Raw genomic sequence first — 96,671 nt, forward strand, 5'->3', positions numbered from 1 at the left:
GTCGTCGACCGCGATGTGGCCGCAGACGATGAAGTCGTCGACCGCGATGTGGCCGCAGACGACGAGATCGTCGATGAGCTGCCCGAGGACCTGAATCTGTCCGAGTTCGTGGGTCCGTACACGTTCCCCAACAACAACCGGCGCCGGATTCCCGCGGCGATGTACATCGTGATCGGCCTCGGAGCGGTCTTGGCCTTCCTGGCGCTCGAAGGGGAGTCTGCGCTGGTGAATGCGGGCCTCCTGGCCGCGGGGCTGTTGCTCTTGGCATTCGGTGTGTATGGGATGGTCGCAGGCTGGACGCTGCGCGTCGATGAGACCGATGCGCTGGTGACGGCGTCGAAGCAGGTCGGCTTCGCGGTGGGCCATTCCTCGGCCCAGCAGGTGTGGCACGGGTGGCTGTCGAGGCCGACGTGGCGGATCCTGCTCTACTCGGCCGAGAACCCGCCGCGGCGCCGCGGGATCGTGCTGATCGACGGTGTCAGCGGAGACGTGATCGAGTGGTTCAGCGAGGACAACCCTGAGGACTGGGCCGATCTGGACCCCTCGCGCACATCGCTGTCAGGCGACTGAAGCCGTGCCCGGGCGACTCGGCGTGGCCGGGGCGCGTGACGGGTGCCACACTGGGTGCGACGTCCGCGGTGCTTCCATTCGGGGGCCTACCCGCGTAAAGTGCTAACTACTGCAAGCACTCTGGCCCGCGGCGGGCTCGAGTCGGGCCCCGAGGAGGGCCAGCACATGTTCGACGGACAGTTCCGCACACAGGTAGACGCAGCCATGAAGCCGGTCGGCCGCGGCCTGGCAAAGGCCGGCATCACGGCTGACGTGATAACGGCTGTTGGCCTTGCCATGTCCCTGGCCGCAGGGATCGCGATCGGAGCGGGGGCGTTGAGCCTCGGCCTGCTGCTACTGATCCTCACCGGCATCCCGGACCTGCTCGACGGGGCCGTGGCCAAGGCCACGGGCAAGTCCAGCGTGCGCGGTGCGTTCTTCGACTCGATGGCAGACCGGATCACCGACGCCGTCCTGTTCGGAGCCCTTGCCTTCTACTTCGTGACAGAGGGCTCGAGTCCCTGGCTCGTGGTGCTGCCCGTCGCCGGGTACGCCACGGCGTCATGGGTCTCCTACGTGCGGGCCAAGGCCGATGCACTCGGCTTCGATGCCCACGTCGGGTTCGTCGAGCGGGCGGAGCGCATCATCATCCTGGCCGTCGGGCTGTTGTTCGGCGGCACAGTGCTGGTGGTTGCACTCTGCTTGATAGTGGTCGCGAACCTCGTCACGTTCGGTCAGCGGTTCGTGGCCGTCTGGCGCCAGGCCACCGAGGCCACCCCCGCGCTCTCAGACGCGCTGTCCGACCGCAGGCGGCGCAGGGCCGCCCGATCCTCGAGCAGCGCGGCCGAACGCCGCGCAGCTCGTGCCGAACGCCGGCGCCGCCAGTCGGAGGCCCGGCGCAAGCGCTGAGCCCAACCGGCACAACGACGCCCACGCTGGGGTAGAACACGCCGATGGACATCCCCGTATCGGCGCTGCGTGCCGCATCCGCCGCCATGGCGGTCACACCGGCGCCGTTGGCCAACGTGGCAGCACGCGGGATCGCAGCCGGGATCGCCGGGCTGTCCCCCGACGACCGCAAGATCGTCTCACGCAACCTGCAGCGCGCAGGGGTGCGCTTCAGCGGCCCGTTGGGCGAGGCCCGGGCCGTGCAGTCCGCGTTCGATTCCTACGCCCGGTACTGGGTTGACGTGCTGCGGCTCCCACACCTCTCGAAGCGTGCCGTCGACCACGGAATCACCCTCGATGGCTACGGCATTGTCGAGGACGCGTTGGCCAGCGGCACGGCCCCCATCCTCGCTCTGCCCCACCTCGGGGGCTGGGAGTGGGCAGGCCACTGGTTGAGCACGGTCATGGGGCACAAGGTCGCGGCGGTTGTCGAGGAACTAGAGCCGAGGGAGCTCTACGACTGGTTCGTGGACCTGCGTGAAGGCCTGGGTCTCAACATCATCCCGCTGTCGGAGGGCTCCTCGGCGGTGGCGGCTGCCATCGCCGACGGCCAGATCATGTGCCTGCTGTGTGACCGGGACATCTCCGGCGGTGGCATCGAGGTCGAGTTCTTCGGAGAACGCACGACCCTGCCCGGAGGTCCGGCGCTGATGGCGTTGCGCAGCGGAGCGCCGCTACTGCCAGCCGCGGTGTACTTCCGGGGCAATGGCTGCCACGGCGTGGTGCAGGAGCCTCTCGACACAGAGCGCCGCGGCAAGTTGCGCGAAGACCTCACACGGGTCACCCAGGACCTGGCGCAGGCAATGGAGGGTCTCATCCGGGCAGCGCCGAACCAGTGGCACCTGCTCCAGCCCAACTGGCCGAGCGACTACGAGGCCCTCGGCCGCCCCGTTCCCGGCGCGGACCGGGGCCGGTAACCTGCGCGCCGTGCGAATCGGCCTCGTCTGCCCATACAGCCTCACCATGCCCGGCGGCGTGCAGAACCAGGTGATGGCGCTCGCCCGCGCACTGCGCAGTCGCGGCCACGAGGCCAGGGTGCTCGCTCCGTGCGACGGCCCGCCGCCGGCCGCCTTCGTGGTGCCGCTGGGGGCCAGCGTGCGTCAGCCCAGCAACGGCTCCGTAGCTCCCATCGCACCCGATCCGGCTGCGCAGTTCCGCACCATCCAGGCGCTCTGGGCCGAGGACTTCGACGTGCTGCACCTGCACGAGCCGGGAGTGCCGGGCCCGGCTCTCACCTCGATGTTCGTGAAGCCGGCACCGATCGTCGGCACGTTCCACGCCGCCGGCTCCCAGCCGGCATACGACGTCCTGGGGCCGGTTGCGCGGCGCGTGGGCGCGCGGATCGACTGCAAGGTGGCGGTGTCCCGGGACGCTCTGGAGCTGGCCGCCCCATCGGTCGGCGGCGATTGGGTGACCTTGTTCAATGGCATCGAGCTCGGTGGTCTGCAGAGCGCAACGCCCTGGCCGACCGCCGGTCCAACAGTCTTCTTCCTCGGGCGCCACGAGCCGCGCAAGGGGCTTCCGGTGCTGCTCGACGCGCTCGGCGCCATGCGCGATGACGTCACCATCTGGGTGGCGGGCGAAGGAGACGAGACCGCCGAGTTGCGCCGCCGCCACACCGACAGCCGGATCGAATGGCTGGGTCGCATCGACGATGCCGAGCGGGATTCCCGCATGGTCAGCGCAGACGTCTTCTGTGCACCGTCGCTCGGGGGTGAGTCGTTCGGGATCATCCTGCTCGAGGCGATGGCCGCCGGCACCGCAGTGGTGGCCAGCGCTATTCCGGGATACACGAAGGTGGCCACCGCCGAGGCTCCCGATGGCTCGCTGCCCGCGACGCCTGCGGCCGTGCTCGTGCCCCCGGGAGATGCCCAGGGGTTGGGCAAGGCGATCCAGGGTGTGCTCGACGACCCCGTGGGCACCAAGTCGCTGGTCGACAGTGGTCTGCGACGCGCCGCTGCTTTCGACATGGAACTGCTTGCAGACCGCTACGAGGCCCTATACACGGGGCTCCTCTCCGGCTGATACGGCTCGACGGATTCCGGAGCCGGTCCGCCACTGCAGTAAATTGGCGCAGATGGAGGCGCCTTCGCGATTCGACCAGGCCCTGGCGGCATCCCTGCGAAGGGCGACGGTGGTGGGTGCTGTGGCCGCGGTGGTTCTGGGCGCGCTGTTGGCAGTGTTCGTGCACATCGTCGTGGGTGTACTCGTGATGGTGGTCGCCGGTGCCGCGTGGGTGCTGTGGGTGCAGTCGGCCTTCGCCTCGGCAGCCAGCCGGGTCGTTTCCGACCTCGGTCGACCCGTCGGGCAACAGGACCTGCCTGGCTTCCACAACGCGCTGGAGGGGGTTGCGTTGCTCACGGGCGTCGCCGAGCCCGCAGTGCGCCTGATCGAGTCCCCCGCAGCCAACGCGATGGTGGTTGCCGACCGCGACTCGAGCACCGTGGTGGTCACCTCGGGACTGCTGGAGACCGACAGTGCCGTGCAGGTCGAAGTGCTGGCCGCCGAGCTGCTGTGCCGGGTGCGCGACGGCTCGGCCCGCTACGCCACGCTCGTCGCGGGCCTGCCTGCACCGCTCAAGGCCGCTGCCGGCCTCGGATCTGCGAGCCTGGCGGCCACTCTCGGCGAGCAGCGCGCGCTGGATGGCGACTTCGACGCGGTGGCGGTCACCCGGTACCCGCCGGGGCTGATCGCTGCGCTGGAGGAGATGACCGAACGAGGGACTGCGGTGCACGGTGCACAACCGCAGACAGCCCCGCTGTGGATTGCACCGGCCGTGGGTATCGACGACGGCGTCGATCCAGCCGTCGACCGCACGGCCAACCAGCCGATCGAGCACCGGATCGCAGTGTTGCGGGAACTCTGAGAGAAGACAATGGGCGAAGAGACAAACGACGAGGCGGACGCGGACGCGCGCGAGGCTGCCGATAACGCGGACTCGCACGAGGCTGCCGATAACGCGGACTCGCGCGAGGCTGCCGACGACGCGGACTCCCAGGAGTCCGGAAGCGACGGGGCCGAGGAGCCCGAGGCGATTCCCGTGGTGAGGCGCAACCGCCAGGAGTCGACCAACCAGCGGGGCCGGGTGTTCGGCCTCGTCGGCCTGGTGGCGTTACTCGTCGTCGGCCTGGTCGGATGGTGGAGCCCGTGGTCTTCCCAGGCGGCGGACCCGAGGCCCGTGTCGGCTACATCCACCACGAGTGCCGCTCCGATCCCGGAGGAGGTCGCGAGCGGGCCCGTTGCGCCCCTGACCGGGATCCCGGTCGCGGGTGAGGACGCTGCTCGGCTGATGAGGCCTGCGCTGGTTTCCAAGATCGATGGCGACCGCAAGGCGATGCCCCAGGAGGGGCTTGATTCCGCAGACCTGGTGATCGAGGTGCGGGTGGAAGGCATCAGTCGCTACCTGTCCGTATGGCACAGCAGCGCGGTCGACACGGTCGGCCCCGTTCGCTCGGCGCGCACGACCGACCTCGACCTGTTGTCGATGTTCGCGAAGCCACTGTTCTCCTATTCCGGTGGCAACGCGGGCGTGCTCAGCTCACTGCGTCGGGCTGACTGGTTCGTGGATGTGTCCCACGACGCCGTGCCGCCGGCCTACAGCCGGGAGCAGGGCCGCGTTGCCCCGCACAACCTCATGGCCGACACGGGGATGCTCTGGGATCGAGCGCCTGACGTTCTCGCCGTGCCGCCGGCGCAGTTCGAGTACCTGGCGCCCGGTGAGGTCGCGCCCGGCGAGGCGGTGCCCGCCTTCGCCGTCTCGGTCGGGTCAGAGGCGCGCTTCGCGTGGGACCCGGAGTTGGGCGGCTGGCGCCGCTGGGCCTACGGCATCCGCCACGACAGCACATCGGGTGCGCCGCTGGCACCCAACAACGTTGTCGTCATTGCAGTCGACTACCGATCCTCAGCTGCGGACCGGGCATCTCCCGAAGCCGTGAGCGTGGGCAACGGCGCCGCATGGGTGTTCACCCAGGGCTCGATGCAGGAAGGCGTGTGGTACCGCGACGACATGTTCTCCACCTGGGAGCTGACCGATGTGTCCGGTGAACCCATGAAGCTAACGCCCGGCACCACCTGGGTTGCGCTGGCGGACGCCGAGCCGCTCGGGCTCGGTGAGGCCGAGGCCGCTTCGCTGTTGGCACCGCCGCAGGGCTGACCACCCGGCGAACCCGCTTCAGGCCCGATGAGGGCGACCGTTACACTGCCCGTCATGTCCGACAATCCCTCCTCGCCATCGTCTGCAAGCCCCAGCCCCGCCGGGGGTTCGGGCTCGGCGGATCCCGTCGCAGGTCGCGAGACCGGCACCCGACTCGTCAAACGGGGCCTGGCGGAGATGCTCAAGGGCGGAGTCATCATGGACGTCGTGACGCCCGAGCAGGCCAAGGTGGCCGAAGACGCGGGTGCTGTGGCCGTGATGGCCCTCGAGCGGGTACCGGCGGACATCCGCGTCGAAGGCGGCGTGTCGCGCATGAGCGACCCCGCAATGATCGAGGGCATCCAGTCGGCGGTGACCATTCCCGTGATGGCCAAGGCCCGCATCGGTCACTTCGTGGAGGCCCAGATCCTGCAATCCCTCGGCGTCGACTACGTGGACGAGTCAGAGGTTCTTTCCCCGGCCGACGAGGCCCACCACATCGACAAGTGGGCTTTCACGGTGCCGTTCGTGTGCGGCGCCACCAACCTCGGCGAGGCCCTCCGGCGGATCTCCGAAGGTGCGTGCATGATCCGCTCCAAGGGTGAGGCCGGTACCGGCAACGTGGTGGAGGCGGTACGCCACCTGCGCTCGATCCTCGGTGACATCCGACGGGTTGGACAGGCCGATTCCGCCGAGCTCTTCGACTGGGCCAAGCAGCTGCGCGCGCCGCTCCCGCTGGTGCAGGAGGTTGCAGAGACCGGTCGTCTGCCCGTGCCCATCTTCTGCGCAGGCGGCCTGGCGACACCCGCCGATGCCGCCATGGCGATGCAGCTCGGCGCCGAGGCCGTCTTCGTGGGATCAGGCATCTTCAAGTCCGCCGACCCGGCCCCGCGGGCCAAGGCGATCGTGGAGGCCACCACCCACTTCCAGGATGCCGACATCCTCGCCAAGGTGAGCCGCGGACTCGGGGCACCGATGACCGGCATCGGCATGGACGAGCTCGACGTTCACCTGGCGGATCGCGGTTGGTGAGCGCGGTTCCGGCTGTGCGCAGACACCCTCGGAACCGACCGTGAAGGTCGGCGTGCTGGCGCTGCAGGGCGCGTTCGCCGCCCACGTGTCGGCGCTCGAGGCAGTGGGCGTCGCGGCGTTCGAGGTGCGCAAGCCCTCAGAGCTCGACATGGCCGACCGTCTGGTCATCCCCGGCGGGGAGTCCACGACCATCTCGATGATGCTCGAGCGTTCCGGGCTCGAAAGGCCTGTGGCGCAGTGGGTTGCCGCCGGCCGGCCGGTGCTCGGCACCTGTGCCGGGGCGATCCTGCTCGCCCGTTCGGTGAGCGATGGGCGCGGCGACCAGCTGAACTTCGGCGCGCTCGACATGTCGGTTCGTCGCAACGCCTTCGGTCGCCAGCGCGAGTCGTTCGAGGCCGACCTCGAAGTGGCCGGAGTGCCGGGCGGGGCATTCCATGCCGTGTTCATCAGGGCGCCGCGCATCGAGTCGGTCGGAGAGTCGGTGGAGGTGCTGGCCACCATAAGCGGCTCGCCCGCACTGGTACGGTCCGGGCCCGTCATGGCCTCCACGTTCCATCCCGAGTTGGCTGCTGACCCCAGGATCCACGAGTTGTTCTGCACTGCCCGCTATGAGGGCTCCACTCCCGACCGGGGCTCCGCGCCCGACCAGAACTGAGACACAGGTAGGAACATGTCCGGACATTCCAAGTGGGCAACCATCAAGCACAAGAAGGGTGCCGCTGACGCCAAGCGCGGAAAGCTCTTCGCCAAGCTGATCCGCCAGGTCGAGGTCGCGGCGCGCAACGGCGGCGGCGACCCGGACATGAACCCCACGTTGCGCACGATGTTCCAAAAGGCGCGCGATGCCTCGGTGCCGCTCGACACCATCGAGCGGGCGATCAAGCGCGGCACCGGTGAGCTCGAGGGCATCTCCTACGAGGAGGTGACCTACGAGGGCTACGCACCAGGCGGCGTGGCAGTGATGGCCGAGGCGCTCACCGACAACCGCAACCGCACGGGTTCCGACGTGCGTTCCACCTTCACCAAGCTGGGCGGCTCGATGGCCGAACCAGGGGCGGTCTCATGGCAGTTCGAGCGCAAGGGCATCGTGCTCGTGCCCGCCGGAGTCGACGAGGACGACGTGATGATGGCGGCACTCGAAGCGGGCGCGGAGGACGTCTCCGACGCGGGCGAGTTCTGGAGCGTCACCTGCGAGGCGACCGATACCAACTCGGTTCGCGAGGCACTCGAGGGGGCCGGGATCGAGGTCGAGTCATCGGACCTGTCGATGGTGCCGACCTCGCAGGTCGAGGTCGCCACGGCCGAGGAGGCCAAGCCCGTCCTGCGGCTGCTCGAGGCGCTCGACGACCTCGATGACGTGCAGGCGGTTCATGCCAATGCGGACATGTCCGACGAGGCCGCTGCGGCCCTGGAGGACTGACTTGGGAATCTCGGTCGGCGACGTCGCTCCTCTGTTCACGTTGCCGGCCGTGGATGGTCGCAGCGGAGTCGTGTCCGAGGTCTCGCTTGCGGACCACCTCGGCTCCCCGGTCGTGCTCGTGTTCTACCCGGCCGACGACTCACCGGTGTGCACGGCACAGCTCGCCGCCTACACCTCCGAAGTCGCCCGGTTCGAGGCCCTCGACGCCACGGTGCTCGCCATCAGCCCGCAGTCGGTCGAGTCCCACAGCGCATTCGCCGAGGCCAACGGAGGATTCGGCTTCGAGTTGCTCAGCGACGAGGACCGCTCGGTGGCGGCCTCCTACGGCGGAATCGGCCTGCTCGGGCTCTACCGACGCTGTGTCTACGTGATCGACCGCGAGGGCAAGGTCGGCTGGATCCACCGCTCCATCGGCCCAGGCCTGCGCTTCCGCTCCGCCGATGACCTCGTGTCCGCGGTCGAGTCAGCTCTCTGACCCGGCCGGCGGCCCACCTACTGGGCCACGCCCAGTAGCCGGTTGCGGGTCACCGATCGGACGCCCCGGTGCAGGCTGAATATCGCCACCACCCAGGCCACACCTCCGAGAATCCACCCGGCGGCGCCACCGGTGCCCATTAGCGAGCCGGTCGACTGGCTGTAGGCGAGCCCGATGAGCGGCAGCGTGATCAGCCCCGAGGCCTGCTGGGCGGCCGCAGTCGACTTCACCCGTGCCGAGAGCCGGAGCACGAGCGAGAGCGTCAGCAAGAGGAACGGTGGAATGATCCAGAGCATCATCACCCACCACTCCTGGGTGGGGAAGAACCAACCCCCGACCTCAGGGCCGACGGTCATGTTGACGATCAGCGAGTAGGTGCCGAACCCGACGATCGTCGTGACGTAGCCGGGCACGACACTGGCGATGAGCTTGCCCATGTAGATCTCGCGGGTGGATGCGGGGGAGTGGGCGAGGAACTCGCCGGTGCCACGCTCGCGCTCACCCACGATCGTGGCCGCGCCCACGGCCGTGGAGATCGTGAGGGGCACGACGACTGCAACCGGGGCGAACAGGAACACCGCGAGCGCGTAGGCGGTCCGCCCACCCGGAGTACTGCCCTGTATCTGCTCCTGGGCGGCCGGAGGCAGGATCGACAGCGAGTCGCTGATCCGCACGGCCACGTTGGTGTTCTCCACGTTGGTCAGCGTGATCAACAGTACGAACGGCACCGCCACGAAGAACAGGAAGCCGAGCGCGAGCATCGGAAGCAGGTAGTCCTTGGACCGCAGGAGCTGGCGGAGGTCGGTACGGGCAACCACCCACATGCGATGCCACTCGAACGCCGCGGTCTCGACCCTTCCGCCGCGGGGTGAGCTGTCGGGGGTGACAGCCGGTTCGGGAGAGGTCGCCGCGGTCATGATTCTTCCTCCGACGGCAGGGCCGTCTGGTCGGGTAGGGGCTGCTCGGACGCAGGCCGGCCGTATTCATCGATCGCGTTGGGCACCGTGATGGTCGGCATCCGGTCGGCGGTGGTCGATCCTGGGCCCATGCCGGCGCTGGGTGCCAGCACCCCGTTGGCGACCGGGTCGAGCACAGCTTCGACCTCGCGGCCCGAGGAGCGAGCGCCGGGCGACAGCTGGCGTCGGATGAGGAAGTAGAGGTCCTCGAGCGTCGGGCTGAACGGCTCGACCCTGCTGAGGCGGACTCCATCGGCCACGAGGGCCGACACGAGGTCTGGGATGCGACCCAGGTCGTCGAGTTCGATCCGCGCACCGGTGGCGTCGCGCCGCATGCCGAGTACTCCTGGCCAGGTGCGCATCCGTTCCAGCAGCCTCGGGTCGTCGGTGTCGATCGCCACCGCCGGATGTGGCCAGAAGCTGCGGGTGAGGTCGGCGGGCGAGCCCGAGATCAGGTCGGTGCCGCCCTCCATGATCACTATGTGGTCGGCCAGTCCTTCGGCCTCCACCAGCAGGTGGGTGCACATCACCACGGTGCGTCCGCCCGAAGTCATCTCGCGGATCAGCTCCAGCACAGCCGTCGACGACTCGGGGTCCAGCCCGGATGTGGGCTCGTCGAACAACAGCAGCTCGGGGTCGTGCAGCACCGAGCGGGCAAGCGCCAGGCGGGTCTTCATGCCGGTCGAGTAGCCACCGACCAGCGAGTCCAGTGCCGCTCCGATTCCGAACCGCTCGGCGGCCTCGTCAATGCGCCTGTCCTTGCCCGACCGCACGCCGTAGAGCTCGGCCGCGTAGTCGAGGTTGTCGCGTCCTGACAGCCGGTCATACAGCGCCGGCTTGGCTGACACGACACCGCATCGCGGCCGCACTCGGTGGCCGTCCGCATCCGGGTCGAGGCCGAAGGTGCGCACGATCCCGCTGTCGGGTCGCAGCGCCCCGGTGATCGCCCGCACCGCAGTGGTCTTGCCGGCCCCGTTGGGGCCGAGCACGACGGTGATCTCGCCCTCGGGCACCGTCAGGTCGAGGTTCCGCAGCGCTTCATTGGCAGCGAAGCTGTGGCCCACGCCCGCCAGCTCCACGATCGGACGGTTGGGCGGCCCCGCCGGCGGTGAAGCGGTGGCTTCGGCTGGCGCCGCGGCAGGCTGGGGTGGCGTCTCATGGTTCGTCATCGCAATGTGCCCATCGGTCGATGCCCGCCGTTTCTCAAGCATTCACCGAAGGGACCCATGGCACACGCCGGGGGATCCACCGCCGTTTGGGTGTCGCTGTATACGATCGAACCTGTGTTCGTCCTGGGTGTGGATCCCGGCCTCTCGCGGTGTGGCTACTGCGTGCTCGACGCGTCGACACGGCGCAATCGAGCCGTGGCGCTCGGGGTTCTGCGAACCGACCCGGCCGCGCCCACCCCGCAACGCCTCGCCGAGCTCGCCGACGACATGCGGGCCCTGCTCGGTGAATTCGGCCCGGAGGCACTCGCGATCGAGCGGGTGCTCTTCCAGGTCAACGCGAGCACGGCAATGGGCGTCGGCCAGGCTGCCGGCGTGATCATGGCCGAGTCGGCGGCGCGTGGCATGCAGGTCGCCGAGTACTCACCCAACGAGGTCAAGGGGGCCGTCGCCGGGTTCGGTGGCGCCGACAAGGAACAGGTCTCGAAGATGGTCCAGATCCTGCTCGAGTTGCCACAGCCCCCGAGACCGTTCGACGCGGCCGACGCGGCCGCAGTGGCGCTGGCGCACGTCGCGATGACGAGCGGCCGTGCCTGCACGGGGTCGGTGCTGTGATCGGCTCGCTGCGCGGCACGGTCATCGACCGCAGCGGCACCGAGCTGCTGGTGGAGGTGGCCGGCCTGGGATACAGGGTGCAGGTCACGCCTACCGCCGCCGCTGCGCTGCCCGTCAACGACGACGTGTTCCTGCATGTTCACCACCACAGCCGCGAAGACGCCGAGGTGCTCTACGGCTTCACCACCCTCGAGGAGCGCAAGGTGTTCGAGACCCTGATCGGCACCCACGGTGTGGGCCCCGCTCTCGGCCAGGCGATCCTCTCGGTGCACGATCCGGTTGCCCTGTCCGACGCTGTGGCCAACGACGACAGCGCTGCGCTGTGCCTGGTGCCCGGAGTGGGTCGCAAGACCGCGGCCCGGCTGCTGGTCGAGCTCAAGTCGCGGTTGGTCGTGGCTGACATCGACGTCTCCGACGGCGGCTCGCTCGACGCTGCGGGTGCCAACCAGTCGGTCCGCGGCGACGTGCGCGAGGCGCTCGTGGGGCTCGGCTATGGCGGCGAGGAGATCGCTGGTGTCCTCTCGGACCTGCCGGAGGGAGCCGACTCGGGCGAGGCGTTGCGAGAGGCGCTCAAGCGGCTGGCGGTCGCCTGATGGCCCGCGACGAGCTGCTCGACCCGACGGAACTGGCCGAGGACTCCGGCGCAGCGCCGCGGGCCGCTGACGAGGTCGACCTGCGCCACGGCGGCGTCGAAGCCGAAGCCGTGGCGTCGCTGCGCCCCCACCTGCTCGACGAATTCGTCGGGCAGACCGAGCTGAAGGCCCGCTTGCGGGTGATCCTGGAGGCTGCCCGTCGCCGCGAGCAGGCTTCTGACCACCTCCTGTTCGCCGGTCCACCCGGGCTCGGCAAGACGTCCCTCGCGGGCATCGTCGCCGCCGAGATGGGCGTGGAGCTCCAGGTCACATCCGGGCCTGCTCTGGAGCGTCCGGGCGACCTCGCCGCGATCCTCACCAAGCTCGAAGAGGGCGACGTGCTCTTCATCGACGAAATCCACCGGCTGTCACGCTCGGTCGAAGAGGTCCTCTATCCGGCGATGGAGGACTTCCAGCTAGACATCGTGCTGGGCAAGGGCCCGGCGGCGCGCTCGATCCGCCTCGAGATCCCGCGATTCTGCCTTGTGGGGGCGACGACACGCACCGGACTCGTGACCGGTCCGCTTCGCGACCGGTTCGGACTGGTCGCCCGCCTCGACTACTACGACCCCGAGGACCTGGAAGCGATCGTCGTGCGAGCCGCGTCGATACTCGGCGCCACGATCGACGACGAGGGCGCCTGCGAGATCGCCGGGCGCAGCCGCGGCACGCCACGCATCGCCAACCGGCTGCTGCGCAGGGTCCGTGACGTGGCCGAGGTCGAAGGCGATGGTTCCATCGACGGCGACATGGCCCGCGCCGGGCTCGAACTGTTCGGCATCGACGACAGGGGGCTCGACAAGGTCGACCGTGCCGTGTTGTCGAGCCTCTGTGAGCACTTCGGCGGTGGACCGGTCGGGTTGTCCACGCTCGCCATCGCAGTCTCAGAGCCGGCGGAGACCGTCGACGAGGTCTACGAGCCCTACCTCATCCAGCAGGGTCTGCTGCTTCGCACGCCGAGGGGACGGGTCGCCACGCCGGCGGCCTGGCGGCACCTCGGCCTGGTGCCGCCTGCATCGTCGTTCCCCACCGAGGATCCGTCACTGTTCGACAGCCAGTAGGCGGCCGGCGCCGGGCCCGGTTTCACCGCTTCGTTACCCGTCGGTAACATAGCGGCCATGGAGCGCGACATATACACCGAGGAACACGAGCTGTTCCGCGAGGCCTACCGGACCTTCGTGGAGCGCGAACTGGTGCCCAACCGCGACAAGTGGCACGCGGCGGGCATCACCGACCGCGAGATCTTCGTCAAGGCGGGCGAGAGCGGCTTCCTCGCCATGGACGTGCCCGAGGAGTTCGGCGGGGCCGGGGTGAAGGACCTCCGCTACAACAACATCATCGCCCAGGAGATCTGCATGGCCGATGTGTACCCGCACGGCATGGGCATGACCCTGCACTCCGACGTGTGCCTGCCCTACTTCACCGAGTGGACCACCGACGAGCAGAAGAAGCGCTGGTTGCCGGGCATCGCGAGCGGCGAGCAGATCACTGCGGTCGCCATGACGGAGCCCGGCATCGGGTCGGACCTCGCGTCCATGGGCACAACCGCCATCCGTGACGGCGACGAGTACGTGCTCAACGGGTCGAAGACCTTCATCACCAACGGCATCAACGCGGACCTCGTGATCGTGGCGGCCAAGACCGACCCGAGCGAGCGCCACAAGGGGATGTCGCTGCTGATCGTCGAGGCAGCGAGTGAGGGCTTCGAGCGTGGTCGCAACCTGGAGAAGATCGGGTTCCATGCCCAGGACACCGCCGAGCTGTTCTTCAACGACGTGCGGGTCCCGGCGGAGAACCTGCTGGGCAACGAGGGCGAGGGCTTCCTGCTGCTGGTCAAGAACCTGCCCCAGGAACGGCTCTCGATCGCCATGGCGGCGGTCGCGCACGCCAGGGCAATGCTCACGTGGACCATCGAGTACGCGAAGGAGCGCCAAGCCTTCGGCCAGCCCATCGGCAACTTCCAGAACAGCCGCTTCAAGCTCGCCGAGATGCAGACCGAGATCACCATCGCCGAGGCCTTCATCGACAAGTGCATCATGGCGCTCAACGTGGGCGAACTCACCGCCGAGGAGGCGTCCATGGCCAAGTGGTGGACGACCGAACTGCAGAAGCGCACCGCGGACACCTGCGTGCAGCTCCATGGTGGGTACGGCTACATGGAGGAGTACGCGATCGCGCGTGCCTACACCGACGCCCGGGTGCCGACCATCTACGGCGGCACTACCGAGATCATGAAGGAGATCATCGGCCGCTCCATGGGCTTCTAGTTCGGCAGCCGGGGTGCGCACCGACGACCTCGACTACGAACTGCCCGGGGAGCGGATCGCGCAGGTCCCGGTAGAGCCGCGCGACTCGGCGCGCCTCCTGGTCGATGTCGGCCCCGGCACCGAGCCCGCCGACGCCACCGTCGCGGACCTTCCTCGCCGGCTCGACCGCGGTGACCTCGTGGTGCTCAACGACACCCGCGTGCTGCCGGCCCGCGTCGCCGTGCGTCGCAGCACAGGTGGTGCAGGCGAGGTGCTGTTGCTGGAGGAGCGGGCTGACGGGCGGTGGGAGGCACTCTGCCGTCCCTCGCGCAAGATGGCCCCTGGTGATGTGGTCACCTCCGGTGGAGGTCGGATCGACTTCGAGGTGGGAGACGACCTGGGCGGCGGCCGCCGTCTCGTGCGCCCGGTGGTGAAGGGGGGTCCGTTCGTTGGCAACGACCAGGCGCCGCTGCTCGGTGCGCTCGAGGCCGAGGGCGAGCTGCCACTGCCGCCTTACATCACCGAGGCTCTCGGAGATCCAGAGCGCTACCAGACGACCTTCGCAAGACGGCCCGCCTCTGCCGCCGCGCCGACGGCAGGCCTGCACGTCACCCAGGGCTTGCTCGCCGCCCTCGCCGAACGGGGGGTGAAGGTGGCCACGGTGGAGTTGGTGGTGGGGCTCGACACGTTCCGGCCGGTCACCAGCGAGCATGTTGAGGACCATCCGATCCACACCGAGCACTACCGCGTGCCCGAGCGCACCTGGCACGAGGTCAAGGCCACCGAGTTGGAGGGCGGAAGCGTCGTGGCGGTGGGCACCACAACGGTGAGGGCCCTGGAGTCAGTCGCCCACACGGGCAACCTGGCCGGCCGCACCGACCTGTTCATCACGCCGGGCTTCGACTTCCGGGTGGTGGACCGCATGGTCACCAACTTCCACCTGCCCCGCTCGTCGCTGCTGGCGATGGTGCAGGCGTTCGTGGGGTCGCGCTGGCGGGAGCTTTACGCCGAAGCGATCCGGCGGGGGTACCGGTTCCTCAGCTTCGGCGATGCCATGCTGCTGACCTGCACTGCGAGTTCACCGTCCGGCGCGACGCCGCAGGGGTGAGTGAGGTGTGATGAGGCAATGATGGGTGCAGCATGAGGCTCGAGGTCGACGTCCAGGCGAGTGATGGTGCTGCGCGCAGGGGCACGGTGGTGACAGCCCGCGGCAGCTTCGAGGTGCCGGCGTTCATGCCGGTCGGCACCCGCGGCACGATCCGTGCGCTGAGCACCCACGAGCTGGCCTCCTTGCGCAGCTCTGAGGACGAGGCTGTTGATGTGATGCTGGCCAACACCTACCACCTCATGCTGCGTCCCGGCGCCGAGGTGGTCGCACGGCTGGGTGGCCTGCACGCGTTCAGCGGATGGGGCGGGCACATGCTCACCGACTCCGGTGGCTACCAGGTGTTCTCGCTCGATCCACGCGTGACCGAGGAGGGGGCGGAGTTCCGGTCCGCCTACGACGGGTCCACGCACATGCTCACGCCGGAGGGTGCCGTTCACACCCAGGAGCTGCTCGGCGCCGACATCCAGATGGTGCTCGATGTTTGCGCGCCCCTTCCCTCGGACCGGCGAACGCTCGGCGCGGCCGTGGATCGCACGCTGCGGTGGGCCGAGCGTGCCCGGGGGTCCCACCGGCGCACCGGGGACCAGGCGCTCTTCGGCATCGTGCAGGGCGGGGCCGATCCCGAGCTGCGGGCGGACGCAGCCACCCGCACGGTGGCACTCGACTTCGACGGGTATGCAGTCGGTGGCCTGTCGGTGGGGGAGACCCGCGAGGACATGCTGCCGGCACTCGAAGCGGCCGTGGCCCACCTGCCGGCCGACCAGCCCCGCTACCTGATGGGAGTGGGAGATCCGGTGTCGATCGTGGAGGCCGTGGCCCGCGGGGTCGACATGTTCGACTGCGTGCTGCCCACCAGGCTGGCCAGGCACGGCACCTTGCTCACCGACGGCGGCCGGCTCAACATCAAACGTGCCGAGTTCGCGGACAGCGACCTCCCCGTCAGCGGCGAATGCCGGTGCCCCACCTGCACCGGCTACCCCAGGGGTTACCTGCGACACCTGATGGCCGTGGGGGAACCGGCCGCAAAGACGTTGTGCACCATCCACAACCTGACCTGGATGCTGGACCTCGTGTCGTCGATACGCAGTGCCATCACCGCCGGCACCCTCGCAGAGCTGCGCTCCCGCCTCGCCGCAGCGCATGGCGACATGGCCCCGGGCACAGCAGAGGATTCGGGGCGGGGCGGGCGAAGGTCCTAGCATCCAATCCCTGTGACACTCGAACTTCTCGCAAGTGGTGGTGACACGGGAGGCAGCCCCCTGGGCCTGCTCATCCTGTTGTTGCCGATTGCCGCAATCATCTTCCTGACAGTCGTGCCCCAGCGGCGTCAGCGCGCCAAGCAGGCCGCGCTGATGTCGAACCTCGAGGTGGGCGACGAAGTCGTCACCATCGGTGGCATTCACGGCGTCATCAACCACATCGAGGATGACGTCGTACACCTCGAGGTCGACGACGACGTGGTCATGAAGATCGGGCTCGGAGCAGTCAGCCGCAAGGCCGCGGAGCCGGATCCGAACTCGCCCGCATCCCGACAGCGCGGGGGCATCATGGGCGCCCTGATGGGTGGAGGTGCAGCCGATTCCGCTGCGTCCTCCGACCCGGACGGTGACTCCGAGGGCCAGTCCGAGGGTGATGCCGCCGGAGACGGCGACCAGGACGACTGAACCTGATGCGACAACACCCGCTGCGCAACATGCTGATCGTGATGGGGCTGGCCGTGGGTCTGCTGATACTCACGATCGTGCTCGGGCGGTCTCCCACACTCGGCCTCGACCTGCAGGGCGGTGTCTCGGTCAACCTGCAACCGGTCGACGAGAGCGGTGCGGTGGTGGACGACATCCCCGACGAGCAGCTCGACGAGGCGATCGGCATCATCCGCAACCGTGTGGACGCGGTCGGCGTGACCGAGCCCGAGGTGAGCCGGCAGGGCAACACGATCACCGTGCAGCTGCCCGGTGCCTCCAACCAGCAGGACGTGATCGACCTCGTCGGCACCACCGCCCGGCTGCGATTCCGGCCGGTGCTCCAGGTGCTCGGCCCCGAGCTCGACGAGGAGCAGCGCTCCGAGGTCGAGGCCGAGGTGGAGCGCCTGCGCGGCGAGGCCGGCATGCCCGAGGGGGTAACGACCCGCCAAGTGGTCGAAGAGGAAGTGGCCGCGGCTACTGCGGCAGCCGAAGCGGATCCCGAGGCTGCTCCGCCCGAGGGTCCCCAGAACCAGTGGGGCGTTGACGTCAACAGCGAGAGCTTCCAGGGGCTCGTGCAGGCCGAGACGCTCCTCGAGTCGCAGGTGACGCCGCGCGAGGAGATCGAGCGGGACCAGGAGGTGACGCTGGCCGATGGCGAGGGCAACCTCTACCGCCTGGGTCCAACCTACAGCTCCGGTGACAACTGGCTGGAGGGCGAGGCCGTGGAGGACGCGACCAGCGGACTCGACCCGCAGGGCCAATGGACTGTCACGCCCACCTTCCGGGAAGGCCCGGAAGGCATTGACCTGTTCAACCAGATCGCTGCGCTCTGCAACGCCGGCGACCCCAGCACCTGCCCGGCCCAGCCGGGTGGCCTCGGACAGCTGGCGATCGTGCTTGATGGCGAGGTCCTCACTGCGCCGTCGATCCAGCAGCCATCGTTCTCGCGGGACCAGATCCAGATTTCCGGTGCATTCACCCAGGACAGTGCCCGTGATGTGGCCGTGGCGCTGCGCTACGGCTCCCTGCCACTCGAACTCGTGCCCCAGCAGGCGGAGACGGTTTCGGCCACCCTCGGCGAGGGTGCACTCCGTGCCGGGATCATCTCGGGCCTGATCGGGCTCCTGGCGGTCTTCGTCTACCTCTTCGCCTACTACCGCATGCTGGCGCTCATCACCCTGGCGAGCCTCTCCACCTCGGCGATGCTTCTGTGGTCCGCGATGTCGTGGCTCGGTGCCACCGTCACCCTCGCGGGCGTGGTCGGACTCGTGGTGTCAATCGGTGTGGCAATCGACTCGAGCGTCGTGAGCTTCGAGGGCATCAAGGAAGACGTGCGCAAGGGCGCCACCGTGAGGTCCGTGGCGGAACGCTCCATGACCCGGTCGTACTCCACCATCGTGAAGGCCGACACCTCCTCGCTGATCGGCGCCGCCGTGCTGTACTGGCTGTCGATAGGCCCGGTGAGGGGCTTCGCCTTCTACCTCGGCGCCGCGACCCTGCTCGATCTCTTCTCGGCCTTCTTCGTCCTGCGACCCGGAGTGATGTCCCTGTCCCGCTCGGGTGCGGGCAAGGCCCCCGGTCGTCTGGGAGTCCCGATCGATGACCTGCCCGAAGAGACGCGCACCAAGGTTACCGGCGGTGCCGCAGCAGCGGAGGTGGGTGCGTGATGGGTGTCCTGAAGCGCATGTACCGCGGCAACAACGACTTCGACTTCCCGAAGTGGTTCCCCCGCGCGGGGCTCCTGTCAGCCCTGCTGTGCGTCGGGTCGATCATCACGATTGCGGTCCAGTGGGTCCCGCTGTCCATCGACTTCGAAGGCGGGTCGGTCTGGGAGGTGTCCTCGGACAGTTTCACCGCGGAGCAGGCGGAAGCGGTGATCACGGAAGCCGGCGGGGTCGAGGGCCGTACCGTCACCGTGGACAAGGTCCAGGCGGCCGAGACGGTCGACGGGGAGCGGACGCTGCGGATCTCGGGACGGGTCGAGATCGACCAGCCCGAGGAATCCGACGCAGAGGAGGTCGCCTCGGAACGTCGTGAGACCACCGTGGAGGTGGGTGCCGAGATCGCGGACTCGCTCGCTGAGGCGGCCGGTGTCGACGCCGAGGATGTGAGCGTCAACACGGTCGGCAAGACCTGGGGTGACGACATCACCCGTCAGGCGCTCGTGTCGCTGATCGTGTTCATGGTGTTGGTGACGCTCTACATCAGTTGGCGCCTCGAGTTCCGCATGGCCATCGCCGCTCTGGCCGCCGTGGTGCACGACATCCTGATCACCGTCGGTGTCTATTCACTGTTCCAGATCACCGTTACGCCGGCGACGGTGATCTCCTTCCTGACGATCCTGGGCTTCTCGCTGTACGACACGATCGTGGTGTACGACCGGGTGCAGGACAATGCCGACCGGCTCGGGCGCACGGGGCGCTACACCTACACGGCGGTGATGCGGCGCTCGCTCAACCAGGTGCTGATGCGATCGATCAACACTTCGATCACGACCTTGTTGCCGATCATCTCCATGCTCGTCGTGGGCAACTTCATGCTCGGCCAGAGCACGATCGGTGACTTCTCGCTGGCGTTGCTGATCGGTCTCATGCTCGGCACCTACTCGTCGCTGTTCGTGGCGTCGCCGATCACGGTGCTTCTCAAGGAGCGCGAGGGCCGCTGGCGGGAGATACGCACCCGGATCGAGAACCGGGGCCAGGACCCCTCCGACACCGCCTGGTACGGCCTCGGCACCGAGCAGCGCGCGGCCTCCACGGCTGCGGTCACCGGTGCACCGAGCTCACCGCCGGCCGAGTCAGCGAAGCCGGCCACCGGCACCGGACTCACTCCGGGCGGCCATCCGCCCCGGCCGCGCAAGAAGAAGCGCCGCCGCTGAGCGCGCCGCTCGCGACCCGGTCGCTGCGGGGTGCTTGACGACCGCCGGTAGATTGGTGGGATGACGACCGGAGTTGCGACACAGCGGGGGCCACGTTGCCCACGATGACGCGCGTGTTGCCGTGGCGGCGCCACACGGTTCCCCAGGCCATGGAGGTCAAGGGAATCGTCGAGGAGTACCGCAACCTGCACCCCAAGAAGCCCACCGAAGCGATCACTGCGGCCCACGAGCTCGCCGCCCGCTGGCACGAGGGGCAGTTGCGCCGCAGCGGCGAGCCGTATATCACCCACCCTCTCGCGGTGGCAGCGATCGTCGCCCGCTACGGGATGGACGACACCACCATTGCGGCGGCCCTGCTGCACGACGCCGTCGAGGACACCGGTCTCACCCTGCTGGAGGTCGAGGCACAGTTCGGTGTCGAGGTCGCCGAGATCGTCGACGGTGTCACGAAGCTCGAGCGGTTCGAGTTCGACTCCAAGGAAGCCCAGCAGGCGGCCACGATGCGCAAGATGCTCGTGGCGATGGCCAAGGACATCCGCGTCCTGGTGATCAAGCTCGCGGACCGGCTGCACAACATGCGCACGATCGCAGCGATGCCGACCGCCAAACAGACCCGCACGGCGCGCGAGACACTTGATGTGTACGCGCCCCTGGCGCATCGGCTCGGCATGGCCGAGATGAAGCAGCAACTCGAAGACCTCTGCTTCGCTGCACTCAACCCACCGATGTTCGCCGAGATCGACCAGATGGTCGCCGAGCGCACACCGCAGCGCGAGGCGTTCATCGAGGAGGTGCTCGACGAGGTCCGCGACCGCCTCAAGCAGATGGGCATCAAGGCCGAGGTGACCGGTCGCCCGAAGCACCTCTGGTCCATCTACGAGAAGATGGTGCTCAAGGGGCGGGAGTTCGACGAGATCTTCGACCTCGTCGGCGTGCGCGTGGTCGTGGAGTCCACCAAGGACTGCTACGCGGCCCTGGGCACGATCCATTCGCTGTGGGCGCCCGTGGCCGGACGGTTCAAGGACTACATAGCGATGCCCAAGTTCAACCTCTACCAGTCGCTGCACACGACGGTGGTGGGGGTGAGTGGGCAGGTACTCGAGGTGCAGATCCGCACCCAGGAGATGCACAACCGCGCCGAGTGGGGGGTGGCGGCGCACTTCTCCTACAAGGAAGGCCCTTCCGAGGACGTCGCCTGGCTCAACCGGATAGTCGACTGGCAACAGGAGATGACCGATCCGGGCGAGTTCATGGCCAACCTGAAGATCGACCTCGAACAGGACGAGGTGTTCGTCTTCACCCCCAAGGGAGACGTGGTCACGCTCCCGGCGGGTGGCACGCCCGTCGACTTCGCCTACGCAATCCACACCGAGGTCGGCCACCGTTGCATCGGTGCCCGCGTGGGCGGTCGCCTGGTGCCCCTCGACGAGAAGCTCCAGGTCGGCGACACCGTGGAGATCTTCACATCGAAGGTGGCCGGTGCAGGTCCGAGCCAGGACTGGCTGACCTTCGTTGCCAGCCGGTCGGCCGCGGCGAAGATCCGCCAGTGGTTCAGTCGGGAGCGTCGCGAGGATGCTCTGGAGTCGGGCCGCGAGGAGTTGCTAAAGGAGCTGCGCAAGGCTGCGTTGCCGAGCCAGAAGATCATGTCGGGCGAACTGCTCGACGAAGTATCAGGCCAGCTCAAGTACACCGACGCCGACGCGATGCTCACAGCGATCGGCGAGGGTCATGTCTCGGCCGCCTCTGTTGCCCAGCGAGTGGCAAACCTGCTGCGCACCGCCGAGGACGACCGAGAGGACGTGGTGGCCAACCCGGTCATGTCACCGGGGCGGCGTCGCGGTCGCAAGGTCGGCGTGCACGTGGAGGGCTTCGACGACATGCTCGTGCGCATCGCCCGCTGCTGCACCCCCGTACCCGGCGACGAGATCGTCGGCTTCATCACCCGTGGCAGGGGAGTGTCGGTGCACCGCACCGACTGCGCGAACGCCGTCTCGCTGAAGGAGGGCCAGGGCGAGCGGATGCTCAACGTCGACTGGGACTCCGACAGCACCGGCGACTTCCTGGCCCTGGTCGAGGTGCGTGCCCTCGACCGGCCGCGCCTGTTGCAGGAAGTCATCAGCGTGCTATCCGAACACCGGGTCAACATCGTGTCGAGCACCAGCCACGCCGGCGGCGACCGGGTCGCCACCATGCGCTTCGAGTTCGAGCTCGGCGACTCGTCACACCTGGACACCCTGCTCAACACGCTTCGCACGATCGACAGCGTCTACGACGCCTACCGGGTGTTGCCCGGAGCCGCCAGCAGCTGAGCCTCAGGTTCGGGTGGCGACCTGACCGGTGTAGGTGAACCTGCTCTTGAGTCGTAGCCAGCGCGACTCCCACAGCCGCCAACTGATGGCGGCCAGCACGTAGGACAGTCCCAGCGTCACCGTGATGGCAAACGTTGCGTCGACGATTGGGATCCCAGTCGGCGTCATGTCCTTGACGGGCTGGGCGATCGGCATCGAGAACACGTAGATCGCATAGCAGTAGGCACCCAGTTTCAGCATGAACCTGCTGCCCAGCCACCGGGTGGGTCGCGCGGGTAGTGCGCCGGTGTAAGCGGCCACGACCCATGCGACGTAGCCAAGCTCGAGGGCCACGAGCGACCCGTACATGCCGTACGGGTACAGCGGCACGATCAGCAGCAACGGCACGGCCCACCAAAGCTTGGCTCCCCAGCGCATCAGACCGGCGGCCTTCTCGCGCAACTCAGGGTTGAGCAGCACGATTGCCGCCGCGGCGCCCAGCGCGAGGCCGTCCAGGCGGTTGAATGTGAAGTAGTACGCCATGTTCTTGCCCCACACCGTGTAGGAGAACCCGCGCAACACGATGGAGAAGGCAGCGACGCCGAGCGCCACCGCCAGCATCCGCTCCGGACGCACACGGCGCACGATCACGGGCCAGCCCAGGTAGAACTGCTCCTCGATGGACAGCGACCACAGGTGCGTGAGACCGGCGAAGGCGATGGTGCCCTCGAATGCCAGAAGGTTGTTGACCTGGTACAGCCAGCCCCACAGCTGGTTGTCCAGCAGGTTCTGCGCCTCGGGATACCCGACGGCCTCGTGGACGTCGAAGTGGATCGCCAACCAGGCGAAGAGCAGCGAGATCGCGAGGAACGCGTAGTAGAGCGGGAAGATCCGCAATGACCGGCGGGCGTAGAACAGCCGGAAGTAGTCGGATCGCTTGCGCGTGCGCATCAGGATCGTCGTGATCAGGAAGCCCGAGAGCACGAAGAACAGGTCCACGCCGGTCTGGAGCATCAGGCCACCCGTGAACGCGGGAGCAGCGTGGTGCATCAGCACCATCAACACGGCCACCCCGCGCAGCCCGTCGAGCAACTCGACCCGCGAGATGACGCCCCCATCGCCCCCAGACGCCATACACAGAGTCTGCGCCAGCCGCGGTGGGTGGTCAAACCCCGGCCGTTCCTGCGCCGGTGCGGCTAGGTTCGGACAATGGTTCTCGAGCCTGGCCCTCTCAGGGTGATCCGCAACGCCTTCAGCACGAAGGGCGAAGTCCTCGACGACATCCGCCGGCTGGACCTGTGGCCGACCACCTATGTGTCGGACCGCATGGAGGAGTTGCCCCTTCACTGGCACGGCTTCGACAACTGTGGCTACGTGCTCGAAGGGAGCAGCTACATCCTCGACGAGTCCGGTGAGCGTGTCCCGCTCGGTCCCGGCGACAAGCTGGAGATTCCCGCCGGTGCGGTGCACGCCGAGGGGGAGGTGACCGAGCGAATGGTCTACCTGGTGGGTCTCCCGATGGCGGCCAACCTGTTCGACGTGCTCATAGAGCTCAATCCGCCGGAGACGAGCCCACTCGCCGGAACCTGACGCCGGGGCCGTTCACCGGCCGCGGAACACAGGCTTGCGCTTCTGCATGAATGCCTGCATGCCTTCGATCAGGTCCTCGGTGCCGTTGCAGGCATTTACGGCCTCGCGCTCGATGTCGAGGGCCTCCTCCAGTGGAGCGTCACCCGCTCCGACGACGCAGCGCAGCACCCCGGCGACAGCGACCGGTGGGAGCGCCGCCAGTTCCTCGGCCAGGGCCCTGGCAGCGGACTTCAGTTCGTCCATTGGATGCACCTCGTGCACGAGGCCGATGTCGAGTGCCTGCATCCCGTCGATCTTGCGCACCCGCAGCATCATGTCGAGGGCGTTGGCGCGGCCCACGGTGCGCGTGAGGCGCGCGGTGCCGCCCCATGCGGGCACGGTGCCGAGGTCGAGCTCCGGCAGGCCGATGCGCGCTCCGTGATCAGCTGCGAGGCGGAAGTGGCAGGCAAGCGGCAGCTCGAGCCCGCCGCCCAGGCAGTAGCCGAAGAGCGTGGCGATGGAGGGCTTCTCCATCGACTCGATCATGCCGAGGACCCTTCGGCGTTGGTCGAGGATCTCGTCGAACGCGCCGTGCTCGTTGCCGGCGCTCACGAGCTGCTTGAGGTCCATGCCCACCGAGAAGTGCTCGTCGCCGGCAGCGGTGAACACGATCGCGCGCACCGATGGGTCGGTGGCGGCGCGGTTGACGGCCTCTTCGAGCGCGTTCATATAGGCGAACGTCATCCGGTTGCGCGGAGGATCGACGTTGGTGAGGGTCAGGACCCCACCGTCCTGTTCGACCAGGAGAGCGTCATCATCTGAACTCATCCGCCGAAGCTACAACGCGGTCGCGCGTATTCGCGGTGCGCTCGAGTCGCCGTGCGCTGGAGCAGCCGCAGCGTGCTCAGCCAGCCGCGAGTCTCGTCAGTACGAAGGCAACCTCGTCCTCATAGCCATCGCGCGGGTGCACCACGGCGCTGGTGGAGTTGCCGAACTCGCTGTACCGAAGTGTCATCTCCTGACCCGAAACCTCTGCCGGGTCCGTGCGGTGCCATGGCAGGCTCAACGTGTCTAGCTCCGACCTCGTCGAACCCCAGCCCACGAGGATGATCCTGTGTGTGGTTGCCACGACATAGCGGGGCCACCGGTTCCTCCCGCCCTCGACGACGCAGTCGACCTCTTCGCCCTCACAGAGCAGCGGCTGGATGCGGCGCCGTAGCCGCAACGGCAGCGCCGAGAACCCGCGCAAGGATCCTGGTGGCGCAATCATCGGCCCGGAGACCGCGGCCTCGACTTCGGAGGGGTCGACGGGCTCGCGGGGAGTTGCGTCGTGGTGGACGTCTTCGCCGAGGTCAGCAGTCGCTCCGAGCTCCGGCAACTCGCGTTCGTGCGGGCCGGTGTCGATGAGGCGCGTGGACGCGAGTGCGGCCGGGCTGGCCTGTTCGTCGGCCGGCGGGCGCTCGTTGAGAGCGCTCGCAAGGAACTCGAGCGCCCCTTCACCATCGCTGGTGAGATCGATGATCTCGTCCTCCATCGGGTCGATTGTCCGCTGCGTCACGGCCAACAGCCATGGGTAAATCACCCGACCCAAGGCCGCGATTCGAAGCGGATCCCTTGCGTGGGGCATTTTCGTCAACTACAAAGGTGCGATTGGCACCCCTAGGCGAGGGGTGTCCAACGAGGGGGATTAAGCGATGCGTAGCAAGTTCCTTGTACTCACGTGCCTGTTGTCGGCCGTCGTGCTGGTCTCTGCGGCCTGCACGACTCCATCCAACAACGTCAACACGCCGCCCACGGCCGTGCTGACTGCGTCACCCGATTCGGGAGGGCCCCCTCTCGAGGTGTTCTTCTCGGGGCTGCTCAGCAGCGACCCCGGCGGCACCATCACCGACTACCACTGGGACTTCGGTGACGGCAACGTCTCCACCGACCCTGAGCCCTCCAACACCTACACAGCCGACGGCGTCTACACGGTCACCCTCACGGTGACCGATGACAAGGGTGCAACCGGCGTCGACACCACAGACATCACGGTGGTCACGCCCAACGCCCCGCCGACCACGACCGCCGGCGCCGACGTCACCTCGGGCGTCGAGCCGCTCACGGTCAACTTCACCTCGTCTCCGGCTGACTCCGACGGCACTGTCCTCTCGGTCGAGTGGGACTTCGGTGACGGCAACACCTCGACCGACACCGACCCGAGCCACACCTACGCGACCGCCGGGTTGTACAGCGCCGTGGTGACGGTGACCGACGACGATGGAGCCATCGCATCGGACTCCATCGACATCACGGTCAACGCCAACCAGGCCCCCACCGCTGTTGCCACCTCGGACGTGACCTCGGGCAAGACCCCGCTCGCAGTCACCTTCGACGGCTCCGGCTCGAGTGACCCCGATAACGCGATCGTCAGCTACGCATGGGACTTCGGTGACGGCAACTCCGACACCGGCGCAACCCCGGCAGCGCACACCTACACCGCAGCCGGCAACTACACGGCGAGCCTCACGGTCACCGACACGCTCGGGGGGTTCAACACCGACACCGTCAACGTCACGGTCTCGGACAACGTGGCTCCACTGGCCGACGCCCAGGCGACGCCTACCTCGGGTGAGTTCCCGCTGGCCGTCACTTTCGACGGCTCCGGCTCGTCTGACTCCGACGGCTCCATCCTGAGCTACAGCTGGGACTTCGGCGACGGCAACTCCGCCACCGGCGCAACTCCGGCCGCTCACACGTACACCGCTGCGGGCAGCTACGACGCTGTTCTCACCGTGACCGACGACAACAGCGCCATCGGCACCGACACAGTCACGATCTCGGTGGACGCGCCCAACGTGGCCCCGACGGCCGCCATCAGCTCGGACACCACCTCTGGTCCGGAGGACCTCGAGGTGAACTTCGACGGCACGGGCTCGACCGATTCCGACGGAACCATCGTCAGCTACGCGTGGGACTTCGGTGACGGAGGCTCCTCCAACGCCGCTGCCCCGACCTACACGTACTTGACGCCGGGCACCTACACGGCGTCTCTCACCGTCACCGACGATGACAGCGCAACCGACTCCAAATCGGTGTCGATCACCGTCCTTGCCAACCAGGCCCCGAACGCGGCGGCGAGCGCCAACCCGCTCACCGGCAAGGAGGACCTGGAGGTCGACTTCGACGGCACGGGCTCGACCGATCCCGACGGAACCATCGTCAGCTACGCATGGGACTTCGGTGACGGCAACAACGGCACCGGTGCCACGCCGACGCACACCTACGTCGACGACGGCACCTACACGGCCACTCTGACGGTCACCGACGAGGACGCAGCGACCGACGATGCCTCGGTGACGATCACGGTCAACCCCAACACGCCGCCCACTGCGGCAATCTCGGCGAACCCCACGAGCGGCGCACGCCCGCTGGTGGTCAACTTCGACTCGTCTGCCTCATCGGATCCCGACGGCACGATCGTGTCGACCGAATGGGACTTCGGTGATGGCAACACGTCGACCGCCGCAGCTCCCAGCCACACGTACTCGGAGGGCAACTACACAGCGACGCTGACCGTCCACGACGACAGCGGGGACAGCGCCTCCAAGACAGTGGGCATCTCCGTGGTCATCGACGACGACGGCGACGGCGTGTCGCCTCCCACGGACTGTGACGACAACGCCTCGGGCACCTACCCGGGTGCTGCCGACCCGCTGGATGCCGGCGGTGTCGACAGCAACTGTGACGGTGCCGACGGTGACGCCTCGGACACGCTGTTCGTGAGCACCACTGGCACCGACTCGGGTTCCTGTGGTGCCATCGGCTCTCCCTGCGCAACGATCGGCCAGGGCGTCACCAACGCAAGCGGCATCGGCAAGGGCGTTGTGCAGGTGTCCAACGGTGCGTTCGGCGGCTTCACCCTCACGGGTGACCTGGTCGTCCGCGGCGGCTACGAGACCGACTTCGACGGCCGGACCGGCACGACCACGGTGACTGGCAGCGGGACGGGCGTGCTCGCCAGTGGCACCAGCACCGGTGCCACCCTCCAGGACCTCGCGGTCGACTCGGGAACCCCAACCGGTGCGGGAGCGAGCGCCTACGGCGTGCTTGCGACCGGATCCACCCTGTTGATCGTGGACTCCACGGTTACCGCGGCGGCCGGCAACGCCGGCAACTCGGGCGGCTCGAAGCCGTCTACGCCGGGCAACGCCTGCAACGGTGGCAACGGCGCCAACGCCAGCGGCCCGGGCTCGCCCGGCAACGGAGGCTCCGGCTGCTCCGGAACCTCGCCGAGCAACTCCGGTGGCGGCGGCCGCGGTGGTGACTACAGCGGCTCCGGCAACGGCGGTGGCTCCGGTGGCGGTGGCGCCGGTGGCGGCAACGGCGGCTGCGGCAGCCTCTTCGGTTGCGGTACCAACGCCGGTGGCGGTGGCGGCGGCGCCGGTGGTGGCGCAGGATCGGCCGGTTCCGCAGGCTCGAACAGCGTCTCCGGCTCCGGTGCGACCTACGTCGGCCAGAACGGCACCGGCGGTGGTGGCGGCGCCCGCGGCGCCGGCGCCGGCGGCGGTGGTGGCGGCAAGTCCGCCTCGGCCTCCGGTGGTGGCGGTGGTGGCGGTGGTGCCGGTGGCACCGGCGGTACCGCTGGCTCCGGCGGTGGCAGCTACGGCGGTGGCTCCTTCGGTGTCTACTCCCACGACTCCAACGTGACCCTCACCAACAGCACGGTTACCGCCGGCAATGGTGGCAACGGTGGCGCCGGCCAGGCCGGTGGCAACGGCGGCCGCGGCGGCAACGGCGGCAACGGCGGTACCAGGTCCTGCTGCCTCGCAGGCGGCGGTGGCGGTGGCGGTGCCGGCGGTGGTGGTGGCGCCGGTAGTGGCGCCGGTGGTGGCGCCGGTGGCCCGTCGATCGCCGTGTTCAACATCGGCACGGGCACCCTTGCCGAGTCTGGCAACACCCTCGCACCAGGCACGAGCTCCGGTTCCGGAGGCTCGGGCGGATCCGGAGGCTCCGGTGGCTCGGCGGGCTCGACCGGGTCCGGCACCCAGGGTGCCGGCGGTGGAGGCACTGGCAACGGTGGCTCCACCGGCAACGGCGCAGCTTCAGGTGCCAACGGACTGAAGCTGTCGATCTGGGACAACGGCACCACCACTGCCTGATCAGAACCAGAGAACCGCAGGAAGGCCCCCGGCTCAGCCGGGGGCCTTCCTCGTTCTCCGGGGGGTCGTCGGCGCTGTGGAGTCCTTCAGTGCCGAACCGCCGCCTTCGGTAACCTGAGTGCAGCAGCGACAGTCAGAGACCACGTGCCTTCACGATCCGCGAACGACGACAACGACGACAAGCGACCGGAGCTCCATGTCGTGGGTGACCCCGAGTCGGCTGCGCAGACGGGGGCCGACAGCCCAGCGGAGCGCGAGGCGCCCAAGGAGCAAGCGGCTTCCGATGTGACGCCGCGGGAACAAACGCAGGACCCGGTCGAGAAGGCCGAGGCGCTCCTCGCCGAAGCTGACCCCGAGGCGGTCTACAAGTCGATGCTGGGCCTCACCCGAACCGGCCACTCGGACCTGCTGCAGACCCTTCCGTACACAAAGGCGCTCGAGTTCCACGACCCCACGTGTGTGAAGGTCGATCCCGACCCGCAGGGCCTGGACGCCGTGGACCTCTACGCCCACGCAGCGTTTCCCGAGTTCGACCGGGTTCTGCTGGAGCCGTTCCAGGATCCTCGTAACGACCATCTGTTCAACCACCTGCGCAGCCTCATGTTCCTCGAGAACCAGAACGTGGCGCTGGTCACCAACCACGGCCAGATCATCGACATTGCCCTGGTGCTGGGAGCATTCCTCACCGCCATGTGCAACTCCGAACGCACATTCGGCGTGCTCGGCAAGCGGGTGGAGCTCGACGACCTGGCGGCGCGGACCAACGTGCTGGTCTCGCGGATGGTCGCCACCCAGGCGGCACTCGGCGTGCCGGCCATGCAGGTACTGCAGATCGGAGCTCGCACCTTCCTGTCGATTCCGCAAACGGCCAGTCGTCGCAGGGCGAAGCTCGACTCCGAGCTGGTGCGCGCCAACAACGTCGTGATGCGTCATGAGCTCGAACAGCAGATGGCCCAGGGTGGCCAATTGCTGGCCATGGCCGCCAGCGGCTCACAGGACCTGTCTGTGACCGCCGGGCTGATCAAGAAGGCTCGTGACGGCTGGCTCAAGCGGCGCGGTGAGGAGCCGCCCGAGCGTGCCACCCTGCACCTCCAGCCGCTCTACGACGGCACCATCAAGCTGATGGAGGCGTGTGACTACGTGCTTCCGGTCGCGATCTCGCTCGACCCGGAGACTCCCTGTTGCGTGTTGGGGGAGATGACTCGGCTCACGGAGCGCGACGACTGCCACCGCGTCATGGACTGGATCGCCCACGCCCACCAGGAAGCCACCGGCGTGCCCACGGTGTACCACTGGGACGAGGACGACCTGCTGACCCAGGTGCGTTCCCTGGGCGACTCGCTGCGGCGCTGAGGCGGCCCATTCGCCGATTCGGCGGAATCGGCATCGGGAGCCATGTGCAACCGGTTCCGGGCCGGGGCGCATGCTCCGGTAGCTTGGGCCGTCGTGAGTGCCGATCGCCCCGAGAAGTTCCAGTCCCTCACGGGCATGCGCGACATGCTCTGGCCCGACTCCGCGCGTCGGCGCGAACTCGTGGACCTCTTCGTGGCGGCGGCCCAACGCGCCGGTTACCGCGAGTTGGTACCGCCGCTGCTCGAGGATCTCGGAGTATTCCTGCGCGTCGGCGAGGAGACCGACGTCGTCACCAAGGAGATGTACGACTTCACCGACCGCGACGGCCGGCGCATAGCACTGCGACCGGAGATGACCGCCGGGGCAGTACGGGCATTCGTGCAGCACAAGCCGTTGTTGCCATGGAAGGTGTTCTACGCGGGCTCCAACTTCCGCCACGAGCGCCCACAGAAAGGCCGCTATCGCTCGTTCGACCAGGTGGGGGTCGAAGCGCTGGGCAGCGATGATGCCGACCTCGATGTCGAGGTGATCGCCCTCGCTTGGCGTTTCTTCGAGGACCTGGGGCTCCGGCAGGTCACGCTGTTGCTCAACACCCTCGGCGAGCACGACGACCGCGCCCGCTACACAGAGGCAGTGCGCGGTCATCTCGAGTCCCACGCCGCAGACCTGTCGAGCGAGGCGCTTGAGACGCTCGGTCGCAATCCGCTGCGGGTACTCGATTCGAAGCGCTCCGAAGACCGCGGTGTCGTGGCCAACGCGCCGACCATCGCCGAGTTCCTCTCTGCCGGGTCCGCCGAGCACTTCTCGCGGGTCAAGGACGGCCTGGAGGCACTCGGCATACCGTTCCGGGTGGAGGAGCGCCTGGTGCGCGGCCTCGACTACTACCGGCGCACCACGTTCGAGTTCGCCGCCGATGCCCTGGATGCGGCGCAGAACGCAATCGGCGGAGGCGGCCGCTACGACGGGCTCGCAGAGGACCTCGGCGGCCCGGCAACCGACGGGATCGGCTTCGCCCTCGGCGTCGACCGGATCCTGCTGGCAGCCGACGCCGAAGGGGTGTTCCCGTCGCCGGAACCGCTCCTGGACGCCTTCGTGGTCGACATGACCGGCGGGGCCGTCGCCCGCGACCTGACCCATGAGCTGCGAGCCGCCGGTCTCAGCGCCGACCGGCGCTTCGGTGGTGGCAGCATGAAGGCCCAGATGAAAGCCGCGGACCGCAGCGGTGCGGCGGTGGCACTGATCGTGGGTGAGGACGAATTGGCGGCCGGAGAGGTGACCCTGCGCACACTTCGACACCACAGTGACACCGCAGGCGACTCCGTGCAGCAACGAGTGCCGTTGGGAGATGCGGTCACCCGGGTGCGCGCCGCGGTCGCAGGTGCATCCGACAAGGGAAGCGACAGAGGAAAGCCATGACCGAGCCAAGCCAGAGCGCGCCGGGAGGCGCCACGTCGATGCGTACCCACATGTGTGGCGAGCCCCGGCGTGAGGACATCGGCTCCACCATCACCGTGTGCGGCTGGGTTGGCCGCCGGCGCGAGCATGGCGAGCACCTCGCCTTCGTCGACCTGCGTGACCACACGGGCGTGCTGCAATGCGTGGTCGACGGCTCGGTGGATGTGCGCAGCGAGTACGTGTTGCGCGTCACCGGCACCCTGCGGGAGCGTCCCGACGGCACCATCAACGAAAAGCTGCCCACGGGCGAGTTCGAGCTTGCCGACTGCGAGGTGGAGGTCCTCTCGGCGGCCGAGCCGCCGCCGTTCCCCCTCGACGACCGCGCTTCGGAGGTCGACGAGACGATCAGGTTGCGGCACCGCTACCTGGACCTGCGCCGCGAGCGCATGCAGGACAACCTGCGCAAGCGTGCGGTGATCAACTCGGCGATCCGGGCGGCGATGGACGCACAGGGTTTCGTGGAGGTGGAGACGCCCATGCTGATCGCGTCCACCCCCGAAGGCGCGCGCGACTTCGTCGTGCCGTCGCGGCTTCACCCCGGCAACTTCTACGCGCTGCCGCAGAGCCCCCAGCTGTTCAAGCAACTCTGCATGGTGGGAGGGGTCGATCGGTATTACCAGATCGCCCGTTGCATGCGTGACGAGGACCTGCGCGCCGACCGCCAGTTCGAGTTCAGCCAGCTCGACGCGGAGATGAGCTTTGCCGGCCAGGAGGACGTGCTGGCTGCCATCACAGCTGCCGTGTCCGCAGCGGCGGAGTCCGTCACGGGTGAGCCCATCGGCGAAGTCCCGCGCATGACGTGGCACGACGCCATGGACCGCTTCGGCTCAGACAAGCCCGACGTGCGTTTCGGTATGGAACTGACGGAGCTCACCGACGTGTTCGCGGACACGGAATTCAACGCCTTCAGGGCGACTTCGATCAAGGGCCTGTGCCACAAGGGTGCCAGCGACGACACCAGCCGCAACCGGCTCGATGACCTGACGGAGTCGGCAAAGCGGTGGGGAGCCAAGGGCCTCGTGTGGATGAGGGTCGAAGAAGTTGACGGTGCCCCCACGCTCACCTCGCCGATAGCCAAGTTCCTCTCCCACCAGGAGCTGGCAGGCATCGTGGAGCGCCTCGGAGCCGAGCCGGGTGACGTCTGCTACCTGGTGGCCGACGAGTGGCTGCGGACTTGCCATGTGCTGGGGCTCCTGCGGCTCGAACTCGGCCGCCCGCCGGTACACGAGGGCGGTCTGCAGTTCCTGTGGGTGGTCGACTTCCCGCTGTTCGAGTCGGTCGACGAGGCAACGGGGAAGCCGGTGCCGGCTCACCACCCGTTCACGATGCCGCATGCCGACGACCTCGACCTCCTCGACGGCGAGGTGGAGGACCTGCTCAAGGTCCGTTCCCAGGCATACGACCTGGTGCTCAACGGGTGGGAGCTGGGCTCTGGAAGCGTCCGAATCCACCGAGGGGACGTCCAGCAGAGGATCTTCGATCTGCTCGGGATCTCTCCCGAAGAAGCGGCCGCGAAGTTCGGCTTCCTGCTCGAGGCGTTCCGCTACGGCGCGCCGCCCCACGCCGGCTTCGCGTTCGGTCTCGACCGGCTCGTGGCGTTGCTGCTGGGCGAGGACAACATCCGAGAGGTGATCGCGTACCCGAAGACACAGTCGGGCGGTGATCCGCTCACCAAGGCGCCCACCGCGGTTGACGACGCCCACCTCGAGGAACTCGGGCTGCGACTGCTGCCACCGAGCACCTGAGTCGGCTGCGCCGCAACGGCGTGGCGCAGTGGCGGCGGCCGGACGGGCGGTAGCGTGCGGCCATGGACGACCTGTTCACTGCGGCTGCGGCCGAACGACTGGCAGCACGTGGCCCGCTGGCGGACCGCCTTCGACCGCAGACGCTCGACCAAGTGGTCGGCCAGGATCACCTACTCGGGGCAGGTGCGCCGCTTCGTGCCCTGGTCGACACCGACCGGCTCTCATCGGTCATCCTCTGGGGGCCACCGGGCACCGGCAAGACGACTCTGGCGCGGCTGCTCGCCGAGGCGTCAGCCAAGGCGTTCGTGCCCATGTCGGCCGTCACTGCTTCGGTCAAGGACATCCGGGCGGTCTCAGCGGAGGCAGAGACCCGGCTGGGCGCGCACTCACGGGGCACGATCCTGTTCCTCGACGAGATCCACAGGTTCAACAAGGCACAGCAGGACGCCCTCCTCCCGTCGGTGGAGACCGGCCTGATCGTGCTGATCGGGGCCACCACCGAAAACCCCACGTTCGAGGTCAATCCGCCTCTCATGAGCCGGTCGACGCTCTTCCGCCTCGAGCCACTCGACGAGGCCGCTCTGCGAGAACTGGCCGCGCGTGGCCTCGAGGCCGAAGCGGCCGACGCCGAACCCGCGGCAGTGGACCACCTCGTCGACTCTGCAGGGGGCGATGGGCGGCACCTGCTCACGAGCCTCGAGGTCTCGATCGCGCTGGCGAGTTCGCGGCTGGAACGCGAGGGCGGAACCGGAGCGGTCGAGGTGGTCCTCGATGACGCACAGGCCGCGCTCGGCGTGGCCTCGGTGCGCTACGGCCGCGACGACCACTACGACGTGATCTCGGCGTTCATCAAGTCCATCCGGGGTTCGGACCCGGACGCGGCACTGCACTGGCTGGCCCGGATGCTCGAGGCGGGCGAGGACGCGAGGTTCATCGCCCGGCGGTTGGTCATCGCAGCGTCGGAGGACGTCGGGCTCGCCGACCCGACCGCGCTGATGGTGGCGGAAGCGGCTGCCAGGGCCGTGGAGTACGTCGGCCTTCCAGAGGCGCGGATCAACCTGGCCCATGCCACCGTGCACCTGGCACTGGCCCCCAAGTCGAACACCGCCTACGCGGCGCTGGGGCGTGCCGTGGCCGACATACGTTCCGCTCCGGTGGGGGAGGTGCCGATGCACCTGCGCGACGCGTCCTACCGGTCGGCCCGGGGCCTGGGACACGGTGTGGGCTACGAGTACCCCCACGACGACGAAGGCGGCTGGGTCGACCAGGAATACCTGCCCGCCGAACTCGCCGACGCGCACTACTACCGTCCGTCTCGCCACGGGCGCGAGGCTGCGGCGGTCGAGGGTTGGTTGGCCCGTCGCGGCAGTGGTGGTTCCACGGGCAGCGGTGCCGGCTGACCCCCTGGGTGTTCCCGACGTGGCCATGTCGTGCAGCGCGTCGGTGTGCTCCCCGGCGGAGACAGGACGTGCCCATTGCCCCGGCGAGACCGAAGCGGTCTGCGAAGATGGCCCCATGAGTGCAGTCGACCTGCTGGCAGTCACAGCCGCCGTCCTCGGTGCCCTCGCACTGGTGGCGGTGTGCATCGCATTCTTCGCCGCCGCTCGCCGCCTGGGCGCCGCCGCGGATGCCCTTGCGGTCGCCACGGAGGAGTTCAGCGATGCGGCCCGACCACTGGTCGCCGACCTTGCAGGATCAGCAGATCGCGCCGCGTCCGAAGTGGACCGTGTGGAGCACCTCCTCGACCTCTCGACCGGCATCGCGGAGCGCGTCGACGGCACTACCGGCGCCACGTACCGCGCCATCACCTCGCCGGTCATAAAGGGAGCGGCCCTGGCCGAAGGTACCCGCCGGGCGGCCCGGCGCCTGGGCGGCAGACGCAGCGCCTGAGCTGCCCGGCGTTCAGCTGTCAGCTCCTGTGGCCTCGAGGTGCGCGTTCAGCACGCTCCACGCCTCGACGCCCGCTTCGTGGCGCCACAAGAGGCGAAGGGCGCGTCGGAACGCCGGCCCGTGGGCCGCTTCGTGCCCGGCTGCAAGGTGTGCCAATTCGTGCAGCACCGTTTCGAGGCCCCAGCCATGCCCGTCGACTATCGCCATGATCCCGACCTCGTCGGCCGTCGTGCAAGCCGCAGACCAGGTGGCGTTGCGAGAGCGCCTCTGCAGCTCCAGCTCGACCGGTGCAGCGGGAAACGTCTCATCCCACCAATCGCCGACAACCACCGACTCGACGTATGCCTCCAGCTCGCTGAAGCGGCCGAAGCGTCGCAGCGGTAGGTCGCGGATCGCTGCGGCCTCGGCCGCGTAGACCGCCCGCGCATCGCCATCAGCGCCCAAGCCGGACAGCCTCAGGCCGTGAGGGCCCTGGCGCCGCGCAGGGCCGCCTCGCCGAGCCCCGCCCTGCTACCCGCGTCGCGGCCAGCGCTGTGCCCGCTGCGTGAGGACCCCGCATCCATGCGACGGCTGCGCAGGTAGGGGTAGCGGCGACTCACCTCGGCGTCCACGGCCTCCTCGCGTGCCACCAGCACCAGTGCCAACGACTGATCCGGCGCCTCCGCCGGCCCGGAGCGGCGCTGGTCGGCGACATGTGCCGCCTCAGTACGCCGTGCGTCGGCCAGGCGCTCGGCCACTCGGGCTGTGAACCCCGAGATGAAGCTCCGTCGCCATGCGGCCGTGGCGCCCGGCGAGCCGCGTCGGGCCCCCCGGCGCGGGCCGCCCGCCAGCATCGAGCGTGTGAGCTGCACGAGCAGCGACGTGACCAGCACCTCCATGCGGTCGAGGTCACCGGGAAACCCCACTGCGGCGACCCTGCGGACCCCGTCGGGTTCGGAACCGACGTCGATCACTGTGCAGCCAGCGTGCTCGCCGACCGCCCCGAACAGCGAGACCTTTCGGGCCGCGTAAGGAGACGGAACCACGAGCAGGCGCTCGGTGGGTTGTTCGGTGCCGGCCTCCTGTTCGCCGGCGGCAGCCCACACGAGGGCCTCCTCGATCGAGTGCCGAGCCATCAACTCGGCGACCTTGGCCAGGCACGACTCGCGTTCCGACTCGAAGTCGGTGGCCTCCGCACGGCTGAGCAGCTTCTGTATGACCCTGAGTGTGGCGTCGCTCATGTTCGACAACCTACGGCTCCGGTGTGACACGCAGTGTCGTTGCTGCTGCCGTGACACGCAGTGTCGCCATCATGTGTCGGCTTCGCCGCCGTCGTTTCGCACCCAGACGGTGCGTTGCGGGAACGGGATCTCTATGCCCGCCTCGTCGAGGGCGAGCTTGAAGCGCCGGTTGAGCTCACGCTGCACGTCGAACTGGCGAGCCGGGCGGGTGCGCACCGAGATGCGGATCGTGACTGCATCAGCCGCCAAGTCCTCGACGCCGCGCACCTCCGGCTCATCGAGGAAGGAGTCCTCCCACTCGGGGTCATGGGCCAATTCGTGCGCAGTGTCCAGCAGCACGCCGGATGCCAGGTCGGTGTCGGTGCCGTATGCCACTCCGACGTCGAGCAATGCCTTCGACCAGTTCTGGCTCTTGTTGCCGACCCTTTCGATCGCACCGTTGGGGACGTGCCAGAGGGTGCCGTAGATGTCGCGCACGACGGTGGTGCGCAGAGTGATGCGCTCGACGGTGCCGCTGTCCTCGCCCAGGTCGATCACGTCGCCAACGCCGAACTGGTCCTCGCTGATCATGAAGATGCCCGACAGGAAGTCGCCGACCACCTTCTGGGCACCGAAACCGAGCGCCACTCCGAGGATTCCGGCTCCGGCCACCAATGGCGCCAGGTTGATGCCGATCTCGCCGAGCACGAGGATCACCGCGATCGTCCAGACCCCGAACCGGGTCATCGCGTAGATGACGTGAGCGAGCGTCTCGGTGCGCTGGTGGACGCGAAGGTTCTCCTGTTCGAGCTCGGTCCTGATGCGCTCGGGTACGTCGTCATCCTCGGCCTGCTGGTTCTTGATCTTCACCGCGCTCTGCGCGACACGGTCCATTCCCCGGTAGATGGCCCGTTTGAGAACGAAGAGCATCACGAACGCGACGGCCAATATCACGAGGATCTGCACGACGTTGTTCGAGAAGAACTCGGTCGCGTCAGCCAGGCCCTCGCTCTTGGTGCGGTCATACACCCAGCGGCAGATGCCCTCGCCTTCGAGGTCGCAGCCACCGACGCCCTCGAAGGCCTCGGCGACAGTGTCGGTCTGGTCGTCGGAATCGGCGTTGTCGCCCTGCAATCGTCCGAGCAAGAGGCCGATCCGACCAAACAGTGCTGCCGTCATCTGGCCACCTCCTGCGGCTCTGACACGAGCGCGTGGCTGCACGCGACCCCGGACGCTACTGCCAGCCCGTCCGGGCGCGAGGCATTGTTCTGCCGGGCGGGCCCGATTGCGCCATGATGGAGCCATGAAGCGACTGTTCTGGATGGGCGTCGGAGCCGCAGCGGGTGCGTCCGGGACCGTCTGGGCGCAGCGGAAGGTGCGCTCCAGTATCGACGAGCTGGGCGCGGAGCAGGTCGTCGCAGCCGCCGGCCGCGGGGCCCGTGCCATGGGCCGCAGTGTGCGGGCAGCCGTGAGCGAGGGCCGTGCAGGCATGGTCGAGCGCGAGATCGAGCTCAAAGGGAGGCTGTTCGGCACCGAGGCCTCCCTCGACCTGCGCCGCGACCCGGGCGCCGGTGACCCACCACTGCGGGTGCTGCGCGGATCAAACGCTTCTGGTGTGCGCCGGTCCGCTCGGTAACCTCGCGTCACCGATGTCAGCCAGCACGCCTACCCCGATGACCGCGGACGCGCTCCGCGCCGCCTGGAACGACTTCTTCGCGGAGCGCGCCCACACACTGGTTCCCTCGGCCAGCCTCATTCCCACGCATCCCTCGGCGCCGATGTTCACCAACTCGGGGATGATGCCGTTCGTCTCGTACTTCCTGGGCGAGGAACCGGTGCCCTATGACCCGCCCAGGGCGGCCTCGGTCCAGAAGTGCGTGCGTGCGGGTGGCAAGCACAACGACCTCGATGCCATAGGTCGTTCGCCCAGGCACCTCTCCTTTTTCGAGATGATGGGCAACTTCAGCTTCGGCGACTACTTCAAGGCCGAGGCGATCCCCTGGGCCTGGGAGTTCCTCACCGAGGTGCTCGGACTCGACGGGGACCGAATGTGGGTCACCGTGCACACCTCGGACGACGAGGCCGAGGAGATCTGGGCCGACGCCGTGGGCTTTCCCCGCGAGCGCATCCAGCGGCTCGACAAAGACAACTTCTGGGAGATGGGCGAGACCGGGCCCTGTGGTCCGTCCTCCGAGGTGTTCTGGGACTTCGGCGCCGAGGTCGGGCCGGCTGGTGGCCCCGCCAACCCCGCAGCCGAGCACCGATACGTCGAGATCTGGAACCTCGTCTTCCCGCAGTACTTCCGTGGGGGAAGCGGTGAGTTGTCGGACCTGCCGTCAAAGAACATTGATACCGGCGCCGGGCTGGAGCGCCTGCTGGCCGTCATGGCCGGGAGCCCGTCGCTGTACGCGGCAGACGTGCTGGTGGCCTTGCTCGAGGAGGCGCAGTCGGTCACTGGCGCCAAGCTGGGCTCGGGAGAACTGAGCGACATCGGTCTGCGCCTGCTGGCGGACCACACACGCACCGCCACCTTCTTGGTGTCAGACGGCGTGATCCCATCCAACGAAGACCGCGGCTATGTGCTTCGCCGGATCATCCGACGCGCCGTGAGGTTCGCGTACATGCTCGACGTGCATGAGCTGGTCCTGCCCCGCATGGTCAAGGCATGCGTGGACCTGATGGGCAACGCATATCCCGACCTCCGCGCCCAGGAGGATCACGTGGTCGAGCTGATCTGGCGGGAGGAAGAAGGGTTCCGCCAGACGCTGGAGCGCGGCTCGACGCTGCTCGATGCGGAGCTCGATGCAGTCGGTGAGGGCGGAGAGCTCTCCGGTGACGTCGCCTTCGTGCTTCACGACACCTACGGATTCCCCCTCGAGGTCACAACCGAGATGGCGGATCTACGCGGCTCCGCGGTCGACATGGCCGGCTTCGAGGACGCCATGCGCGAGCAGCGGGAGCGCTCCAGGGCAGCAGGCCGCAAGACGGGTGTGGAGGCCGGCGAAGACGCAGAGCTGGCCCGCTCGGTGCTGGCGCAGTCGGGGCCCACCCGCTTCACCGGCCGCGAAGAGTCGTCCACCGAGGCGACCGTGCTGGCGATCGGCAACGGTTCGCTCTACCTCGATGCCACGCCGTTCTACGCCGAGGCGGGCGGACAGGTCGGCGACACCGGCACCATCACCACCGAGACCGGCTCGGTACAGGTGCTCGACACCCTCAACTCGCTACCCGGGCTCCACCAGCACCGCATCGGGGACGTCGAGGGCACCGTGGAGCCGGGCCAGTCGGCAGTTGCGTCCATCGACGCGCCGCGCCGTTCGGCGATCGCCCGGAACCACACGGCCACCCATGTGTTGCACTGGGCCCTGCGCGAGGTGCTGGGCGACCACGTCAAGCAGCAAGGCTCGTTGGTGGCCGATGACCGCCTGCGGTTCGACTTCTCGCACCACAGCGCCGTCACCCCCGACGAGATTGCCCGCATCGAAGACCTCGCCAACGCCGAGATCCTCTCCAATGCAGCAGTGCGGCACTTCGAGACCTCGATGGACGAAGCCCGCGAGATGGGGGCGATCGCCTTCTTCGGCGACAAGTACGGAGAGGTCGTGCGCGTGCTCGAGGCAGGCCCGCACAGCACCGAGCTGTGCGGCGGCACCCACGTCGGTGCGCTCGGCGACATCGGCATCATCAGGATCGTGTCCGAGGGTTCGATCGGCTCCAACGTGCGCCGTGTCGAGGCCGTCACAGGCGCCGCCGTGGTCGACCTGTTGCGCGAGCGCGAGGCCACGATCGACTCGGTCGCAGACACACTCGGCGTGCCGGTGGAGGATCTGGGTGAAGGCCTGGCCAAGCGGCTGGCGGAACTCAAGGAGCTGCGCGGTGACGTGGCCGAGTTGCGCCGGCAACTGGCCGGTAGTCAGTCGGATGACCTGGCCGGGTCGGCAGTGAACGGTGTTGTGGTGGCGCGCGTCGACTCCGATCGCCGCGAGGACGTACGGGACCTGGCGGTGGCGCTACGTGACAAGCCGGACGTGAAGGCCGTGGTGCTCGGCTCATCGCCCGGCGGCAAGGGCGTGGCCCTGGTAGCGGCTGTCACGGCCGACAGTGGCCTCAACGCCTCGGAATTGATCGCTGAAGCAGCCAGGCTGGTCGGAGGAGGCGGCGGCAAGGCCGCGGACCTGGCCATGGCCGGCGGCAAGCTGCCCGAGAAGCTGGACGAAGCGCTCGACAGCGTGCGGGCACTGCTCAGCGCCTGACCCCGATGCGAGCCATGGGCATCGACCTTGGATCGAAGAGGATCGGCCTCGCCATCTCGGACTCGGCCGGCCGCACGGCGGTACCCATGGAGGTGATCCACCGGGGTCGCGACTGGGCTGAGGACCACCGCCGGATAGCCGAACTGGTGCAGGAGGCGGAGGCCGAAGTGGTCGTTGTGGGGCTGCCGCTGAGCCTGGATGGCGGCGACGGTCCCGCGGCGCGGCGTGCCCGCAAGGAGATGAAGGCTCTCAGTAGGTCTGTGCCGGTACCCGTGGAGCCCTACGATGAGCGACTGAGCACCACGGAGGCAGAGCAGTCGCTGAGGGCCGCCGAACTCGACTCGAGGCGAATGCGCTCCGTGATCGATGCCGCTGCGGCCTCGGTGATCCTGCAGGGATGGCTGGACGCACGCCGTGGCGGCACTACGCCCCCAGAGACGCAATCCGAACCCCGGGAACCGAGTTGACCAGGACCAGCGAGCACGACACCGACCAGGGCGATGGGGCACCCGACCCCCTCACCGACGATGACTGGGTTCCGCTGCCCAACGACGCCGACGGTGGCCGTCGCGTGCTGGCCCTCGTGGTCGGAGCCGTCCTGGTGCTCGCCATCACGATCGGCGGGCTGGTGTTCTGGGTGTCGCGCAAGATCGACCCGCCCGGCGAACCCGGTGCTGTGGTCGCCAGCATCGAGATCCCCACGGGCTCATCCAACGACTCGATCGGGGAGATCCTGGCTGACGCCGGCGTCGTCAGCGACGGCGGACTGTTCGCCCGCTACACGGGCCTGAAGGGCGAGGGCCCCTGGGAGGCCGGCGAGTACGTCGAGTTCCGGGAGAACTCCAGCTTCGACGAGGCGGTCTCGGTACTCGACGCCGGCCCCTTGCCGGTCGGCGCGTCCAAGGTGCGCGTCACCGAGGGCAAGCGCCTCACGGATGCGCTCGACCAGATAGCCGAACAGCACCCCAACGTCACGGTGGAGGACCTTCTCCTCGCGCTCGGGTCAGGCGAGGTCACCTCCAAATACCTGCCAGAGGGGTCCACCAGCTGGGAGGGCCTGCTCTTCCCCGACACCTATGAGTTCTCCGACGACGCCACGGCGACGCAGATCCTGCAGACCCTGGCCGACCAGATGGTGTCGGTGATGGATGAGCTGGGCTACGAGCGTGCCGAGGCGCTCCGGGGCCTGGGCGCCTACGAGCTGGTGACCGTCGCGTCCATGGCGGAGCGGGAGACGGGGAGTCCCGAGGAGGAGCGCGGCCAGATTGCGCGGGTGATCTACAACCGCCTCGACGACGGCGAACCACTCGGCATCGACGCCACGATCCTCTACGGACTGGGCCGCAACTCCGGTGAGCTCACCAAGTCCGAACTCGAGGCGGACTCGCCGTACAACTCGCGGCTCAACGCGGGCCTGCCGCCGACCCCGATCGGACTGCCCGGCAGGGCCTCGCTGCAGGCCGCCATCGACCCACCCACGGGCGACTGGAGGTTCTACGTGTTGGTCTCCAACGACCCGCCCTCGCACCTGTTCACGGAGTCGTACTCGGAGTTCCAGCAGGCCAAGGCCGAGGCGCAGGCCGACGGGGTGTTCTGAGACGTGTTGCCCTCCGGTGCCCCCGGTGGCTCCACCACGGTCGCGGCCGTCATCGGGGATCCGGTGCGCCACAGCCGCTCGCCGGCCATCCTCAACGCCGCGTTCGCTGCAGCCGGACTGGACTGGACCTTCGCGGCCTTCGAGGTGCCGCGCGGCCGCGGGGCCGAGGCTGCGGCCGCAGTGCGCTCGCTGGGCCTCGGCGGCTTGTCGGTGACCATGCCCCACAAGCAGGAGGTGATCGCTTCGCTCGACCGGCTCACCGGCGATGCCGAGGCGTTGGGAGCAGTCAACTGCATCGAGCGTGACGGCGAGACCCTGGTGGGCCACAACACCGATGGTGCCGGATTCCTCGCCGGACTCGCCGCAGAGGAATTCGATCCGTCCGGTGCACGATGTGTCGTTCTGGGCGCCGGCGGAGCTTCGCGTGCGGTCGTGCTGGCGCTGGCCGGTGCGGGCGCCGCCGAAGTCGTCGTGGTCAACCGCACTCCGGACAAGGCGCTGGTTGCGGCAGCCCTGGCCGGCCGGGCTGGTCGGACCGCCGGACCCGAGTCGTTGGGCGACGCGCTCGCATCCGCGGACCTGCTCGTGAACGCGACCCCTGTCGGCATGGCCGACGGGGACCAGTCGCCCGTGGACCCGTCGCTCATTCGCCCGGCGCTGGTGGTGAGCGATCTGGTCTACCACCCTGCGGACACGCCCCTGATGGAGTCTGCACGGCAGGCCGGTGCGAAGGCCCACAACGGCCTGGGGATGCTCGTCGGCCAGGCAGCGGTGGCGTTCGGTATCTGGACAGGCGGGCAGGCCCCCGTCGCCGAGATGGCCCGGGCAGCGGTCGAACCACCTGAAAACTGAACCAGCCGGCCAAACGTGCCGATGAGGTGTCGTTCCCGCGCAAGGAGAAACGGAAGTGGCCCTCCAAGGCACCATCGACTCGTTCCCACTCGTAGACGTCCTGCAGTTGCTCACGACGTCCAACAAGACCGGCCGGCTGGACCTCGTCGGCGACCGCGGGCGCGGCGCCCTGTGGGTGGACGAAGGCCGCCTCATCGCCGGCAACCTGCAGGGACGCGATCTCGACGAGGCAGCTGATGCCGTCTGGGAGCTCCTGAGGTTCAACGACGGCTCCTTCGAGTTCAGCACCGGCGAGGAGCCTCTCGAGGCTCGCTTCTCCACCGACGTGGGAGAGGCGATGGCGGCGGCCTCCGAGATGCTCGAGCAATGGGAGCGCATCCTGGAGCGGGTGCCGGACCTGGCCCACCACGTACAGCTGAGCACCGAGCTTCCGGGCGCCGACATCCGCCTCAGCGCCGATGACTGGTCCGCTGTCGTGGCGATCGGTCCCGGCCCGAGGGTGCAGGACGTGCTGGTGTCGCTCGGCGCCAGCGAGTTCGCCGGATGCGCCCGCCTTGCCGAACTGGTGGACCGCGGCCTGATCGAGGTGACCGAGCCGGCAGCCGGGGTGGCTGCGCACCCCGCCGTGGCCCCGGTGGAGGTTGAGCCGGCAGCCCCGCTGCCCGATCCCGCCGAGCCGGTCGCGGTCGAGCCTGTGGCCGAGGAACCAGTCCCCGTTCAGTCCGAGTTCCGCGAGCCAGCGGCTGCAGAGCCCGTGGCCGACGCGCCGGACGCCCCCGCACCGCTCGCGACCGAGCCCGTTGCAGCCGAACCGGCCGATGCGGCGGTGCCACAGGCTGCACCCCAGTGGGACGCCCCGGAGGACGTCCCGCTCTCGGAGCAATTCCCCGAACAGTCCGTTGCCCAGGCGGAGGTGCCGGCCGCCGCGTCAGTGGCGCCGCCACAGCCCGCTCCCGAGCCCATGGCCCCGGGTGTCGCAGAGCCGTTGTTGGAGGCCCGGGTGGTGTCAGAGCAGGAACCGGCGCCCGGTGAACACCTCGCGCAGGCCGAGGCGGTGGTCGCCCAGGGCTTGCCGACCCAACCCCAATACGAGGCCGAGCCGGTCGCCGGGGCTGCGGGCGAGTTCCCCGAGCACTTCCCGATCGACGACCTCGTGGGTGGCGAGCAGAACCCCGCCTGGGATCCTGCCCAACAGGCAGCCGACCAGCCCGCCGCGACCGGTGGCCACAACGGAGCCGATCCCCAGGCTGACGCTGCATCGGGCGATGTGCTGTCGCAGATCAGCCGTCTCAGCCCCAAGGCCGCAGAGGCGATCGCGGCCGCGCTCGGCGACGGCGAAGCTCAGTAGCGCCAGCCGATGGGAGCTCGAAGCGGTGGGGGTGCGGGGGCCCAGAGCGCAGGTCCAGTAGCATGTTCCGACGTGTCGGTGTTCAGTTCACGTTCAGCAGACAATGGCCGGCGAGCGGCGCCGGATGCGGTGGGTCGCGGCGTGCTTGGTCACGACCCTGACGGCACCCCGACGCTGTTCGTGCTGGCCGGCAACTCGCTCGGCACCACGCCGGTCGGGGTGGAGGGCGCACCGCAGTGGTTCGACCTGCGGCGCCTCGTGAACCTCGATGCAGTTGGTGACCCGGTGGGGGCCAGGCTGCCCGTCGAGGCCTCCTTCGACGGCGGGTCCACGCTCATCGCGATGTGGCCCGAGCCGTTCGTGGACCAGGTGGTAGGCCGGCTGCAGGAACTGCTCTCGGCCGGCGACATGGTCCCACAGGGTGCCGAAGCCGCGGGTCCGGGGGGCGACGCAGCCCCTCCGGTGGCCGAGCAGCGATTCGACGCCGGCCCCATCGAGGCCACTGCAGCAGAGGCCCAGCCGGCTCTGGAGCCCCCAGCGGCCTTTGCCCCGCCTGTGGCAGAGCCCATGGCGCCGCCGCCGGAGGCCCCACCTGCAGCGGTGCCGCCTGTCGCGCCTGTGGCCGAGCCCATGGCGCAACCACCCGAAGCACAGCCGTTGGCGGATCCGCCGATGCCCGGAGGCCAGCCGCTTCCCCCATCCGATGCGCCTGCGGGCCCAGCCGGAGCGGCTCCGCTGCCCGGTGCCGTGCCGGTCAACAACCCCCAGGGGGCCGAGGCGCCCATGTGGGCAGCCGGTGACGACCGCCCACTGCCGGGCGATGGTCCACCTCTCGCGCAGCAAGGCGGTTCGGCCGGCGGACAGCTGACCCTGGAAGACGTCGTCTACCACGGTGGCTACCCGGGCCAGACCAAGAAGCGCAAGAAGTGCGTGGCAGTGCTCGACGGCACCGGTGTCACCGTGAACGGACCCAGTGGTCCCGACTTCCGGCTCGGCTGGGAGGTCATTCGATCTGTGGAGGCCCAGAACGCAGATGAGGCCAAGTTCCGTCTCGGGGTGAAGGCCAAGCGCAACTCCACGGTCATCGTCCTCGACTGCGACCAGGGCGTCACCATCGTGATCGAGGCGCTGGACGTGCCGACCATGCCCCTGAAGGGCGCGCTGCAGGAGCTGCTCGGCGGTGGTCCGGTCACCGTGACGTGAGGGGTGCCGCCCACGTGTCGCTGGTGGGCCTTTCCGGCACCGGCAAGTCAAGTGTCGCTCCGCTGGTGGCGCGGCGCACCGGCCGGGTCGCGGTTGACCTGGACGACTTGGTGCAGCAACAGGTCGGGTCCACCATCGCGGAGCTGTTCGAGGTCGAAGGTGAACAGGCATTCCGCCGTCGTGAGCTCGAGGCGCTCGAGTCGACCCTCGAAGGCCCTGCTGCGGTGGTGGCCACCGGGGGTGGAGTGGTGACGACACCGCAGGCAGCCGGGTTGCTCTCGTCGCGTACCACGGTTGTGTGGCTGGACGCATCGCCCGCTCAGTTGGCGCCGCGGCTCTCGGCCGACGAAGAGGCCAGGCCCCTGCTGGCCGGCAATGCGCTGGAACGGCTCGAGCAGATGCATGCCGAACGCGGCCCGCTCTACGAGTCGCTGGCCGATGTGGTCATCGACGTGTCTGCCGGCACTCCCGAGGCCATCGCCGATGCAGTCACCGCCAGCATCGGGTTGCAGCCATGACGGAAGCGATTGCAGCAGCACTGACGGGAGTGTGGTTGTGAGCGACACACTGCAGGTCGATCTCGTGCTGGCCGATGGGCGGCGCTGCCCGGTGCTGGTCGGCGAGGGCGTCCGCGGCGAGCTGGCGGCAGCGGTGCCCGAGAGCGCCTCGAAGGTGGCGGTCGTGACCCAGGCGGCGGTCGGTGTCGATGTCGACCCCGGGGTGGATCACCGGGTGTTCACGATCGGCGAGGGTGAGTGGCACAAGAGGCTCGGCACCATCGAACAGCTGTGTTCGGAGTGGGCCGAGTGGGGCCTGAGCCGCGCCGACTGCGTGGTGGGTGTCGGTGGCGGGCTGGTCACCGACGTGGCGGGATTCGCCGCGTCGGTGTACCACCGTGGCCTGCCCGTCATCCACGTTGCCACCACGTTGCTGGCCCAGATCGACGCCGCCATCGGCGGCAAGACAGGCGTGAACCTGCCGGAGGGCAAGAACCTCGTCGGCAGCTTCTGGCAGCCGACGGCCGTGTTCTGCGACACCGAGACCCTGCAGACACTGCCACCTGCGGAATGGCGGTGCGGCCTCGGCGAAATGGCGAAGTACAACTGGCTGGGCGGAGACCGCCTCGACACGCTGCCGCTGGTCGAACGGGTAGCCCGGTGCGTGCAGATCAAGGCCGACGTGGTGGCCTCGGACGAGCGCGAAGGTGGCAGGCGGGCCCTGCTCAACTACGGCCACACCCTGGCCCACGCGCTCGAGACCGGCGGCGGCCACGAACTGCGCCACGGGGAGGCGGTTGCGATCGGCCTCGTCTATGCCGCAGAACTCGCCCGGATGCTCGGGCGCATCGGCGATGATGCCGTGGCCGAGCACCGTAGGGTCGTGGCCGGCTACGACCTGCCCACGGAATTACCCGCTGGCACGGATCCCGCGAGGCTGGTGCACTTGATGGGGCGCGACAAGAAGTCCCTCGGCACCGGCCTCACGTTCGTGCTGCTCGGCGAAGGGGGAGTCGAGGTGGTCAAGGGCGTTGACCCCGAGACCGCGGAGGCAGCGTTGCAGGAGATGACATGAGCCAGCCAGCAGTCCTGTTGTTGTCGGGACCCAACCTCGACCTTCTCGGCGAGCGCGAGCCCGATGTGTACGGCACCGCCACCCTTGCCGACCACGTCGATGCCGCCGCTTGCGAGGCCGAGCAGTGCGGGCTCGCGGTCACCCACCTGCAGTCCGAAAGCGAGGCCGACCTGGTGAGGGCGGTGCACACTGCCCGCGCCGAGTCAGCGGGCATCATCATCAACGGAGGGGCCTTCACCCACTACAGCTGGGCGTTGCACGACGCACTGGCGGCATTCGAGGGGCCCGTGGTCGAGCTACACCTGTCCAACCCGGGTGCGCGCGAGGACTTCCGTCACCAGTCCGTGCTCACACCGGTCAGCACCGCTGTCATCGCCGGGCTCGGTGGCGAGGGCTATCCGCTGGCCGTCAGGGCGATGGCCGGGCTGCTGGGTACCCTCTCGGCATGACCGTCACCGAAGGCGTCACACCGACACACAGCCCCGAGGACCTACCGCCGATGGATGTGGCCGCTCGGATCGAGCGCCTCCGCGGTGCACTCGACGACGCCGGGGTCGACGCGGTGGTGGTTAGCGAGCTCACCAATGTGCGGTACCTCACCGGCTTCACAGGGTCTTCCGCGATGGTGCTGGTGGCTCCCGACCGGGTGCTGTTCGTGACCGACGGCCGCTACACGACCCAGAGCGAACAGCAGCTCTCCGATTCAGGTGTGGTTGCCGAGATCGAGATCTCCACCGCTGCCCCCGAGCTCACGATTGCCGGCGCCGCTTCGGGCATCGACCGGCTGGGCCTCGAGGCCGACTCGATCTCGTGGTCCGCGCAGCGACGCTGGGCAGACGAGCTCTTCGACGGCGACCTCGTGCCCACGGTCGGGCTGGTCGAGGATCTGCGTCTCGTGAAGGACCCCGGCGAGGCCGCCAGGATCCGGGCCGCCTGCGCGATAGCCGATGAGGCACTGGGCTCGGTGCGTGACCGCCTGGCCGACCGCCCCACCGAGCGCGACTTCGCGCTCGAGTTGGAGGCCGCCATGATGCGCCTCGGTGCCGATGACCTGAGCTTCGAGACGATCGTGGCGGCCGGTCCCAACGGTGCGAGACCGCATCATTCCCCGTCGGGACGGCAGGTGGCCGAGGGTGACCTGGTGGTCATCGATTTCGGGGCCCTCCTCGACGGCTACCACTCCGACATGACCCGCGCCGTGGCAGTGGGTGACGTGGGCGACGAGCGGCGCCGGATGCTTGACGTGGTGGCCGAGAGCCAACGTGCAGGCGTGGAGGCCGTTGCGGCAGGCGTGGAGGCCGTGGAGGTCGACCGGGTCTGCCGCGATGTGATCGAGGATGCGGGCTGGGGCGACGCATTCCTGCACGGCACCGGTCACGGAGTCGGTCTCGACATCCACGAGGAGCCACGTGTTTCCTCCCGCTCCACTGCCACCCTGGAGGTCGGCCATGTGGTCACGGTGGAGCCCGGCGTGTACCTTCCCGATCTCGGTGGGGTCCGCATCGAGGACACCGTTCTGGTGACCGAAGGCGGCTGTGAACGCCTGACGCTGGCCCCCAAGGACCCACAGCTGGGCTGACGGCCAGCGCCGTGGCCCAACCGATCCGGCGCTCTCGCGACCGGTGCACGACAACAACGAGGCCCAGACATGCCCCAGATCTCAACCGCAGACTTCAAGACCGGAATGACCGTCGACCTTGACGACGGCCTCTACACGTTGTCGGACTTCCAGCACGTGAAGCCCGGCAAGGGCGGGGCGTTCGTGCGCACCACCCTCAAGAACGTGCGCACGGGGGCGGTCGTGGACCGCACATTCCGCGCCGGCGAGAAGATGGAGCGCGCGATCGTCGACAAGCGCGAGATGCAGCTGCTGTACCGCGACGGCACGGACTTCGTTTTCATGGACAACTCGACCTACGACCAGATGAACGTGCCGCAGGCCACCATCGGTGAAGCCGCCAGCTTCCTGATCGACACCGCCAACGCACAGATCATCTTCTACGGCGAGGAGATCATCGGCGTGGAGCTCCCGGCCTCGGTGGAGCTGGGCGTCGCCGAGACGGAGCCAGGGGTGCAGGGTGACCGTGTCTCCGGCGCGAAGAAGCCCGCCACCCTCGAGACCGGCCACGTCGTGCAGGTGCCGCTGTTCATCGAGCCCGGGGAGCGCCTCAAGGTCGACACGCGCACCGGGGAGTTCATCTCCCGCGCATGACCGGTCCCGACGAGTCCGGCTCCGAGCAGGGTGGCGCCCAGCAGTCAGGCGACGGCGAACCCGGGCAGGCCGCGCCACGGATCCGACCCGTCGAGGGTGGCCGCAGCGCGGCCCGGGAGCGCGCGGTTCACCTGCTCTACGAGGCTGCGATGACCGGCCGAACCGGCCGCAGCGTGCTCGCCGCCCAGGTCGTTGCCCCGGACCGGTACGCAGAAACCCTCGTGGCGGGGGTCGACGACGACCTCGGCGAGTTGGATGGGCTGCTCACCGAACTCGCGCCAGACGGTTGGACCACCGAGCGGATGGCGACACTCGACCGAAGCATGCTGCGAGTGGCCATCTGGGAACTCGGCCACTGCGCCGACGTGCCCACGGGCGTGGTGTTGTCAGAAGCCGTCGCGCTGGCCGAGACCTACGGCACCGACGACTCGCCCCGGTTCGTCAACGGGCTGCTGGCAGCGGCGGCCCGCCGGCTGCGGCCAGATGAACCGAGTGCGACGCCAGGCGAGCCCAGTGAAATGTCGCACGAGTCCGGCGCCACGCCCGACGACACCTGAGCGGGGCTGCCTGCCCGGGCGTCCGCCAGGGGGCGCCTCGCACGATCGCCCGGTCGCGGCTATGGTCGCGTTCTGACCGTGAAGGGAGTCCAGCGAGGCTCCTACGGCCAGGAGGACTGCTGATGGCAGAACGCGAGCGACGGATGACGCGCCCCTACGGGGGCGTTTTCGTTGCCCGGGCAGAGGTGATGTCGGCCGACGAGATCGGTCGGGCCCTGCGCCGGATGGCCCACGAGATCATCGAACGAAACAAGGGCCTCGACAACGTCGTGCTGGTCGGCCTGCAGACCGGCGGCGTCACGGTGGCCCGTGCCCTTGCCTCAGTGTTGGCCGACATCGAGGGGGTCGAGCCCTGGGACGGCAGCGACCCGGCGGTGGCCGGCGAGACCGACGGCGAGGATCCGGCACCCGGCGCCGAGAGCGACGAGGTGGTGCACGGTCCGGTGGTGGGCACGCTGGATGTCGCCCTGTACCGCGACGACATAGGGATCAGGCCCGTGCTGCCCGAGGAGGTCACCGACATCCCGGTCGACCTCGACGGCCGCGACGTGGTGCTCGTCGATGACGTGCTGTTCACCGGCCGCACGATCCGTGCTGCGTTGGACGCGTTGGTCGACTTCGGCCGGGCGCGCACGATCCAGCTGGCGGTGATGGTCGACCGGGGCCACCGCGAGCTGCCGATCCGCCCCGACTACACGGGCAAGAACCTGCCGACACGACGTGACGAGCTGGTCGACGTGTCGCTCACGGCTGTTCGCATCGGCGAGATGGCCAAGCCGTGAGCGAGGACCTGCTCACGATCTCCGAGCTCGGGCGCGACGAGATTCACGAGATCCTCGACGTCGCGGACAGCATGGCCGAGGTTCTCGCACGCCGGATCCCGCGGGTACCCGCGCTGCGCGGGCGCACGGTCGTGTCATTGTTCTACGAGGACTCCACACGTACGCGACTGAGCTTCGAGACCGCCGCCAAGCGCCTGTCGGCCGATGTGATGGGGTTCTCGGTTTCGACGTCCTCGGCAAGCAAGGGCGAGTCGGTGCGCGACACGATCGAGACGATCGAGGCGATGGGAGTCGACGGCATCGTCATCCGTCACGGATCTTCGGGTGTGCCCGCCCAGGCCGCCCGTTGGGCCGCCTCGTCGGTGATCAACGCCGGCGACGGATGGCATGCCCATCCCACCCAGGCGCTCCTCGACGCCTACACGATCCGGTCGCGTCGGGGGTCCCTGGAAGGGCTGAGGGTGGCGATCGTGGGTGACGTCCAGCACTCGAGAGTGGCCCGCTCGTGCATGGAGGCGTTCACGAATCTCGGCGCCGAAGTCACCCTCGTGGCTCCGCCCACCCTGCTGCCCTCGACCACGAGCTCGTGGCCGGTCAAGGTCTGCCACTCCTTCGATGACGTGCTCGGCGAGATCGACGTCTGTTACCTGCTGCGCATGCAGCGCGAGCGGATGACAGAGGCACTGGTGCCGACCCTGCGCGAATACACGGCGCTGTACGGACTCACCACCCGTCGGGCCGATGCGCTCGGCTCGGACACGCTGGTGATGCACCCGGGCCCGATGAACCGCGGAGTGGAGATCGCCGGGGAGGTTGCCGACAGGCCCAACGCCGTCGTCACCGACCAGGTCGCAAATGGAGTCGCCGTGCGCATGGCCGTGCTGTATCTGTTGCTCGGCTCCGGGCGCGAGGCTCTCGGAAGCCTCGCGGACCAGGTCGCCGCGGCCGGTGAGGAGAACTGATGACCGACAACGCTCGACAGGCCCCGCAAGGGACATACCCGCCCACGGTGATCAAGGGCGGGCGAATCATCGATGCAAGCGGCGAGCGCACGGGCGACGTGCTGGTCGTCGACGGCATGATCGCGGGGGTCGGCCCCGACCTGTCCGCCGACGTGGTGCTGGATGCCGGCTCCGCGATCGTGGCGCCGGGCCTGGTCGACCTGCACACACACCTGCGCCAACCGGGCCGCGAGGAAGCGGAGACGATCGCCACCGGCGGTCGTGCTGCGGCGCTTGGCGGCTACACGGCTGTGCTGGCGATGCCCAACACGACCCCCGCCATCGACGACGCTTCGGTGGTGCGCGAGGTTCTCGAGCTCGGCCGGGCCTCGGTCGTCGACGTGCACAGCTCCGGGGCGATCACCGTCGGTCGTGCCGGAGAGCAGCTAGCACCTATGGCCGAGATGGCTGCTCTGGGCGTGCGGGTGTTCACCGACGACGGCGACGGCGTGCAGGACGATCGGCTCATGCGTCGTGCCCTCGAATACGCAGCCGGGCTCGGGGTGACGCTGGCCCAGCACTGCGAGGTGTCGGCTCTGTCGGAGGGCACGTGCATGAACGAAGGTGAGGTCTCCGCAAGGCTCGGCCTACCCGGCCAGCCCGCCGAGGCCGAGGAACTGATGGTGATGCGCGACATCGCCCTGGCCCGGCTAACCGGTGCCCGGATGCACTTCCTGCACCTTTCGACCGCCGGGTCGGTAGCCATGGTGTCCGCGGCACGCGCCGGAGGTCTGCCGATCACCGCTGAGGCCGCGCCGCACCACTTCACACTCACCGACGAGTGTTGCGTCGACTACGACGCAACCTTCAAGGTCCACCCCCCGCTGCGCACCGCCGACGACGTGGCAGCGGTGAAGGAAGGGCTGGCGAGTGGTTCGGTCGACGCCATCGCAACCGATCACGCCCCGCACACACCCGAGAGCAAGGAGCTGCCCTTCGACAAGGCACCTCCGGGAATGCTCGGGCTCGAGTACGCACTGGCCCTGGCGTTCACCGAACTGGTCGACGGCGGCTCGATGACCGAGGCCGACGTGCTGGCGAGCCTCTCCTGGCGTCCGGCCGCCATCGCAGGAATGGCCGCACACGGCCGACCCGTCGCCGAAGGCGAACCCGCCAACCTGTGCGTCATAGATCCGGAGCATCGTTGGACGATCGACGACACGGGCGGTGCGTCGCGGTCCCGCAACGTGCCATATGTCGGAAGGGAAGTGCGCGGAAAGGTCCGTCACACGGTCTGTGCCGGCGAGGTCGTGGTCCGTGACGGCGAGGTGCTGCGGTGAGCGCCCCGGTCGAGGCCGCCATAGTCCTGGCCGACGGCACCCTGTTCGAAGGTGAAGCCATGGGCGCCAGCAACCCGGGTGAGGTCAACCGCGGGGAGTTCGTATTCAACACCGTGCTCTCCGGCTACCAGGAGGTCATCTCGGATCCGTCCTATGCGGGGCAGGTGATCACGTTCACCTACCCCCACATCGGCAACTACGGGGTCAACTCGGCCGACAACGAGTCCACCTACCCGCGATGCAGCGGCGTCGTGGTCCGTGAGCTGGCGCGTCGCGATTCCAACCACCGCTCCGAGGGCAGCCTCGACGCGTGGCTGCGCTCCCACGGCGTGGCCGGCATAGCGGGCGTCGACACGCGCCGTCTCACCCGCCACCTGCGCGACCACGGGGCGCTGCCCGGGGTGTTCGGCGCCGCGGCCGAGTCAGACCTGCGCAGCGCCGCCGGCACGGCAGCCGGCACCGACGGGCTCGACCTGGTGAGCGAGGTCACAGAGCCCGCTGGTCGCAGCGTGGCGTCCAGCACCGGCGCTACTCGGCGCATCGTGGCACTGGACCTCGGCATCAAATCCACCATCGTCGACAACCTCGCCCGCATCGGTTCGGTCGAGGTGGTGCCGGCCGCCACGTCGGCCGACGAGATCCTCGGGCGCGGACCCGATGGGGTGTTCCTGTCCAACGGCCCGGGCGACCCCTCCGCGGTGCGGGGCGTACCCGACACGGTCAAGGCGTTGCTCGGCGAGGTGCCGGTGTTCGGCATCTGCATGGGCCACCAGATGCTGGCCACGGCGCTCGGCGCCAGAACCTACAAGCTGCCCTTCGGACACCACGGTGGCAATCATCCCGTCAAGGACCTGGCGACCGGCCACATCGAGATCACGAGCCAGAACCACAACTACTGCGTGGACGCCGACACCCTCGAGTCGGCCGAGGTCACCCACGTGAACCTGAACGACGGCACACTGGAAGGCTTCCGGTGCACCGATGTGGCTGCGTTCGGGATCCAGTACCACCCCGAGGCAGGCCCCGGCCCGCACGACAGCCGGTACCTGTTCGACCGATTCGCGGACCTGATCGACGGGAGCGCCACGAAGTGACGCCGTGCCGGTCAGGCCTCCAGCGTGCCCGCCACGACGTCGGCTTCCTCGGTGAGGTGGTCGCCCACTCCGTCGACCACGGCGTGCTCCACCCGGCTGCCGAGCAGCGGGATGCGCACGTGCAGCTCGCCGGTCACCCTGCGGATCGCCTCGTCGCCCTCGGCGCGCACCGCCACCTCGGCCGACGCCTTCATGAGCGATGCCCCCTGGGCCGGAACGAAGGCAACCGTTGCCGTGGCCCGTTCGACGTCCCACGTGGTCTCCTCGACCCATGCCACATTGTCGGGGTCGATGAACCGCGAAGCCTGGCTCGGCAGGTCGACGTTGAGCTTCCAGCGCAACCTGGTGAGTGCCGTGGCCCCGTTGCGGGTGACTTCGAGCACCTCGGGCGGGTTGGTCTTCGTGAAGCCGCTGACAGACGACCAGAACGACTCATCGGTGTAGAGGTCCACGACGTCCCCAACCGTCGCGGTCCAACGCTGCTCGAATCCGAACTTCATACGCCAAGCGTGGCACACCGCACCGGTGCATTCCGCGGTGCCGCCGCCATGGCCCGACAGGAAGCGCCAAATGCCACGTCGTGACGACATCGAGTCGATCCTGATCCTGGGCTCCGGCCCGATCGTGATCGGCCAGGCCTGCGAGTTCGACTACTCCGGCACCCAGGCGTGCCGGGTGCTGCGCGAAGAGGGCTACCGGGTCATCCTCGCCAACTCGAACCCCGCCACCATCATGACCGACCCCGACTTCGCGGATGCGACCTACGTGGAGCCGCTGGTGCCGGAAGTCATAGAGCGCATCCTCGACGCCGAGCGTCCCGACGCCGTGCTGCCGACCCTCGGCGGGCAGACGGCGCTCAACCTGGCGATGGACCTTCACGAGTCCGGGGCGCTCGAACGCCGTGGCATCGAGTTGATCGGGGCAAAGGCCGGCCCGATCGCCACTGCGGAGGACCGGGCGCTGTTCTCGAAGGCGATGGCGGAGATCGGACTCGACACACCCCGCAGCGGCGTCGCCCACTCGATGGACGAGGCGCAGGAGGTGGTGGCCGACATCGGCCTGCCGGTGGTGATCCGACCCGCCTACATCCTGGGCGGCCGCGGCACCGGAATCGCATCCACATCCGAGGAGTTCGAGGCGGTCGTGTCCAACGGCCTCGAGGCCAGTCCCATCACCGAAGTGCTCATCGAGGAGTCCATCGCGGGGTGGAAGGAGTTCGAGCTCGAAGTCATGCGTGACCACGCCGACAACTGCGTGATCATCTGCTCGATCGAGAACGTCGATCCGATGGGCGTGCACACCGGCGACTCCATCACGGTGGCACCCGCCCAGACGCTCACCGATGTGGAGTACCAGCAGATGCGCGACGCGGCGTTCGCGGTGCTGCGTCGGGTCGGTGTGGAGACCGGCGGATCCAACGTGCAGTTCGCGGTCGACCCCGACACCGGCCGCCAGGTGGTCATCGAGATGAACCCGCGGGTCAGCCGCTCGTCTGCGCTGGCTTCCAAGGCGACCGGCTTCCCGATCGCGAAGATCGCAGCGAAGCTGGCGGTGGGGTACACACTCGACGAGATCCCCAACGACATCACCGCAAAGACGCCTGCGAGCTTCGAGCCGGTCATCGACTACGTGGTCACCAAGGTCCCGCGGTGGGCTTTCGAGAAGCTGCCGGGCGCCGCCAACCGCCTCGGCACCCAAATGCAGTCGGTCGGCGAAGCGATGGCCATCGGGCGCACCTTCCCGGAGTCGCTGCAAAAGGCGCTTCGGTCCCTCGAGCACGGCCGCGCCGGGCTCAACTGCGATCCGGGCGAGTCGGCTTTTGACTCGATCCCGACCGAGGACCTTCTCGGACGCGTCGCAGTCGGCACGCCCGAGCGCATCTACGAGGTCGAGTCGCTGCTGCGCCGGGGTGAGCCGCTGGAACGGGTGCATGACGCCTCGCGCATCGACCCGTGGTTCCTCGACCAGATGCTCGCGGTGGTCGAGGAGCGAGAGGCGCTTGCAGGCCTGGGCACGGGCGATGCAGCCGTGCAGGCGATGACCCGGCGCATGTGGCGGCGGGCCAAGTCGCTCGGCTTCGGTGACGCGCAGCTCGGCTACCTGTGGGGGCTCGGGGAGGCGCAGGTCCGCGCTGGCCGAATCGAGGCGGGTGTCGAGGTGACCTACAAGACCGTCGACACCTGCGCGGCCGAGTTCGAAGCCGAGACCCCGTATCACTACGGCACCTACGAGGACACCAGCGAAGTCCAGCCGTCTGGCCGCGACAAGGTGTTGATCCTCGGTTCCGGTCCCAACCGGATCGGCCAGGGCATCGAGTTCGACTACTGCTGCGTGCACGCCTGCTTCGCTCTCGGGGACGCCGGGTACGAGACGGTCATGGTCAACTGCAACCCGGAGACCGTCTCAACCGACTACGACACGTCGGACCGCCTCTACTTCGAGCCGCTAACGGCCGAGGAGGTGCTCAACGTCATCGACTCGGAGCGTCGTTCCGCCGAGCAGGGTGGCGGTTCGCTCAAGGGCGTGATCGTCTCCCTCGGCGGCCAGACGCCCCTCAAGCTGGCCGACTCGCTGCCGCCTGAACTCGTGCTCGGGACGCCTGCCTCCAGCATCGATGCCGCCGAGGACCGCGACCAGTGGGCTTCGATGTGTGCGCGGCTGGAGATCCCCCAGCCCGCAGGCGGCACTGCAACCACGATCGACGAGGCGCTCACCATCGTGGATCGCATCGGCTACCCGGCTCTGGTGCGGCCCTCCTACGTGCTCGGCGGTCGCGCCATGGAGATCGTCTACGGGCCCGACGACCTGCGCTCGGCGTGGACGGCAATCGCGGGCGAGGGTTCACTCGGACGCGAAGGAGGCCTTTCGGCCGAGCGGCCGGTGTTGGTCGACCGGTTCCTCGAGGACGCAACCGAGGTCGATGTGGACGCGATCCGCGATGACACCGGCGAGGTGATCATCGGCGGGATCATGGAGCACGTGGAGGAAGCCGGGGTGCACTCCGGGGACTCAGCATGCGTGATTCCACCGGTGGGTCTCGAGAAGGGAACGATCGCGGTGATCGAGGAGTACACCCGCCGAATAGCCACGGAGTTGGGTGTCTGCGGGCTGATCAACGTGCAGTACGCGGTGAAGAAGGTCGCCGGTGGCGGTGGAGGTGCGGCGGCCGGCGCCCAGGTGTTCGTGATCGAGGCCAATCCCCGGGCGAGCCGAACCGTGCCGTTCGTGGCCAAGGCCACAGGCGTTCCGCTGGTCAAGGTGGCCTCCCGGGTGATGTGTGGCGACAGCCTCGAGGAGCTGCGCAGCGAGGGTGTGCTCGTGCCCAGGTCATCGGGCAGCCACGTCGCGGTCAAGGAAGCCGTGCTGCCATGGAGCCGGTTCCCAGCCGTCGACGCGCTCCTCGGCCCCGAGATGCGCTCCACCGGCGAGGTGATGGGCATCGACGACAGCTTCGCGATGGCCTTTGCCAAGGGTCAGCTCGCGGCCGGGGAGTTGTTGCCCACCTCGGGCTCGGTCTTCATGTCGCTGGCCGACCGCGACAAGGCCACCGGCCTGGCCGCAGCACGGCGGTTCCAGGAGTTGGGCTTCGGGCTGGTGGCCACCGCCGGCACCGCCGCGTACCTGCGATCCCACGGTGTGGACGTGGCCTCGGAGGTCGCGAAGGTGAGCGTGCCCGCGCATGCACAAGGGGCCACAGAGGATGCCCCCGGGGCGGCGGACGGGGTCGACCTGATCTCCAGTGGGGCCATTCAGCTGGTCGTGAACAGTCCGCGCGGCCGCGGGCCCCGCGCCGATGGTGCACACCTGCGACGAGCGGCCGCCGAGAACAAGGTGCCGCTGGTGACCACCGCAGCAGCGGCGCTGGCGGCTGCCAATGGGATCGCCGAGTGGACCACCCGCGAGCTGGCCGTGCGCTCGCTTCAGGACCACCACGCCCGCGCCGATGCTGCACCCGGCGAGGGCTCACCCCGGTGAGGCGATGAGGCGCAAGCGGCTGCCAGCGCCGGTCGACCCGTCGGTGACCGTGGGTTCCACGCGCCTGCGGGCCGGCGTGATGACGGCCTCGGGCACCGCCGGCCACGGCGACGAACTCGGCGCCCACATGGACCTGTCGGACCTCGGTGCCGTGGTCGTGAAGTCGATGATGGCCGGGCCATGGGAGGGGAATCCGGGGCCGCGTGTGCACCCGACGCCGTCGGGGATGATCAACAGCGTCGGGCTCCAGGGTGCCGGCATCGAGCACTGGCGCCGCGAGGAACTGCCCGCCCTGGAGGACACCGGGGCGACGGTCGTCGTGAGCATCTGGGGTCGTCACCTGGCGGACTACGAGCGCGCCGCAGAGGCGCTCGCCGACCTCGGCGACACGGTGGCCGCGGTCGAGGTCAACCTGTCCTGTCCGAACCTGGACGGCGGCTCGCACCTGTTCGCACACGATCCAGACGTTGCTGCAGGGGTGATCGAGGCCACCGCAGCGGCCGCCCGGCCGCGATGGGCGAAGTTGTCCGCGAACACCGACCGCGTGGTCGAGGTGGCGGCTGCCGTCGCGGAGGCCGGCGCCGATGCGGTGACGCTCATCAACACGCTGAAGGCAATGGTCATCGACATCGACGAGGCTCGGCCCGTGCTCGGCGCCCGGGCGGCCGGCGGCGGACTGTCCGGCGCCGCAATCGGGCCGGTGGCGCTGCGCACGGTGTTCGACGTGCATGCGGCGCTGCCGGAACTGGCCATCGTCGGCGTGGGTGGGGTGACCGATGGGCGAGACGCCGTCGCGATGATGATGGCGGGCGCCTCTGCGGTGCAGGTGGGCACCGCGACGTTCGCCGACCCGCGGAGTGCTGACACGGTGCGCCGGGGTCTGGAACACTGGTGCGCGACCCACGGCATCGACGCCGTGGCAGACCTGAAGGGAATGGCACATGGGCGAGACTGAGGCATCGGCGGTGGGGGAGGCTGCTCCCGACGCAGTGCGAAACAGGCTTGCCCTGGCGCTCGACCTCGACGACCTGGTGGAGGCCCACAGGATCGCCAGCGAACTGCGCCCCTGGTTCGGAGTCACGAAGATCGGCCTCGAGCTGTTCAGCGCCGCGGGCCCTGATGCCATCGGGGCGATGAGGGACCTCGGCTACGGCGTGTTCCTCGACCTCAAGCTGTTCGACATCCCCACCACGGTGCACAAGTCGGCGCGCGTGCTCGGCGCGCTGGGTGTCGACTACCTGACCCTGCACGCCCGCGGCGGCGTGGACATGCTCGAGGCCGGCGTCGAGGGCCTGCTCGAGGGTGCCAGCGGAGCCGGCCTCCCGCAGCCCACGGCCCTCGCCGTGACCGTGCTGACCAGCGACGACGACGCCCCCGCCCACATCGTGCCCAACCGCGTACGAGACGCCGTGGAGGGTGGATGTGCGGGCCTGGTGCTCGCGGCCGAGGACCTCCAGACCGCACGCGAGCTCGCCCCGCGGCTCAAGCGGGTGGTGCCGGGGATCCGCTTGCCGGGCGACCAGCGTCACGACCAGTCCCGGGCAGCCTCACCGCAGGATGCCGCAGCCAACGGAGCCGACCTGCTCGTTGTGGGCCGAACGGTCACCTCGGCACAGGACCCACCGGCAGCGGCGGCAGCGGTCGCGTCGGCCATCTGAACGCCGGGCGTTGGCGTGGATCCGGCGAGGGAAGCTGCACTGCGCTGGGCGGCGCACGTGCGCGAGGTGCGCAACAGCGTGTGCGGTGCACTGGGTTCGGGCGAGCTGGGCCTGGCGGAGTGCCTGGCGATGGCCGATGACCCCGCCGCGGCCGAGATCCAGCTCGGCGTACTGCTCGACTCCCTGCCAAGGGTTCGCAAGGTGGACGCCCGCCGTGCGCTCGCTGCCCGGGGGATCGAGGGGCGCAGGGCCATCGGCAGACTCGACGATGACACGGTCACACAGGTGCTCGAGCTGGCAGCCGAGCTGTCGGGGCAGGTCTCATGACCGAGCCGCTCGTGGTCGTGATCTCCGGGCCCGGTGGTGTCGGCAAGGGCACCCTCGTCGCCCGGCTGCTGGCGCACGACCCGGCCCTCTACGTGAACCGCTCGTGGACCACGAGGGCCCGAAGGCCCGGCGAGTCCGCTGACGCCTACCACTTCGCCACCCCGGAGGAGTTCGAGCAGCGGATCGCCGCCGGCGGATTCCTCGAGTGGGTCGACTTCCTGGACTACAAGCAGGGCAGCCCGCGTCCGGAGCCGCCGGAGGGATGCGATGTGGTCTTCGAGATCGACGTGGCGGGTGGGCGGCGCATCCATGAGCTGTATCCGCATGCCCTGCTGGTGTTCGTGGACGCACCCAGCCGCGACGAACAGCGTGCCCGCATGGTCGGGCGCGGCGATGACCCCGAGAGGATCGCCCAGCGGCTGGCCAAGGCCGACGAGGAGGTCACCCTGGCGGCTGATCTGCCCTACACCATGGTCCTCAACGACGACCTGGACCGTGCCGTGGCCGAGGTGGAGGCGCTGGTCGCCCGAGCTCGCGCATCGCGATGAGGCGCCGCAGGCGGACCGCCCGGTATGATGGAGGACCGACTGCGACCGGACCATCGCAGTGAAACCCCCCATTCCTGCAAGGATCACGCGCACCATGGCTGACACCACCGACACGATGATGAACCCAGGCGTCGAGGAGCTCCTCGACCGCACCGGATCCAAGTTCGCCCTCGTGGCCGTGGCGGCGCGACGCGCTCGGGGCATCAACACCTACTACGCCCAGCTCGGAGCGGCGATGGCCCACGGAGTCGTGCCGCCTCAGGTCACCTCGACCGCCCACAAGCCGCTCTCGATAGCATTCGAGGAGATCGCCGACGACAAGATCGAGGGCGTCGGCGGTGCGACCGGCAAGCCGATCCCCGAGGCGCTGCTTCCCAAGGAAGACCCCGAAGACGGCGAATCGGCAGTCGGCGAGGCTGAGTCCTCCGACGACGCCGGGTCCTGACCGGCTGGCATACCAGGGGGCCACGCTTGTCGCCGCTCGCAGGTAGTCGAGTAGTCCTGGGTGTGTGCGGCGGGATCGCGGCCTACAAGGCGGTCGACGTGTGCCGACGCATGGTCGATGCGGGCGCGCACGTGTCAGTGGTGATGACCGAGGGCGCCACCAGGTTCGTGGGGGAGACCACGTTCAGCGCGCTCGGGTCCGAACCGGCGCGAACCTCGCTGTTCTCCGACTCGGCCACCCCGATTCCGCACACGAGCCTGGGCCAGCAAGCCGACCTGGTGGTCGTTGCCCCCGCCACAGCCCGCCTGCTCTCGGCCTATGCGAGCGGCTACTCGCACGACCTGCTCACCAACGTCCTGATCGCAACGCGGGCGCCGGTACTGGTGTGCCCGGCGATGCACACCGAGATGTGGGAGCACCCGGCCGTTCAGGACAACATGGCCACACTCCGCGCCCGCGGCGTCGGCGTGCAGGGTCCGGGAGTCGGCCGCCTGGCCGGTGGCGACGTCGGAGCAGGCCGTCTGTCCGAGCCGAGCGACATCGTGACGGCCGCCGAACGCCTGTTGGAGACCGGCTCTGCCGCACCGGTGCGGGACCTCGAGGGTACTTCGGTGCTCGTGACCGCCGGTGGCACCCGCGAGGCGATCGACCCGGTGCGCTTCATCGGCAACCGGTCCTCGGGCAAGCAGGGACACGCGGTGGCAGAGGTGGCACGGGACCGTGGGGCCAAGGTGGTCCTGGTGACCTCGGCGGGCCTGGGGGCCACGGAGGGCATCGAAGTGGTCGAGGTGGAGTCCGCCGCAGACATGCATGAGGCGGTGATGGCCCGATCCGCCGCCATGGACGTGGTTGTCATGGCCGCTGCGGTGGCGGACTTCACACCTGTCGACGTGGCCGGCGACAAGATCAAGAAGCGCGATGGGGTGCCCGTGGTCGAGCTCCGCCCCACCGTCGACATACTGGCGGCCCTCGGGGCGGACAGGGCCCCGGGACAGGTGCTGGTTGGCTTCGCTGCGGAAACCACCGAGGTCGCGGCCCATGCCCGCGCAAAGCTCGAGTCCAAGGGGGCGGACCTCCTGGTCGCCAACGACGTCGCCGCCGAGGGTGTCGGGTTTGAACACGACACCAATGAGGTGCTGATCTTGTCTGCCGGTGGGGATCGACATGTGCCACTCACCGACAAGCGGTCGGTGGCCGAGGCGATCCTCGATTCGGTGGTCGAGATGCGCCGCAACGGTGGAACTGGCCGCCGGTAACGAACGGAGCGAGTGCAGATGAGCAAGTGGACCTTTACATCGGAGTCCGTGACGGAGGGCCATCCCGACAAGATGGCTGACCGGATCTCCGACTCGATCCTCGATGCGCTGCTGACAGGCGATCCACGGTCGCGGGTGGCCTGCGAGACACTGGTCACCACCGGAATGGCTGTGATCGCAGGTGAGATCACCACGTCCGGTTACGTCGAGATCCCCAAGATCGCACGCGAGGCCATCTGTGAGATCGGCTATGACCGTGAGGCCTTCGGCTATGACGGCAACACCTGCGGCGTGCTGGTGTCGCTCGACGAACAGTCGGCCGACATCGCGCAGGGTGTCGACGACTCAGAAGAGGTCCGCTCCGGCTCTGCCGGCGAGGACGACGAGATCGACAAACAGGGAGCCGGCGACCAGGGAATGATGTTCGGCTACGCCTGCGAGGAGACCGACGTCCTCATGCCTGCGCCGATCAACCTCGCGCACCGCATGGCCGAGCGACTGGCCGAGGTCCGCAAGGCCGGCACGGTTCCCTACCTGCGGCCCGACGGCAAGACACAGGTCACCTTCGAGTACCAGGACGGCAAGCCCGTCGCGCTCAAGGCCGTGCTCATCTCGACCCAGCACAACGACGGCGTCGACCGTGACACCGAGATCCGCCCCGACCTGATCGAGAACGTGATCCGGCCGGTCGTGCCCGAGCAGTTCGCGGACGACGACTACGAGGTGTTCATCAATCCCACCGGCCGCTTCGTGATCGGTGGCCCGGTGGGCGACGCCGGCCTCACCGGCCGCAAGATCATCGTCGACACGTACGGGGGCGCCGCCCGCCACGGTGGCGGAGCGTTCTCCGGCAAGGACCCGTCGAAGGTCGACCGCTCGGCCGCCTACGCAACCCGCTGGGTGGCCAAGAACGTCGTGGCGTCAGGCGCTGCAGAGCGTTGCGAGGTCCAGGTCGCCTACGCGATCGGCATGGCACACCCCGTGTCGATCCTCGTGGAGACGTTCGGCACAGAGCGGGTCGATCCCGCGAAGCTCGACGCCGCCGTGCGCGACATCTTCGACCTGCGCCCCGGAGCGATCGTGCGCGACCTCGAGCTGCTCCAGCCGATGTACAAGCAGACCTCGGCCTACGGACACTTCGGGCGTGACTCCTCCGACGGTGGATTCACCTGGGAGCGCACGGACCGCGTGGACGCCCTCAAGGGCGCCCTCGGTCTCTGATCCGACGACCTCGAAGCCTTCTGGCCGGCTGATTGGGCCGCGGCCGGGTGCCCGGCGCGCGATCCTGCACCGGTGACCCTGTTCGACGACGACGTCGGGCGCCTCGGCGAGCCGCCCGAACCTGCGCCCGGCCCGGACGCGCCCGAGCCGCTCGCGTCCGGATCGAGGATCGTGCGTGTCGTGCCGGATGTTCCGGCGATGGGTCGCGAACTCGACTACGTCGTGCCACCACGACTCGCAGGCGAGGTAACGGTGGGTGCGGTCGTGCGGATCCCGCTGCAGGGCCGCCGCGTGCGGGGCTGGGTGGTGGCGGCCGACGTGGAGCCGCAGACATCGGCGAGGCTCGAGTCGGTGGCGCACGTGACCGGGCTGGGGCCGGATGCCGCGGTGATCGACCTGTGTCGCTGGGCCGCGTGGCGCTGGGCCGGCCGGCTGGTCAACCTGCTGCGGGTGGGCACACCGGAGCGGGCCGTGCACGCCGTGTCCAGCCGTGCGCCCACGCACGCCGTCGGCACACGACCGGATCCGGCCTCACCCGCCGGGGAGGCAGCGGAGCTGCTGGCCAGGGGCGCCGGCGTGCACGTGCTCACCGTGTCCCCGGTCACCGACCTCGCAGCGGTGGCGGTCGAGGTTGCCAAGCTGGGACAGGCGCTGGTCGTCGCGCCCCAGCAACGCATGGTGTCGGAGGTGACCCGGGGGATCTCGCGTGCCGGCGGCAGCGTTGCCGCCTGGCCCGGAGGACTGGGGCGCGCTGCGGCCGGACACACCGTGGTGGGGGGCCGCAGCGCCGTCTGGGCGCCGATGCCGCAGCTCCGCGCCGTCGTGGTGTTCGACGAGCACGACGAGGGCCTGCAGCACGAATCCTCGCCGACCTGGCACGCACGCGAGGTCGCCATCGAAAGGGCTCGCCGCGCCGGAGTGCCGTGTGTGCTGGTGTCGCCCTGTCCCTCGCTCGAGGCCCTAGGCTCCGCCACCTCGGAACCCCGATCGATAGCCTCGGGTCCGCGGCGGCGCGGTTGGGCGCACCTGGACGTGGTCGACCGCCGCGGCGACGACCCGCGCACGGGGCTCTACTCCAGCCGCTTCGTCGAGGCGGCCCGCAGTTGTCGCGCCGACGGCGCAACTGTGGTCTGCGTGCTCAACCGCAAGGGCCGGGCGAGGCTGTTGGCCTGCCGCAGCTGCGACTCGGTGGCCGAGTGCGCCGAGTGCTCGGCCGCCGTGCGGTCCGACGACTCCGAGCAGCTCGCATGCGCCCGGTGTGGCGCAACGCGGCCGATGGTGTGCCTCGATTGCGGAGCCACCGCCATGAAGCTGCTGCGGGTCGGAGTCACGCGGTCGGCCGAGGAGCTCGAGGCCTTGCTCGGTGAGCCCATAGGCGCTGTGAGCGCTTCTGACGCGCCATCCGGGCGGTATGGGGCACTGATAGGCACCGAGGCCGTGCTGCACCGAGCGGGCGCCCTAGCGGCCTCAGACGTAGGGCTGGTGGCCTTCCTCGACGTGGACCAGGAACTGCTGGCACCGCGCTACCGGGCTGGAGAGGAAGCGCTGGCATTGCTCGTCGCCGCTTCGCGCCTGCTCGGCGGTCGATCCGACGGCCGGAGCCTGCTGGTGCAGACCCGCAAGCCCCACCACGCCGTATTGGAGGCCGCCAAGCGATCCGACCCGGCACGGTTGTCCGCCGCTGAGGAGGTCCGCCGCGACCTCGTGGCCCTGCCGCCGGCTGCGTCGGTGGCGGCAGTGGGCGGAGAGGCGGCCGAGGAATGGATCGACCGGCTCGGCAGGCCCGAGGGCATCGAGGTCAACGGGCCCCGCGAGGGCTGGTGGCTCGTACGAGCCGATGACCCCGCTGCGCTGGCGGACGCGTGCGCCCGGGTGCGGCGGCCACCCGGCAGGCTACGTCTGAGGGTGGACCCCGTCAGGCTGCCCTGAGCGGCCTCGGGTGGTCACACGCAGGAGTCGGTAGCCGCGCCGCGAGCACACGCGTTCCACGCCATGGCCCGAATCCTTCATCCACGCTGCCAGCGAGTCGGCCCCGAGGTGCTTCTGCACCACGAGCCAGGCCTCCGCCCCGGGCACCAGGCGCCCCAGCCACGTGTCCAGCAGGTCGTGCAGGGCTGGCTTGCCGATGCGGATCGGCGGGTTGGAGAACAGCGCTGCCACGCCGACGTCGTCGGGAACCGCCCCGGGTGCGACCACTCGCACCCGGTCACCCACGCCGGCGGCGTCGGCGTTGAGCGCACACAACTCGCGGGCGCGTTCGTTGACATCCACCGCCCACACCGTTCGGTCGGGATGGCGCATGGAGAGCGCCACGGCGATCGGGCCGTAGCCACACCCGAGGTCGACGAGGTCGCCGTCGGGCCAGTCGGCGCCGGCAGCCTCCGGGCGCACCCCGGTCTCCACCAACAGGAGCTTCGTGCCTGCATCGAGCCGGTCGGCTGCGAACACGCCGCGGTCGGTGCGCAGAGTGGCGGTCAGGTCCGGCAGTGAGAGGTCCACCGCGCCGGGTCGCGACGGTGCTGATGGGAGGTCGGTGAAGTAGTGCCCGCCGCCATCGCGTGATCCTGTGCCCACAGCGGCCACGGTACTCTTGGCCGGATGGCGAGTCCCCACACCATCCGCATCGCCGGCGACCCTGTTCTACGTCGCCGTGCTGAGGAGGTCGACGACATCACCGCCGACCTGGTGGACCTCGCCCGTCGCATGTTCGACACCATGTACGCCGCGCCCGGCATCGGACTGGCCGCTCCGCAGGTTGGTGTGGAGCAACGGTTCTTCGTCTACGACCTGGGCGATGACGACGGTGCGCGGGTGCTGCTGAACCCCGAGATCACCGGTGGCGACGGTGAGTGGGAGTTCGCCGAGGGCTGCCTGTCGATCCCCGGCCAGCACTTCGAGGTGGTCCGTCCCAAGCAGATCGGTGTGAGGGGAGTGGACCTCGACGGCAACCCGGTCGAGTTCGAAGCCGATGAGCTGCTCGCCCGGCTGATCCAGCACGAGCTCGACCATCTCGACGGGGTCCTCGTGCTCGACCATCTCGACGACGATCAGCGCCGGGATGCGAAGCGTTTGCTGCGCGAGTACCAGATGGGACTGCGCGGCCCTGAGCCGGAACCCGAGCCCAACAAGCCCCTGTTCCGGTTCGGCAAGTAGTCGCGGATGAGGATCGTCTACCTCGGCAGTCCGCAGATGGCGGTCCCACCCCTTCGCGCACTCGTCGAGGCCGGCCACGAGGTCGTGCTGGCGGTCACCAACCCGCCGAGCCGCCGCGGCCGGCGGTCAGGTCCTCAGCCCACAGCGGTGGGTGCCGCTGCCGCCGAGCTCGGCATCCCCGTGAGCCACGACCCCGACGACATCCTGGCCACCGACGCGGATCTCGGAGTGGTGGTCGCGTTCGGGCGCATCATCAAGCCCCACGTTCTGGCGCATCTGTCCATGGTCAACCTCCACTTCTCGTTGCTGCCGCGATGGCGGGGGGCCGCCCCGGTCGAGCGGGCGATCCTGGCCGGCGACGACCGCACCGGCGTGTGTGTGATGGACGTCGAGGAGGGTCTCGACACAGGGGGTGTGTACGCGAGCGCCGAGGTCGACCTGTCGCCCGGCACTTCGGCACACCAGCTGCGCGAACAGCTGGTCGAGCTCGGCACGACGCTGCTGGTGCAGGCACTCTCTGCGCCGCTCGGTTCTCCCGAGCCACAGGCCGCCGAAGGTGTCACCTACGCCGAGAAACTCACCGCGGAGGACCTGCACCTCGACTGGGAGCGTGACGCAGCAGCTCTCGCCCGGGTGGTTGCCGTGGGCGGGGCCTGGACGACCGTGGACGGAAAGCGCCTGAAAGTGCTGCAGGCACGGGCGGCAAATGCCGAAGAAGGCACGTACGAGTCGGTTGACGCGGTGGAACCACCTCTGCCGGGTGAGTTGGTGGACGAGGTGGTGTCGTGCGGCCAGGGGGTCCTGGAGTTGCAGCGGGTACAGCCGGAGGGCAAGGCGCCGATGGGCGCGGCCGCGTGGCTGAACGGGGCTCGACTGGCTCCGGGCACCAGACTCGGCACATGACGCGACCCTCCAGGGCGCCCGAAGGCGAGGGCGTCGCCAGTCGCAGCGCTGCACTCGAGGTCCTGGCACGTGTCGAGGACGACGGCGCCTACGCCAACCTGGCCCTCGGCCCGGTGCTCGAACGCCACGATCTCGAGGACCGCGACAGGGCGCTGGTCACCGACCTGGTGTACGGCACCATCCGGAGGCGTCGCAGCCTCGAGTTCCTCGTCGAACGCTTCCTGTCCGACCGGCCCAGTCCGGCGGCCTACAGGGCGCTCCTGCTGGGCGCCTATCAGGTGACGTACCGCGACGACATCCCGCCGTACGCAGCTGTGTCGGCGACTGTGAGCGCTGCTCCGCGGAGGTTTCGTGGCCTCGTGAACGCGGTGCTTCGTCGCCTGTCGGATGCGCCACCGGAGTTCCCCGATGTGGCCACCCGACTCTCGTACCCCGACTGGATCGTGGAGAGGCTCACCACAGACCTGGGTCAGGACGATGCGCTGGGTGCGCTGGACTCGATGAATGAGCCTGCGCGCACCCATGTACGCGAGGACGGCTACGTGCAGGACCCGGCGTCGCAGATGGTGACCGCAGCACTGCTGGAACACGTGTCGGCACCGGCCCGGGTGCTCGACCTCTGCGCGGCTCCTGGCGGCAAGGCCACGGGCCTCGCAGCGCGCGAGGGCATTCATGTGGTGGCAGCGGATGTGTCCGAAGGCCGCGTGCAGCTCCTGGCATCCAACGTCGCCCGGCTCGCATGCAGCGCTGTGTCGACCGTCGTGGCGGATGCACTGGCCCCGCCGGTGCGTCCGGCCAGCTTCGACGCGGTTCTGCTCGACGCACCGTGTTCGGGTCTCGGGGTGTTGCGACGTCGCGCAGATGCCCGATGGAGGATCGAGTCCGGCGCCCCGGAGCGCCTTTCGGCGCTCCAGAGGTCGATGGTGGACGCGGCAGTCGGGTCACTGGCCCCGGGCGGTGTGCTGGCGTACAGCGTGTGCACGCTCACCGCTTCCGAGACGACCGCCATCGATGACCACATCGCCTCGGCGCACCCGGGTCTCGTTGCGCTCGAGCCACCCGGTGAGCCGTGGCAGTCCTGGGGGCGGGGTGCCCTGCTGTTGCCCCAGGTGAGAGACACCGACGGCATGGCGTTGTTCCTCTACCGCAGGAGCTGACCGCCGCGGGGCCCCATGCGGATACCTGACACGCATGTCAGTGGCTTGGGTACGCTGCGCGCATGGAGGAAATCGCCGGAACGATCCTCGGGCGCTGGTACGTCACGCTCTTCGGCATCACGTTCCTGGTCACCTCAGTTCGCCACATGGGGTGGAGGCGAACGCTCGGCTACGGGGTCGTGGCCACGTTGGTCGGCATCATCGCGGAGAACGGATCGGTGCACTGGGGGATCCCCTACACGCGCTACTCGTTCAGTGAGGCGTTGCGTGGTGAGGAGGTCTGGGCGTTCGACGTACCGCTGATGGTGTCGCTGTCGTATGCGTTCATGGGCTACTTCGCGTTCTGCACCGCCCGGCTGGTGGCGTCGGGGCCATGGAGGACCCGGGGTGACGCACCGGTGCTCGAGTACGCAGTTGCGGTCATGCTTTCGACCTGGTCGCTGTGGGTGGTGGACCCGGTCTCGCGTCTCGGCCAGCACTTCTTCCTCGGCGACCTGTTCGCATATGACGGGCCGGGCTTCTGGTTCGGCCTCCCCGTTGCCAGCCAGGTCGGTTTCACGCTCACCTCCATGGTGCTGGTGGGGATCCTCACCCTGGTCATGCGCGATGAGCGCTCCGAAATGGTGGCGACCATCCCCACCCACCCCCGGTGGCCGGCGGTGGGTGGCTACCTCGGCCAGGTGGTGTTCATGGCGGTGACTGCTTTGGTGGTGGCACGCCGCACCGGCGATCCGGAGGTGCGCGAGATGGCCGACGCACTGGCCGGCTCTGCGCTGATCATCTACCTGCCGATCCTGCTCGTGGTGGCGCTGCACTGGCGGCAGATGGCCGTGGACCGCGCCGGGCGTGGCGGTGCCGACGCCGAGGTGTCGGAGGTGCAACGGGCTGCAGGCGTCGACACCGGCGGGCGGTAGCATTTCTGACGGCTGGAACACGCGGTGACCTGCCAGAGTCCGAGGAGCCCCATGAGTGCCGAAGCCAACCGTCCCAAGCTCGCAGCGAAGGTGCTGACGGTCTCCGACGGCGTCGCTGCCGGCACACGCAAGGACAAGGGCGGCCATGCCGTGGCCGAGTACTTGCAGGCGGCCGGCTTCGAGGTGGTGGAGCACCGGGTGTCCTCGGACGGAATCGACGAGGTCGCGAACACGCTCACGTACCTTGCCTACGGATTCAACGGCGTGATCGTCACGACCGGCGGCACAGGCTTCGGGCCGCGCGACCTCACCCCTGAGGCCACCAAGCGGATCCTTGACCGATCGGCCCCCGGAATCGCCGAGGCTATGCGGGCCGTCAACCCGCTCGGCCGCCTGTCGAGGAACATCGCGGGTACGCGGGGCAGGGCGCTCATCCTCAACACTCCGGGCTCGCCGAAGGGAGCGGTGGAGATGCTCGACTCCATCGTGGACATACTCGCCCATGTGGTGGAACTGATGGCCGGCGAGCCGAGCGAGCACCCCACCAGCTGAGCCGTCACGGCGCCGGTCGAATTCACGACGGGCGATAGGAATTCGACCGCAGGGCTGCGGCCGGAGTACCCTCGGGGTCGATGCAAGCAGCCGCAGCCACCACGGGTACCGATCGCGAGTGCATGGCCCGCGCCCTGGCCGCCGCCGCCGAGGTGCGCTGCATCACATCGCCCAATCCGTGGGTCGGCGCTGTCGTGCGCACGACAGCGGGGGTGCTTCACACCGGCGCGACCGCCGAACCCGGGGGCCCGCATGCGGAGGTCACGGCCTTGGCGGCAGCGGGCGACTCGGCCGCAGGCTCGACGCTCTACGTGACACTCGAGCCCTGCAGCCACCATGGGCGCACACCGCCATGCGTGGACGCCATCGTCGAAGCTGGAGTCGAGCGCGTCGTCGTCGCCATTGAGGACCCGGACCCCTCGGTCAGCGGAGCAGGGCTGGCGGCGCTGCGCGAGGCCGGGATCGAGGTCGCCGTCGGAGTGCAGAGCGAACAGGCGGCCAACCAGCTGGCGGCCTACGTGACCCACCGCCGTACCGGGCGCCCGCACGTGGTGCTGAAGCTGGCGGCCAGCCTCGACGGCGGTACTGCAGCACCCAACGGCACCAGCCAGTGGATCACGTCGCCCGAAGCACGCGCCGATGGCCACCGCCTGCGCGCGGAGTCCGACGCGATCCTCGTAGGGGCCGGCACGATTCGCCGCGACGACCCTTCGCTGACAGTTCGTGACTACCACCCTCCCTGCACGCCTCGGGCGGGATCCGTAGACCCGCGTCGCGTGGTGCTGGGCACGGTGCCCGACGGCGCACGGGTGCATCCGTGCACCGAGTTCGAGGGCGACGTGGGCGAAGTGCTGGACACCCTCGGCTCAGAAGGAGTGCTGCAGCTGCTGGTGGAGGGCGGCGCCAACGTCGCAGGCGAGTTCCACCGGGCCGGCCTGGTTGACCGCTACGTGCTGTACCAGGCGCCGGCGCTGTTCGGTGGCGACGACGCCCAGGGGCTCTTCGCCGGCCACGGTGCGTTCGACATCGGCGAGGTCTGGCGCGGCCGGATCGTCTCCACCCAGAGGATCGGACCCGACCTGCGAATCGACTTCGAGACAGCCGCCACTCGCGGCAAGGGGGAAACGGGCTGATGTTCACAGGGATCGTCGAAGAGCTCGGCCATGTCGTCTCCCTCGATGGACCCCGGCTGCGCATCGGGGCAGACCGGGTGCTCGCAGACGTGGAGATGGGTGCTTCGATCGCAGTCAACGGATGCTGTCTCACCGTGGTCGGCTGGGACTCCGGGGCCGAAGCGGCTGACGCCGCCGGCCACGGCGGCTGGTGGGACGCCGACTTGAGCGACGAGACCTTCTCGCGCACCTCGCTGGGTGACCTCGGCGCCGGCGATCCGGTCAACCTCGAGCGGCCGGTGCGGCTGGCGGACCGGCTCGGCGGACACCTGGTGCAGGGGCATGTCGATGCCGTCGGAGAGGTGGTCGACCCCGTGCCCGAGCTGCGGGTGCGGATGCCCCGCGTGCTGACCCGCTACGTGGTCGAGAAGGGATCGATCACGGTTGACGGCGTGAGCCTCACCGTTGTCGATGCACTCGATGACGGCTTCACGGTCGCCATCATTCCGCACACCTCGGACGTCACCACGCTGGGAGCCCGCAGCAGGGGAGACCGCGTCAACCTCGAGTGCGACGTGATGGCCAAGTACGCAGAGAAGTTGCTCGAGGGACAGATCCGGGCACAATTGAACGAGAACCCAGGAGGCTGAGATGTCACGCGAACCCCTGTCCGACCAGGGCGGGACGGGCTCGATATTCGCCCCGATCGAAGACGCCGTAGAAGCGATCGGCCGCGGCGAGATCGTGGTCGTCGTCGACGACGAGGACCGTGAGAACGAGGGTGACCTGATCATGGCTGCCGAGTCGGCCACACCGGAGAAGATCGCGTTCTTCGTGCGTCACACATCCGGCGTGATCTGTGCCCCGCTGACCGGTGACCGGCTCGACGAGCTCGAGATACCACTCATGGTGCGCGAGAACACCGAGAGCCACCGCACGGCATTCACCTACACGGTCGACTACGTGCACGACACCACCACGGGCATCTCCGCATCCGACCGCGCGGCCACGCTGACGGCGCTGACCGATCCAGCGACGAAGCCGCTCGACCTCGCGCGGCCCGGCCACATCTTCCCCTTGCGGTACTCCGATGGCGGCGTGCTGAAGCGCGCCGGCCACACCGAGGCCGCGGTCGACCTGGCCCGCCTGGCGGGGCTCTACCCGGCCGGTGTGTTGTGCGAGATCGTCAACGACGACGGAACCATGGCCCGTGTGCCCGACCTGGTCGAGTTCTGCAAGGAACACGACCTGCTGTTGATCAGCATCGCCCAGCTCATCAAGTACAGGCGCCAGAACGAGAAGCTCATCCGGCGCATCGCCGAGGCCCGCATGCCCACCCCATGGGGTGACTTCACCTGCTTCGTGTACGAGTCGGTGCTCGACGGCGAACAGCACGTGGCGTTCGTGAAAGGCGCGGTGCAGGGAGAGGACGACGTGCTGGTGCGCGTGCACTCCGAGTGCCTCACCGGCGACATCTTCCACTCGCTTCGCTGCGACTGCGGGATCCAGTTGCATGCCGCGATGGAGAAGATCGCCGACCGTGGCCTCGGGGCGCTGGTCTACCTGCGCGGCCACGAGGGGCGCGGCATCGGCATCGGCCACAAGATCCGCGCCTACAGCCTCCAGGAGGAGGGCCATGACACCGTGGACGCCAATGTGGAGCTGGGCCTCCCGGTCGACTCGCGTGAGTACGGCATCGGGGCGCAGATCCTCAATGACCTCGGCATCACCACGATGAAGCTGATGACCAACAACCCGCACAAGTACGGCGGGCTGGAAGGGTTCGGTCTCGAGATCACGGGCCGCGAGGGGCTGGAGACGGTACCCAACCCGGAGAACATCGAGTACCTGCGCACCAAGCGCGAGCGCATGGGTCACATGATCGAGGGGCTGGACGACTGATGGCCGACAACGTGCGAGCATCCGGGGCCCCCGCAGTCGAGCTGGATGGCAGCGGAGTGCGCCTCGCGATCGTGTGCGGCCGCTTCAATGACCACGTCACCATGCGGCTGCTCGAGGGGGCGCGGCGGGGTGCCGCCGAGCTGGGTGTGCCCAGTGAGTCGGTCACCGAGGAGTGGGTCCCCGGTGCCTTCGAGATCCCGTTTGCCGCCAAGGCCATCGCGGAATCCGGTCGGGTCGACGCCGTGGTCTGCCTCGGTGCGGTGATCCGCGGGGAGACCAGCCACTACGACTTCGTGGCGGGGGAGTGCGCACGCGGGATCCAGGACGTGCAGCTCGCAGTCGGCTTGCCCGTTGTGTTCGGTGTGCTCACGACCGAGGACCTCGCCCAGGCCGAGGCCCGATCGGCCGGCCCGGGCGAGCACAACGTGGGCGAGGAGTGCGCCCAGACCGCCGTCGAGATGGTCGCGCTCCAGGGCCGCTGGGCCTGAGCGGGCCCTCCGGGTCAGCCCCAGCCGTCCGCCGCGGCGGCGAACGCGCAGACCACCCCAAGCGCGGTTGCCGCGTTGAGCGAGTCGACCCCCGGCTGCATCGGGATCCGCACACGGTGGCTGGCGCTACTGATGGCCTCGTCGGTGAGTCCTGGTCCCTCCGCGCCGACGGCGAGGGCCACAGGTGGGGCCAGCAGGCCGGTGTCTGCGGCCTCGTCCACCGGCGTCGAGTCTTCGGCCGGGGTGAGCGCGACCGTGGTGAACCCGGCTCGCCGGGCCTCATCGAGCAGTGGTTCACCCGGCTGCAGCCTGGCGAAGGGGATCACGGTCGACCAGCCCAGTGACACCCTCACGCATCGCCGGTAGAGCGGGTCGGCACACGCGTCGTCGACCAGCACGGCGTCGAACCCGAGCGCTGCCGCCACACGGAACGCGGCGCCCACGTTCTCGAGGTCGGTCAGCGCTTCGAGCACGACCAGCCTCCGCGCCCGCGCCAGCAGCTCGGCGGGGTCCGTCGGCTCGGGTCGCACGGCGCTGGCGAGCACGCCCCGGTGAACATCGAACCCGGACACTTCCTCTATCAACGGCCGCGGTGATACGAGCAGGTCGACGGCCTGTGGCAGAGACTCGCACATGGCGAGGACCCGGTCTGCCTTCGCCGGCGAAACGAGCACCGAGCGGATCTGCAGTGGCCCCTGAAGGGCGCGATGCAGCGCAAGCGTCCCCTCGATCACCACGTGGCCGAGCTCGTCCTCCCGCACCCGTCGGCCCGTCATCGCCCGCAGGTCACGGAAGTCGTCGAGGCGCGGGTCGGAGGCGTCGTCGACCTCGATTCGGCGCGGGCCCATCTGCACGCCGACAGTATGGGGGCACGAAACGGGCTTAGGCCCAAAGGGCGTCCTCCATTACCCTCGTCGGTCGTGCTGAAGCTCGTACTCCCCAAGGGCTCGCTCGAGCGGGCCACCATGGACCTGTTCGACGCGGCAGACCTCCCGGTCAACCGGGCCTCGAGCGTCGCCTACTCGGCGACGATCGACGATCCGCGCATCGACAGCGTGCGGATCCTGCGGCCCCAGGAGATCCCCACCTACGTGGCCGACGGCCTCTTCGACCTCGGAATAACCGGCCGCGACTGGGTCGAGGAAACCGGGTCGGACGTGGTGAGCCTCGGCGAGCTCAAGTACTCCAAGGCCACCTCGCGGCCGATCCGCGTGGTGCTGGCCGTTCCCCGGGACGCGCCCTGGCAGGCCACCGAGGACCTTCCGCCCGGTGTGCGCGTGTCCACCGAGTACATGGAGCTCACGAAGCGCTACTTCGAGTCCCGCGGCGTGGATGCCGACCTGCGGCTGTCCTACGGGGCAACCGAGGCGAAGGTGCCGGACATCGTCGACTGTGTGGTCGACATCACCGAGACCGGCAATGCCCTGCGCGCCGCTGGCCTGCGGATCCTCGATGAGATCCTGGTCAGCTACACCGAGCTGGTTGCCAACCGCGAGGCCTGGGAGGACCCGGCCCGTCGCCACGCGATGGAACAGGTCCTCACCCTGTTGTCAGGTGTTCTCGAGGCCCGGGGCAAGGTGCTGGTGAAGCTCAACGTGACCAAGGGCCAGCTGGACGCGGTGATCGGCGTGCTGCCCGCCATGAAGACCCCGACGGTCAATGAGCTGTACGGGGGAGAGGGCTACGCGGTCGAGACCGTGGTGCCGAAGAACGAGATCAACATCCTGATCCCTGCGCTCAAGGACGCCGGAGCAACCGACCTGATCGAGTTGCCGCTGTCCAAGATCGTCCACTGAGGCCATCGCCATGTCGGTCCAGCAGCGGCTCACCCGGTTCGGCACGGTGACCGAGTTCGACGAACCCATGGGCCTGGGTGTGGTCACCGACGAAGCCGGAGTCGAGCACCCGTTTCACTGCACCGCGATCGCGGATGGCAGCCGCGACATCGCCGTGGGCACGCCCGTGAGCTTCCGCCTCGCGCCCGCCCGTGGCGGCCGTCACGAGGCCGTCGACCTGCAACCCCGCTGACCCTGTCCGCGCCGGGCCGGTCGCCCCTCCGCGGGCTGGGTCAGCCGGCCTCGTGCGTTTCCTTGACCTGCACGAAGAGCATCTGGAGCTGGCCGAGGGCCTCGGTGAGGGGCTGCTCGGCGTCACCGAGACGGTCACCGAGGGTTTCGAGGGTGGCCCGGAAAGCCTCGATGACGGTGGCGGCCTCACCGAAGGCCGGAGGATCGCTCTCGAGGTAGATCGTGGTGAGGTCGAACAGCCGCATGAGGTGGTTGGCAAGCATTTCGGCAGCTGGCGTGTTGGCCACCTCGCGGCGCACCCGCATCATTTCCTCCAGCTCGGCGGCGAGCTGGCCACGCTCTTCGTCGTCGAGGGAATCGATGTCGACGCCGAGGGCTGCCGCGGCGGCCCGCAGGGTGTCGGCCGATGGGTCGCCGGAGCTGCCTGCACCCGCTCCGCCGGCTTCCGGGGGCGCGGAGGGGTCCGGCTCCCTTGGTACCTCGTGTTCGCCGTCGGGAGTCCATAGGGAGCCCATGTGGTGCCGTGCCTTTCGCTGTGAGGGGATGCAGGCTGGTACGGTAGTGCCCTCAACCGAGCAAGCGGGCTCCCGCCCCTCCCGGCCACGTCCCCACAAGGACACGGTGCGTCCGGGATCCATGGAACTTCCGGCTGCTGCCGGATATCCGGCGGGTGCCTGTGCACCCGCCCGTTTCGTTTTCGGGCAAGGACGCACGCAAGGTTGGGCGGCAGCGGCCGACCCGGCCGCTGCGGCACGACGAGGCGCCGTTCAGGGAAGGACACCCTTTGTGACTAGGAGACAGCCATAGCTTCCAGAGCTGACGAGACCAGGATCAACGACAGGATCAGGGCCCGCGAGGTGCGCCTGATCGCCGCGGACGGCGAACAGCTGGGCATCCGTCCGCTGCCGGAGGCACTGTCGATGGCCCGGGCTGCCGACCTCGATCTCGTGGAGGTGGCCGCCCAGGCGAGTCCACCGGTCTGCAAGATCATGGACCATGCCAAGTTCCGCTACGAGGAGCAGCAGCGGGCCAAGGAATCCCGCAAGAAGGCGACCAACATCACGGTCAAGGAGATGAAGTACCGCCCCAAGATCTCCGGCGGCGACTTCGACACCAAGACCCGCAAGGTCGCCCAGTTCCTGGGCGAAGGCCACAAGGTCAAGGTCACGATCATGTTCCGGGGCCGCGAGATGCAGCACCCCGAACTCGGCCGCAGGATCCTGGACCGGGTCGCAGACGACGTCGAGCACCTCGGCAAGGTCGAGGTGGTCCCCAAGCAGGACGGCCGCAACATGGTCATGGTGCTCGGTCCTGACAAGAAGGCCCAAGCCGAATACCGAAAGAAACTGGAGTCCGGCGAACTCGACGAAGACGATGAGCAGACCGGCACGGTCTGACTCACCGAGACGAGAGGTAGAACATGCCAAAGATGAAGACGCACTCCGGTGCGAAGAAGCGCTACAAGGTGACCGGCACGGGCAAGATCATGCGCCGCAGCGGAAACCGCAACCACATTCTGGAGAAGAAGTCCTCCAAGCGGAAGCGCCGCCTTGCCGGCGATTCCGAGATCACCGGCGGTCAGCGCGACACCGCGCGGCGCCAGCTCGGGATCTGAACCACGCGGCGCACAGGCGCCGCCCTGCCGCCGGCGCACCCAGCACGATGTTGCTGGCGACGTCGGCACCCAGCACTGCAAGACGAACGACGAAGGGAACGAACAGATGGCACGCGTGAAGCGCAGCGTCCACGCAAAGAAGAAGCGCCGCGAGGTACTCGACAAGGCCTCCGGCTACTACGGCAACCGCTCCAGGAGCTTCCGCTCGGCCAACGAGGCCGTCATGCACGCCGGCAACTACGCATTCCGCGACAGGCGAGCCCGCAAGGGTGAGATGCGCCGGCTGTGGATCCAGCGGATCAACGCAGCCGCCCGTACCCACGGCATGAGCTACAGCCGCATGATCAGTGGACTCAAGACCGCTGGTGTCGAGGTGGATCGCAAGGTGCTGGCCGACCTGGCTGTCACCGACGACACGGCCTTTGCCGCCCTCGTCGAGGTTGCCCGCGCCGCAGGCGGCTCCGAGAAGGCTGCCAGCTGAACGCACTGCGGCCATCGGCCCAAGCCCTGCAGAGACTGCGGCGCCTCTCGAGGCGCCGCAGTTCGCGTCGCAGCGAGGGCTGCTACCTGCTCGACGGCCCCGTTCTCGTGGCCGAGGCCCTCGACGCCGGCGTCGGAATCGACGGGGTCTACGCGGAGCCCGGCGCGGACGAGGCCCTGTTGCGCCGCTGCACGGAGGCCGGCCTGGAGGTCGTGCCAGTCGCCGAGGGAGCGCTGCGCAAGGTACTCGACCTCGTCAGCCCACAGGCGATCGTGGCGGTGGTGCGCCAGGCGCCCGCCACGCTTGCGGCGGTGTTGGCGGACTCGCTCGAGCGTCGGTGCCCGGTCATCGTGCTCGTGGGGCTCCAGGACCCGGGCAATGCGGGCACGTTGATCAGGGTGGCCGAGGCCAGTGGTTGCGCTGGGGTCGTGCTCACGGAGGGCTGTGTGGACGTCTGGAACCCCAAGGTCGTCCGGGCTTCGGCAGGGTCCGTGCTGCGCGTTCCGGTGGTCGAGGGAGCGGAGGTCCCGGGTTTGCTGGAGGCCGTGCGGTCCGCAGGCCTGAGCACCGCCGGCACCGTGGTCGCCGACGGGTTGCCGCCCGAGTCCCAGGACCTGGCCGGTGCGGTCGCGGTGCTCGTGGGCTCCGAGGCCCACGGGTTGTCCGACTATGTGCAGTCGGCGATCGACGTGCGCCTCATGATCCCCATGGAGGGAGAGGTCGAATCGCTCAACGCTGCAGTTGCCGGCTCCCTGGTGGCCTTCGAGGCCGCACGCCAGCGTCGCGTCGGCGGTGGGGATCAGGCAATCAACTGAGGCCGACGCACGACGATCGGGCAGAATGGCTCGACGAACACCTGGACCGGGCAAGAGATGAGCGATCAGGACGAAGCAACGGACAACGCGACGGCCACGGAGGCGGCCACCGTGGCCAGCGATGGCCTCGCTGCCGTGGCAGCGGCGGTGGACCTCGGTGAGTTGGCGTCTCTGGACTCCGAGCTGCTGGGCAAGAAGTCGCGCCTGTCGACGCTGAAGGCTGGCCTCAAGGACGCCACGCCAGACGAGCGCAAGGTGATCGGGCGGGCGCTCAACGAGGCCCGCAAGTCCCTCGAGTCGGCAATCGCCGGGCGTCGTTCCGAGTTGGCCGACGCGGCCCGCATGGAGAAGCTGCGAGGGGAGCACCTCGACCTGACCGAATCGCTCGGAAGGGCTGCTCCCGGGCACCTGCACCCGATCACCCAGACATGGCAGCGCCTCGAGGACGTCTTCGTGGGCATGGGCTTCACGGTCGAGGACGGCCCAGAGATCGAGACCGACTGGTTCAACTTCGAGGCGCTCAACCTGCCAAGGGCACACCCCGCACGGTCGTTGTGGGACACGCTCTACGTGGACACCTCCGAGGCCGACGCGGTCGGCGATGACCAGGTGGTGCTGCGCACCCACACGTCACCGGTACAGGTGCGCACAATGCTGCGGGCCGCACGAGATGGGGACGGCCCGCCGATCTACGTGGTCTGCCCGGGTCGCGTGTACCGGCGCGACACCGCCGATGCCACCCACCTTCCGGTCTTCCACCAGATCGAGGGGTTGGTGGTCGACCGTGGGATCTCGCTCGGTGACCTCGCCGGCACGATCGAGGAGTTCACCCACGCCTACTTCGGTGAGTCGCTCACCAGCCGCCTGCGCCCCTCCTACTTCCCGTTCACCGAGCCATCGGCCGAGGTCGACATCTCCCAGCCGGACGGTTCGTGGCTGGAGGTGGGTGGCTGCGGGATGGTGCATCCCAACGTGCTTCGCTACTGCGGGCTCGACCCCGAGGAGTGGTCGGGTTTCGCGTTCGGCTTCGGCATCGACCGGTTGGCCTTCATACGCCACGGGATCTCCGATCTGCGTGACCTGGTGACAAACGACATGCGATTCCTGGAGCAGTTCTGATGAGGGTGCCGCTTTCGTGGCTGCAGGAGTTCGTGCCGGTCGAGGTCGGTGCCGAGGAGCTTTCGGAGACGTTCGCCGACCTCGGCTTCGAGGTGGACGGGGTCGAGCACGTCGGTGAGGGCCTCGACGGAATCGTGGTCGCCCGCGTGCTCGAGACTGCGCCGCATCCCGACGCCGACCGGATCCAGCTGGTGCAGGTGGACCGTGGCGACGGCGAGGCGCTGCAGGTCTGCTGTGGTGCGTTCAACATGTCGGCGGGCGACCTCGTGCCTCTCGCCACCGTGGGCACGACGATGCCCAACGGCATGGAGATCGCCGCCCGCAAGATGCGGGGCGAGATGAGCAACGGGATGCTCTGCTCGGCCTCGGAGATCGGTCTGGGCGATGACCAGTCGGGGATCCTGGTGCTCGACGCCGCCCTGGAGCTCGGCACACCCGTACAGGACGCGTTGGGCATCTCGGCCGATGTGGTGTTCGACCTCGACGTGCTGCCCAACCGCCCGGACGCGCTGAGCATCCTGGGTGTGGCCCGTGACCTCGCCGCCCGCCTCGACCTGCCGCTCACGGTTCCAGATCCGCAGGTGCCGGAGCAGGGGCCCGATGCCGCAGGCATGGCCGATGTGGAGATCGTCGATCCCACCTTGTGCGGACGATTCGTGGTCCGTGTGCTGTCTGGAGTGACGACGCAGGACTCGCCCGCCTGGATGGCCCAGCGCCTGCTGGCAGCGGGCATGCGCCCGATCAACGGCGTGGTCGACGTGTCCAACTACGTGATGCTCGAGCTCGGCCAGCCGAACCACACCTACGACCTCGCGAAGGTTGCCGGTGCCCGCCTCGGCGTGCGGCGGGCCAGGCCGGGAGAGCAGATCGAGACCCTGGATGGCGTCGAGCGAACCCTCGAGGAGGCCGACGGTGTGATCGTCGACGGCGACGACGTGCCCGTGGGCATCGCCGGCGTCATGGGTGGCGCCTCCACCGAGATCTCTGCTGACACCACCGATGTGCTGCTGGAGATGGCCTGGTGGGACCCGATGGCGATCGCGGCCACGAGTGCCCGGCACAACCTGCACTCCGAGGCCTCGCTGCGCTTCAAGCGCGGGGCCGATCCCGAGGTGGCCGAGATGGCTGCGCGTCGGTTCGCGCAACTGCTGGCCGATGTGTGCGGCGCCACCCTTCACCCGGGCGTGGTGGACGAGCGGGGCGACCTGCCGTCGGGTGACCCGGTGGTGGTGCGGCCGGACCGCGTCAACCTGATCCTCGGCACGGACCTGTCCGTTGGCGAGATCACCGAGTTGATCGAGCCGATCGGCTTCGTAGCGTCCGAGCTCGACGGGCAGTTGTCGGTAGCCATTCCCTCCTGGCGGATCGACTCCACCTCGGAGATCGACGTGATCGAGGAGGTCGGCCGCATGTACGGCCTGTCGCGGATCGCGAAGACCGTGCCGACTTCACCCAAGGGTGGCCACCTGTCCGAGCCTCAGCGACGCAGGCGTGCAATCCGCTCGGCCTTCGTGGGTGCGGGCCTGTCCGAGGCCATGCCGATGCCGTTCCTCGCTCCAGGCGACCTGGAGCGCTGCGGGCTGGACCCCGGCGGGCTCAAGCTGGCCAATCCGCTCGCCGCCGAGGAGTCCGTGCTGCGCACTTCGCCACGGCCCGGGCTGCTGTCGTCTGTCGCCTACAACGCAGCGAGGCGCACGACGGGTGTCCGCCTTTTCGAGATCGGGCGGCTGTTCGGCCCCGGCGAACTGGTGGTCGACGTGGAGCGTTCCGCGGGCCTCGGCCGGGTGTTGGCCGGCGAGCGCGAGTTCGCGGCTGCAGTGCTGGCCGGAGCGGAGGCTTCTGAAGCCGTCGAGTTGCTGGAGCTCGTGCTGGATGCAGCGGGTGCGGGCCCGGTGGTGCTGCGCGCCGAGGAGTTGGCGGGCATGCATCCGGGCAGGGGGGCGGTGGTCGAGGTTGCCGGCGTCGACATCGGCGCGGTCGGCGAGATCGACCCGGCAGTGGCCGAGGCGTGTGGCATCGACGAGCGGGTTGCGCTCGTCGAGCTCGACCTGGACCACCTGCTGGCCATGCCGGAGTCGGTCACCACTGCACAGCCCGTGAGCCGGTTCCCGTCGAGTGACGTGGACTTCGCGTTCGTGGTCGACGAGGTGGTGCCGGCGGCCTCGGTGGCAACCACGATCCGAGCAACCGGGGGCGACCTGGTCTCCGATGTCGAGCTGTTCGACGTGTTCCGCGCGGATTCGCTGGGCGAGGGCCGCCGTTCGCTCGCCTACCGGGTGCGCTTCTGTGCAGTGGACCGAACGCTGACCGACTCAGAAGTGGGTGAGCTGCGGTCGTCGATCATCGACGCGGTGGAGCAGACCCACGCCGCGTCGCTGAGGGAGTAGGACCACCGGCCCGGCGGGCTCCGGGGCATGTCTTGGGCGGAATGCATGAGTATGCGCTACAGTGCATGCCCATGACCGCGATCGGAATCATAGGAGCATCGGGCTACACCGGGGCCGAGCTGCTGCGCCTGTGCGCGGGTCATCCCGACCTCGAGGTGGTGTTCGCCACCGGTGACTCCCAGGCCGGCACCGAGATCGCTGCGCTCTACCCGAGCCTTGCCGCCGCGTATCCGGGTCGGCAGTTCGACCAGTGGGACCCCGCCCTGCTCGGGCAGGTCCAGGCGGTGTTCCTCGGATTGCCCCACGGCGCGTCACAGGCCCTCATGCCCACCGTGTTGGAGGCGGGCGTGAAGGTCGTCGACCTCGGGGCCGATTTCCGGCTCGCCGACCCGGCCGCCTACGAGCAGTGGTACGGCGAGGCGCACACATGCCCCGAACTGCTTGGCCGCTTTGCCTACGGGCTGGCGGAACTCAACCGCTCCGACATCGTGGCGGCGGACGCCGTCGCCAATCCCGGGTGCTACCCGACAGCTGCCAGCCTCGCCATGGCCCCCCTGGTCCGCGCCGGGCTGGTCGAGACCGCAGGCATCGTGGTCAACGCCGTGTCGGGCGTGTCGGGCGCGGGTCGGCCCCCGAAGCCCAACACCACGTTCTGTGCCGTTGACGAGGATGTGAGCGCCTACGGCCTGCTCAGCCACCGTCACACCGCCGAGATGGACATGAACCTCGACGCCACGGTGCTGTTCACGCCACACCTGGTGCCGATGAACAGGGGCATCCTGGCCACATGCACCGCCCGTCCTGCGACGGGTGGAATCGAAACCGACACGGTCATGGGCGCGATAGCCGACTTCTATGCCGACGAGCCATTCGTGGTCGTCTCCGACCGGTCGCCGTCGACCAAGGCCACGCTCGGCACCAACGCCGTGCACCTGACCGCCCGCTATGACGAGCGGACCTCCACGGTGCTCGCCATCGGCGCAATCGACAACCTTGGCAAGGGCGCCTCGTCGGCCGCGGTTCAGAACATGAACCTGCTGCTGGGCCTCGACGAGTCCACCGGCCTCACAACAGCAGGGCTGTACCCATGAGCGCGCCAGGCAGTTCCGAACACGTCGATCCCCGCAAGGATCCGGCAGTGGCGGTCGACGTGCTGCTGCAGGCACTGCCGTACATCGAGCGGTTCAGGGGCTCGGTGGTCGTCGTGAAGTTCGGCGGCAACGCCATGACCAGCCCCGACCTGTTCGACAGCTTCGCCTCCGACATCGTGTGGATGCACCGCGTCGGCATGCGGCCCGTCGTGGTGCATGGCGGCGGCCCGCAGATCGGCGAGTGGATGCAACGCCTCGGGCGCGAGTCCACCTTCGTGGAGGGTCGCCGCGTAACCGACGCGGAGACGCTGGAAGTCGCCCAGATGGTGCTGATCGGCAAGGTCAACTCCGACATCGTCACTGCGCTCAACGCCAACGGCCCGGTGGCCGTGGGTCTGTCGGGGACCGACGCGTCGATGCTCAAGGCCGAGGCGCATGACCCCGAACTCGGCTACGTGGGTGCGGTCACCGAGGTGCACCCCGCTCTGATCGAGCGCACGCTCTCGATGGACCTGGTACCGGTGCTTGCCACCATCGGAGTCGATGACGAGGGCCAGACCTACAACATCAACGCGGATGACGCCGCCACGGCCGTGGCGCGCACGCTGGGCGCCGAGAAGCTGATGTTCCTCACCGACGTGCCGGGCCTGCTGGCCGACGCCGACGATCCCGACTCGCTGGTGCCCAGGGTGGACCCCGACGGGATCCGGGCGATGGTGTCGGACGGGTCGATCTCGGAGGGGATGGTCCCGAAGATGGCTGGCTGTGCCGAAGCTGTCGAGTCCGGTGTCGGTTCCGTGCACCTGATCGACGGCAGGCTGCCACACGTGTTGCTGCTCGAGCTGTTCACAGACGCCGGCGTGGGCACAATGGTCGAGCGGGCGGCACAGGACGGTGGGGAGGTGCAGCGGCCATGACCAGCCACCTGATGCCGACCTACCCGGAGCCGCAGGTCACGTTCGTGCGCGGCGAGGGCAGCCACCTCTTCGACGATGCAGGCAACGAGTACCTCGACCTGCTCAGCGGCCTTGCGGTGACTTCGCTCGGCCACGCCCATCCGGCGGTGGCCGAGGCCCTCTCGACGCAGGCACGCAAGCTGCTGCATGTGTCCAATCTCTACGGCACCGAGCACAACGAGGTCGTGGCCGCCACGCTCGACCGTCTGCTGGGCGGCGACGGGCAGGTCTTCTTCTCGAATTCGGGCGCCGAGGCCAATGAGGCTGCCATCAAGTTGGCCCGGCGATTCGGAGGACGGGGCCGCCATGTGGTCCTGAGCGCATTCGGCAGCTTCCACGGCCGCACGCTGGCCACCCTGCACGCCACCGGGCAGCCGGCCAAGCACGAGACCTTCCAGCCGCTGCCGGAGGGTTTCCGGCATGCGGCCTGGATGGACAGCGCGGACCTGGAGCGTCAGCTCGACGACACGGTCGCCGCGGTGCTGCTCGAAGCCGTGCAGGGTGAAGGCGGGGTCAACCCGGCCTCAGCGGAGTACCTGCACGAGGTGCGGGCCCTGTGCGATGAACGCGGGGTGTTGCTCATGTTCGACGAGGTCCAGACGGGCCTTGGTCGATGCGGGGCGTGGTTCGCCCACCAGCGCAGCGGGGTGAAGCCCGACGTGGTCACGATGGCCAAGGCGCTCGGCAACGGCGTGCCGATCGGTGCCTGCTGGGCGAGGCGGGACGTGGCGGGTGTGTTCGAGCCCGGCGACCACGCCACCACCTTCGGCGGCCAGCCGCTGGCCGCATCAGCTGCGCGGGCGGTGCTTGACGTGATGGAGGCAGAGGACGTGCCGACGCGTGCGGAGCGTGCCGGTGGCCGCATCACCGATGCGCTCACCGGTTCACCCGGCGTTGCAGCGGTGCGTGGTGCGGGGCTGTTGCTGGCGGTTGAGCTCGACCTGCCCGAGGGGCGGCTGGCGGGCGACGTTGCCGCCGATCTGCTCGCCGGCAAGCACGGCACACGGGTCGTGGTCAACGCGGTCACGCCCACGGCGCTGCGGCTCGCCCCCAGCCTGCTGATCAGCGACGACGAGATCGATGCAGGGGTTGGCGCCATCTGCAGTGCCGCCGCTACTGGCGGGAAGGCGGCCTGATGGCTTCCAAGGCGCAACGCCAGCACCGCATCGCCGACATGCTCGCGGAGAACGAGGTCGCCAGCCAGGCCCACCTGGTGGAACTGCTCGGCGACGCCGGCGTCAGCGTCAACCAGGCGACGGTGTCGCGCGACCTCGAGGAGCTCGGCGCCATCAAGGTGCGCGTGCCGGGCGGAGAAACCGTGTACGCGATTCCCGAGCTGCCACGGTCCCAGGTCGCACCGGTGGACCATCTGCGGCGGGTGTTGTCGGACTGGGTGGTCGAGGGCGACCGCTCGGGTGACCTGGTGGTACTCGGCACGCCGCCGGGCTCCGCGCACGTGGTGGCCTCCGCGATCGACCGCAACGGCCTGACGCACGTGCTCGGCACCGTCGCGGGTGACGACACCATTCTTGTGATCGCCGCGTCCCGCAAGGGCGCCGCGGTCCTGTCGCGCCTGCGTGAGTTGGCAGGACTCCAGTGAGGCGCGACGCTGCACCGGGGCTCTTGTAGCCCATACCGAAAGGATTTCCCCGAAATGGCGAAGCGAGTTGTGCTGGCGTACTCAGGAGGCCTCGACACCTCCGTGGCAGTGCGCTGGATGATCGAGAACATGGGTGTCGAGGTCGTTTGCCTCTCCGCCGACGTTGGCCAGGAGGGCACGCTCGAGGGCAACCGTGAAAAGGCCCTCGGTGCCGGCGCCATCGCGTACGAGGAGCTCGACCTGCGCGAGGAGTTCGCTCGCGACTTCATCGCTCCGCTCATCAAGGCCAACGCCCTCTACGAGCAGCAGTACCCCCTGGTGTCGGCGTTGAGTCGTCCGCTCATCGTGAAGCACCAGGTCGAGATGGCCCGCAAGTACGACGCCGACGGCATTGCACACGGCTGCACCGGCAAGGGCAACGACCAGGTGCGCTTCGAGGTGTCGTCGATGGCCCTCGCGCCAGAGCTCGAACTTCTCGCACCGGTGCGGAACTGGGGCTTCACCCGCGAGGACTCGATCAACTATGCGGCGGAGCACGGCATCCCGGTGGGGGCCACCAAGGAGAAGCTGTACTCCATCGACGACAACCTGTGGGGCCGTGCCATCGAGTGCGGTGAGATGGAGGATCCCTGGGCCGAGCCGCCAGAGGGGGTCTGGGAGATGACGAAGCAGACCGCTACCGAGCCGACGGACCTGGTGCTGGCCTTCGAGCGCGGTGTCCCGGTGGCGGTGGACGGCGAGGCCATGCCCCTGCACGAACTCATCGCAGCGGTCAACCAGAGAGTCGGCTCCTATGGCTGGGGTCGGCTCGACATGGTCGAGAACCGCCGCGTGGGCATCAAGAGCCGCGAGACCTATGAGGCGCCGGGCGGACTCGCGATCATGCTGGCCCACGCCGACCTCGAGTCGATCACGCTCGAGCGCGACCTGCAGCGCGAGAAGTTCCGCATGGAGCACCGTTATGCCGAGTTGGTCTACGACGGCCTGTGGTTCTCGCCGCTGAAGGAGGCCTACGACGCGTTCGTGGACGCCTCACAGGAGCCGGTGACAGGTGAGGTGCGGCTGCACCTGGAGCCCGGCCAGTGCTACGTGACCGGGCGTCGCGCACCGAAATCGCTCTACGACTACGGCCTCGCCACCTACGACGCAGCCGACAGGTTCCGCCATGCCGACTCAGAGGGCTTCGTTCGTCTCTGGGGGTTGGGTGTGCAGACCTGGTCGGGCATCCAGGGGCCGGGGTCCAAGTGAGCGACGACGACCCCCGGGGTCACCTGTGGCACGGCAGGTTCGAATCCGCACCTGCGGCGGAACTCATCGAGTTCACCGAGAGCCTGTCCTATGACCAGAGGCTGATCTTCTCGGACATCGCCTGTTCCAAGGCCCACGCGCGCGGGCTTCACAATGCGGGTCTGCTGGATGAGGCCGAACTCGGCGAGGTGCTCGGTGGCCTCGACGCGGTCGAGATGGAGTTCCGCGACGGATCGCTGCAGTTCGTCGACTCCGACGAGGACATCCACACGGCGATCGAGCGCCGGGTCACGGAGCTGGTGGGCTCCGCGGGCGGGAAGATCCACACGGGCCGCTCGCGCAACGACCAGGTGGCAACGGCATTCCGCCACCACTTGCGCAGCGAGATCGACATGATTGCGTCGCGGGTGCTCGATCTGGTGGGGATCCTGGCGGACCGGGCCGACGAGGCGGGCGCAGCAGAGGGAGCAGGGCCCGACGGCCAGCCGCTGTACCTGCCTGGCTATACCCACCTGCAGCAGGCGCAGCCCGTCCTGCTGGCCCACCACCTGATGGCCCATGCCTGGGCGCTGCTGCGCGACCTGGATCGGCTGGCCGACTGCCGGGGTCGCGTCGACGTGTCGCCGCTGGGCGCCGGAGCGCTGGCAGGTTCGTCGCTCCCGCTGGACCCCGACGACGTGGCCGCCAGAGCGGGCTTCGCCGCCAGGTTCGAAAATTCCCTCGATGCCACATCCGACCGCGACTTCGTGGCCGAGACGCTGTTCGTGCTCACGATGGTGGGGCTGCACCTGTCGCGCATGGGCGAAGAAGTGGTGCTCTGGACCAGCGACGAGTTCGGCTTCGCCAGGCTCGACGACGCGTTCGCAACTGGTTCGTCGATGCTCCCGCAGAAGAAGAATCCCGATATCGCCGAACTCGCACGCGGCAAGGCGGGGCGGATCATCGGTGACCTCACCGGGCTGTTGGCCACGATGAAGTCCCTGCCGCTGGCCTACAACCGTGACCTCCAGGAGGACAAGGAGCCGCTGTTCGACGCGCTCGACACCGTGCGCCTCGGCCTGGGTGCCATGGCCGGCCTCTACCGCACAATCCAATTCAACGGCAACGCGATGGCGGCGGCCGCCGACTCGCCCAACTCGGCGGCGACCGACCTCGCCGAGATGCTGGTGTCCGACGGAGTGCCGTTTCGCGAGGCGCATGCAACCGTCGGCACGCTCGTGCGCCGCTCGCTCGACGAGGGCGTGGCGCTGTCGGACCTGGTGGCCGCAGAGCCGCACCTCGGTGCACGGGCGGTGGAGCTCTTCCAGCCGGGGGCTGTGGTGCGGCGGCGCACCACGCCCGGCGGTGCTGGACCCAAGCCGGTGGCCGACCAGCGGGCCCGGCTGGCCCGAGCCGTCGAGGCCGAAGTGGCCCGCTGGGACCGGTCGTGACCGACGAACTGGAGCCGCTGGCCGAAGTGGCCCGGTTCACCAAGGACATCGAGATCCGCTACGTCGAGTGCGACCAGCAGGGGATCGTCTACAACGCCCACTACCTCACGTTCGTGGACTTCGCGCTCGATCACTGGGTGCGCTCGCTGCCCGTTGAGGGAGCCGGGGAGTCACCTTGGGTGACCACCTGGGACGTGATGCTCAAGCGGGCCTCGATCGACTGGCACGGCCCCGCCCGCTGGCCCGAGACGCTCAGCGTGCACTGCGGTGTGAGCCGCTGGGGCCGCACCAGCTTCGACGTGTCCTACCGCCTGAGGGTGGGGGACCGGCGGGTGGCGGACCTGGTGATCACGTACGTGTCGGTCGACAGCGCCACCCACGAACCGATGGTCACCCCGCCCGAGGTGGTCGTGGCGATGGGTGAGACAGTGATGGTGCCCACAGGCCTCGTGGGCCATCACTGAGCCGGGTGGGTAGCGGCGCAGCCTTGGGTGCCTCCGGCGTGCAGGATCGGCAGCCAATTCCGCGCACGGCGCTTGCAGGTCACGCGACGGAGGTGGCTCCACGGCTGTTGGGCGCGACCCTGTGCGTCGGGCGGCGTTGTGGGCGGGTGGTCGAGGTGGAGGCCTATGGCGGCGCGGACGACCCGGCCAGCCATGCCTACCAGGGCCGCACGGAGCGCAACGAGTCGATGTTCGGCCGGCCCGGCACCCTCTACTGCTACCGGTCCTATGGGATTCACACGTGCGCCAACCTCGCCACGGGAGCGGAGGGGGAGGGCCAAGCCGTCCTACTGCGTGCGATCGAGCCGGTTGGCGGCATCGAGTCGATGTGGCAGGACCGCCCGGCTGCACGTCGGGAGCGGGACCTGGCCAACGGGCCCGGCAAGCTGTGCGAGGCTCTCGGCATCGGCCTGCAACACGACGGCCTCGACGTGTGCGACCCGCGCTCGGCGGTGGCCCTGCTCGCAGCCGCCGGGCCGGTGCAACACGTGGCGACCGGGCCGAGGGTAGGGATCTCGCGGGCCACGCACCGACCGTGGCGCTTCTGGGTGCATGGAAGCGAGTATGTGTCGAGATGACTGACTTCGAGTTCATGGGTGCCGACGATCCCCGCCTGGCTCCCAGCCGTGACCCGCAGCGCTCGCGTGTGCGCCTGCAAGAAGCGGTCCTGCCCGACGACCGGGTGTTCGCCGACCGTGACCGGGTCGTCAGGCTGCTCGACGAGCACGGAGAGGCGCTTGCCGACCGCACCACGGCGCCGGGCCACCTCACGGGATCGGCGCTGGTCGTCGACGCAAGGGGTGAGCGGGTGTTGCTGCTCATGCACGCCAAGCTGCGACGGTGGCTGCAGCCCGGTGGACATGCAGACGGCGACCACGAGCTCGCGGGTGTTGCGCTGAAGGAAGCCTCCGAGGAGACCGGGATCGACGGCCTCGAGGTGATGGTGCCGGCAGTGGACGTCGACATCCACGAGGTCGATCACGGCGACGACCTCGGCAACCACCTTCATCTGGACGTGCGCTACGTGGTGGTCGCGCCGCCGGATGCGGTCGAGTCGGGCAACCACGAATCCCTCGAACTGCGCTGGGTGACTCCCGACGAGCTGGCGGACCTTGCTGACGAAGAAGGGATCATCCGCCTCGCCGCTGCGGGCCTGGAGGCGTTCAGCCGACGTCGCCGGGGGTCTCACACGAAGTCATCCGGTTGACCGCTGCGAAGCTGTCGATCGCACGTGAGAGCTGTTTCTCGGCCTTCGTAGTCTCTGTGAATCGGGCCTCGGGGTCATCTCGCAGCCGTGCTGCGTAGCCTTCACGGTCCCCGATGTGGACCTCCCAGTCATCCAGCCACTCGTTGACCGCCTCGCTCGCCTCGCGCGGCTCACCGGGGGCCAGTGGTCGCAGTTCGGCGACCATCGCCGCCAGGATCGCGTTGGCCTCGTCGACCACGTCTGCGCGCTCGGTTGCCGTGACGGCCGTCTGGGCGGTGGGGAGTGCGTCCACTTGTTCGACCGCAGCGGCACACACCACTTCGGCCTCGGTCGGGAAGGTCTTGTCTTCCAGCTCATCGATGAGCAGGCCCGGGTCATAGAGGAACAGGATCCAGATCCACATCGCGAACGAGCCGATCGTGAACAGCGCCACGAGCACGAACACCGCTCGGCGGCGTGGCCGACTGGCGGTGGATTGCTCGGGTTCGGGTGTGGCTATGGGTGTCTCTGGCACCTGGCACTCAGTCCTCTGGCGTGGCTGCCGCAGTGGTCGTGGTCGTCGGAGGTGCTGGCTCCGGCGCATAGTCCAGTACGACGGCACCGTCAGGCGCCAACTCACCGATCGCGGGCGAAGTCGCCCACACCTGTCCACCCTCGTATGGCACCCCGGCAGGCGACAGCGTGCCCTCGGGCGGTGCAACCAGTCGGGTCGTGACTTCGAAGCCGAGCGCCTCGAGTTCCTCGACGGCCTGTCCGGTCCCGTATCCGCGCACATCGGGAATCGGCGTGCGTGAGGCGGGCGATCCCTTCGTGACCTCCAGCCAGACGGTGCTGCCGGGTGTCATCTCCGCGCCCGACGGCGGCGACTGCACGACCGTGCGCCCCGGCATTGCCTCTTCGCCGAGGTCGACGATCGCCACCTCCACCGCGAACCCTGCCCTGCGCAGCGATGCCGTGGCGTTGCGTTCGATCATGTTCACCACATCGGGCACACGAGCGGTGCGGGTACGGGCTTGCTCGAGGGGGTCGAGGATGTCAGGCGGGGAGGGCGAGGTGGTCGTGGTGGTGGGTGGCGGCAGCGGTGCGTTGAGCGGATCCTGTGGAAGTCCGTCCATCGCCAGCGTCATGAACTCCGCCCAGATCTCAGCCGGGTACTCACCGCCCCAGACGGTCCTGGGTGTGTTGGGTGGTCGCAGGGGCACCAGCCCCAGCTGCCCGTTGGACCTCGGCCTGGGCTCGCTGAAGCCGACCCACACCGCTGTGGCGAGCTGGTGGGTGAACCCGGTGAACCAGGCGTCGCTGTTGTCCTGGGCGGACCCCGTCTTGCCGCCCGCCGGCCAGTCGATGGCGGCCTTCTTGCCCGTTCCACCCTCGATGACGAGCGGGAGGATGCCATTGACGACGCGCGACACTTCGGGCTCCAGCACCTTGGCCTGGGCGTGTTCATGTTCGTAGAGCACCGTGCCGTCGGCTCGCTCCACCTTGGTCACGTAGACCGGTGGCACGTGCACGCCGCCATTGGCGAAGGTCGCGTATACCGATGCCATGTCACGCACGGTTGCGTTGTAGGCACCCAGCACCATCGACGGGGCAGTGCCGATCTGGGTGCTGGTGATGCCCAGTTGGGTCGCCATCTCGGCGGAGTCCTCCGGGCCGACATCGGGGTCGAGCACGATGCCGGCGTAGCAGGTGTTGGAGGACGCCTGGGTGCACTGCGCCATGTTGGCCCGCCCGAGTCCGCCGCCGCCCTTGACGCTCCAGGGCTCGCCACCGGGGATTCTGAAGGTCTTGCCCGACGGCGAGTCGTAGACCCTGTCGAGCGGGACGCCGTTGGACAGGGCGGTGGCCAGCACGATCGGCTTGAATGCCGAGCCGGTGGACCGGCCCGAGCCCTCAGCGAGGTTGAGCTTGGCGTAGGGATGCTCGCCCCAGAAATCGCGGCCGCCGACCATCGCTCGTATGTACCCGGTGGCTGGGTCGATCGTGGTGAGGGCTGCATCGGGGATCTTCGGGTTGGATCCCATGTTCGGCAGGACCTCGTTGATGGCGGCCTCCGCCTTGGCCTGCATGTCCAGGTCGATCGTCGTGGTGATCGTGAGCCCGCCGCGCAGCAGGTTGTTGTAGCGCTCGGCCTGGTTGTCGCCGATCGCATCTGATTCGTGCAGCAGCCAGCGTTTCACTTCCTCCACGAAGTGGGCGGCCGGATATCGCACCTGTTCGGGGGAATCGACCTCGTCGACGACCCCGAGGGGCTCGGCTGAGGCGGAGGCTTCCTGCTCCGGGGAGATGTAGCCCTCCTCCTCCATGCGTGCGAGCACCAGATTGCGCCGGCTGGTCGAGTTCTCCGGGTTGATCCGCGGATCCCAGCGGGTGGGGGACTGCACCGCTCCGGCAAGCAGGGCCGACTGGGCCAGCGTCAGCTGTGATGCGGGCACTCCGAAGAAGTCGAGTGCTGCCGCTTGCACGCCATAGGCGCCGGAACCGAAGTAGATCGTGTTGAGGTACTGCTCGAGGATGACTTCCTTGGAGTAGGCGCGTTCCACGGCCATGGCGAGCGCCGCCTCCTCGACCTTGCGGCTGATCGTGCGTTCGTCGTCCAACAGGGCGTTCTTCACGTACTGCTGGGTGATGGTGGAGCCGCCCTGGGAGACCTCGCCGGCCTCGGCATTGGCGTCGGCGGCACGGGCGATCGCCTTCACGTCCACCCCGTTGTGGGTCCAGAACGAGGCGTCCTCGATAGCCACGATGGCCTGCTGCATGGTGACCGGGATGCTCGACAGCGGCACGCTCTGGCGGTTCTCATCCGCGATCGAGGTGATCGGGCGCCCCTGGGAGTCGACTATCAGCGATGGCGCCGCGTTGGGTGGGAACCTCACCGGCGGGCGCTCGTGGGTGTTCGCGCACGCGGCGGCCACGAGGGTGGTCGCGACGACCACTACCGCTGTGAGCCTGCCCTTGCGGCGGCCTCCCGATGCCATCTGTCCATTGTGGCTGCTGGAGCCACGCGTCCCGATGTCACTCCCTGAGCATCTGCTGGGGCGCGAACAAGGTGGACCCGGGCCGATCCGGAGCCTGTACTGTCCGCCGTGCAGCGGCGTGACGCCGCGCCAGTTGCCCGTGTGGCGGACAGCCACTCCAGTCGGAGGAATGACGATGTCGGTGTCGATCGGTGGTGAGGAGCTCTTGGGAGAGCTCGGCGAGCGCGGTCTGGTGCACGACCACACCGACCGCAGCGAGCTGGCCTCCCGGCTGGCATCGCCCACTCCCCTCTATTGCGGCTTCGACCCCACCGCCGACTCGCTGCACATCGGCAACCTCCAGGCCATCATGATGCTGGCCCGGTTCCAGGCAGCGGGGCATCCGCCCTTCGCCCTGGTGGGCGGCGCCACGGGGATGATCGGTGATCCGGGCGGCAAGACCGAGGAGCGCCAGTTCCTCGATGCGGACGTGCTCGACGCCAACCGGGTGGCGATAGGCGCCCAGCTGCAGCGTTTCCTCGACTTCGACGGCGACGCTGCGGCCACCCTGGTCGACAACCGCGACTGGACCGCCGGGGTGGGGGTGCTCGAGTTCCTTCGCGACGTGGGCAAGTACGTCACGGTCAACACGATGATGGCCCGCGACTCGGTCAGGAACCGCCTCACCCGCGAGTCGGGGATCTCGTTCACCGAGTTCTCCTACATGCTCCTGCAGGCCAACGACTTCCTGCACCTGCACGTGGAGCACGGAGTCGACCTGCAGGTGGCCGGATCCGACCAGTGGGGCAACATCGTGACCGGTGTGGACCTGGTGCGTCGGCGCACGGGCGACACCGTGCACGGCCTTACTGCGCCGCTGATCGTGCGCGCCGATGGAACCAAGTTCGGCAAGTCCGAGGGCGACAACGTGTGGCTGTCGGCCGAGCGCACCAGCCCCTACAGGATGTACCAGTACTTCCTCAACGTGGCCGACGACGACGTGGCGCCGCTGATGTTGCGCCTCACCACGGTGTCCGTGCCGGAGTGCCTCGAGGTCGTTGCGGGCCATGAGGCCGCCCCGGAGCGCCGCGCTGGCCAACGCCGTGTGGCCCAGGAGATCACCTCGCTGGTGCACGGCCCAGGCGTGATCGAGGCGATCGAGGCCGCTTCCGCCGTGCTGTTCGGGTCAGCGGTCGAGGAAGCGGCAGCCGAAGCCTTCGAGCTGCTCGACGGGGAGGTGCCGACCACACGGGTCGGCGTGGCGGAGCTGGCCGACACGGACCTGTACGAACTGTTCGTGCGCACCGGGCTGGCCCGGTCGAAGGGCGAGGTGCGAAAGAACGCAGCCGGGCACTACCTCAACCAGGCACCGGTGGCGTCGCTCGAGGAGCCGGCGCTGGGGCAGGTCCACCTGCTGCACGGCCGCTACGTCTTGCTCCGCAAAGGCAAGAACAAGCATCATCTCGTGGTGGTTGAGCCGTGAACGGCGGCCCGGCAGCGGACTCTCAGGATTGTGACAGCCGTCGCAGACTCCGGAGTTGACCCGACTACCGGAAACCCGTAAAGTAACTCTTCGCCTCGCACGGACGGCTGAGCCGCCGGAACGAGGCACGGAACCCCTGAAGTACGGCCCGCAGGCTAAGCCCTGCCGGCGTGCGCAAGTTCCGAGTTGGCATCTCCCAGAGACGCCGGCGCTTCTTGACAACGGAAGACAGGATGCCAAAAGGCGAGTGCGGGAGATCGCGCCGGTTCACCGGTTCGATCACCTGTCAATTCAAAGTAAGTAATGCTTTTTGCACATTCGGACAGATATTCGGGAGCAATCCCGAGCTAGCTGTAAGTCTGTGCCAGTTGGCTGAGGGTTTCGACCCGAAGCCGGCTCTCCTGATCGAAAGGCCAGCGCCCTCGTGGTGTTGGTCCGAGATCTCTGACGGAGAGTTTGATCCTGGCTCAGGACGAACGCTGGCGGCGCGCCTCATACATGCAAGTCGAACGAGATCCATGGGAGCTTGCTCCCGGAAGATCGAGTGGCGAACGGGTGAGTAACACGTGAGAAACCTACCCTGGAGTGGGGAATAACCCGAGGAAACTCGGGCTAATACCGCATACCTTCCGATGACCGCATGGTCGACGGAAGAAAGAATTTCGCTCTGGGAGGGTCTCGCGGCCTATCAGCTAGTTGGCGGGGTAACGGCCCACCAAGGCAACGACGGGTAGCTGGTGTGAGGGAACGATCAGCCACACTGGAACTGAGACACGGTCCAGACTTCTACGGGAGGCAGCAGTAGGGAATCTTGCGCAATGGGCGAAAGCCTGACGCAGCGACGCCGCGTGCGGGATGACAGCCCTAGTGGTTGTAAACCGCTTTCAGCAGGGACGAAAATGACGGTACCTGCAGAAGAAGTCCCGGCTAACTACGTGCCAGCAGCCGCGGTAATACGTAGGGGACAAGCGTTGTCCGGATTCATTGGGCGTAAAGAGCTCGTAGGCGGTTCAGTAAGTTGGGTGTGAAAGCTCCGGGCGCAACCCGGAGAGGCCACTCAATACTGCTGTGACTAGAGTCCAGTAGAGGAGCGTGGAACTCCTGGTGTAGCGGTGAAATGCGCAGATATCAGGAAGAACACCGGCAGCGAAGGCGGCGCTCTGGGCTGGTACTGACGCTGAGGAGCGAAAGCATGGGTAGCAAACAGGATTAGATACCCTGGTAGTCCATGCTGTAAACGATGAGTACTAGCTGTTGGATCTGGTGTAAAAGATTTAGTGGCGCAGCTAACGCATTAAGTACCCCGCCTGGGGAGTACGGCCGCAAGGCTAAAACTCAAAGAAATTGACGGGGGCCCGCACAAGCGGCGGAGCATGTGGATTAATTCGATGCAACGCGAAGAACCTTACCTGGGTTTGACATGCACAGGACGACTGCAGAGATGTGGTTTCCCTTGTGGCCTGTGTGCAGGTGGTGCATGGCTGTCGTCAGCCCGTGTCGTGAGAGGTTGGGTTAAGTCCCGCAATGAGCGCAACCCGTGGCTTATGTTGCCAGCGCGTAGTGGCGGGGACTCGTGAGAGACTGCCGGGGTCAACTCGGAGGAAGGTGGGGATGACGTCAAGTCATCATGCCCCTTATGTCCAGGGCTTCACGCATGCTACAATGGCTGGTACAGAGAGTGGCGAGCCTGTGAGGGTGAGCGAATCTCGGAAAGCCGGTCTCAGTTCGGATTGGGGTCTGCAACTCGACCTCATGAAGTCGGAGTCGCTAGTAATCGCAGATCAGCAACGCTGCGGTGAATACGTTCCCGGGGCTTGTACACACCGCCCGTCAAGTCATGAAAGTTGGTAACACCCGAAGCCGGTGGCCTAACCGTTGTGGGGGAGCCGTCGAAGGTGGGACTGGTGA

The 96,671-nt window shown here is 68.6% G+C and carries 94 protein-coding genes and 1 rRNA gene; 81 read left to right on the plus strand and 14 right to left on the minus strand.

Annotated elements, in window-relative coordinates; genetic code table 11:
• The 10 genes from GY812_05310 to GY812_05355 form a co-directional block, all read left to right on the plus strand.
• On the plus strand, positions 1-570 hold a 570-nt coding region (locus GY812_05310), incomplete at its 5' end, for a hypothetical protein (protein MCP4434908.1).
• 99 nt (positions 571-669) lie between these two features.
• Positions 670-1,458, plus strand: coding sequence for a CDP-alcohol phosphatidyltransferase family protein (locus GY812_05315; protein ID MCP4434909.1), 789 nt, complete (start codon positions 670-672; stop codon positions 1,456-1,458).
• 44 nt (positions 1,459-1,502) lie between these two features.
• Positions 1,503-2,414 (plus strand): phosphatidylinositol mannoside acyltransferase, encoded by a 912-nt coding sequence (locus GY812_05320; GenBank protein ID MCP4434910.1) that lies wholly within the window; start codon positions 1,503-1,505, stop codon positions 2,412-2,414.
• A 10-nt stretch (positions 2,415-2,424) separates the two neighbouring features.
• A complete protein-coding gene (locus tag GY812_05325) occupies positions 2,425-3,522 on the plus strand; it encodes a glycosyltransferase family 4 protein (protein MCP4434911.1) in 1,098 nt (365 codons plus the stop codon).
• A gap of 52 nt (positions 3,523-3,574) precedes the next feature.
• A complete protein-coding gene (locus GY812_05330; GenBank protein MCP4434912.1) occupies positions 3,575-4,363 on the plus strand; it encodes a hypothetical protein in 789 nt (262 codons plus the stop codon).
• A gap of 9 nt (positions 4,364-4,372) precedes the next feature.
• Entirely contained in the window at positions 4,373-5,650 is a 1,278-nt protein-coding gene (locus GY812_05335) for a DUF3048 domain-containing protein (protein MCP4434913.1), read from the plus strand.
• A gap of 54 nt (positions 5,651-5,704) precedes the next feature.
• Positions 5,705-6,661 carry a pyridoxal 5'-phosphate synthase lyase subunit PdxS gene (gene pdxS, locus GY812_05340; protein MCP4434914.1) on the plus strand — a complete coding sequence of 319 codons (957 nt, stop codon included), beginning with the start codon at positions 5,705-5,707 and terminating at the stop codon, positions 6,659-6,661.
• Positions 6,662-6,701: 40 nt separating this feature from the next.
• Positions 6,702-7,316, plus strand: coding sequence for a pyridoxal 5'-phosphate synthase glutaminase subunit PdxT (pdxT, locus tag GY812_05345; GenBank protein ID MCP4434915.1), 615 nt, complete (start codon positions 6,702-6,704; stop codon positions 7,314-7,316).
• A gap of 15 nt (positions 7,317-7,331) precedes the next feature.
• Positions 7,332-8,081, plus strand: a complete 750-nt coding sequence (locus GY812_05350; GenBank protein MCP4434916.1) for a YebC/PmpR family DNA-binding transcriptional regulator — start codon at positions 7,332-7,334, stop codon at positions 8,079-8,081.
• Between the two features lies 1 nt (position 8,082).
• On the plus strand, positions 8,083-8,556 hold the full coding sequence (locus tag GY812_05355) for a peroxiredoxin (GenBank protein ID MCP4434917.1): 474 nt from the start codon (positions 8,083-8,085) through the stop codon (positions 8,554-8,556).
• 17 nt (positions 8,557-8,573) lie between these two features.
• On the opposite strand, the gene GY812_05360 is transcribed toward GY812_05355, so the two are convergent.
• Together GY812_05360 and GY812_05365 are read right to left on the minus strand one after the other, a co-directional pair.
• Positions 8,574-9,473, minus strand: a complete 900-nt coding sequence (locus GY812_05360; GenBank protein MCP4434918.1) for an ABC transporter permease subunit — start codon at positions 9,471-9,473, stop codon at positions 8,574-8,576.
• A complete protein-coding gene (locus GY812_05365; protein MCP4434919.1) occupies positions 9,470-10,681 on the minus strand; it encodes an ABC transporter ATP-binding protein in 1,212 nt (403 codons plus the stop codon). The genes GY812_05360 and GY812_05365 overlap by 4 nt, the downstream gene beginning before the upstream one ends.
• 57 nt (positions 10,682-10,738) lie before the next feature.
• Between GY812_05365 and ruvC the strand changes: the two genes are divergently transcribed.
• From ruvC to GY812_05415, 10 genes are all read left to right on the plus strand, one after another.
• The gene (ruvC, locus tag GY812_05370; GenBank protein ID MCP4434920.1) at positions 10,739-11,293 is read left to right on the plus strand and encodes a crossover junction endodeoxyribonuclease RuvC; all 555 of its coding nucleotides are present in this window, start codon (positions 10,739-10,741) and stop codon (positions 11,291-11,293) included.
• Positions 11,290-11,886, plus strand: coding sequence for a Holliday junction branch migration protein RuvA (gene ruvA / locus GY812_05375; GenBank protein MCP4434921.1), 597 nt, complete (start codon positions 11,290-11,292; stop codon positions 11,884-11,886). Before ruvC ends, ruvA begins: the two co-directional genes overlap by 4 nt.
• Positions 11,886-12,986 (plus strand): Holliday junction branch migration DNA helicase RuvB, encoded by a 1,101-nt coding sequence (gene ruvB / locus GY812_05380; GenBank protein ID MCP4434922.1) that lies wholly within the window; start codon positions 11,886-11,888, stop codon positions 12,984-12,986. Before ruvA ends, ruvB begins: the two co-directional genes overlap by 1 nt.
• Positions 12,987-13,043: 57 nt before the next feature.
• Entirely contained in the window at positions 13,044-14,192 is a 1,149-nt protein-coding gene (locus GY812_05385) for an acyl-CoA dehydrogenase (protein MCP4434923.1), read from the plus strand.
• A 13-nt stretch (positions 14,193-14,205) separates the two neighbouring features.
• A complete protein-coding gene (queA, locus tag GY812_05390) occupies positions 14,206-15,279 on the plus strand; it encodes a tRNA preQ1(34) S-adenosylmethionine ribosyltransferase-isomerase QueA (GenBank protein MCP4434924.1) in 1,074 nt (357 codons plus the stop codon).
• Positions 15,280-15,311: 32 nt separating this feature from the next.
• On the plus strand, positions 15,312-16,478 hold the full coding sequence (tgt, locus tag GY812_05395; GenBank protein MCP4434925.1) for a tRNA guanosine(34) transglycosylase Tgt: 1,167 nt from the start codon (positions 15,312-15,314) through the stop codon (positions 16,476-16,478).
• Positions 16,479-16,490: 12 nt separating this feature from the next.
• The gene (yajC, locus tag GY812_05400) at positions 16,491-16,943 is read left to right on the plus strand and encodes a preprotein translocase subunit YajC (GenBank protein ID MCP4434926.1); all 453 of its coding nucleotides are present in this window, start codon (positions 16,491-16,493) and stop codon (positions 16,941-16,943) included.
• 5 nt (positions 16,944-16,948) lie between these two features.
• Positions 16,949-18,631: a protein translocase subunit SecD gene (gene secD, locus GY812_05405; GenBank protein ID MCP4434927.1), complete on the plus strand. Its 1,683-nt coding sequence runs from the start codon at positions 16,949-16,951 to the stop codon at positions 18,629-18,631.
• Positions 18,631-19,842 (plus strand): protein translocase subunit SecF, encoded by a 1,212-nt coding sequence (gene secF, locus GY812_05410; protein ID MCP4434928.1) that lies wholly within the window; start codon positions 18,631-18,633, stop codon positions 19,840-19,842. Before secD ends, secF begins: the two co-directional genes overlap by 1 nt.
• Before the next feature lie 95 nt (positions 19,843-19,937).
• Positions 19,938-22,151: a bifunctional (p)ppGpp synthetase/guanosine-3',5'-bis(diphosphate) 3'-pyrophosphohydrolase gene (locus GY812_05415; GenBank protein MCP4434929.1), complete on the plus strand. Its 2,214-nt coding sequence runs from the start codon at positions 19,938-19,940 to the stop codon at positions 22,149-22,151.
• A 3-nt stretch (positions 22,152-22,154) separates the two neighbouring features.
• Here GY812_05415 and GY812_05420 read toward each other — a convergent pair whose 3' ends face one another.
• Positions 22,155-23,264 (minus strand): acyltransferase, encoded by a 1,110-nt coding sequence (locus tag GY812_05420; protein MCP4434930.1) that lies wholly within the window; start codon positions 23,262-23,264, stop codon positions 22,155-22,157.
• Positions 23,265-23,339: 75 nt separating this feature from the next.
• Here GY812_05420 and GY812_05425 point away from each other — a divergent pair, with 75 nt between their 5' ends.
• The gene (locus GY812_05425) at positions 23,340-23,720 is read left to right on the plus strand and encodes a cupin domain-containing protein (GenBank protein MCP4434931.1); all 381 of its coding nucleotides are present in this window, start codon (positions 23,340-23,342) and stop codon (positions 23,718-23,720) included.
• A gap of 12 nt (positions 23,721-23,732) precedes the next feature.
• On the opposite strand, the gene GY812_05430 is transcribed toward GY812_05425, so the two are convergent.
• Together GY812_05430 and GY812_05435 are read right to left on the minus strand one after the other, a co-directional pair.
• On the minus strand, positions 23,733-24,527 hold the full coding sequence (locus GY812_05430) for an enoyl-CoA hydratase/isomerase family protein (protein MCP4434932.1): 795 nt from the start codon (positions 24,525-24,527) through the stop codon (positions 23,733-23,735).
• Between the two features lie 76 nt (positions 24,528-24,603).
• On the minus strand, positions 24,604-25,233 hold the full coding sequence (locus GY812_05435; protein MCP4434933.1) for a hypothetical protein: 630 nt from the start codon (positions 25,231-25,233) through the stop codon (positions 24,604-24,606).
• 160 nt (positions 25,234-25,393) lie between these two features.
• Between GY812_05435 and GY812_05440 the strand changes: the two genes are divergently transcribed.
• The 6 genes from GY812_05440 to GY812_05465 all read left to right on the plus strand — a co-directional run bounded on the left by GY812_05440 (position 25,394) and on the right by GY812_05465 (position 35,283).
• Positions 25,394-28,840, plus strand: a complete 3,447-nt coding sequence (locus tag GY812_05440; GenBank protein MCP4434934.1) for a PKD domain-containing protein — start codon at positions 25,394-25,396, stop codon at positions 28,838-28,840.
• Between the two features lie 144 nt (positions 28,841-28,984).
• Positions 28,985-30,193 carry a hypothetical protein gene (locus GY812_05445; GenBank protein ID MCP4434935.1) on the plus strand — a complete coding sequence of 403 codons (1,209 nt, stop codon included), beginning with the start codon at positions 28,985-28,987 and terminating at the stop codon, positions 30,191-30,193.
• 93 nt (positions 30,194-30,286) lie between these two features.
• Positions 30,287-31,609: a histidine--tRNA ligase gene (locus tag GY812_05450; protein MCP4434936.1), complete on the plus strand. Its 1,323-nt coding sequence runs from the start codon at positions 30,287-30,289 to the stop codon at positions 31,607-31,609.
• A 38-nt stretch (positions 31,610-31,647) separates the two neighbouring features.
• Complete coding sequence (aspS, locus tag GY812_05455) at positions 31,648-33,393, plus strand: aspartate--tRNA ligase (protein MCP4434937.1); 1,746 nt, start codon at positions 31,648-31,650, stop codon at positions 33,391-33,393.
• A 62-nt stretch (positions 33,394-33,455) separates the two neighbouring features.
• Complete coding sequence (locus tag GY812_05460; GenBank protein ID MCP4434938.1) at positions 33,456-34,793, plus strand: replication-associated recombination protein A; 1,338 nt, start codon at positions 33,456-33,458, stop codon at positions 34,791-34,793.
• Positions 34,794-34,908: 115 nt separating this feature from the next.
• On the plus strand, positions 34,909-35,283 hold the full coding sequence (locus tag GY812_05465; GenBank protein ID MCP4434939.1) for a hypothetical protein: 375 nt from the start codon (positions 34,909-34,911) through the stop codon (positions 35,281-35,283).
• Positions 35,284-35,295: 12 nt separating this feature from the next.
• Here GY812_05465 and GY812_05470 read toward each other — a convergent pair whose 3' ends face one another.
• The 3 genes from GY812_05470 to GY812_05480 form a co-directional block, all read right to left on the minus strand.
• A complete protein-coding gene (locus GY812_05470; GenBank protein MCP4434940.1) occupies positions 35,296-35,727 on the minus strand; it encodes a hypothetical protein in 432 nt (143 codons plus the stop codon).
• 11 nt (positions 35,728-35,738) lie between these two features.
• Entirely contained in the window at positions 35,739-36,503 is a 765-nt protein-coding gene (locus GY812_05475) for a DUF2786 domain-containing protein (protein MCP4434941.1), read from the minus strand.
• Positions 36,504-36,572: 69 nt separating this feature from the next.
• Entirely contained in the window at positions 36,573-37,661 is a 1,089-nt protein-coding gene (locus GY812_05480; protein ID MCP4434942.1) for a mechanosensitive ion channel family protein, read from the minus strand.
• A gap of 124 nt (positions 37,662-37,785) precedes the next feature.
• Between GY812_05480 and GY812_05485 the strand changes: the two genes are divergently transcribed.
• The 17 genes from GY812_05485 to carA all read left to right on the plus strand — a co-directional run bounded on the left by GY812_05485 (position 37,786) and on the right by carA (position 54,233).
• A complete protein-coding gene (locus tag GY812_05485) occupies positions 37,786-38,118 on the plus strand; it encodes a hypothetical protein (GenBank protein ID MCP4434943.1) in 333 nt (110 codons plus the stop codon).
• Positions 38,119-38,131: 13 nt separating this feature from the next.
• Entirely contained in the window at positions 38,132-40,735 is a 2,604-nt protein-coding gene (gene alaS / locus GY812_05490) for an alanine--tRNA ligase (protein MCP4434944.1), read from the plus strand.
• Between the two features lie 5 nt (positions 40,736-40,740).
• Positions 40,741-41,202 carry a Holliday junction resolvase RuvX gene (gene ruvX / locus GY812_05495; protein ID MCP4434945.1) on the plus strand — a complete coding sequence of 154 codons (462 nt, stop codon included), beginning with the start codon at positions 40,741-40,743 and terminating at the stop codon, positions 41,200-41,202.
• A complete protein-coding gene (mltG, locus tag GY812_05500) occupies positions 41,199-42,332 on the plus strand; it encodes an endolytic transglycosylase MltG (GenBank protein ID MCP4434946.1) in 1,134 nt (377 codons plus the stop codon). Before ruvX ends, mltG begins: the two co-directional genes overlap by 4 nt.
• 3 nt (positions 42,333-42,335) lie before the next feature.
• Positions 42,336-43,184 carry a shikimate dehydrogenase gene (locus GY812_05505; GenBank protein ID MCP4434947.1) on the plus strand — a complete coding sequence of 283 codons (849 nt, stop codon included), beginning with the start codon at positions 42,336-42,338 and terminating at the stop codon, positions 43,182-43,184.
• A 55-nt stretch (positions 43,185-43,239) separates the two neighbouring features.
• Complete coding sequence (locus GY812_05510) at positions 43,240-44,532, plus strand: DUF4388 domain-containing protein (protein ID MCP4434948.1); 1,293 nt, start codon at positions 43,240-43,242, stop codon at positions 44,530-44,532.
• Between the two features lie 72 nt (positions 44,533-44,604).
• Positions 44,605-45,735, plus strand: coding sequence for a hypothetical protein (locus GY812_05515; protein ID MCP4434949.1), 1,131 nt, complete (start codon positions 44,605-44,607; stop codon positions 45,733-45,735).
• Positions 45,732-46,253 (plus strand): shikimate kinase, encoded by a 522-nt coding sequence (locus GY812_05520; GenBank protein ID MCP4434950.1) that lies wholly within the window; start codon positions 45,732-45,734, stop codon positions 46,251-46,253. Before GY812_05515 ends, GY812_05520 begins: the two co-directional genes overlap by 4 nt.
• Entirely contained in the window at positions 46,219-47,307 is a 1,089-nt protein-coding gene (locus GY812_05525) for a 3-dehydroquinate synthase (GenBank protein MCP4434951.1), read from the plus strand. Before GY812_05520 ends, GY812_05525 begins: the two co-directional genes overlap by 35 nt.
• Positions 47,304-47,756 (plus strand): 3-dehydroquinate dehydratase, encoded by a 453-nt coding sequence (locus GY812_05530; GenBank protein ID MCP4434952.1) that lies wholly within the window; start codon positions 47,304-47,306, stop codon positions 47,754-47,756. Before GY812_05525 ends, GY812_05530 begins: the two co-directional genes overlap by 4 nt.
• A 50-nt stretch (positions 47,757-47,806) precedes the next feature.
• Positions 47,807-48,886, plus strand: coding sequence for an aminopeptidase P family protein (locus GY812_05535; GenBank protein MCP4434953.1), 1,080 nt, complete (start codon positions 47,807-47,809; stop codon positions 48,884-48,886).
• Between the two features lie 69 nt (positions 48,887-48,955).
• On the plus strand, positions 48,956-49,519 hold the full coding sequence (efp, locus tag GY812_05540) for an elongation factor P (GenBank protein ID MCP4434954.1): 564 nt from the start codon (positions 48,956-48,958) through the stop codon (positions 49,517-49,519).
• Positions 49,516-50,076, plus strand: a complete 561-nt coding sequence (gene nusB, locus GY812_05545; GenBank protein MCP4434955.1) for a transcription antitermination factor NusB — start codon at positions 49,516-49,518, stop codon at positions 50,074-50,076. Before efp ends, nusB begins: the two co-directional genes overlap by 4 nt.
• A 122-nt stretch (positions 50,077-50,198) precedes the next feature.
• Entirely contained in the window at positions 50,199-50,858 is a 660-nt protein-coding gene (pyrR, locus tag GY812_05550; protein MCP4434956.1) for a bifunctional pyr operon transcriptional regulator/uracil phosphoribosyltransferase PyrR, read from the plus strand.
• Complete coding sequence (locus GY812_05555) at positions 50,855-51,820, plus strand: aspartate carbamoyltransferase catalytic subunit (protein MCP4434957.1); 966 nt, start codon at positions 50,855-50,857, stop codon at positions 51,818-51,820. Before pyrR ends, GY812_05555 begins: the two co-directional genes overlap by 4 nt.
• On the plus strand, positions 51,820-53,139 hold the full coding sequence (locus GY812_05560; protein MCP4434958.1) for a dihydroorotase: 1,320 nt from the start codon (positions 51,820-51,822) through the stop codon (positions 53,137-53,139). The genes GY812_05555 and GY812_05560 overlap by 1 nt, the downstream gene beginning before the upstream one ends.
• Positions 53,136-54,233 (plus strand): glutamine-hydrolyzing carbamoyl-phosphate synthase small subunit, encoded by a 1,098-nt coding sequence (gene carA / locus GY812_05565; protein MCP4434959.1) that lies wholly within the window; start codon positions 53,136-53,138, stop codon positions 54,231-54,233. Before GY812_05560 ends, carA begins: the two co-directional genes overlap by 4 nt.
• Before the next feature lie 11 nt (positions 54,234-54,244).
• Here the strand turns inward: carA and GY812_05570 are convergent, their stop codons facing one another.
• Entirely contained in the window at positions 54,245-54,733 is a 489-nt protein-coding gene (locus GY812_05570; protein ID MCP4434960.1) for a DUF2505 domain-containing protein, read from the minus strand.
• Positions 54,734-54,803: 70 nt separating this feature from the next.
• Here GY812_05570 and carB point away from each other — a divergent pair, with 70 nt between their 5' ends.
• The 9 genes from carB to GY812_05615 all read left to right on the plus strand — a co-directional run bounded on the left by carB (position 54,804) and on the right by GY812_05615 (position 65,592).
• Entirely contained in the window at positions 54,804-58,208 is a 3,405-nt protein-coding gene (carB, locus tag GY812_05575; GenBank protein ID MCP4434961.1) for a carbamoyl-phosphate synthase large subunit, read from the plus strand.
• A 4-nt stretch (positions 58,209-58,212) separates the two neighbouring features.
• Entirely contained in the window at positions 58,213-59,163 is a 951-nt protein-coding gene (locus tag GY812_05580; GenBank protein ID MCP4434962.1) for a dihydroorotate dehydrogenase, read from the plus strand.
• The gene (pyrF, locus tag GY812_05585) at positions 59,150-59,866 is read left to right on the plus strand and encodes an orotidine-5'-phosphate decarboxylase (protein MCP4434963.1); all 717 of its coding nucleotides are present in this window, start codon (positions 59,150-59,152) and stop codon (positions 59,864-59,866) included. The genes GY812_05580 and pyrF overlap by 14 nt, the downstream gene beginning before the upstream one ends.
• Before the next feature lie 15 nt (positions 59,867-59,881).
• The gene (locus tag GY812_05590) at positions 59,882-60,193 is read left to right on the plus strand and encodes a hypothetical protein (protein MCP4434964.1); all 312 of its coding nucleotides are present in this window, start codon (positions 59,882-59,884) and stop codon (positions 60,191-60,193) included.
• The gene (locus tag GY812_05595) at positions 60,190-60,741 is read left to right on the plus strand and encodes a guanylate kinase (GenBank protein ID MCP4434965.1); all 552 of its coding nucleotides are present in this window, start codon (positions 60,190-60,192) and stop codon (positions 60,739-60,741) included. Before GY812_05590 ends, GY812_05595 begins: the two co-directional genes overlap by 4 nt.
• 115 nt (positions 60,742-60,856) lie before the next feature.
• A complete protein-coding gene (gene rpoZ / locus GY812_05600; protein ID MCP4434966.1) occupies positions 60,857-61,186 on the plus strand; it encodes a DNA-directed RNA polymerase subunit omega in 330 nt (109 codons plus the stop codon).
• Positions 61,187-61,212: 26 nt separating this feature from the next.
• The gene (coaBC, locus tag GY812_05605; GenBank protein ID MCP4434967.1) at positions 61,213-62,442 is read left to right on the plus strand and encodes a bifunctional phosphopantothenoylcysteine decarboxylase/phosphopantothenate--cysteine ligase CoaBC; all 1,230 of its coding nucleotides are present in this window, start codon (positions 61,213-61,215) and stop codon (positions 62,440-62,442) included.
• Between the two features lie 18 nt (positions 62,443-62,460).
• Complete coding sequence (locus GY812_05610) at positions 62,461-63,663, plus strand: methionine adenosyltransferase (protein ID MCP4434968.1); 1,203 nt, start codon at positions 62,461-62,463, stop codon at positions 63,661-63,663.
• Positions 63,664-63,735: 72 nt separating this feature from the next.
• Complete coding sequence (locus tag GY812_05615; GenBank protein MCP4434969.1) at positions 63,736-65,592, plus strand: hypothetical protein; 1,857 nt, start codon at positions 63,736-63,738, stop codon at positions 65,590-65,592.
• Here the strand turns inward: GY812_05615 and GY812_05620 are convergent.
• Positions 65,557-66,237 carry a methyltransferase gene (locus GY812_05620; GenBank protein MCP4434970.1) on the minus strand — a complete coding sequence of 227 codons (681 nt, stop codon included), beginning with the start codon at positions 66,235-66,237 and terminating at the stop codon, positions 65,557-65,559. The genes GY812_05615 and GY812_05620 overlap by 36 nt on opposite strands.
• A 24-nt stretch (positions 66,238-66,261) precedes the next feature.
• On the opposite strand from GY812_05620, the gene def reads away from it, so the two are divergent.
• From def to GY812_05665, 9 genes are all read left to right on the plus strand, one after another.
• Positions 66,262-66,816: a peptide deformylase gene (def, locus tag GY812_05625; protein ID MCP4434971.1), complete on the plus strand. Its 555-nt coding sequence runs from the start codon at positions 66,262-66,264 to the stop codon at positions 66,814-66,816.
• A gap of 6 nt (positions 66,817-66,822) precedes the next feature.
• A complete protein-coding gene (locus GY812_05630; protein MCP4434972.1) occupies positions 66,823-67,719 on the plus strand; it encodes a methionyl-tRNA formyltransferase in 897 nt (298 codons plus the stop codon).
• Complete coding sequence (locus GY812_05635; GenBank protein ID MCP4434973.1) at positions 67,716-68,876, plus strand: methyltransferase domain-containing protein; 1,161 nt, start codon at positions 67,716-67,718, stop codon at positions 68,874-68,876. The genes GY812_05630 and GY812_05635 overlap by 4 nt, the downstream gene beginning before the upstream one ends.
• A 62-nt stretch (positions 68,877-68,938) precedes the next feature.
• Positions 68,939-69,790 (plus strand): carotenoid biosynthesis protein, encoded by an 852-nt coding sequence (locus GY812_05640; protein MCP4434974.1) that lies wholly within the window; start codon positions 68,939-68,941, stop codon positions 69,788-69,790.
• Positions 69,791-69,841: 51 nt separating this feature from the next.
• Positions 69,842-70,342, plus strand: a complete 501-nt coding sequence (locus tag GY812_05645; GenBank protein ID MCP4434975.1) for a MogA/MoaB family molybdenum cofactor biosynthesis protein — start codon at positions 69,842-69,844, stop codon at positions 70,340-70,342.
• 80 nt (positions 70,343-70,422) lie between these two features.
• Positions 70,423-71,475, plus strand: a complete 1,053-nt coding sequence (ribD, locus tag GY812_05650; GenBank protein ID MCP4434976.1) for a bifunctional diaminohydroxyphosphoribosylaminopyrimidine deaminase/5-amino-6-(5-phosphoribosylamino)uracil reductase RibD — start codon at positions 70,423-70,425, stop codon at positions 71,473-71,475.
• On the plus strand, positions 71,475-72,104 hold the full coding sequence (locus GY812_05655) for a riboflavin synthase (GenBank protein MCP4434977.1): 630 nt from the start codon (positions 71,475-71,477) through the stop codon (positions 72,102-72,104). Before ribD ends, GY812_05655 begins: the two co-directional genes overlap by 1 nt.
• 1 nt (position 72,105) lies before the next feature.
• Positions 72,106-73,356 carry a bifunctional 3,4-dihydroxy-2-butanone-4-phosphate synthase/GTP cyclohydrolase II gene (locus GY812_05660; GenBank protein MCP4434978.1) on the plus strand — a complete coding sequence of 417 codons (1,251 nt, stop codon included), beginning with the start codon at positions 72,106-72,108 and terminating at the stop codon, positions 73,354-73,356.
• The gene (locus GY812_05665; GenBank protein MCP4434979.1) at positions 73,356-73,844 is read left to right on the plus strand and encodes a 6,7-dimethyl-8-ribityllumazine synthase; all 489 of its coding nucleotides are present in this window, start codon (positions 73,356-73,358) and stop codon (positions 73,842-73,844) included. The genes GY812_05660 and GY812_05665 overlap by 1 nt, the downstream gene beginning before the upstream one ends.
• 14 nt (positions 73,845-73,858) lie before the next feature.
• Here GY812_05665 and GY812_05670 read toward each other — a convergent pair whose 3' ends face one another.
• Positions 73,859-74,692 carry an RNA methyltransferase gene (locus GY812_05670; protein MCP4434980.1) on the minus strand — a complete coding sequence of 278 codons (834 nt, stop codon included), beginning with the start codon at positions 74,690-74,692 and terminating at the stop codon, positions 73,859-73,861.
• Between the two features lie 72 nt (positions 74,693-74,764).
• Here GY812_05670 and GY812_05675 point away from each other — a divergent pair, with 72 nt between their 5' ends.
• Complete coding sequence (locus tag GY812_05675; GenBank protein MCP4434981.1) at positions 74,765-75,640, plus strand: ATP phosphoribosyltransferase; 876 nt, start codon at positions 74,765-74,767, stop codon at positions 75,638-75,640.
• 10 nt (positions 75,641-75,650) lie between these two features.
• Positions 75,651-75,872, plus strand: coding sequence for a cold shock domain-containing protein (locus GY812_05680; protein MCP4434982.1), 222 nt, complete (start codon positions 75,651-75,653; stop codon positions 75,870-75,872).
• A 40-nt stretch (positions 75,873-75,912) separates the two neighbouring features.
• Here the strand turns inward: GY812_05680 and GY812_05685 are convergent, their stop codons facing one another.
• A complete protein-coding gene (locus GY812_05685; protein ID MCP4434983.1) occupies positions 75,913-76,386 on the minus strand; it encodes a hypothetical protein in 474 nt (157 codons plus the stop codon).
• Between the two features lie 288 nt (positions 76,387-76,674).
• Between GY812_05685 and GY812_05690 the strand changes: the two genes are divergently transcribed.
• From GY812_05690 to GY812_05760, 15 genes are all read left to right on the plus strand, one after another.
• Positions 76,675-77,268, plus strand: a complete 594-nt coding sequence (locus tag GY812_05690) for a translation initiation factor IF-3 (GenBank protein ID MCP4434984.1) — start codon at positions 76,675-76,677, stop codon at positions 77,266-77,268.
• A 23-nt stretch (positions 77,269-77,291) separates the two neighbouring features.
• Positions 77,292-77,486 (plus strand): 50S ribosomal protein L35, encoded by a 195-nt coding sequence (gene rpmI / locus GY812_05695; GenBank protein MCP4434985.1) that lies wholly within the window; start codon positions 77,292-77,294, stop codon positions 77,484-77,486.
• A 106-nt stretch (positions 77,487-77,592) separates the two neighbouring features.
• Positions 77,593-77,967: a 50S ribosomal protein L20 gene (gene rplT, locus GY812_05700; protein MCP4434986.1), complete on the plus strand. Its 375-nt coding sequence runs from the start codon at positions 77,593-77,595 to the stop codon at positions 77,965-77,967.
• 107 nt (positions 77,968-78,074) lie between these two features.
• Positions 78,075-78,782, plus strand: a complete 708-nt coding sequence (locus GY812_05705) for an RNA methyltransferase (GenBank protein ID MCP4434987.1) — start codon at positions 78,075-78,077, stop codon at positions 78,780-78,782.
• Between the two features lie 57 nt (positions 78,783-78,839).
• On the plus strand, positions 78,840-79,901 hold the full coding sequence (gene pheS / locus GY812_05710) for a phenylalanine--tRNA ligase subunit alpha (protein ID MCP4434988.1): 1,062 nt from the start codon (positions 78,840-78,842) through the stop codon (positions 79,899-79,901).
• Complete coding sequence (locus GY812_05715) at positions 79,901-82,288, plus strand: phenylalanine--tRNA ligase subunit beta (protein MCP4434989.1); 2,388 nt, start codon at positions 79,901-79,903, stop codon at positions 82,286-82,288. Before pheS ends, GY812_05715 begins: the two co-directional genes overlap by 1 nt.
• A 71-nt stretch (positions 82,289-82,359) precedes the next feature.
• A complete protein-coding gene (locus GY812_05720) occupies positions 82,360-83,379 on the plus strand; it encodes an N-acetyl-gamma-glutamyl-phosphate reductase (GenBank protein ID MCP4434990.1) in 1,020 nt (339 codons plus the stop codon).
• Positions 83,376-84,296, plus strand: a complete 921-nt coding sequence (gene argB / locus GY812_05725) for an acetylglutamate kinase (protein MCP4434991.1) — start codon at positions 83,376-83,378, stop codon at positions 84,294-84,296. Before GY812_05720 ends, argB begins: the two co-directional genes overlap by 4 nt.
• The gene (locus tag GY812_05730; GenBank protein MCP4434992.1) at positions 84,293-85,471 is read left to right on the plus strand and encodes an acetylornithine/succinylornithine family transaminase; all 1,179 of its coding nucleotides are present in this window, start codon (positions 84,293-84,295) and stop codon (positions 85,469-85,471) included. Before argB ends, GY812_05730 begins: the two co-directional genes overlap by 4 nt.
• On the plus strand, positions 85,471-85,935 hold the full coding sequence (gene argR / locus GY812_05735; GenBank protein ID MCP4434993.1) for an arginine repressor: 465 nt from the start codon (positions 85,471-85,473) through the stop codon (positions 85,933-85,935). The genes GY812_05730 and argR overlap by 1 nt, the downstream gene beginning before the upstream one ends.
• 54 nt (positions 85,936-85,989) lie before the next feature.
• Complete coding sequence (locus GY812_05740; protein ID MCP4434994.1) at positions 85,990-87,183, plus strand: argininosuccinate synthase; 1,194 nt, start codon at positions 85,990-85,992, stop codon at positions 87,181-87,183.
• Positions 87,150-88,613: an argininosuccinate lyase gene (gene argH / locus GY812_05745; protein MCP4434995.1), complete on the plus strand. Its 1,464-nt coding sequence runs from the start codon at positions 87,150-87,152 to the stop codon at positions 88,611-88,613. The genes GY812_05740 and argH overlap by 34 nt, the downstream gene beginning before the upstream one ends.
• Positions 88,610-89,077 (plus strand): hypothetical protein, encoded by a 468-nt coding sequence (locus tag GY812_05750; protein ID MCP4434996.1) that lies wholly within the window; start codon positions 88,610-88,612, stop codon positions 89,075-89,077. The genes argH and GY812_05750 overlap by 4 nt, the downstream gene beginning before the upstream one ends.
• Positions 89,078-89,133: 56 nt before the next feature.
• Positions 89,134-89,694: a DNA-3-methyladenine glycosylase gene (locus GY812_05755; GenBank protein MCP4434997.1), complete on the plus strand. Its 561-nt coding sequence runs from the start codon at positions 89,134-89,136 to the stop codon at positions 89,692-89,694.
• Positions 89,695-89,708: 14 nt separating this feature from the next.
• The gene (locus GY812_05760) at positions 89,709-90,323 is read left to right on the plus strand and encodes an NUDIX hydrolase (protein MCP4434998.1); all 615 of its coding nucleotides are present in this window, start codon (positions 89,709-89,711) and stop codon (positions 90,321-90,323) included.
• On the opposite strand, the gene GY812_05765 is transcribed toward GY812_05760, so the two are convergent.
• Positions 90,280-90,837, minus strand: coding sequence for a hypothetical protein (locus tag GY812_05765; GenBank protein MCP4434999.1), 558 nt, complete (start codon positions 90,835-90,837; stop codon positions 90,280-90,282). The genes GY812_05760 and GY812_05765 overlap by 44 nt on opposite strands.
• A gap of 7 nt (positions 90,838-90,844) precedes the next feature.
• A complete protein-coding gene (locus tag GY812_05770) occupies positions 90,845-93,301 on the minus strand; it encodes a hypothetical protein (GenBank protein MCP4435000.1) in 2,457 nt (818 codons plus the stop codon).
• A 169-nt stretch (positions 93,302-93,470) separates the two neighbouring features.
• On the opposite strand from GY812_05770, the gene GY812_05775 reads away from it, so the two are divergent.
• Both GY812_05775 and GY812_05780 read left to right on the plus strand, forming a co-directional pair.
• Complete coding sequence (locus tag GY812_05775) at positions 93,471-94,763, plus strand: tyrosine--tRNA ligase (GenBank protein MCP4435001.1); 1,293 nt, start codon at positions 93,471-93,473, stop codon at positions 94,761-94,763.
• Between the two features lie 447 nt (positions 94,764-95,210).
• A 16S ribosomal RNA gene (locus tag GY812_05780) occupies positions 95,211-96,671 on the plus strand; the annotation flags it as partial.

Source organism: Actinomycetes bacterium (assembly GCA_024222295.1).
In the GTDB taxonomy this organism is placed as follows: Bacteria; Actinomycetota; Acidimicrobiia; order Acidimicrobiales; family Microtrichaceae; genus JAAEPF01.

Bases quoted from the DNA above. Each gene is read 5' to 3' on its own strand.
- GY812_05740 (MCP4434994.1), top strand. From the start codon at position 85,990: ATGGCGAAGCGAGTTGTGCTGGCGTACTCAGGAGGCCTCGACACCTCC.
- GY812_05560 (MCP4434958.1), top strand. From the start codon at position 51,820: ATGACCGACAACGCTCGACAGGCCCCGCAAGGGACATACCCGCCCACG.
- GY812_05655 (MCP4434977.1), top strand. From the start codon at position 71,475: ATGTTCACAGGGATCGTCGAAGAGCTCGGCCATGTCGTCTCCCTCGAT.
- GY812_05385 (MCP4434923.1), top strand. From the start codon at position 13,044: ATGGAGCGCGACATATACACCGAGGAACACGAGCTGTTCCGCGAGGCC.
- GY812_05570 (MCP4434960.1), bottom strand. From the start codon at position 54,733: ATGAAGTTCGGATTCGAGCAGCGTTGGACCGCGACGGTTGGGGACGTC.
- GY812_05595 (MCP4434965.1), top strand. From the start codon at position 60,190: ATGACCGAGCCGCTCGTGGTCGTGATCTCCGGGCCCGGTGGTGTCGGC.
- argB (MCP4434991.1), top strand. From the start codon at position 83,376: ATGAGCGCGCCAGGCAGTTCCGAACACGTCGATCCCCGCAAGGATCCG.
- def (MCP4434971.1), top strand. From the start codon at position 66,262: ATGGCGAGTCCCCACACCATCCGCATCGCCGGCGACCCTGTTCTACGT.
- GY812_05525 (MCP4434951.1), top strand. From the start codon at position 46,219: ATGCAGTCACCGCCAGCATCGGGTTGCAGCCATGACGGAAGCGATTGC.
- GY812_05535 (MCP4434953.1), top strand. From the start codon at position 47,807: ATGGATGTGGCCGCTCGGATCGAGCGCCTCCGCGGTGCACTCGACGAC.
- rpmI (MCP4434985.1), top strand. From the start codon at position 77,292: ATGCCAAAGATGAAGACGCACTCCGGTGCGAAGAAGCGCTACAAGGTG.
- ruvB (MCP4434922.1), top strand. From the start codon at position 11,886: ATGGCCCGCGACGAGCTGCTCGACCCGACGGAACTGGCCGAGGACTCC.
- GY812_05440 (MCP4434934.1), top strand. From the start codon at position 25,394: ATGCGTAGCAAGTTCCTTGTACTCACGTGCCTGTTGTCGGCCGTCGTG.
- GY812_05645 (MCP4434975.1), top strand. From the start codon at position 69,842: ATGAGTGCCGAAGCCAACCGTCCCAAGCTCGCAGCGAAGGTGCTGACG.
- argR (MCP4434993.1), top strand. From the start codon at position 85,471: ATGGCTTCCAAGGCGCAACGCCAGCACCGCATCGCCGACATGCTCGCG.
- GY812_05720 (MCP4434990.1), top strand. From the start codon at position 82,360: ATGACCGCGATCGGAATCATAGGAGCATCGGGCTACACCGGGGCCGAG.
- pheS (MCP4434988.1), top strand. From the start codon at position 78,840: ATGAGCGATCAGGACGAAGCAACGGACAACGCGACGGCCACGGAGGCG.
- GY812_05475 (MCP4434941.1), bottom strand. From the start codon at position 36,503: ATGAGCGACGCCACACTCAGGGTCATACAGAAGCTGCTCAGCCGTGCG.
- tgt (MCP4434925.1), top strand. From the start codon at position 15,312: ATGAGGCTCGAGGTCGACGTCCAGGCGAGTGATGGTGCTGCGCGCAGG.
- GY812_05670 (MCP4434980.1), bottom strand. From the start codon at position 74,692: ATGGGCCCGCGCCGAATCGAGGTCGACGACGCCTCCGACCCGCGCCTC.
- GY812_05360 (MCP4434918.1), bottom strand. From the start codon at position 9,473: ATGACCGCGGCGACCTCTCCCGAACCGGCTGTCACCCCCGACAGCTCA.
- GY812_05435 (MCP4434933.1), bottom strand. From the start codon at position 25,233: ATGGAGGACGAGATCATCGATCTCACCAGCGATGGTGAAGGGGCGCTC.
- GY812_05485 (MCP4434943.1), top strand. From the start codon at position 37,786: ATGAAGCGACTGTTCTGGATGGGCGTCGGAGCCGCAGCGGGTGCGTCC.
- GY812_05365 (MCP4434919.1), bottom strand. From the start codon at position 10,681: ATGACGAACCATGAGACGCCACCCCAGCCTGCCGCGGCGCCAGCCGAA.
- pyrF (MCP4434963.1), top strand. From the start codon at position 59,150: ATGGGCGAGACTGAGGCATCGGCGGTGGGGGAGGCTGCTCCCGACGCA.
- pyrR (MCP4434956.1), top strand. From the start codon at position 50,199: ATGGCAGAACGCGAGCGACGGATGACGCGCCCCTACGGGGGCGTTTTC.
- GY812_05715 (MCP4434989.1), top strand. From the start codon at position 79,901: ATGAGGGTGCCGCTTTCGTGGCTGCAGGAGTTCGTGCCGGTCGAGGTC.
- GY812_05730 (MCP4434992.1), top strand. From the start codon at position 84,293: ATGACCAGCCACCTGATGCCGACCTACCCGGAGCCGCAGGTCACGTTC.
- GY812_05480 (MCP4434942.1), bottom strand. From the start codon at position 37,661: ATGACGGCAGCACTGTTTGGTCGGATCGGCCTCTTGCTCGGACGATTG.
- GY812_05460 (MCP4434938.1), top strand. From the start codon at position 33,456: ATGGACGACCTGTTCACTGCGGCTGCGGCCGAACGACTGGCAGCACGT.
- GY812_05430 (MCP4434932.1), bottom strand. From the start codon at position 24,527: ATGAGTTCAGATGATGACGCTCTCCTGGTCGAACAGGACGGTGGGGTC.
- GY812_05775 (MCP4435001.1), top strand. From the start codon at position 93,471: ATGACGATGTCGGTGTCGATCGGTGGTGAGGAGCTCTTGGGAGAGCTC.
- GY812_05760 (MCP4434998.1), top strand. From the start codon at position 89,709: ATGGGTGCCGACGATCCCCGCCTGGCTCCCAGCCGTGACCCGCAGCGC.
- rpoZ (MCP4434966.1), top strand. From the start codon at position 60,857: ATGATGAACCCAGGCGTCGAGGAGCTCCTCGACCGCACCGGATCCAAG.
- GY812_05610 (MCP4434968.1), top strand. From the start codon at position 62,461: ATGAGCAAGTGGACCTTTACATCGGAGTCCGTGACGGAGGGCCATCCC.
- GY812_05680 (MCP4434982.1), top strand. From the start codon at position 75,651: ATGTCGGTCCAGCAGCGGCTCACCCGGTTCGGCACGGTGACCGAGTTC.
- GY812_05465 (MCP4434939.1), top strand. From the start codon at position 34,909: ATGAGTGCAGTCGACCTGCTGGCAGTCACAGCCGCCGTCCTCGGTGCC.
- GY812_05420 (MCP4434930.1), bottom strand. From the start codon at position 23,264: ATGGCGTCTGGGGGCGATGGGGGCGTCATCTCGCGGGTCGAGTTGCTC.
- secF (MCP4434928.1), top strand. From the start codon at position 18,631: ATGGGTGTCCTGAAGCGCATGTACCGCGGCAACAACGACTTCGACTTC.
- pdxS (MCP4434914.1), top strand. From the start codon at position 5,705: ATGTCCGACAATCCCTCCTCGCCATCGTCTGCAAGCCCCAGCCCCGCC.
- GY812_05530 (MCP4434952.1), top strand. From the start codon at position 47,304: ATGAGCCAGCCAGCAGTCCTGTTGTTGTCGGGACCCAACCTCGACCTT.
- carB (MCP4434961.1), top strand. From the start codon at position 54,804: ATGCCACGTCGTGACGACATCGAGTCGATCCTGATCCTGGGCTCCGGC.
- GY812_05630 (MCP4434972.1), top strand. From the start codon at position 66,823: ATGAGGATCGTCTACCTCGGCAGTCCGCAGATGGCGGTCCCACCCCTT.
- alaS (MCP4434944.1), top strand. From the start codon at position 38,132: ATGTCAGCCAGCACGCCTACCCCGATGACCGCGGACGCGCTCCGCGCC.
- GY812_05660 (MCP4434978.1), top strand. From the start codon at position 72,106: ATGTCACGCGAACCCCTGTCCGACCAGGGCGGGACGGGCTCGATATTC.
- ruvC (MCP4434920.1), top strand. From the start codon at position 10,739: ATGGCACACGCCGGGGGATCCACCGCCGTTTGGGTGTCGCTGTATACG.
- ribD (MCP4434976.1), top strand. From the start codon at position 70,423: ATGCAAGCAGCCGCAGCCACCACGGGTACCGATCGCGAGTGCATGGCC.
- GY812_05350 (MCP4434916.1), top strand. From the start codon at position 7,332: ATGTCCGGACATTCCAAGTGGGCAACCATCAAGCACAAGAAGGGTGCC.
- GY812_05320 (MCP4434910.1), top strand. From the start codon at position 1,503: ATGGACATCCCCGTATCGGCGCTGCGTGCCGCATCCGCCGCCATGGCG.
- GY812_05770 (MCP4435000.1), bottom strand. From the start codon at position 93,301: ATGGCATCGGGAGGCCGCCGCAAGGGCAGGCTCACAGCGGTAGTGGTC.
- GY812_05425 (MCP4434931.1), top strand. From the start codon at position 23,340: ATGGTTCTCGAGCCTGGCCCTCTCAGGGTGATCCGCAACGCCTTCAGC.
- GY812_05635 (MCP4434973.1), top strand. From the start codon at position 67,716: ATGACGCGACCCTCCAGGGCGCCCGAAGGCGAGGGCGTCGCCAGTCGC.
- GY812_05665 (MCP4434979.1), top strand. From the start codon at position 73,356: ATGGCCGACAACGTGCGAGCATCCGGGGCCCCCGCAGTCGAGCTGGAT.
- GY812_05330 (MCP4434912.1), top strand. From the start codon at position 3,575: ATGGAGGCGCCTTCGCGATTCGACCAGGCCCTGGCGGCATCCCTGCGA.
- GY812_05685 (MCP4434983.1), bottom strand. From the start codon at position 76,386: ATGGGCTCCCTATGGACTCCCGACGGCGAACACGAGGTACCAAGGGAG.
- GY812_05640 (MCP4434974.1), top strand. From the start codon at position 68,939: ATGGAGGAAATCGCCGGAACGATCCTCGGGCGCTGGTACGTCACGCTC.
- aspS (MCP4434937.1), top strand. From the start codon at position 31,648: ATGCGTACCCACATGTGTGGCGAGCCCCGGCGTGAGGACATCGGCTCC.
- rplT (MCP4434986.1), top strand. From the start codon at position 77,593: ATGGCACGCGTGAAGCGCAGCGTCCACGCAAAGAAGAAGCGCCGCGAG.
- GY812_05580 (MCP4434962.1), top strand. From the start codon at position 58,213: ATGAGGCGCAAGCGGCTGCCAGCGCCGGTCGACCCGTCGGTGACCGTG.
- nusB (MCP4434955.1), top strand. From the start codon at position 49,516: ATGACCGGTCCCGACGAGTCCGGCTCCGAGCAGGGTGGCGCCCAGCAG.
- efp (MCP4434954.1), top strand. From the start codon at position 48,956: ATGCCCCAGATCTCAACCGCAGACTTCAAGACCGGAATGACCGTCGAC.
- secD (MCP4434927.1), top strand. From the start codon at position 16,949: ATGCGACAACACCCGCTGCGCAACATGCTGATCGTGATGGGGCTGGCC.
- ruvX (MCP4434945.1), top strand. From the start codon at position 40,741: ATGCGAGCCATGGGCATCGACCTTGGATCGAAGAGGATCGGCCTCGCC.
- GY812_05335 (MCP4434913.1), top strand. From the start codon at position 4,373: ATGGGCGAAGAGACAAACGACGAGGCGGACGCGGACGCGCGCGAGGCT.